The 115343-nt window shown below is 40.5% G+C and carries 97 protein-coding genes, 5 tRNA genes and 3 pseudogenes (2 of these 105 only partly in view); 64 read left to right on the forward strand and 41 right to left on the reverse strand.

Annotation, left to right across the window (positions count from 1 at the left end):
- Positions 1-120: the final stretch of a preprotein translocase subunit SecA gene (secA, locus tag HXT28_RS02365; protein ID WP_016637289.1), read on the forward strand. It extends 2670 nt beyond the left edge of the window; 120 of the gene's 2790 nt are visible here — the last part of the coding sequence; its start codon lies off the left edge, out of view; its stop codon occupies positions 118-120.
- Between the two features lie 160 nt (positions 121-280).
- Here secA and HXT28_RS02370 read toward each other — a convergent pair whose 3' ends face one another.
- Positions 281-946 carry a hypothetical protein gene (locus HXT28_RS02370; RefSeq protein ID WP_016637291.1) on the reverse strand — a complete coding sequence of 222 codons (666 nt, stop codon included), beginning with the start codon at positions 944-946 and terminating at the stop codon, positions 281-283.
- Positions 947-1022: 76 nt separating this feature from the next.
- Here HXT28_RS02370 and HXT28_RS02375 point away from each other — a divergent pair, with 76 nt between their 5' ends.
- Complete coding sequence (locus HXT28_RS02375; protein WP_064347595.1) at positions 1023-1718, forward strand: lysophospholipid acyltransferase family protein; 696 nt, start codon at positions 1023-1025, stop codon at positions 1716-1718.
- A gap of 139 nt (positions 1719-1857) precedes the next feature.
- Here HXT28_RS02375 and HXT28_RS02380 read toward each other — a convergent pair whose 3' ends face one another.
- Both HXT28_RS02380 and HXT28_RS02385 read right to left on the reverse strand, forming a co-directional pair.
- Positions 1858-4251, reverse strand: coding sequence for a protein kinase domain-containing protein (locus tag HXT28_RS02380; protein WP_422113610.1), 2394 nt, complete (start codon positions 4249-4251; stop codon positions 1858-1860).
- A gap of 96 nt (positions 4252-4347) precedes the next feature.
- Entirely contained in the window at positions 4348-5460 is a 1113-nt protein-coding gene (locus HXT28_RS02385; RefSeq protein ID WP_422113611.1) for a polyprenyl synthetase family protein, read from the reverse strand.
- A 178-nt stretch (positions 5461-5638) separates the two neighbouring features.
- On the opposite strand from HXT28_RS02385, the gene HXT28_RS02390 reads away from it, so the two are divergent.
- From HXT28_RS02390 to HXT28_RS02400, 3 genes are all read left to right on the forward strand, one after another.
- A complete protein-coding gene (locus tag HXT28_RS02390) occupies positions 5639-6538 on the forward strand; it encodes a hypothetical protein (protein WP_032814446.1) in 900 nt (299 codons plus the stop codon).
- A gap of 97 nt (positions 6539-6635) precedes the next feature.
- Complete coding sequence (locus tag HXT28_RS02395; protein ID WP_064347533.1) at positions 6636-8105, forward strand: RNA polymerase sigma factor; 1470 nt, start codon at positions 6636-6638, stop codon at positions 8103-8105.
- Between the two features lie 98 nt (positions 8106-8203).
- Positions 8204-10585 carry a DNA gyrase/topoisomerase IV subunit B gene (locus HXT28_RS02400; protein WP_032818735.1) on the forward strand — a complete coding sequence of 794 codons (2382 nt, stop codon included), beginning with the start codon at positions 8204-8206 and terminating at the stop codon, positions 10583-10585.
- A gap of 131 nt (positions 10586-10716) precedes the next feature.
- Here HXT28_RS02400 and HXT28_RS02405 read toward each other — a convergent pair whose 3' ends face one another.
- On the reverse strand, positions 10717-11826 hold the full coding sequence (locus tag HXT28_RS02405) for a type II TA system antitoxin MqsA family protein (protein ID WP_016637297.1): 1110 nt from the start codon (positions 11824-11826) through the stop codon (positions 10717-10719).
- A 650-nt stretch (positions 11827-12476) separates the two neighbouring features.
- On the opposite strand from HXT28_RS02405, the gene HXT28_RS02410 reads away from it, so the two are divergent.
- From HXT28_RS02410 to HXT28_RS02420, 3 genes are all read left to right on the forward strand, one after another.
- Positions 12477-12671, forward strand: a complete 195-nt coding sequence (locus HXT28_RS02410) for a DUF3791 domain-containing protein (RefSeq protein ID WP_050567763.1) — start codon at positions 12477-12479, stop codon at positions 12669-12671.
- Between the two features lie 14 nt (positions 12672-12685).
- Positions 12686-12913, forward strand: coding sequence for a DUF3791 domain-containing protein (locus HXT28_RS02415; RefSeq protein ID WP_016637300.1), 228 nt, complete (start codon positions 12686-12688; stop codon positions 12911-12913).
- A gap of 83 nt (positions 12914-12996) precedes the next feature.
- A complete protein-coding gene (locus tag HXT28_RS02420; RefSeq protein WP_064347530.1) occupies positions 12997-14172 on the forward strand; it encodes an MFS transporter in 1176 nt (391 codons plus the stop codon).
- 55 nt (positions 14173-14227) lie between these two features.
- Here the strand turns inward: HXT28_RS02420 and HXT28_RS02425 are convergent, their stop codons facing one another.
- Positions 14228-16888, reverse strand: coding sequence for a DNA gyrase/topoisomerase IV subunit A (locus HXT28_RS02425; protein ID WP_422113612.1), 2661 nt, complete (start codon positions 16886-16888; stop codon positions 14228-14230).
- A 159-nt stretch (positions 16889-17047) separates the two neighbouring features.
- On the opposite strand from HXT28_RS02425, the gene HXT28_RS02430 reads away from it, so the two are divergent.
- On the forward strand, positions 17048-18307 hold the full coding sequence (locus HXT28_RS02430; protein ID WP_422113693.1) for an alkaline phosphatase family protein: 1260 nt from the start codon (positions 17048-17050) through the stop codon (positions 18305-18307).
- A 135-nt stretch (positions 18308-18442) separates the two neighbouring features.
- Here the strand turns inward: HXT28_RS02430 and sepH are convergent, their stop codons facing one another.
- Positions 18443-19633, reverse strand: a complete 1191-nt coding sequence (gene sepH, locus HXT28_RS02435; RefSeq protein WP_064347526.1) for a septation protein SepH — start codon at positions 19631-19633, stop codon at positions 18443-18445.
- A 164-nt stretch (positions 19634-19797) separates the two neighbouring features.
- On the opposite strand from sepH, the gene HXT28_RS02440 reads away from it, so the two are divergent.
- The 3 genes from HXT28_RS02440 (at position 19798) to HXT28_RS02450 (ending at position 23043) form a co-directional block, all read left to right on the forward strand.
- Positions 19798-20091 carry a DUF4193 domain-containing protein gene (locus HXT28_RS02440; protein ID WP_016637305.1) on the forward strand — a complete coding sequence of 98 codons (294 nt, stop codon included), beginning with the start codon at positions 19798-19800 and terminating at the stop codon, positions 20089-20091.
- A complete protein-coding gene (gene dut / locus HXT28_RS02445; RefSeq protein WP_016637306.1) occupies positions 20092-20571 on the forward strand; it encodes a dUTP diphosphatase in 480 nt (159 codons plus the stop codon).
- Positions 20572-20691: 120 nt separating this feature from the next.
- Positions 20692-23043 (forward strand): RelA/SpoT family protein, encoded by a 2352-nt coding sequence (locus HXT28_RS02450; RefSeq protein WP_016637307.1) that lies wholly within the window; start codon positions 20692-20694, stop codon positions 23041-23043.
- A 357-nt stretch (positions 23044-23400) separates the two neighbouring features.
- Here the strand turns inward: HXT28_RS02450 and HXT28_RS02455 are convergent, their stop codons facing one another.
- From HXT28_RS02455 to HXT28_RS02510, 12 genes are all read right to left on the reverse strand, one after another.
- Positions 23401-23682, reverse strand: coding sequence for an HU family DNA-binding protein (locus HXT28_RS02455; protein WP_004127774.1), 282 nt, complete (start codon positions 23680-23682; stop codon positions 23401-23403).
- Positions 23683-23886: 204 nt separating this feature from the next.
- Positions 23887-26322 carry a lysylphosphatidylglycerol synthase transmembrane domain-containing protein gene (locus HXT28_RS02460; RefSeq protein WP_016637308.1) on the reverse strand — a complete coding sequence of 812 codons (2436 nt, stop codon included), beginning with the start codon at positions 26320-26322 and terminating at the stop codon, positions 23887-23889.
- A 15-nt stretch (positions 26323-26337) separates the two neighbouring features.
- Complete coding sequence (purB, locus tag HXT28_RS02465) at positions 26338-27780, reverse strand: adenylosuccinate lyase (RefSeq protein ID WP_016637309.1); 1443 nt, start codon at positions 27778-27780, stop codon at positions 26338-26340.
- Positions 27781-27837: 57 nt separating this feature from the next.
- Positions 27838-29487, reverse strand: coding sequence for an alpha/beta hydrolase (locus HXT28_RS02470; RefSeq protein WP_064347523.1), 1650 nt, complete (start codon positions 29485-29487; stop codon positions 27838-27840).
- Position 29488: 1 nt separating this feature from the next.
- Positions 29489-29677: a hypothetical protein gene (locus HXT28_RS02475; RefSeq protein ID WP_016637311.1), complete on the reverse strand. Its 189-nt coding sequence runs from the start codon at positions 29675-29677 to the stop codon at positions 29489-29491.
- Positions 29678-29742: 65 nt separating this feature from the next.
- Positions 29743-30309 (reverse strand): DUF6466 family protein, encoded by a 567-nt coding sequence (locus tag HXT28_RS02480; RefSeq protein ID WP_016637312.1) that lies wholly within the window; start codon positions 30307-30309, stop codon positions 29743-29745.
- On the reverse strand, positions 30306-31418 hold the full coding sequence (locus HXT28_RS02485; RefSeq protein WP_016637313.1) for a vWA domain-containing protein: 1113 nt from the start codon (positions 31416-31418) through the stop codon (positions 30306-30308). The genes HXT28_RS02480 and HXT28_RS02485 overlap by 4 nt, the downstream gene beginning before the upstream one ends.
- Positions 31415-32551 carry a vWA domain-containing protein gene (locus HXT28_RS02490; protein ID WP_422113613.1) on the reverse strand — a complete coding sequence of 379 codons (1137 nt, stop codon included), beginning with the start codon at positions 32549-32551 and terminating at the stop codon, positions 31415-31417. The genes HXT28_RS02485 and HXT28_RS02490 overlap by 4 nt, the downstream gene beginning before the upstream one ends.
- Positions 32548-33081, reverse strand: a complete 534-nt coding sequence (locus HXT28_RS02495; RefSeq protein ID WP_016637315.1) for a hypothetical protein — start codon at positions 33079-33081, stop codon at positions 32548-32550. Before HXT28_RS02495 ends, HXT28_RS02490 begins: the two co-directional genes overlap by 4 nt.
- Positions 33081-34169: a DUF58 domain-containing protein gene (locus HXT28_RS02500; RefSeq protein ID WP_016637316.1), complete on the reverse strand. Its 1089-nt coding sequence runs from the start codon at positions 34167-34169 to the stop codon at positions 33081-33083. Before HXT28_RS02500 ends, HXT28_RS02495 begins: the two co-directional genes overlap by 1 nt.
- A complete protein-coding gene (locus tag HXT28_RS02505; RefSeq protein WP_016637317.1) occupies positions 34166-35290 on the reverse strand; it encodes an AAA family ATPase in 1125 nt (374 codons plus the stop codon). Before HXT28_RS02505 ends, HXT28_RS02500 begins: the two co-directional genes overlap by 4 nt.
- Positions 35291-35378: 88 nt before the next feature.
- Positions 35379-36095: a uracil-DNA glycosylase gene (locus HXT28_RS02510; RefSeq protein WP_064347512.1), complete on the reverse strand. Its 717-nt coding sequence runs from the start codon at positions 36093-36095 to the stop codon at positions 35379-35381.
- Between the two features lie 122 nt (positions 36096-36217).
- On the opposite strand from HXT28_RS02510, the gene HXT28_RS02515 reads away from it, so the two are divergent.
- Together HXT28_RS02515 and groL are read left to right on the forward strand one after the other, a co-directional pair.
- The gene (locus HXT28_RS02515) at positions 36218-36901 is read left to right on the forward strand and encodes a LytR C-terminal domain-containing protein (RefSeq protein ID WP_016637319.1); all 684 of its coding nucleotides are present in this window, start codon (positions 36218-36220) and stop codon (positions 36899-36901) included.
- Between the two features lie 203 nt (positions 36902-37104).
- Positions 37105-38730: a chaperonin GroEL gene (gene groL, locus HXT28_RS02520; protein ID WP_032814436.1), complete on the forward strand. Its 1626-nt coding sequence runs from the start codon at positions 37105-37107 to the stop codon at positions 38728-38730.
- A gap of 120 nt (positions 38731-38850) precedes the next feature.
- Here groL and HXT28_RS02525 read toward each other — a convergent pair whose 3' ends face one another.
- Entirely contained in the window at positions 38851-39144 is a 294-nt protein-coding gene (locus HXT28_RS02525; RefSeq protein WP_032814435.1) for a WXG100 family type VII secretion target, read from the reverse strand.
- 323 nt (positions 39145-39467) lie between these two features.
- Here HXT28_RS02525 and HXT28_RS02530 point away from each other — a divergent pair, with 323 nt between their 5' ends.
- From HXT28_RS02530 to HXT28_RS02555, 6 genes are all read left to right on the forward strand, one after another.
- Complete coding sequence (locus HXT28_RS02530; protein WP_016637322.1) at positions 39468-40133, forward strand: hypothetical protein; 666 nt, start codon at positions 39468-39470, stop codon at positions 40131-40133.
- Between the two features lie 80 nt (positions 40134-40213).
- The gene (locus HXT28_RS02535; RefSeq protein WP_064347507.1) at positions 40214-40954 is read left to right on the forward strand and encodes a response regulator transcription factor; all 741 of its coding nucleotides are present in this window, start codon (positions 40214-40216) and stop codon (positions 40952-40954) included.
- 2 nt (positions 40955-40956) lie between these two features.
- Positions 40957-42891 carry a sensor histidine kinase gene (locus HXT28_RS02540; RefSeq protein WP_016637324.1) on the forward strand — a complete coding sequence of 645 codons (1935 nt, stop codon included), beginning with the start codon at positions 40957-40959 and terminating at the stop codon, positions 42889-42891.
- A 224-nt stretch (positions 42892-43115) separates the two neighbouring features.
- Positions 43116-43505 carry a cold-shock protein gene (locus HXT28_RS02545; RefSeq protein ID WP_016637326.1) on the forward strand — a complete coding sequence of 130 codons (390 nt, stop codon included), beginning with the start codon at positions 43116-43118 and terminating at the stop codon, positions 43503-43505.
- A gap of 16 nt (positions 43506-43521) precedes the next feature.
- A complete protein-coding gene (locus tag HXT28_RS02550; RefSeq protein ID WP_016637327.1) occupies positions 43522-44928 on the forward strand; it encodes a DUF3027 domain-containing protein in 1407 nt (468 codons plus the stop codon).
- Positions 44929-45074: 146 nt separating this feature from the next.
- A complete protein-coding gene (locus tag HXT28_RS02555) occupies positions 45075-47654 on the forward strand; it encodes an ATP-dependent Clp protease ATP-binding subunit (RefSeq protein ID WP_422113614.1) in 2580 nt (859 codons plus the stop codon).
- A 93-nt stretch (positions 47655-47747) separates the two neighbouring features.
- On the opposite strand, the gene HXT28_RS02560 is transcribed toward HXT28_RS02555, so the two are convergent.
- Positions 47748-48206, reverse strand: coding sequence for a hypothetical protein (locus HXT28_RS02560; RefSeq protein ID WP_422113615.1), 459 nt, complete (start codon positions 48204-48206; stop codon positions 47748-47750).
- A gap of 277 nt (positions 48207-48483) precedes the next feature.
- On the opposite strand from HXT28_RS02560, the gene HXT28_RS02565 reads away from it, so the two are divergent.
- From HXT28_RS02565 to HXT28_RS02670, 22 genes and pseudogenes are all read left to right on the forward strand, one after another.
- The gene (locus tag HXT28_RS02565) at positions 48484-48894 is read left to right on the forward strand and encodes a hypothetical protein (protein ID WP_422113616.1); all 411 of its coding nucleotides are present in this window, start codon (positions 48484-48486) and stop codon (positions 48892-48894) included.
- Positions 48895-48917: 23 nt separating this feature from the next.
- Complete coding sequence (locus tag HXT28_RS02570) at positions 48918-49913, forward strand: type II toxin-antitoxin system antitoxin SocA domain-containing protein (RefSeq protein WP_422113617.1); 996 nt, start codon at positions 48918-48920, stop codon at positions 49911-49913.
- A gap of 44 nt (positions 49914-49957) precedes the next feature.
- The gene (locus tag HXT28_RS02575) at positions 49958-50299 is read left to right on the forward strand and encodes a hypothetical protein (RefSeq protein WP_422113618.1); all 342 of its coding nucleotides are present in this window, start codon (positions 49958-49960) and stop codon (positions 50297-50299) included.
- Positions 50300-52254: 1955 nt separating this feature from the next.
- Positions 52255-52647 (forward strand): hypothetical protein, encoded by a 393-nt coding sequence (locus HXT28_RS02580; protein WP_422113619.1) that lies wholly within the window; start codon positions 52255-52257, stop codon positions 52645-52647.
- A gap of 4 nt (positions 52648-52651) precedes the next feature.
- Entirely contained in the window at positions 52652-53524 is an 873-nt protein-coding gene (locus HXT28_RS02585) for an ABC transporter ATP-binding protein (protein ID WP_020760725.1), read from the forward strand.
- On the forward strand, positions 53493-54143 hold the full coding sequence (locus HXT28_RS02590; protein ID WP_422113620.1) for a hypothetical protein: 651 nt from the start codon (positions 53493-53495) through the stop codon (positions 54141-54143). Before HXT28_RS02585 ends, HXT28_RS02590 begins: the two co-directional genes overlap by 32 nt.
- A gap of 55 nt (positions 54144-54198) precedes the next feature.
- Positions 54199-54393 (forward strand): hypothetical protein, encoded by a 195-nt coding sequence (locus HXT28_RS02595; protein ID WP_422113621.1) that lies wholly within the window; start codon positions 54199-54201, stop codon positions 54391-54393.
- A gap of 13 nt (positions 54394-54406) precedes the next feature.
- On the forward strand, positions 54407-54652 hold the full coding sequence (locus HXT28_RS02600; protein ID WP_422113622.1) for a hypothetical protein: 246 nt from the start codon (positions 54407-54409) through the stop codon (positions 54650-54652).
- A gap of 326 nt (positions 54653-54978) precedes the next feature.
- Positions 54979-55545, forward strand: a pseudogene (locus HXT28_RS02605) (RNA degradosome polyphosphate kinase); the annotation flags it as partial.
- A gap of 352 nt (positions 55546-55897) precedes the next feature.
- Positions 55898-57298, forward strand: a complete 1401-nt coding sequence (locus HXT28_RS02610) for a hypothetical protein (protein WP_422113623.1) — start codon at positions 55898-55900, stop codon at positions 57296-57298.
- Positions 57299-57496: 198 nt separating this feature from the next.
- Positions 57497-57607: pseudogene (locus HXT28_RS02615) on the forward strand (aquaporin family protein); the annotation flags it as partial.
- Between the two features lie 540 nt (positions 57608-58147).
- Positions 58148-59008 carry an Abi family protein gene (locus HXT28_RS02620; RefSeq protein WP_422113624.1) on the forward strand — a complete coding sequence of 287 codons (861 nt, stop codon included), beginning with the start codon at positions 58148-58150 and terminating at the stop codon, positions 59006-59008.
- Between the two features lie 113 nt (positions 59009-59121).
- Positions 59122-59871 carry an ATP-binding cassette domain-containing protein gene (locus HXT28_RS02625; protein ID WP_422113625.1) on the forward strand — a complete coding sequence of 250 codons (750 nt, stop codon included), beginning with the start codon at positions 59122-59124 and terminating at the stop codon, positions 59869-59871.
- The gene (locus HXT28_RS02630) at positions 59861-61279 is read left to right on the forward strand and encodes a hypothetical protein (protein ID WP_422113626.1); all 1419 of its coding nucleotides are present in this window, start codon (positions 59861-59863) and stop codon (positions 61277-61279) included. Before HXT28_RS02625 ends, HXT28_RS02630 begins: the two co-directional genes overlap by 11 nt.
- The gene (locus tag HXT28_RS02635; RefSeq protein ID WP_422113627.1) at positions 61266-61583 is read left to right on the forward strand and encodes a hypothetical protein; all 318 of its coding nucleotides are present in this window, start codon (positions 61266-61268) and stop codon (positions 61581-61583) included. Before HXT28_RS02630 ends, HXT28_RS02635 begins: the two co-directional genes overlap by 14 nt.
- Before the next feature lie 509 nt (positions 61584-62092).
- Positions 62093-62527, forward strand: coding sequence for a hypothetical protein (locus HXT28_RS02640; protein ID WP_422113628.1), 435 nt, complete (start codon positions 62093-62095; stop codon positions 62525-62527).
- 130 nt (positions 62528-62657) lie between these two features.
- Positions 62658-62960, forward strand: coding sequence for a type II toxin-antitoxin system RelB/DinJ family antitoxin (locus HXT28_RS02645; RefSeq protein ID WP_415706268.1), 303 nt, complete (start codon positions 62658-62660; stop codon positions 62958-62960).
- Positions 62960-63283 carry a type II toxin-antitoxin system RelE/ParE family toxin gene (locus HXT28_RS02650; RefSeq protein ID WP_415693022.1) on the forward strand — a complete coding sequence of 108 codons (324 nt, stop codon included), beginning with the start codon at positions 62960-62962 and terminating at the stop codon, positions 63281-63283. The genes HXT28_RS02645 and HXT28_RS02650 overlap by 1 nt, the downstream gene beginning before the upstream one ends.
- A 595-nt stretch (positions 63284-63878) precedes the next feature.
- A complete protein-coding gene (locus HXT28_RS02655; RefSeq protein WP_422113629.1) occupies positions 63879-64511 on the forward strand; it encodes a helix-turn-helix domain-containing protein in 633 nt (210 codons plus the stop codon).
- A gap of 266 nt (positions 64512-64777) precedes the next feature.
- Positions 64778-65074: a type II toxin-antitoxin system RelB/DinJ family antitoxin gene (locus tag HXT28_RS02660; protein WP_064347427.1), complete on the forward strand. Its 297-nt coding sequence runs from the start codon at positions 64778-64780 to the stop codon at positions 65072-65074.
- A gap of 420 nt (positions 65075-65494) precedes the next feature.
- Positions 65495-66082 (forward strand): hypothetical protein, encoded by a 588-nt coding sequence (locus tag HXT28_RS02665; RefSeq protein WP_064347426.1) that lies wholly within the window; start codon positions 65495-65497, stop codon positions 66080-66082.
- A gap of 88 nt (positions 66083-66170) precedes the next feature.
- Positions 66171-66656: pseudogene (locus tag HXT28_RS02670) on the forward strand (hypothetical protein); the annotation flags it as partial.
- 429 nt (positions 66657-67085) lie between these two features.
- On the opposite strand, the gene HXT28_RS02675 reads toward HXT28_RS02670, so the two are convergent.
- Positions 67086-69272, reverse strand: coding sequence for a DUF2075 domain-containing protein (locus HXT28_RS02675; protein ID WP_016636600.1), 2187 nt, complete (start codon positions 69270-69272; stop codon positions 67086-67088).
- A 168-nt stretch (positions 69273-69440) separates the two neighbouring features.
- Positions 69441-70028 carry a hypothetical protein gene (locus HXT28_RS02680; RefSeq protein WP_230469599.1) on the reverse strand — a complete coding sequence of 196 codons (588 nt, stop codon included), beginning with the start codon at positions 70026-70028 and terminating at the stop codon, positions 69441-69443.
- Between the two features lie 468 nt (positions 70029-70496).
- Here HXT28_RS02680 and HXT28_RS02685 point away from each other — a divergent pair, with 468 nt between their 5' ends.
- The 6 genes from HXT28_RS02685 to HXT28_RS02710 all read left to right on the forward strand — a co-directional run bounded on the left by HXT28_RS02685 (position 70497) and on the right by HXT28_RS02710 (position 73578).
- Positions 70497-70793 carry a P-loop NTPase fold protein gene (locus tag HXT28_RS02685; protein WP_422113630.1) on the forward strand — a complete coding sequence of 99 codons (297 nt, stop codon included), beginning with the start codon at positions 70497-70499 and terminating at the stop codon, positions 70791-70793.
- Entirely contained in the window at positions 70709-72760 is a 2052-nt protein-coding gene (locus HXT28_RS02690; RefSeq protein WP_422113631.1) for a KAP family P-loop NTPase fold protein, read from the forward strand. Before HXT28_RS02685 ends, HXT28_RS02690 begins: the two co-directional genes overlap by 85 nt.
- Positions 72761-73193: 433 nt before the next feature.
- A tRNA-Gly gene (locus HXT28_RS02695) sits at positions 73194-73266 on the forward strand.
- 28 nt (positions 73267-73294) lie between these two features.
- Positions 73295-73365, forward strand: a tRNA-Cys gene (locus HXT28_RS02700).
- 28 nt (positions 73366-73393) lie between these two features.
- Positions 73394-73465, forward strand: a tRNA-Val gene (locus HXT28_RS02705).
- Between the two features lie 40 nt (positions 73466-73505).
- Positions 73506-73578: transfer RNA gene (locus HXT28_RS02710), tRNA-Val, on the forward strand.
- A gap of 785 nt (positions 73579-74363) precedes the next feature.
- Here HXT28_RS02710 and adhP read toward each other — a convergent pair.
- Positions 74364-75374: an alcohol dehydrogenase AdhP gene (gene adhP / locus HXT28_RS02715; RefSeq protein ID WP_016636606.1), complete on the reverse strand. Its 1011-nt coding sequence runs from the start codon at positions 75372-75374 to the stop codon at positions 74364-74366.
- A gap of 366 nt (positions 75375-75740) precedes the next feature.
- Here adhP and HXT28_RS02720 point away from each other — a divergent pair.
- The 4 genes from HXT28_RS02720 to HXT28_RS02735 all read left to right on the forward strand — a co-directional run bounded on the left by HXT28_RS02720 (position 75741) and on the right by HXT28_RS02735 (position 83718).
- A tRNA-Gly gene (locus HXT28_RS02720) sits at positions 75741-75816 on the forward strand.
- Between the two features lie 331 nt (positions 75817-76147).
- Positions 76148-79525 (forward strand): tetratricopeptide repeat protein, encoded by a 3378-nt coding sequence (locus tag HXT28_RS02725; RefSeq protein ID WP_422113632.1) that lies wholly within the window; start codon positions 76148-76150, stop codon positions 79523-79525.
- 136 nt (positions 79526-79661) lie between these two features.
- Positions 79662-82580: an NAD-dependent DNA ligase LigA gene (gene ligA, locus HXT28_RS02730; RefSeq protein WP_422113633.1), complete on the forward strand. Its 2919-nt coding sequence runs from the start codon at positions 79662-79664 to the stop codon at positions 82578-82580.
- 4 nt (positions 82581-82584) lie between these two features.
- A complete protein-coding gene (locus HXT28_RS02735) occupies positions 82585-83718 on the forward strand; it encodes a P-loop NTPase (RefSeq protein ID WP_422113634.1) in 1134 nt (377 codons plus the stop codon).
- A 113-nt stretch (positions 83719-83831) separates the two neighbouring features.
- Here the strand turns inward: HXT28_RS02735 and HXT28_RS02740 are convergent, their stop codons facing one another.
- The gene (locus tag HXT28_RS02740) at positions 83832-85202 is read right to left on the reverse strand and encodes a DUF349 domain-containing protein (protein ID WP_422113635.1); all 1371 of its coding nucleotides are present in this window, start codon (positions 85200-85202) and stop codon (positions 83832-83834) included.
- 95 nt (positions 85203-85297) lie between these two features.
- Here HXT28_RS02740 and hisS point away from each other — a divergent pair, with 95 nt between their 5' ends.
- The 12 genes from hisS to HXT28_RS02800 all read left to right on the forward strand — a co-directional run bounded on the left by hisS (position 85298) and on the right by HXT28_RS02800 (position 100397).
- Positions 85298-86698 (forward strand): histidine--tRNA ligase, encoded by a 1401-nt coding sequence (gene hisS / locus HXT28_RS02745; protein ID WP_064347417.1) that lies wholly within the window; start codon positions 85298-85300, stop codon positions 86696-86698.
- 92 nt (positions 86699-86790) lie between these two features.
- The gene (aspS, locus tag HXT28_RS02750) at positions 86791-88587 is read left to right on the forward strand and encodes an aspartate--tRNA ligase (protein WP_422113636.1); all 1797 of its coding nucleotides are present in this window, start codon (positions 86791-86793) and stop codon (positions 88585-88587) included.
- 188 nt (positions 88588-88775) lie between these two features.
- Complete coding sequence (locus HXT28_RS02755) at positions 88776-89546, forward strand: amino acid ABC transporter ATP-binding protein (RefSeq protein ID WP_032814368.1); 771 nt, start codon at positions 88776-88778, stop codon at positions 89544-89546.
- Between the two features lie 73 nt (positions 89547-89619).
- Positions 89620-90453 (forward strand): glutamate ABC transporter substrate-binding protein, encoded by an 834-nt coding sequence (locus HXT28_RS02760; protein WP_050567760.1) that lies wholly within the window; start codon positions 89620-89622, stop codon positions 90451-90453.
- Position 90454: 1 nt separating this feature from the next.
- Positions 90455-91132: an ABC transporter permease subunit gene (locus HXT28_RS02765; protein ID WP_016636616.1), complete on the forward strand. Its 678-nt coding sequence runs from the start codon at positions 90455-90457 to the stop codon at positions 91130-91132.
- Positions 91133-91137: 5 nt separating this feature from the next.
- Entirely contained in the window at positions 91138-92280 is a 1143-nt protein-coding gene (locus tag HXT28_RS02770; RefSeq protein WP_032818717.1) for an amino acid ABC transporter permease, read from the forward strand.
- Between the two features lie 224 nt (positions 92281-92504).
- Positions 92505-93932 carry a UTP--glucose-1-phosphate uridylyltransferase gene (locus tag HXT28_RS02775; RefSeq protein WP_016636618.1) on the forward strand — a complete coding sequence of 476 codons (1428 nt, stop codon included), beginning with the start codon at positions 92505-92507 and terminating at the stop codon, positions 93930-93932.
- Positions 93933-94227: 295 nt separating this feature from the next.
- Positions 94228-96153 carry a helix-turn-helix transcriptional regulator gene (locus tag HXT28_RS02780; protein ID WP_016636619.1) on the forward strand — a complete coding sequence of 642 codons (1926 nt, stop codon included), beginning with the start codon at positions 94228-94230 and terminating at the stop codon, positions 96151-96153.
- 1 nt (position 96154) lies between these two features.
- Positions 96155-96493, forward strand: coding sequence for a hypothetical protein (locus HXT28_RS02785; RefSeq protein WP_016636620.1), 339 nt, complete (start codon positions 96155-96157; stop codon positions 96491-96493).
- Between the two features lie 226 nt (positions 96494-96719).
- A complete protein-coding gene (locus HXT28_RS02790) occupies positions 96720-99221 on the forward strand; it encodes a DEAD/DEAH box helicase (RefSeq protein WP_422113694.1) in 2502 nt (833 codons plus the stop codon).
- Between the two features lie 95 nt (positions 99222-99316).
- Positions 99317-99664 carry an RNA polymerase-binding protein RbpA gene (locus HXT28_RS02795; RefSeq protein ID WP_016636622.1) on the forward strand — a complete coding sequence of 116 codons (348 nt, stop codon included), beginning with the start codon at positions 99317-99319 and terminating at the stop codon, positions 99662-99664.
- On the forward strand, positions 99657-100397 hold the full coding sequence (locus HXT28_RS02800; RefSeq protein ID WP_016636623.1) for an HAD hydrolase-like protein: 741 nt from the start codon (positions 99657-99659) through the stop codon (positions 100395-100397). The genes HXT28_RS02795 and HXT28_RS02800 overlap by 8 nt, the downstream gene beginning before the upstream one ends.
- Positions 100398-100541: 144 nt before the next feature.
- On the opposite strand, the gene HXT28_RS02805 is transcribed toward HXT28_RS02800, so the two are convergent.
- The 17 genes from HXT28_RS02805 to HXT28_RS02885 all read right to left on the reverse strand — a co-directional run.
- A complete protein-coding gene (locus tag HXT28_RS02805) occupies positions 100542-100928 on the reverse strand; it encodes a hypothetical protein (protein ID WP_422113637.1) in 387 nt (128 codons plus the stop codon).
- Between the two features lie 89 nt (positions 100929-101017).
- Entirely contained in the window at positions 101018-101668 is a 651-nt protein-coding gene (locus tag HXT28_RS02810; protein ID WP_016636625.1) for a MerR family transcriptional regulator, read from the reverse strand.
- Positions 101646-102086, reverse strand: a complete 441-nt coding sequence (locus tag HXT28_RS02815) for an FHA domain-containing protein (protein WP_016636626.1) — start codon at positions 102084-102086, stop codon at positions 101646-101648. Before HXT28_RS02815 ends, HXT28_RS02810 begins: the two co-directional genes overlap by 23 nt.
- Positions 102087-102104: 18 nt before the next feature.
- Positions 102105-102941, reverse strand: coding sequence for a DUF881 domain-containing protein (locus HXT28_RS02820; protein ID WP_016636627.1), 837 nt, complete (start codon positions 102939-102941; stop codon positions 102105-102107).
- A 3-nt stretch (positions 102942-102944) separates the two neighbouring features.
- Complete coding sequence (locus tag HXT28_RS02825) at positions 102945-103277, reverse strand: small basic family protein (protein ID WP_016636628.1); 333 nt, start codon at positions 103275-103277, stop codon at positions 102945-102947.
- Positions 103278-103279: 2 nt separating this feature from the next.
- Positions 103280-104323, reverse strand: coding sequence for a DUF881 domain-containing protein (locus HXT28_RS02830; RefSeq protein ID WP_064347410.1), 1044 nt, complete (start codon positions 104321-104323; stop codon positions 103280-103282).
- A 6-nt stretch (positions 104324-104329) separates the two neighbouring features.
- On the reverse strand, positions 104330-104944 hold the full coding sequence (locus tag HXT28_RS02835; RefSeq protein WP_016636630.1) for a CDP-alcohol phosphatidyltransferase family protein: 615 nt from the start codon (positions 104942-104944) through the stop codon (positions 104330-104332).
- Positions 104945-105068: 124 nt separating this feature from the next.
- A complete protein-coding gene (gene rpe, locus HXT28_RS02840; RefSeq protein ID WP_032814362.1) occupies positions 105069-105734 on the reverse strand; it encodes a ribulose-phosphate 3-epimerase in 666 nt (221 codons plus the stop codon).
- Positions 105735-105814: 80 nt separating this feature from the next.
- Positions 105815-106732, reverse strand: a complete 918-nt coding sequence (lgt, locus tag HXT28_RS02845; protein ID WP_422113638.1) for a prolipoprotein diacylglyceryl transferase — start codon at positions 106730-106732, stop codon at positions 105815-105817.
- 45 nt (positions 106733-106777) lie between these two features.
- On the reverse strand, positions 106778-107800 hold the full coding sequence (locus HXT28_RS02850; RefSeq protein WP_422113639.1) for a phosphatidate cytidylyltransferase: 1023 nt from the start codon (positions 107798-107800) through the stop codon (positions 106778-106780).
- 51 nt (positions 107801-107851) lie between these two features.
- Positions 107852-108406, reverse strand: coding sequence for a ribosome recycling factor (gene frr / locus HXT28_RS02855; RefSeq protein WP_016636634.1), 555 nt, complete (start codon positions 108404-108406; stop codon positions 107852-107854).
- Positions 108407-108537: 131 nt separating this feature from the next.
- Positions 108538-109287, reverse strand: a complete 750-nt coding sequence (gene pyrH / locus HXT28_RS02860; protein WP_032814353.1) for a UMP kinase — start codon at positions 109285-109287, stop codon at positions 108538-108540.
- 285 nt (positions 109288-109572) lie between these two features.
- On the reverse strand, positions 109573-110424 hold the full coding sequence (gene tsf / locus HXT28_RS02865) for a translation elongation factor Ts (RefSeq protein WP_016636636.1): 852 nt from the start codon (positions 110422-110424) through the stop codon (positions 109573-109575).
- 100 nt (positions 110425-110524) lie between these two features.
- Positions 110525-111343: a 30S ribosomal protein S2 gene (gene rpsB / locus HXT28_RS02870; protein WP_032814360.1), complete on the reverse strand. Its 819-nt coding sequence runs from the start codon at positions 111341-111343 to the stop codon at positions 110525-110527.
- 307 nt (positions 111344-111650) lie between these two features.
- Positions 111651-112139 (reverse strand): peptide deformylase, encoded by a 489-nt coding sequence (locus HXT28_RS02875; protein WP_016636638.1) that lies wholly within the window; start codon positions 112137-112139, stop codon positions 111651-111653.
- Between the two features lie 47 nt (positions 112140-112186).
- The gene (locus HXT28_RS02880; RefSeq protein WP_422113695.1) at positions 112187-114247 is read right to left on the reverse strand and encodes an AMP-dependent synthetase/ligase; all 2061 of its coding nucleotides are present in this window, start codon (positions 114245-114247) and stop codon (positions 112187-112189) included.
- A gap of 319 nt (positions 114248-114566) precedes the next feature.
- Positions 114567-115343 carry the 3' portion of a GuaB3 family IMP dehydrogenase-related protein gene (locus tag HXT28_RS02885; protein WP_016636640.1) on the reverse strand. The gene runs 354 nt beyond the window's last position, so 777 of the gene's 1131 nt are visible here — the last part of the coding sequence; its start codon lies off the right edge, out of view; it ends in the stop codon at positions 114567-114569.

Consider the following 115343-nt stretch of genomic DNA (forward strand, 5'->3'; position numbering starts at 1 on the left):
CCATGGTCTGATGGTCGTACCTTCCCTGGTACGAATAAAAATGATGAGTGCCCATGTGGTTCTGGTCGAAAGTACAAGCTTTGCCATGGTCAGAATGAGCCTAATAGTGAAGTTGAATAAATAAGAATAGGTGTTAGCTGAGCTTTATATGAGGAGTTCTGTTGACACCTACTTCGTGCTAAGAGTACCGAATAGAAGGCTGATGCATTGAAATGTATCAGCCTTCTATTGTTTAAAATTATGGAAAAATAGAACAGAAATAAATCATATAGCAGAGCGATTATACTCGCGCTCCATCACCATAATCAGTGTAATCTTCATGGTAAAGATCATGTTTTTTACGTCGCATAAGTAACCCTGCACCGCCAAGAAGAATAAGTAACCCGCTTGCGATGCCTATGATACTCGCTAATAATGGTAAGAAAGCGCAAAGAATAACGCCAACAATACCAGCAACAAACATCAGCCAAAGTAGTACTGTAATGAGTGAAACATTGTCAAAGTGAGGATTTGGTGGTACAAAATCCTCACCATAATCTTCCATAGTATTATCTAAATCCAACCAACTGCTGCGAATATTATCACGCGGCCCATGAGGGGTAACGAACTGAATATGTGAATCTTGCATACGTTGAGGAATAATATACGATTTTTGACTGCTTAAATTTTTAAGCGAAAAATTATTTTTTGGCGCATTGTTAGTATGTTCATAAGCTGATCTAACAGCAGTCTCGCGCTTTTCTTGCTCTTTTAACTCTTTTTGCACATGTTTTTCAAAACTTTTCGCAATACGCGAGCGTAAAACATCATTTAAATCATCAGCATATTCTGACATAAAAGCTGACCAATCATGATCTAAATCAGCGTCAATGTTATGATGCTCGTGTTGATGCGACGCAGGCTCGTCCTCACGGCGAGGGGCGTTGGTATTCTTAGAAGAAGTCATGAAATATACTGTAGCAAGTCTGCCTGATAGTTTGCACGCGGAAGTTGTGAAAATAGGCGTTACAGAAAGGAATCGTATGTTGTATTGGTTCTTCGTGAAGGGACTTGGGGGTATTGCCCGCATGAGGATTCATCCATCAGCACAAGGTGTTCAAAATATTCCTAAAGAAGGTGGCGCTATTATTGCAGCAAATCATCTTGCTGTTATAGATGATGCGCTTTTGCCTTTGACATGCCCTCGAATGATTCACTTTATGGGTAAAGCAGAATATTTTGAAGGCAAAGGTTTAAAAGGGCGTTTTAAAAAATGGTGGTTTACTTCTGTTGGAGTATTCCCAGTAGATCGTTCTGGCGGTTCTAAGTCACTCGGCGCTTTGAACCATGCTCGAGAAATATTGGAAAAAGGGCAACTTTTTGGTATTCATATCGAAGGAACGAGAAGCCCTGATGGTCGTTTATATCGTGGTCATACTGGCGCTGCGCGACTTGCTCTTGAAACTGGTTGCCCAATTATTCCCGTGGCTATTATTGGCACAAGAGAGCTACAAGTTCAAGGACAAATTATTCCAGCAAAAGGAAAAACGCAAGCTATTTATGGAGAACCCATTTACGTTGAGCGTGTTCATGATTCTAGTGAAATTACGCATGAGCGTTTACGAGAAATTACTGATCAGGTAACCCAAGCAATTAAGCATATGAGCGGTCAAGAATACGTTGATGAGTATGCGCAAATTGTCAAAGAACGCATGCGTCAAGAGCGTCAAAAAAATTAAACATAACACAATAATGCTATTGGTTACTACTTGAGTTGTTCATGTAGTTACATTGATATGCATGTTGCTCCATAGTCTACAGTGGCGGAAGCTATAATGATTCCGCCACTGTATTTCACGAGCTTGTTGAAAAGAATTATTAAATTACAGTAAGCGTGATAGTTGAAGGATTACCATGTGAATCCTTCAAAGGTATCTCACTGCCAGCACCAGGAGATTGGAAGCGCACTACGTGCATATAGTCGCCGAGTGGTGCAGATACTCGTACTTGCAGTCCAAGAGCTTCAAGAATCTTACGAGCTTCAGTAGTATTTTTCCCACACACATTTGGTAAAGTGACTGTTTTTGGTCCTTTAGAAACAGTTACTTTCACGCTATCTCCCCAATGTAATTGGGTTCCGGCATCAACAGACGAACGAATAATCTTACCTTTTTCCACAGTATCGCTATTTTCTTCATCGTAGGTAACATCGAGTTTAATATCTCGAAGAGCGGTATCAGCTTCAGCCTTAGTACGATGAACAATATCCGGCATTTGCACAGGCATAGGACCTTTAGAAAGTAGTATGCTCACTTCCTCATTATGGTTCATTCGAGTGCCAGGCTTTGGATTAATATCAATAACACTACCAGCTGGCACTTCAAGAGAATACACGTCTGATGATGCATGATGCACAATATGAGTGAATCCAGCTTTATGGAGTGCTTGCAATGGTTTTTTGCCGTTACTAGTCTTTGCGTCTGCAATATCGTCCGGAATAGTAGCTTTACGAATACCTAGCGATAGTACAACATGAAGACGATTATTGGCATGCTTAGCAATATGACTACCGACAACATCTGGATCAGTAGCCAGTATTTTACCAGCAGGAATGGTGTCACTATAGTCTTGTGATACATCGTAAGGAATTCCAGCTACTTTTAGTGTGCGTTCATATTGTTTCCAATTAACATCAGTAATCTTGCAAATATGTTGTTTTGCGCATTGGAGATCATCAGGTTTTGGTAACGACCAATAGCTACCAGGACCGAGTAAATACCAGAAACTTCCAATAGCAGCGAGTGCTAATACGCCAAAGCTGCAGCATCCTGCGATAATGAATGCTCGTTTATGCGAAGAATGTGAAGATTTTTTGCTTGGCTTATTATCAGAAACAGGCGATTTTAGTGATGATGTACCATGCTGATTATTGTTAAAACTGTGCGCATTAATAGCTATTGTCGGCATATTGCTATCATCAAACTCTGACAGTGGATTATCTTGGGTGTCATTAACGGCGCTCTTTGGATCTACAGGAGACCATGGCATAGCTTGTGTTTTTTGTTGAAGCGTATCAACAGCAAAATCGTCATTTAACAAAACAGTATTGTTCATGCTGTCGTTACGAGTTTCATTATCAGAAATCCTATTGTTAACTGTTTCTTTTAATGCACTCACATTTTCAACATGGGGTATCGCAAGAGTTTCATCGTGAAAAGATTCATCTACAAAATCAGTATTATGTTGTGTAGCATAGTCAGGTGCAGTATGTATTGCTTGTGTCATATCTGCATCATGTGTAGCGTTTTCCTGCTTGTCATAATTTAGTGCGGATGGTGCGCGCAAATTATTGAGTGGAGTTTCACTAAATATATTCTGATCGTTATGTTGTTCGTCTAACTTGTACTGCCAGTCTTCAGTGCTTAATTGCATTGAAAGAGCACGCAATTGTGTCAATGCTTCGCTTGCATTCTGCGGACGCTCATTCATATTGCGTGCAGTAAGTTTTGCTATAAATTGCGCTACTTTTTCGTTGATACCTGGGCAAGCTGTACTTATCGAAGGAGTATTTTCATGCACATGCTTAAAAACAAGCGTTACTGGATTATCGGCTACAAAAGGTACTTTTCCTGCTAACATTTCCCAAGACATCATGCCGGCAGAGTACAAGTCACCTTGCGGCGTTGCTAGATTATGCTCAATGAGTTCAGGAGCAAGATATGCTGCAGTTCCAAGCAGTAATCCTGTAGACGAAAGTGTTGCTTGAGAAATTGCGCGAGCTAAACCAAAATCAGTAATTTGCACATGACCGCGGTCATTAATTAAAATATTTTCCGGCTTAATATCGCGGTGTACAACGCCAGCTTGATGCGCCGAAGCAAGCCCATCTAATGTTTCCGCTAATAAACGCAACGTATCGCGTACACTAAATGTACCTTGCATATTCATTTCGTAACGCAAATTAACGCCATGAACATACTCCATCACAAGGTAATCAAGACCTTCATATTCGCCCGTATCATAAACCTGCACAATATGGGGGTTAGCTATTGCTGCGGCAGAAGTTGCTTCTCGGCGGAATCTTGCAACGAACTGTTCGCGGTGCACTCCTTGAGCGAGCTGAGTATGCATGATTTTAATAGCTACAGTACGATTAAGACGCTCATCTTGCGCTTGATAGACAGTTGCCATACCGCCTTGAGCTATTTTGCGCACAATGCGATAGCGATTTTCAATGCACATGCCTAGCTGCACCTGTGTAGCTTCATCCATTGTCACAATCCTTACACGCGTAAAACCCTACTTGCCGCTTATGAGTGTACAAGCAACATAACAAAGAAAGATAGTTTTTGAGCGCTCTTTCATATTCTATTGTACATTACGCCATGCTTCAGGTATAAAGCGTTGGCTTATAGTATGTAAAATAGTTTTCCCATTGCTGTTTAGTGAACTAGCATCAATAGCATTTTGTGATTGTTTCCAAAGATTCATAATGCGTTGTTGAGAACGTTCAATTGCTCCAGAAGTATGGTAAATCTGTATAATACGTTGTACGTCATCTTCGCTGCGACTGTCGCTGGTATAAGCCTCTAGTAGTATATCTTGTTCATGCTTGTTACTGTGCTGTAGTGCGTCGGCAAGTAGTACTGCACGTTTGCCTTCACGAATATCGCCGCCAATAGGTTTACCAGTGTGCTTACTGTCGGAAACAATATCGAGCAAATCGTCTGCAAGCTGAAAAGCAATACCAAGAGGATCGCCAATATTGTGAGCAAGTTGATATGCTTCATGTGGTTCCATAGATGCTGCAAGAAGACCAAGCGTAAGCGGAGCAATAGTAGTATAACTTGCTGTTTTCCAACGGAACACATTTAAGGAAGATTCAGCAAGTTTTACGGGATCATCCAATTGCATCATTTCAATCGATAAATCTAACACTTGACCAATGCCAACGTTACGTTGCATAGATGCGAAAGCTGCTAATAACTCCTCATCATAAGCAAAATGCTTCGCAGCTCCGCGAGTAATATCAAAACTTTCCGTAGCGAGCAAGTCTCCGAGCATAAGACCAAGACCAGTTCCAATGTGTCGATTACTGCATGCACTGCTTAAAGCATAGTGTGCGCTCGGCTTACCGCGTCGCAAAGCAGATTCATCAATAATGTCATCATGAATTAATGCTGCGGTTTGGAATATTTCCAAAGCACACGCAATATCAAATATTGCTTGTTCCTGATTTTTTTGAATGGTATTTCCATCAGCTAGCGATTGGAATGCTGCGAGCGTGAGTAATGCTCGGAGCCGTTTGCCGCCTTCGCTTGAGACAATAGCCTGCCGTATGACTTGTTGTAGCGTATGTGCACATGTTGAAGAAAGATGGTTATTTATGTTTACGTGCGTTTGAAATTGTTGAGAAATTAAAGACGCAATGCGTAATTCAATATCTTTGAGAGTGCAACTGCTATCTACGAATGTGCTCATAATATGAAAGTTATCCACAGGGCTGAACATTACAAAACGCAGTGATTCATACATTTTGCGACCTTTTCACCGCAGGAATCTTTTTCTATTGCATGCTTATGTGCATCTTGAGAAACTAGCATCATCAAGTTACCTGCTTGATGCAACTTATAAGCATGTCTATAGGGAGGAAATTGATATGGCAATAGCAAATGTTGATGTAAAAGATCAAGTACCACATAAATGTGTCGATGATTTTGATATTCAGGGTCTTATGAAAATTTATGGAGAAAGTGCTCATTCTTTTAATGGTTGTTTAGATTTTGTTGGTTTAGAAGATTTTAATGGGTTTGCGGGGAAAGAAATCTCGGATATTAAGGGCAAGATATATCCCTCAAAAGAATGTTGTTATTTTATGACATTTCCCAAAGAGTATATAGGTCTTCATTGTAGTCGTCATGAACAATGGATTGAAGGCTTACAATATTGGGTTCCTGTGGCAGCTGATGGTTTTCTTGAACATGTTACTGAATATGGTAAGCAATGCACTATTAATAATCTTGCTATTACAGCTCTTGGACGTTGGTACAACATGTTCTCAAACGATGGGAATCTTCTTGGTTCTGATTTCATAGCATTGCCTATGGCTATGTTGCATAACATCAATGTGCGAGACGCGATGCTTATTACTATTTTGGATGAAAACCAAGAATGGTATGATGAAAAAACCTTGGTAGATTTTGCATTTTGTCCACATACTCCAGAAATATCTCGTAATTTAAGGCATTGTTTGGAAGCTAAGTTTGCTCAGACAACTAAAAAACCAGATGTATCACGGGCAGTACATGCTTGCAAAGTATTGCAAGCTATGGCACTTGTGACACACAGTATCCCAGAGTTGACTGTGCAAATTTACGCGTTATTAGCTTATATTAGTTGGTGGTTCCATTTGGGAGATGTACAGCATTATACTCATCGTGCATTAAGTATTGATCCTGATTGTTCTATGGCAAAAATTGTTCTTGGCGCCGATGAACATCACCTTGAACCTGCATGGTGTGAGTGTTACGCCACGCCGCAAAATAGGAAGAGGGAATAATCGTCTTGCTTAAATGGTTTACTACTTAAGGTAAGACTTGCCCTTGCGTGAACTATGCCTATTTGCGCCACAAGGGGATACTACAGGAGGAAACAGTTTGACGAGCGAAGTTGAATCATTTGTCGATCAGCATGAAGCACAAGAAAATAAGAAACCTGTAAAAACTCGTAAAACAGCTACAACTAAGAAGGGTGCAACTCGAGCTTCGTCACCTGCTAGCAAGACGCGTAGTTCTCGTTTGAAAAAAGAAGAAAATCAGATTGATACTGAAACTAAGTCATCAGAGGTTGAACAAGATGAGCAGAAAGATAACATGGTTGCGCAATCTCGCACGTCATTATCTTTCGACGATGATTCATTAGATGATGCTCATCTTGACGATGAAGACGAGCAAATGAATTTGGATGATTTGGAAGATATTCAGCCAGAAGATATTACTGACGTTGATGATCTTAGTGATGTTGTTGATGATGATGTTGCCGATCTTGATGATGAACCAGATGATCTTGACGATATTGATGAGCATGATGAGCATAAGCATGATGTTCCTCAAGTTCCACAAGCTAAAGGCGCTTTTATTGTTCGCGATGATGACGACGACGATAATCTGACTCCATCTGGCAACCCAAAGCGACGCGTTATTGCTACTGGTGCTACTGCTGATCCTGTGAAGGATTATTTGAAGCAGATAGGCCGCGTAAGCTTGTTAAACGCAGAGCAGGAAGTTGATTTGTCTGAGCGCATTGAGGCTGGCTTGTATGCTCAGCATTTGCTTGATACACAAATTGACCAAATGGAGTTTAAGCGTAAGCGTGAGCTTAAGTGGGCTGCAGCAGATGGAAAGAAAGCTAAAGATCATCTTCTTGAAGCAAACTTGCGTCTTGTTGTTTCTCTTGCTAAGCGTTACACGGGTAGAGGCATGCTTTTCCTTGATTTGATTCAGGAAGGTAACCTTGGTTTAATTCGTGCAGTTGAAAAGTTCGATTGGAAGAAGGGCTTTAAGTTCTCGACCTACGCAACTTGGTGGATTCGTCAGGCTATTACTCGTGCTATGGCAGATCAGGCTCGTACAATTCGAGTTCCAGTGCATATGGTTGAAGTAATTAATAAGCTTTCTAGGGTTCAGCGCCAGATGCTTCAAGATTTAGGTCGTGAACCTACGCCAGATGAGCTTGCTCGCGAACTTGATATGCCTGTAGAAAAAGTGCAGGAAGTGCAAAAGTATGGCCGTGAACCTATTTCTTTGCATACGCCACTTGGTGAAGATGGTGACTCTGAATTTGGTGATTTAATTGAAGATACCGATGCAATTGCACCATCTGATGCTGTTGCGTTCTCGCTCCTTCAAGAACAGTTTAGGCAAGTTTTGGAAACTTTGGCCCCTAGAGAGGCTGGAGTTATTAAGATGCGCTATGGCTTGGAAGATGGTCAGCCAAAGACTTTAGACGATATTGGCCGCGTTTACGGTGTTACTCGTGAACGTATTCGTCAAATTGAGTCAAAAACCATGTCTAAATTACGTCATCCTTCACGTTCGCAAACGTTACGTGACTTCTTAGATCAGTGATTGCACAATATTAGCGTACTTAAAAAAGTGTCGTATTATTGCTGGTAGTAGTGCGGCACTTGTTGCATGTTCTCAGAAGTTTGCTACAAGGGGTAGAAGTGGTCTCTCATAAAGAGCAAGAACAGTATGATGCTGATAGTTTGACTGTGTTAGAGGGCTTGGATGCTGTGCGTAAGCGTCCTGGAATGTATATTGGCACTACTGACAGTCAAGGTTTGATGCATTGCCTTTGGGAGATTATTGATAATGCGGTTGACGAGGCTTTAGCTGGTGCTTGTGACCATATTATTGTTACTCTTCACGATGATGGTTCTATTGAAGTTGCAGATAACGGTCGTGGTATACCAGTAGACGTTGAGCCTAAGACGAAACTTACTGGCGTCGAAGTTGTTTTAACTAAGCTTCACGCTGGAGCTAAGTTTGGTAACGCTTCTTATAATGCTGCTGGCGGTTTGCATGGTGTTGGTTCCTCTGTTGTAAACGCTTTAAGTTTACGCTTGGATGTTGAAGTTGACAGAGATGGTAAAACGCATCATATGGCATTCCATCAAGGACACCCTGGTGTATATACTGACGTGGATCCATTGCATCCGTCTCCAGCATCACCTTTTAAGCGCACGCGTAAGAATAAGCCTACTGAGCTGGAAATTATTGGCACGGTTTCTCCAAAAACTACAGGTACGCGCGTACGGTATTGGGCTGATCCAGAAATTTTCAATACAACTGCGCATTTTAGTTACGAGCAGCTTATTGCTCGCGTTCGTCAAACAAGTTTCCTGGTTCCAGGCTTAAAAATTACTGTTATTGACGAGCATGTGCCTGAAGGTGAATTATCTAATATTGAAGAAATTGATACGCCGGAAGACAATGTTATATCAGGTAATCTTATTGATAACAGCTATGAAAATAGTGAAAAATCTGAGGCTGACTTAAAGACTGAATTAGAATCTGATGATGAGACTTATAGTGATTCTGACAGTGAAGTAGAAGATGAGATTGAGGATATCGCGACTGAAAATGCTGAATCTGAAGCATCAGCTGCACAATCTGTTATAAATGTTGCATCTGCTAACTCAATGCAAAATAAACATCATCCTCGTGTTGTTGAATTTTTGCATAATGGTGGCGTCAAAGATTTCGTTGATTTTCTTTCAAAGGGTGAAGCTGTTTCTGACATCTGGCGTATTTCTGGCGAAGATACATACGTTGAAGAAACTCAAGCGGTTGATGCTTCGGGTGAATTACATGCTCAGCAAGTGACTCGTACATGTGGAGTGGATATTGCTTTGCGCTGGGTAAACGGTTACGATTCTAACATTATTAGTTTCGTAAACGTGGTTGAAACTCCAGGCGGAGGTATGCATGTAGATGGCTTCTTGCAGGGTATTACTAAGCAAATACGAAAAGCAGTTGAGGATAACGCGCGCAAGCTAAAAGTAAATCTTAAAGATGCTAATACGAAAATTGAACGCGATGACATTATGGCAGGTCTTGTTGCTGTTATAACTGTTCGCATTGCTGAACCTCAATTCCAAGGTCAAACTAAGGATGTTCTTGGGACTGCTCAAGTTAAGCCGATTGTTACAAAAATGACGGACTCTCAATTTGGAGAGATGATTAGCGGATCTAAGCGAGGATTCAAAGAGCAGTCTGCTAGAGTTTTGGAAAAAATAGTTTCCGAAATGCATGCGCGTATTCAGGCGCGTAAAACTAAGGAAGTTACTCGCAGAAAGAACGCTCTTGAGTCTGCTTCTATGCCGCCAAAACTTTCTGACTGCCAGCCTGGAAACGACGATGTTGCAGAACTCTTCATCGTCGAGGGTGATTCTGCACTTGGTACTGCAAAAGCTGCTCGAAATTCCGCTTTCCAAGCGCTTCTTCCTATTCGCGGTAAGATTTTGAACGTGCAAAAAGCAAGTCTTGCGCAAATGCTTTCCAATAAAGAGTGCGCTGCAATTATTCAGGTTGTTGGAGCAGGATCTGGCGCAAGTTTCGATATTTCGCAAGCGCGTTATAACAAGATTGTTATGATGACCGATGCAGATGTTGACGGCGCGCACATTCGTATTTTGCTGCTAACGTTGTTCTATCGTTATATGCGTCCGCTTATTGAGCATGGTCATGTGTATGCTGCAGTGCCTCCGCTTCACAGAATTGCACTCACTGGAAAGCGCAAGGGCGAGTATATTTACACGTATTCCGACGATGAATTGGCTGGAAAGCTCAACGATTTGCAAGCTAAGGGCATTGATTTTAACAGTGATATTCAGCGATATAAGGGCTTGGGTGAGATGGATGCGGATCAGCTTGCAGATACAACCATGGATCCTAGAACTCGTATGCTTCGAAGGATTCGTATGGAAGATGCTCAGCAAGCGAGTGAAGTATTCGATTTGCTGATGGGCGATGATGTTCCTCCGCGCAAGCAGTTTATTGTTGATAATGCGGACGACTTTGATCGTTCCAAAATCGATACCTGATTTTGTTATATAAACACTTTGTTGATAAGTGAAACTGAATTATCAATTACGCGTAAATTACTTACACAAAATCCTCCTGTCTAGTGAATTGCTGCAGGAGGATTTTTATGTAACACAGTTATTTAGTTAGTTTATTTACTAGAAAACATGTCTTTTGCATACTGGTGAATGTCATCTGGATTTATCATATTGTATTTTTCTTTTATTTTCGTAAAGTATTCGCCGATCATATTTTTGCTGATTATTTTATCTGATGAATCATCAGCTTTTAGATTGCCGCGAGTAAGTATCCAAGGCTCCTCATGATGCGTAAATCGTTCAAGCTCTTTACCGCTGTAGCAGCAAAGATTATCAATCACACTATCGCATACTGCTTTTTCGGTAGCGGATAGTGTAGTTGTTAGTTCTGCTGTAAGTCTCGTGATTTCGCTTTTTTGATCGTATTTGTAATCAGCTAATTTTCCTGATGATTTAATTCCTGATATTTCTGTTGTTGAGGAATCGATTGGTGTAAAAGTGTAGTCTTTATAGCGTAAATAGACGTCTTTGTACACAGGTCCATGAACCCATGCTTGACAATCATCGGTAAATAAGAACGATTTATAGAACGCAAAGTAAAAACCTTGTATATAGTACAATGATTTTTGCAAAGCAAGGGGAGTAATGTCCTCGCATTTTACGAGCAAGTATTGTATTACATCGTTTATTTTGTTGCTTGAATCTGTGTTAATAAAGTCGTTATTGCTTGAAGAATTGTTGGACTTAAGCAATAGTTTTTGAGTTGCCTTGTAGCTTTTTTCGTAGCTAAGCGCGGATTTCAGATTATTCTTATTGCTGATTAATAATTGCAAGTAATATTCCGGGTTATTATAAATGCGTTGCAAAATGTCAGAATATTGTTTTGAGGGAATGTCTCCGTCTGTAAATCTAGAAAACGTTTGTTCACCCCAACCGAGCAGTAGTGATAGTGGTCGCTTACCTATTGCGTATTTAGCAGGTATTTCGTTGATTTCATCAAGCGGAATAATATTGTTTTCTTTACGATACTCGTCATACAATGCTCTAAGATTCGCGTCGATAATTTCTGGTACATATACGTCAGAACCGCATTCTTTACAGTGTGCTTCTGTGCCAGGGTAGGAATATTGTTTTCCTTTAATAGATGCAGTCATTGGAACGGATTTTGTTGAGTACTCAACATCATTCCTGCATTCTTCGCAAAATGTTTTATTATCTTTCATTATGAGCCTTTTGTTGAGAATTAGCAGATTTATTATTTTTGAGTTGTTTATTAGATTATCTAAATAAATAATCTATCTGTTTATTTGCTTTATGAAATGAAATAACAACTGTCCTATTTTGCTGAGAAATAGTAATGATATTAAACTTCGTGTAAATGTTTACCATCTCACATTTACCTACGTGTGATAGTTTTACTCGTGGCGCGAATACGTAAAGTGTTTCATACTCATAGCCTCTTTTTTGTTTTTTAACGAATGACAAAAATCTTCTACTTCAATGTTGAGAAGTATATTTTTCTGAATATCTGATCGTATGTTGTATTCTCGAATGAAGTTTATGTTTTCTTGACGATTTTCGTTTAATGAGATGGTAAAGCGGTCATTTTTTATGCAGTCTTTTATCTTTGCGAGTATTGCTGAAATTTCTTCTTTTGTGTAATTCTGATTATAGTTCTTGTTCATATACCACCTCCAGAAGTATGATACAAAAAATAAGTGCATTTATCAAGAAAAACGCATCAATTGATGCATAAATGATTGCGCATGTGTTCTAGAATAAAATTTATTAGCCTTATTAATGTGTTTGGCTTGTTTTTATGCTTTAAAATGATAAGCAAGAAGGCTTTGATAAATATAAGCTTGATTTTGCAATATTTTGTATTGAAAATGTTGCTAAGAAACTTAATAAAAACCCTCGTGATACGTATGATGCTTTGACTAAGAAAAGTAATATTCTTATGTCTTATATTGTTCCATCTTATGATGTTTTGCATACTCAAGGCAAAGAATATATTACGAACGATATTATTTCTTTCATGCACGAAAAAGGTGTGGCAAATATTTAGGGGAGTGAGGGATTTTGAAGGCGAATCCTGTTTTGTTGCAAAAGAAGTATGTGAGAGTTGTAAGTCTTCTGGCTGAGCGTGCTGGGTTGAGCTATGAGCAGGCTCTTGACGTGTTTTATCATTCTGTTACTTACGATTTAATGCGTAATGGTATTTCGGATATGCATTGTATGAGTGATGAGTATTTGGTTCAGGATTTGCTTGATGAGATACGTAAATCTAGTGAGAAAAACAATTTGTAAATGTTATATTGCTGGCGTTTTTTAATCCTACCTAAATCCTAATGTTAAAACATATAACTCGTTTGATGAATTGATGTGTGAATATGATTAACCTTCTTCTTGCTGTTATTTATCTTGCTTTTATTAGCTTAGGTTTGCCGGATGCTCTTCTTGGAGCTGCGTGGCCTACGATGAGTCACGATGTTGGTGCGCAAATTTCTTGGGCTGGCGGAATATCAATGGTTATTTCTGCAGGAACAATTGTTTCTGCGCTACTATCTAATAGGCTTACGCATAAGTTTGGCCCTGGAAAAGTTACGCTTATTTCAGTTTCCTTAACAGCTTTAGCGTTGCTGGGTTTTTCTTTTGCTCCGAATTATCTTGTGCTTATTTTTCTAGCTATACCATATGGTTTAGGCGCTGGAGGAGTGGACGCTGCTCTTAATAATTACGTTGCAATTCACTATGAAAGCTGGCATATGAGCTGGCTTCACTGCATGTGGGGAATTGGAGCTTCGGCAGGCCCTTACGTTATGGGTTTTGCGCTTTCTCACGGACAACGTTGGCCTGCAGGATACCAGTATATTGCCGTTATACAAATTGCTCTCACTCTTGTGTTATTCATAAGTTTGCCGCTGTGGAAAAATAATACAAGAAAAGAACCGCATAATCTTACTAAGGTAAAGAAACAATCTTCTGGGATGCTATCTTACGCAGAAGTTTTGCGCATTCCAGGAGCTAAAAATATTCTTATTATGTTCTTTTGCTATTGTGCTTTAGAACAAACTGCAGGATTATGGGCCAGCAGTTACATGGTTTTGCATGGAGGAGTTAGCCGAATTGTGGCGGCAGGTTGGGCAAGCTTGTTTTATGTTGGCATTACGGTTGGCCGTTTTGTAAGCGGATTTCTTACTATGCGTTTTAACGATGCAACCATGATTCGTATTGGACAATGCGTAATGATTGTTGGCATTTTAGTATTGCTGCTTCCTTTGCCGAATCATATTGAGCTTATTGCAGGATTTGTAATTATTGGACTAGGATGCGCTCCAGTTTACCCATGCATTATTCATTCAACGCCTCATTATTTTGGTGCAGATAAGTCGCAAGCTATTGTTGGCATGCAAATGGCAAGTGCATATATTGGATCTATGGTAATGCCTGCGATTTTTGGAATAATCGTGCAGAATGTTTCTATGGTGCTGCTTCCGGCTTATTTGCTTATTCTTCTCGCTGTAATGACTTTTATGCACGTGCGTCTGATGCGCGTTTGTGCATAATAATTTTTCGTCTATTGCAATAAAGTAAGTAATTTTCTAGAAATTGTTCGTAATGCTATCCAATATGTGCAATTGGGGAAACAAGCTCAGTTCCAGAAGCGTCCCTTCGCATATCTGGCTTAGGTAGTTCCACAAAGCTTCCGCCTTCAGTGACTGCTTGCAATGGGTAGTAGCCAACATAAGCATGAATAAGAGTATCTTGTCCTTTAAGAAAACGTTGTGAACGTACGCCGCCAGTTCCACGACCTTTTGTTGGATACATATCAAATGGAGTAATCTTTGCAGAGCCATTTTCTGTGCCAGGAAGTGCCTCGCTGTCGCCTGCTACAGTGAACACTACTGTGCCAGTAGCGGAGAACAAACCATTTTCACCCTCTTCATAATGCCAAGTAATAGCTTCTTTCGGCACTACTGCAAAAGTAGTGACAGTTGAGCCTTCTGATAAACGAATGCCAGCCATGCCTCCTGCTGTTCTTCCTTGAGGACGAACTTGTTTGGCTTCAAAAGTTAGCAATGAAGAATCTGTGCTAATAAACACGAGTCTATCATTGTCTCGTGCTGGTGAAGCAGCGACAACTGTGTCACCATTCTTTAGATCAATAACGCTCCACGAATCCATAGTTGTCGGAGCCTCAAAATTCCATCTTTTAACTACACCATTCCGTGTACCAATTGCAAGTGGTATAGCATTTTGTGATGCGTCAAATGCTATTGCTGCAGCTACGATTTCTCCTTTAACAGGCTCAGTGCTTTCCGTTGACATAAGCAGTTCTTTAGCTAGTACGCCATGAGTAAGTTTTACAGGTTTTTCTTCTTCATCATGTAGCTGAGGTAAATCAGCAGCATGTGCAAGCACTAAACGACCTGCAGTAGTAATTAGTGCATACGTTGCTCGAGTTGTAGTAGCAAACATAGTTGCGCAAGGAGTGTCAAATACCTTAGTATTGTGAGCTTTCCAACGTTCAAACATTGCCATGCTTGTTCGTGCTATACGACCAGAAGTACTCAACACTATTGCGCAAGGATCATCACTTAATTGTAATGCAGCAGAAGCTGCTTCTGTTTCGCCGGCTTTTATTGCTGCATTCGCTGCAGCAATATCCGCTTGTGCGGAAGTAAGCTGATTCGCTGATTGTACTGCTTGCATAGCGAGCTTTTCAGCATTGTCGTCTGCGTTGGTTGTTACTGGAGTAAAGCTTCCATCTTCCTGTTCATCAAGAAGAATTGTCCTACGAGGGGTATTCCACTGTTTTACAGCATCATCCATTTCTGTGATCACTACATGATCGAGTTTAGCTTCAGAACTCAAAATTTGAGTAAGATTCTCAATTTTTTTAAGCAAATCGTCACGTTCAGCCTCAAGCTCAATACGACTCATCTTAGTAAGTCTGCGTAAACGCAAGTCCAAAATGTATTGCGCTTGAATCTCGTCAAGATCAAAAACTTTTATTAATTTAGCTTTTGCTGTATCTGCATCTTCAGAAGATCGAATTACTTGTATTACTTCGTCAATATCAAGTAAAGCAAGAAGTAAACCATCTACTAAATGCAAACGTTCCTGTGCTTTCGTACGCCTAAATTCACTTCGTCTGCGTACAACTGTCCTACGATGTGCTATCCAGACATCTAACAGTTCTCGTAAGCCCATAGTGTGCGGTCTGCCGTCCACTAATGCCACGTTGTTAATGGTAAAGCTTTCTTGCAATGGTGTATGCCTGAAAAGCTGAGCTAATACGGCGTGAGGATCAAAACCAGTTTTAATTTCAATAACAAGGCGAGTGCCATTGTGTCTATCTGTTAAATCAATAGCTCCAGAAATACCATCGAGTTTGCGAGCCTTTACACCTTGTGAAATGCGTTCAAGAACACGCTCAGGACCAACCATAAACGGAAGCTCGGTAACAATAATTGCTTTTTTGCGAGCAGTAATATTTTCAATATGCGTTGTAGAGCGTGTTGTAAATGCGCCTCTGCCAGTCGCATAAGCTTCGCGAATACCGCTTCTTCCAATAATAATCCCGCCACCAGGCCAATCTGGTCCAGGTACAAGTTTCATAAGATCATCCAACGTTGCGTCAGGATGTTTCATCACGTATTTTGCGGCAGCAACTACTTCACCTAAATTATGCGTTGCCATATTAGTTGCCATACCGACCGCAATGCCAGATGCACCATTCACTAGCAGGTTCGGAATTGCAGCTGGTAATACTGTAGGCTCTTTGAGTTTATTATCATAATTTGGTGCAAAATCAACAGTATCTTCGTTAATATCAGCATTCATGCCAAGAGCTGCAGGAGCTAAGCGTGCTTCCGTGTAGCGGGATGCTGCAGGACCGTCGTCAAGAGAACCAAAATTACCATGACCATCAACAAGTGGAAGTCGCAGTGAAAATGGCTGAGCTAGGCGAACCATTGCTTCATAAATTGCAGAATCACCGTGAGGATGCAGCTTACCCATCACTTCACCAACTACACGAGCAGACTTCATATAAGCGTGATCCGGCGTTAAATTCATATTGCCCATCTGGTAAATAATGCGTCTTTGCACTGGTTTCATGCCATCTCTAGCATCTGGAAGAGCTCGAGCGTAAATAACAGAATAAGCATATTCAAGAAACGATTTACTCATTTCTTCGTTCAATGGAGTTTCGACAATACGCTCTTTTACTTTCCGTGGATCAAAAGTTTGCTGTGTTGCATGACGGCGTGAAGGCATATTGTAAACTCCTTGGATGATATTACGGCTCTCAATTCTATCAATTTCTATGCACAAATTGCGTTTATTCGTTGATTTTATGACCGTATAGCGAGTTTTGATATGTGTAAAATATGGATTTATTTTGCACTACGCTTTATCGGTGGTTCAATAGTGAGTATGAGTATTGATGTTCCGTCTAAAAAAGAGTTGTTGCAGTTTGTAAGTAATGTTGTTTATAACGATTCTGACGTAAGTTCTGTTGATGCTAATCTGCCCGGCGCTGCGAGTGTTGGGAAGAGAGGCGGAGCGTTACATCTTTCTTCAATTTTGCCAGCTTTGAGCGATGCGATAGATGCGCCTGTAAGCACTGCTGTACATCATAATCCCAAAGCTTTACGTGAAAGCCTTGGGATTCCTCAAGCGCATGCTGCAATTGTAGTGCTAGTTGATGGTTTGGGTTATTGGAATATTCTTATGCGACAAGGTCATGCACCATATTTGCGTTCGTTGTTTAACGAATCAACTAATCAACGCCCAATTAGTACTTGCCTGCCAAGCACTACGGTTGCTGCAATGGCGACATTTGGCACAGGCACATGTCCTGGTCTTACTTGTATGACTGCTTATACGCAGAAAAATGCGCAAACAGGAAAGCTTGCGCAGCTTATTCAATTTAAAGATGCTCCGAATCCTTTAGAACTACAGCGGCAGCCAACGGTATTTGAGAGCCTGGTTGCTCAAGGTGTGCGTGCAGATAGCGTGAGTTTGCCAAAATTTGAGCATTCTCCGCTCACTCAAGCTGCTTTTCGTGGGGCGAATTATATTACTGCAGGAACGCCTCGAGCGCGTATTATGAAAGCTGCAGCTACAACGCGCACTCCTGGAATAACATATTTGTATCTTAGAGATACAGATAAAGTAGGTCATAATTATGGTTGGGATTCTGAACAGTGGGTTGCAGCTTTTGAGCAGGTTGATGCACAACTGCGTTTATTGCAACAGAATTGTGTACCAGGAACAGTGATTATTGTCACTGCTGATCATGGAATGATTCAGACTGATCCACGCTTGTGCATTAATATTGCAGAACATGAAGAACTTATGCGGGGAGTATCTATGGTAGGTGGTGAGCCTCGCTCGCTTATGCTGTATGCTCAACAAAACAGTAGTACTGAAGATATTATTACTCGTTGGCAAAAAATACTTGGTGATCATGCTCTTATCCGTAGTAAACGACAAGCTATTGATGATGGCGTTTTTGGTCAAGTTGATACTAGGGCAGAAGCTGTTCTTGGAGATGTTTTAGTACAAGCACGTGATGCTTATACGATTGTTGATTCTCGTATACAAACAGAAAAAGCTATGAGCTTACCAAGTGTACATGGTTCGATGACTCGCATGGAAGTAGATATCCCGTGTCTTATTGATGTAGCGTAGCATTGTAGATTTGCCTACTAAGAATAAGGCAATATTAGAATATAAAAATGTGTGACACTCCATACCAGAGTGCCACACAGTATTGTTGGAATATGCTTGAAATATGCTACAGCGAAAGTAGAGACTACTTAAAAATTAACCTTCACCAAATAAAATTTCATCCCAGCTTGGTACAGCTGCTCTGCCACTGCGTCGCTTGTTATGATCTGCAGAAATTTTCTCTCCAGATTCATGTTCTTGGCTCTGCTCATCAACAGCCGTCTCATGAGCAAGCGTATTATTTTGTGACTGTGTGATCTCAGTATGAGCTGCTTCTACTTGGCGAACTTTCGCAGCTAATGATTGTTGTGCTGCTTGTGATTCTGCTACTTGAACTGATTGATTTTCAGTAACCTTAGTTGATTGCGTTTTAGGTGCCTGATTTGTGCCATTTTCTGCTGAATTTGCAGATACATCACCAGAAACGTTTACTGTACTACTGTTCATTGCTTGTTGAGCTGCATTTGATGCATTATCTTGTCTGCTTGCTGCTGTTTGAGAAGAAATCTCAGCCAGCTTATCGCTATTGCGAAGTTCCCATTGAGAAACTGCTCTCTCAATACGAGCCGAACGAATAGAATTACCAGGCAATTCCTCACTAGTAAATGGGAAATTAATACTTACTGTATCTCGATAATTACCGCCATATGGTGCTTGTTTAGCGGCATCAGCAACATTTATTTCTTCACCAAGTAGTAAGCGTGCCGAAGGATTAGCGCATGTTACTGAATTATCGTGCATGTTCCATGTCCACTCAGCTTTGATTGTGCGAGTAGCTGTTTTGAACGTAGCAGTAATAAGCCATGGTTCTAAACCTCGGCGTGTTGCACGCCATTGTATTGTTTCCATGCCAATATGTGCTTTAGCTAGTGTGCGTTCAATTAAATCAGCGAGCGTACGCATATTGCTTTGCTTTGGAGCAGGGACCAAAAGAAACTGCTCAATTGCATATTGTTTTTCTGTTTCAACGCCAGCGGAAAAACGACGAACTTGTGCTTCGCTCACATGATAGCGTTGTGCCACGTGCGAAGGATCAAGACCAGCACGAATCAAAGCCTGAATTTGTGAAATAGGCAAAGTCGCAGTATTTGACGAGGATACTAACCCAGCGTCTGCTGCGTTACTTTTATCGCTGTTTTTATTCATAATCTGGCGTGATTCAGCGATAGCGCGCTCCAGCGTGTCGTCCACTTGTACACATAACGGCGTGTTTTCGCAAATAAAAATTAAATTGCCGTCTGCGTCAACATGGTCGAAACTCGCCTCTTTTGGCGGATTTTCAAGCATTATGCACCACTTTCTTCGCTTTTAACAATACTATGTATATACTTTAGTCCATGCACTGCATTCTTTACTATGTTATGTAAAATAAAAAATGTGTAATATGCAGGGTAGCATTCCATGTATGCTATGCGCGTAGATATTCTTGATGATAAAACGAAAGGACCATAATGGCACAGGATTATGATTCTCCTCGTAGTAAAGATGAGGACGAAGAGTCGTTGGAAGCTTTGAGTAAAAGTTCTCAAAATACAAGCAACGATATTGATGATGATGAAAACGCTATTGCTGAAGACTATGAGTTACCGGGTGCTGATTTAAGCAATGAGGATGCTTCGGTAACTGTTATTCCTATGCAAGGTGATGAATTTATTTGTTCTGAATGTTTCCTAGTAAAGCATCGTAGTCAGTTGGCTGAAACTACTGCTGATGGTCAACCGATTTGTAAGGAGTGCGCAGCTTAAATGGCATACGACGAGACCTATACTGGCCCCGAACAGGTTGAGGTGTTAATACAATACCTCGATAATGAAGCGTCTCCATTGCCTCCGCTTTGTTACGCGCATGCCGGTGATGCTGGTGCTGATCTGCGTACTACGCAGGATGTTACACTGCGTCCTTTTGAGCGTGCACTTGTGCCAACTGGCGTAGCTATTGCGTTGCCTGCAGGATATGTTGCTTTAGTGCATCCTCGTTCTGGTTTAGCTGCAAAGCAGGGTGTTACTGTGTTGAACGCTCCTGGAACTGTTGATGCTGGTTATCGTGGTGAAATTAAAGTACCGCTTATTAATTTAGATGCTGAGCATACAGTGCAATTCCATCGTGGTGATCGTATTGCACAAATAGTTATTCAACGCTACGTAGAAGCTCAATTTATTCCAGCGGCACAATTGCCTAGCTCCGATCGTGCTAATAAAGGTTTTGGCTCAACAGGCGTGCAATAATCTCATCTCACAATCCGACCAGTTAGAAACTGTGTCGGATTTATTGTATGTATTTGTCAATTTTGTAGAGCAGAAGGCATATTGCAGGTAGGATAGTAAACAATACCAGGAGGTGTTGCAATGGGTGAACTTCAAGAAGATGTAAAAGGTGCTCATAGACTTGGATGTGAAATCAGTGTGGATTCTCGCAACCCGTTATTGCCAATATTAAGCATGTGCCAGTGGCATCATCCTGGTGAAGATATGAGTATTCTTCACAGGGCATATGTACGTGCAGTAAAGCAACATACTGGGCAGCGTCGTAAATCTGGCGAACCTTATATTATTCATCCTCTTGCAGTTGCGCAGATTCTTGCAGATCTTGGTATGGGTCCAATTGTTGTTGCTGCAGGCTTGCTACATGATACTGTCGAGGATACTGATTATACACTTGAAGAATGTCGTGCAGAGTTTGGTGACACGGTTGCTGGTCTCGTAGATGGTGTTACCAAAATATCAAAAATGGAATACGGTGAAAGCGCACAAGCTGAAACTATTCGCAAAATGGTAGTTGCAATGAGTAGAGATGTGCGTGTACTCGTAGTAAAACTTGCAGATCGTTTGCATAATGCAAGAACTTGGCGATACGTTAAACCAACGAGTTCACATAAAAAAGCGCGCGAAACGCTTGATGTGTATGCACCTCTTGCAAACCGTCTTGGTATGAATGCTATTAAAACTGAGCTCGAAGAGTTGAGCTTTAAAGTTTTGTATCCAAAAATTTATAACGAAATTGTGGTTTTAGTTGCTCGTAGAGCCGGTCAGCGCGAAGTTTATTTACGGCAAATTCTTGAAGAAATTAATGCAGATCTTGCAGAACAACACGTTAAGGCATCGGTAAAAGGTAGACCAAAAGATTATTTCTCTATTTATCAAAAAATGATTGTTCGCGGTCATGATTTTGCCAATATTTATGATCTTGTGGGCGTTAGAATTATTGTTGATTCTATTCGCGACTGCTATGCAGCGTTAGGTGCTGTTCATGCGCGATGGAGTCCGGTACCAGGTCGTTTTAAGGACTATATTGCGACTCCTAAACTCAACATGTATCAGAGCTTGCATACTACTGTTGTTGGACCTGGTGGAAAGCCTGTAGAAATTCAAATTCGCACTTGGGATATGCATAGGCGAGCAGAATTTGGTATTGCTGCTCACTGGAAGTATAAGGCAAACGGACAAGCAGGTCGAGCTTTAAGCAAACCAGATAATGATGATCGTAAACGCGAAGGTGAGCTTGAAGAGCGCAAAGAACTGAGTGAGGCAGATAACTTAAAATGGATTCAACAGCTTGCTGATTGGACAAGTGAAACACCAGATTCTGATGAGTTTTTAGGCTCACTGAAGCAAGATCTTGGAGCTTCGGAAGTATATGTCTTTACGCCAAAGGGGAGTATTGTTGCTCTTCCGCAAGATGCTACTCCTGTTGACTTCGCATATTCTGTGCACACTGAGGTTGGGCACAGAATGATGGGTGCGCGCGTGAATGGTCGTTTGGTGCCGCTTGATACTAAGCTTGTTAACGGAGATACAGTCGAAGTACTTACGTCAAAATCTGATACGGCAGGTCCATCTCGCGATTGGTTGAGTTTCGTAAAATCTCCTCGTGCTCGAAATAAAATACGTCAATGGTTTAGCAAAGAACGCCGTTCTGAGGCAATTGAAGAGGGCAAAGACGAGCTAACTCGTGCTATGCGTAAACGTAACTTGCCTTTGACTACTTTGATGACTCAGCAGGCATTAATTGGCGTTGCTGATGAATTGAATTTGCCGACTAATGTTGACTCTCTATATGCAGCAATTGGTGAAGGTCAAGTTTCAACACAAAATGTTATTTCACGATTAGTGAAAGATGCTGGTGCTGATGAAGTTGCTGAGGAAGTAGAACAAGAAGCGCTTCCACTTCGTCATGTAGAACGTAATCGTAAGTCAAATGGTGCTTTAGGAGTATCAGTTAAGGGTGTTGGCGACGTTTGGGTAAAGCTTGCTAGATGCTGTATGCCAGTTCCTGGTGATACTATTATTGGCTTTATTACAAGAAATCAGGGCGTATCGGTGCACCGAACTGACTGTCAGAATATGATTGATTTACAAAAGACTCAATCTGAGCGCGTTATTCCTGTGCAGTGGACTAGCGATAAAGGTTTGTTCCTAGTTAAGGTTCAGGTTGAGGCTTTGGATAGGCAACATTTGTTATCAGATGTTACTCGAGTACTTTCAGATCATGGCGTAAATATTCTTTCTGGAACTATTGCAACTGGAGATGACCGCGTTGCAACTAGCCAATTTACGTTTGAAATGGCTGATCCTCAGCATTTGGCTACGTTACTTGCTGCTATTCGTAAGATTGAAGGCGTTTTTGACGTGTATCGTATTACGGGTGCAAAAGATAGTGCAGAACCTCGTTTACGTAAAATGGAACGTGGAGATATTTAGTTTTCTATTTTTTCTCTATATCACAGGCGTATGCGTAATAAACTGTAAGTATCTAGTTTATTAAAAGGTTTTTAAGTTTTTGCATACTTAATAGGATATTTGCATATACTGGCAGCATATGTTTTTAGAAGACGTCAGATTTGGCATATATATGTTTTGTAACATACGCGCATTTAATGTGAACTGATATCTCAACGAAAAGTAGATTTTATCAATATGTGATAAGTAGATGATGTATGAGCGGATGATGCAATTGATGAATAATATATAAAATCTCAAATATAAGAAGAAGGACAACTCAACTTTGGAATGTCCTTCTTCTTATATACACGTAATTTTTACGTATAACACCTAATTTCAGGCGGCAACAGCCTTCTTCAACAAAGAACCAGCAGAGATACGTACACCGTAAGAGGCTGGAATCTTAATGGTTTCACCGGTACGCGGGTTGCGGCCAGTGCGCTCAGCGCGCTTTACACGCTCTGCGGAGAACAGACCGGTAAGCTTCAAACCTTCACCGGACTGCAAAGCCTCAACGAACACATCCTGGAATGCGTTGACGGCGGCTTCGGCCTGTGCCTTGGTCAGGTTGGACTTCTGTGCGATCTTTGAAACGAGATCAGACTTGTTGTATGCCATGCAGCATCCTTTGTGTTAGGGGCCTTCCTCTTGTAAAGGCCACGTTCATACTTGATAATAGTACATTTTCCCTACAAATGTAGCCATTTTGCTTATTTTCTTCGCATTCTCTTAATATTTTTTCCCTATGCGTTACAAAAAACACTATAACTGACATTATAATGTGATATTTCGGCATGAATCATCAAGCGCAAGCAAACTGAACTATACTAATTCGTGGCTATTAAGCCAATTCATAGCTGCGGCACCCACTGGAATTCTTAGCCAATAGAACATAAGTCGATATAGTAATGTCGCAGATAATGCGATGGTAGGTGGAATACCCACAGAAGTAAAAGCAAAGGTAAGTGACGCTTCTACAGCACCTAAACCGCCTGGCGTAGGTACAGCAGAACCGGCAGTATTAGCAAGTAAGAATAACAGTATAGTTTCCCACGGATTCGTAAAATATCCGAACGCGAGTAAAGCAATCCAATAGCCCAAGCCAGTACAAGCAACTAGTATTAGTGCACCGAAAGAGCCAGCAATAAGCTGCGATGGGTGCGAAATAAGTTCTTTAATTTGACGACCATAGTCAGACAAGATCGGCAAATAATGTTTACGAAGAGCTCTACGAGTCGCAGGAATAGCCATAAGTGTACATACGATCAGCGTAATAATTCCAATAACAGTAATAAGCATATGAGTTGGAATCATACCTGAAAGCACATTCTTGCCAGTAAAAATGCCAATAATAATAAGAACGATAGAAGTTACTAGCGCCTGAATAAGCCATACTGCACTCGTAATAGCAGTAGCTTGTGTGGACGTATAGCCACTTTTCTTTAAGAGTTGCATATTAACAAATGCGGGACCAATGCCAGCAGGCATAGAAACCGCTGTAAACCCAGATGCTGCTTGCGAAGCAAAAAGAACGCGTGCTGAAGGTTTTTGATCATCCATAAACGACCCGAGAGTAATAGCAGAACCTGACCAAGCAAGCATGCTACAAACCATGCATAAAAGTACCATTATGCTATCAGCATGACGAAGTGCAGCAAATACTTCTTGTGGATGCCATTGTGTAACAATAACAGCAACAGCAACAATAGCTAATACAAGGCTCACAAAGAAACGAATATTAAAACGTGCTAAACGCACTGTATCATAATCTTCTTCATCAGTATGTAAAGCAACTGTTTGACCAAGTTTATCGCAAAGATGTTCAAAAACTTTCTTATTCCAAGAAGGCAATCCTCGTGTAGAAGCAGGAATGGCAGCTTTTTGCATAAATGGTAACATTTCGGCTAATTTATCTGCACCCCAAGTGTTCAATGCTGCTTCAATCGCAGTATCAATATCTGTGCATGCTGCAATAAGCGTAAGCAATTGCACTTTATCGAGAGCAATATTAGTTGAATCGCTTGCAACATCGCCATTCTGCCATCCTGCAATCACAGGAGTTCCATCTTCTAATCTAGCTAAGGTTTCTGGAGTAATACGGCGGTGCGTAACACCACGCATATTAGCGGCATCAACATAGCGCATGAGTTTTTCAGCATCGTGAATAGTCAAGGTATTTAAATTGCAGGGTAGCAGAGCATTCGCAGCATGAAACACCATTATTGAAGATTTATCACTATCGCTTACTCCATAAACATTTGCAGTTGGCAAATGAAGATTACGAAGAACAAGCAGCATTGAAAGATGATGATGCACAGAATGTCGAGCTGAACGATCTCTACGCGTAGGAATATCAATTAAACGTACCCACTGCCAAAGCTGATTCAAATATCCAGGTAAGTGAACTTGATTATCTAATACAGAAATTACGTAACGCATTCCGTGAATATCAGTAGCATCATACAGCCTCGAATTTTCGATTAAATCATCGTCAAGACTTGAGCGAAGCACTCCAGTATGATCAGCTTGCTGAGTTCTGCGAGTAAGTTGCGTAAGATTGTCTATACCAATATTTTGTAGTGCGAGAACAATATCATCACCCCATGCGCCTTTGCTTCGAGTACCCTTTGCAAAACGTATAAGAGTTCCTATTGCCCTACCTACGCAACAAGAAATAAGCGCACCGGCGCAAGTATCCCAAGAAGAAAAGAGGAGTATTGCAGAAACAATGAACAGCGCATTCCAGCCCCACTTGACATACTTATATTCTCTTTTAGGCCCACTTACAGTGAGGAATGCAACCATCACTGCATACATATCGGGAAGTAATTCTGTTAACGATGCATTCGTCTGATAGTGCAATGAAGTCAAGAGCGGAATATTGTGTGTTGCTGACAGTAGTCCAGACAACAACCATATTGCTCCATAGCTTATAAACAAGGTAATAACAGAAATTGCTGTATCAACCCAATGTTTTGCAGCAGCTTTATATGCAATTACGGTAGCTACTACAATAAGTGTAAGAGCTTGTTGAATGAGTGCATAAGGAATACCAGTAACTGTTAATCCAATAATCTTACTAGCACTGCGAGCATCAATTTCTACACCAGCTGTTGTTGCTGACAGCCACATAGTTGATAAAACAGTAAGCACACCGACAATAATTGCCGACAATGCATACAGCAAATCAGCCCAATTGCGCACTAAACTTGGTTGCGTATCTTCAATAATGAGATTTGGGTTTATGTGAGATTGCATAACGCTACCGTCTACTTATTGAACAAAATCCACCAATCGTGAAGCAAAGCCAGTGTAAGAAGCCGGAGTCATTGCTTGCAATCTAGCTGAAGTGGTTGCATCAAAAGCGCGAGAAGCAATGAAGGATTCTACATCTTGCTGCGAAATATGATGTCCCCGCATCAACTCTTTCACTTGTTCGTATGGTCGTTCCATGCCGGGTACACCAGCAATTTCTTCAGCGCGCATAGCAGTCTGAATTGGTTCGCCAAGAACTTCCCAATTAGCATCCAACTCCTGAGCCATAAAATCAGTATTAGGGTGAATAGATTGCAATCCACCTAAGAGATTATTTAAAGCAAGAAGCGCATAACCGAATGCAGAACCAACATTACGTTGCGTAGTCGAGTCTGTTAGATCACGCTGCCAGCGGCTTTCTGTAAGTGTTGCACACAAAGTGTCGAATAGTGAACACGAAATTTCAAGATTAGCTTCGGCGTTCTCGAAACGAATAGGATTAACTTTATGCGGCATGGTAGAAGAACCAGTAGCACCTTTTACAGGAACTTGCACAAAAATGCCACGAGAAATATACATCCACACGTCAACTGCAAGATTATGCAAGATATGGTTTATGTGACTTACTGTGCTATACAATTCTGCTTGCCAATCGTGGCTTTCAATTTGTGTAGTTAAAGGATTCCATTGAAGACCCATACGTTTCTCAACAAATTCTTGAGAAACACTAATCCAATCAACTTCTGGGAAAGCTGCTAGGTGTGCACCAAAAGTACCAGTAGCACCATTAAGTTTGCCTAAATACTCTTGATTGTCGAGATGATGAAGTTGACGCTTCAAACGGTATGCGAATACTGCGAGTTCTTTACCTAAAGTCGTTGGTGTAGCCGGCTGACCATGAGTTAAAGAAAGCATAGGTAAGTCACGATACTGTTGTGCATGTTCCACTAGATAATGAACAATCGCTTCTAGATTTGGACGATACACATGAGCTACAGCATCTTTCACGCAGCGAGCAATAGAAAGATTATTAATATCTTCACTTGTACAAGAGAAATGTACTAGTGTCTTCAAAGATGATAGCTGGGTGCTATGTCCTAACTTATGTTCCGCATCATCTAATGCATCATCGATATAGTATTCTACTGCTTTTACGTCATGATGTGTTACTGCTTCATGCGCAGCGTGACGAGCAATACCATCAGCATCAAAATTCTCAGGGATAGCACGGAGATACTTGCACTCTTCATCCGTGAGCGGCTGAACACCTTTAACAATCGGCTGCCATTGATTCGCCTCATAACCATTAGTGAGAAGAATCATCCACTCAACTTCAACGCGCATGCGTTCACGATTAAGCGCAGGTTCGCTTAAATACTCGACGAGTGCTGAAGTTTGATGATGATAACGACCATCAAGAGGAGTCAGAGCTATTGCAGGAGAAATATCAGTAAGCTTCATACTTGCAAGGTTACATCATGCTGCGAATGAGTAGGATTTTGGTGCAATTGCGTAGCTTTACTGCATTACTCCTTGCCATAGTGTCGTACTTTGTAATTCGCCATCAATAATCTTCTGAAAATGTTGATCTTGTCTACGGACACTTTGAGAACCTAATTGTAATGCGTCCTCGTAAGCTGCAGTATGGTAATGAAGATCATGAGTTAATGTGCCTTCTTCGGGAACATCATTGACCAGAATACCGGTATTATCAAATTTTCGTCGCGAATACATGCTCCCAGAAAATCGTGTCACTCCAGGAGGTAAAGGTCGTTGAGTTTTTCGAACATGTGACGCGCGTCCATGAATAGTAACCCAATTGTTCCTACGAGGATTTTCTTTCCCATCAAGAGAAGGTACTAGCTCATCTTCCATTTCTATACTCGTAACCCAAGTATGTTGGGGAATAGGATGATTAGCAATAGGAGAGCCTGCAGTAACAACATGTTGAATGTTATACTGTTTTGCGTAATCGCTTGCAATACTCGCTGCCACAATGCCTCCTTGTGAATGTCCAACTAGAGCTACTGGGTCTTTGCGCTGGATGCCAGAACGTTTCATCGCTTCAAGAACCATACGGGTACTATCGGCTTGTTTCCTAGTAAGAGGTGAGTGACTCATAACTTCGGCGTTCTGTTCCCAACCAAATGGTGAATGTGCTTTACCATCAGTTCCAGGTATAATAACTAACCATGAAGTACGTCCATCAGCTCGTTTAAAGCGCTGAATGGCAATAGTTGCAGCATCTGGATTAGCAAGAGGAGGGCGAACTCCTAAATGACCACTGCCCAATTCCGTTAAATTGTCAAGAGTCTCACGAAGATTGCGACCTTTTCTAGGCAACACGAAAGCAGGTTTTCTCCAAGGCTGGCTTATGCGATGAACACGTAAAGTATTGCCTTGCATGTGATTATTTATTGGTGCAGAGATTAAACTAAATGCACTTGAAACAAACGGTACTGGTGATTGGAAATGATGTGTCATAGAGCGCAAAAAATTAGTATGAACCTTATTAAATCTACCTTTTGTTGAAGAATGATGGTTGCGGCTACTTTGTATGACACCTAAAGCAAATATTGGTAAACCAGTAACAGGATTAAGCATCATATGTTGAGCTAACCCACGAATAGTTCCTTGTTGTACTGATTGAGTTGCACGTGACCATTGAGCAACATGTTCAAATCCAGTATGCTGTTTTGCATCATCCAGAGCAGCGAGTGCAGCTCCAGCAAAAAATGGTATAGATGTAAAAGGCATAACTGAAGTCAGTAATGCAATTTGATTGTCAAAATTTTCTTTTGCGCGTAATTCGGCATCTCCATATAAACTGTTTGCTCTTACGATAAGTGAAGCAAGTTCCTGTAAACGCTGCGACAAATGCTGACATTTTCGAGCATAGTGCGTACACATGTTTGAGGTTAATGCACATCGACTAGCTTGTTTTGCAAAAGGTGAAGATTCATATTGCCAAACTGTTTTATTAGCAGATCGCTGAAAAACAGATGTTTGTTGAGCAATAATCATTGCTGCATGCTGCCAAGATGCACCAAGCGAAGAAAATTCATTAGCAAGAGAACAAAGTTTTCTCGCTTCACTACTGTACGCTTGACTTTTTGCTACACTCAGCGATCTACCGCCGACAATTGATGATTGAACTTTCCAAGGCATACTATATTCCTCCACGAACGTCGTAAAGTGCGTATGCTTGTTGAGCAAGATCAACCATATTTTGTCGAAAATACTCAGCAGCCAGCCCCTGCCAATCTTCTAATCTTGATGCTGCAGACTCAGCGAGAATGCAGCGAGCGCACTGTTGCGTGCGCTGTATGAGCCATTGCCATTCATAATATGTTTGCATAATACGTATTACACACGTTTATTGCAGCAAAGTCACTACAGAACAAGCAATGTGGTTAAAAGCTATTACCAGGGCTTATTGCTGTTATCGCCGGTAGTCGTACGTTTGGTTGTTTTTTCTTGTTCTTGCTGATCTTGAGAAGATTGTGAGTTAACGTGATTATTTTGTTGCAGTAGGTTTTCTACTTTATTGCGTTGAGTAGTATTTAGCTGTGGTTTTGTTGGCTCGGATTGATTATTGTTCTTCGAGTTAGCGTGATTTTGTGATTTGCTTTTCTTCGCTGGAGAAGAAGTGGGCTTATTACGTACTTTTTTCTTTAATGTTTCAGTGAATTGATGCGATATTTCTGCATTATGGTTAATGCTATTTCGGAGTTGAGGAAGTAAAATAGCGTATTGCGAGCGCGCGTCGTTGAATTGAGCGTCTGTTTGCTGCTGTTGAGTGAGTAATATATTTTTATCACTATCAATACTATTTGCTGCTTTCATATTTGCAATAAGACTATTTGTTGCAGCGTTGTATGAGTATTCTGAACGCCAGTTAGTAATAGTGCAGTATGCAATTGCAAGGGCAGTAAGCAAGCAAATTATGGTAACAATACGTGTTGTTTTTTTGGTAATTATGTGCTTCATACTAATTTCCTTGATGTAATGAACCAAGCCATTAATTCCCAGATAAGTAGTATTGCAGCGATAAGTGCGAATGGCCAGATGATTGGTTCTGGGCGTAAACGTGGTTTAGCTGTTTCGTTCATACGCCATTGATGGGAAAGAATTGGTTTTGCTTCTGCTCCAAAAGTCTTATGTAATGTTGCGTGCATATATTTGCCGCTCAGTTCATCGGCTATATTGCGCAAATTTTTTTCATCGAGTTTGGAAATACCAGGCTTGCCGGTAGCGGGATCAATAACCCATTTTGTCGAGGAACTATTTTTTAAATTTTCGTCGATTTCTAATTGAGAGAGTTCCAATGGTATGCGCGCGCCTTGTGCTGAGCCGATACCTATAACAAAAGCGTGGGTAATATAAGCTCTTAGAGATGAGAATGTGCGTCGTTTGCGTTGCGTAGTTTCTTCGCCGTCACTAAGAATATATAAAACTGTTGTGTCATCTGGGTGAGCGTCATGGATAGCTTTTGCTGTCAGTAAAGTTTGATCTATTGGAGCGTCAAGACTAGTTCCTGTGGCAATACTTGTTGGTTCTGTTCGTAAAGTGTCAATCCAATTGGTCACTGCTCTTGCATCTGGTGTTAATGGAACATCAACTGAAGTTGACGTTCCAAACGAGAGAGCAGCAAAACTTGCGTGAGCATACGATTGTGTGATGTTATGAATAATATTTTGTGCTGCTTCTATTCTTTTTATTTTTTCTTTCTGTGCATAGTTGGCATCTTCAGCACGCATAGAGCCTGTGATATCAAGTGCAATAATCACGTTTGTTGCATTCACTGCACGCTGTAAAGTAGCGCGCATAATACTCGGGGAGAGTATGCAAATTATGAGTATAAAACATATGCCAATACGACGTAATCTCATACCAATAGTTTCATCGGTGTATGTAGAATTTTTATGCAAAGGAACAATTTCCAAAACCATTGCTATCAGCACAATTACTACAGCAATAGCTGCAACAATCCATCCGTAAGAAGGAGCAAACACAAGCTGACCTGCTTGAGAAGTATCAGCAGCAATAATCTTGCCAAATGCTGACAGTAGGGTAGAAGAACATAGTTGAGAAATCATCGCTTCATCCTCTTCGCAAGAGCTAACCATATGACAACGCTCACTGTTGTAAGAAGAACCCACAGACCTGGGTCATCGCTAAATGCAGATTGCGCAGTATTTTGTGGTGTAATAGTGTGACGTTGCTCAATTTCTTTAACGAGATTAAGTACAGAATCAGTATCATGCTGTGCAAGAAACACTCCACCATGTGATTCAATCAGCTGTTTCATCTCAAGCGTAGTATCATCATGTTCATTCTGAGGAGCTCCTGAATATAATCCATCAACACTGATTCGTGCTTGCTTTGTTAAATCCAATGCTTGTTTGAGTGAATATGTTTGTTTCCCAGAAACCACATTATCGGTTGCTAATACAATCGAAGCGCTTCTATTAAAACGATTCGGTGCCTTATGAGTGTTGTGTGCAGCTCCATAAATAAAGCCCGGGAGCATTGCAGCACAACTTACTAAACCATCTCCAATAAGAGAAGTTGCATTTTTGCGATTTTGTGTACCCTCAAGCCAGTCTGAAATCTCTTGATATTGGCGTTGCTGTAAATGATCAATACGATTTTGCGATTGCACTCCGCCCAGCAAATTAGCAGCATACTGTAACTGTTTTTTAGCTAAGCGGTAATCGTCTGTAAGTGGAAAAACAGTTCTGGAAGTCGAATTAAAAATACTTAAACCAATTCGCTCGCCTTGAAAATGCTCAATAAAATTAAGATACGCTTGAATCACTTCGCGATCATACGGCAAAGCGGAACCAGAAACATCTAAACACAACACAATATCTCTGGAGCTTACTTGTTCGTTAGCATTAAACACTCGAGATGGTCTAGCAGCAACAGCCAGTGAGCCCAATATTGAAAACACAAGTGCTGCTGTGGCAAACCGGCTTAGCATACGCCACATATACCATGAATGACTAGCGACTGCACCTTGTAAATCATCATCTAACGTAAAAGTATAAAATTTTTGCGCTACAGTATGATGAAGATTCTGATATTGTTTTTTCAACATATGTTGACGAATACTATCAACAATAAGCACAACAACTAAGATTGTGACGCAAGTAAGTACACCCAAGGCAAAAAGTAAAGGCCACTGCCATCTCCAAGGCCATACTGTTTCCCACACGTTCCTACTCATACGCGTTGTCCCTTCGTTTGCCACCCCTCAAGCAATACTAAAACCCATTCTGCAGCTTGTTCAACACTCGTATTACGCGCTTGTTCATTGTCTTTGTAATCAGCGAACTCAGGAGGATATAACGCGGCAATTGTTTGACGCAACATGTCAGCGCCCTTTTTGTTGCGCCATGTTAAACGTAAAGAAGTTATGTCACCCAAAGTATGTGTTTGAATATTTTCACCGCTCATACGTGAAACATAGGTTCTTGCTACGGCTGCTAATTTTGCACACGCTTGATCTTGAGTGAGTTTATGTTGATGATATTGTTCAACAATTTTGTCAATATCGTTACGCCATGCTTGCTTATTCGCACGTTGCACGTGCGCAGGATCAATCGCATTTCGTGTATTTGCTGATGAAGTTTTCGCGCGCTTATAAGAAAAGTACAGCACGATGCCGGCAGTAAGCAGCACGATGCAAACAATGCCAAGTATGCTCGCATACAAAGTATCGTTATGTAATTGCTGTTGAACATCTTCCATTCTCATTACTGCGCATCCTCCTGAGGTAATGAAGAGGTAAGATGATTGGCACCGCTTACTGTTTTTGCTGCAGTATGGAAAAGTTCTTGACTTGAAGATCCTCGAATAAGTGAAGCTTGCACACCATGCAGCATATCGTATAACGCATGAATGCGTAAATCTCTGCGAGCTTCGACCTCCTGCATAACAAATTGATTGCGTAAAAATGCTGGAATTTTTCGTAAGGTAACGCCATCACTTATTGCCATATTTCGCTTGCTGTCAAAAGAATTTATTGGCGAAATAGTAATAACTATTAGTTTGTGATGTTGAGTAATTTTACGCAAAGATTCAGTATGATGTGCCTGTAAAGCGTAATCATCAGTAATAAGCACTATAAGACTGTTACTATCCGTAATCTTTTTTATTGCAGTGATGAGTGGATCAATATTGCGCATGTGATGCCGAGTGTGAAGCAAAGTGCTATCAAGTTTACGTTCAAAATCAGAAAGATTACGCGCAGTAGGCACAGTAGTGATATTATTACCATCTCCGAATAGTAACGAAACCGCATCATGCCGCTTCAAACTTAATGATGCGAAAAAACAGGCAACATTTGCAGCAACTTCATATAAACTTTCTTCACTATTGCAGGAACCATTCATATGGATACTTGCGTCGCAAACAATCCAAGTATGAGAAGATGAAGTACGTTCGCGTGAAGAAACCATAGGCTGCCCCGTTCGAGCACTAGCAGACCAATTCATCATGCGCGCTTCATCGCCTGGCTGCCAAGCATGAACATCAATAACATCACCAGTGCCAAAACGACGATGCGAAGGATGTTCGCCTTCTAGAAGTCCTAATGCTCTACGGGCAATAGGTAAATCAATTCGCTGGTCAAGGAACTCTATTTTACGACGGACTTCTTGCGCAGGTTTGGACAGGAGTAAGCGTACTGGCTTCGATGCTGAAACTGATTGCTTGTAAGTATTAGCATGAGTATCTACTGCCTTAGATAGCAGTTTTACATGATTCTCAAACATGACTGCAGTATGTTCCTGAGGCAAACGCTTTTGCTTTGGTGCAGTTTGTTTTCGACTCATACGTATCATGGCACAGGAACCGTCTTTACTAATGCGTCAATTACTTGATCTGCAGTAATAGCGTCAGCCAAGGCTTCAAACGTCAAAAGAATACGATGTCTTAATACGTCATGCACAAAGAGCTTTACATCTTCTGGAATTACATAATCGCGTCCCGAAAGTAAAGCGTGAGCTTGCGCAATACGAATAAGTGCAATAGAAGCGCGAGGACTAGCACCCATGCGTACGAGTGAATTAATAGTTGGTAATGGGTGAGTGCCTGCTCCTCGAGAAGTGGCAACGAGATCAACGGCATATTTCATCACAGCTTCAGAAACGTGAATATGGCGAGCTGCAGCACGCAAAAATACAACATCTTGCAAACTAATACGCTGCATATTTAATGTTGCAGGATCCACAACATCTGAGCCGCGTTGAGTAAGTAATTGCAGCATGCGAACTTCCTCGTCTGGATGAGGGTATGTCATAACTGCTTTCACCATAAAACGATCCATTTGCGCTTCAGGAAGATTAAACGTTCCTTCTTCTTCAATTGGATTTTGCGTTGCAATAACCATAAAAGGTTGAGGCAAAGCAATACGTTCGCCGCCTATAGTGGTTGCTCCTTCAGCCATTGCTTCAAGCATGGCAGACTGGGTTTTTGCGTTTGAACGATTAATTTCATCAAGTAAAATAATATTTGCGTGAATCGGTCCAATTTGTGTAGTAAAACGTTGCGACGCAAAATCAAAAACCTGTGTACCAACTAAATCTGCAGGCATCAAATCAGGCGTACATTGCACACGACGAAAACTTCCAGACATAGCAGTCGCAAGTGTCTGCGCAGCAGTAGTTTTTGCGAGTCCTGGCACTGATTCAATAAGAATATGCCCTCCAGCAATAAGTGTAAGAATAAGTGACTCACGCAAAGAATCTTGCCCGACTAACGTTTGAGCAAAACGTGCACGCAAAATATTTGCAATTTTTTGGCAACGCCGTATGTCTTCTCCTGAAATGCTTGTTACTGCTTGTGAAGTAGTTGATACCGGAGGAACTGGTTGAGAGGATACTGAACCAGCATGAGACGAGGATGCCATGGCTGATTGAGCGTTGAGTGGTTGTTTCTTTGGTTGCGGTGGGAATAATGCCATAGTTACTATGGTAACCGATATACAGTACCGATGAGCGTAAAATCAGCATTTTACTTTGCGTAATGCATATAGTATGACAGTCTGAACATCATACAGCTTGTGTGCGCAGCGACCAGTCAATAGGAGAAGCACCTTGTTCTATAAGTGCTTGATTTGCTCGAGAAAAAGGGTGTGATCCGAAGAAACCGCGCATTGCTGAAAGAGGGCTTGGATGTGCAGAAGTGATGAGTGTAGCGTTTGTAAGTAACGGAGCTAAACTTTGAGCGTTTCGTCCCCACAAGATACCTACCAAAGGTAAGGGATGCCCGTTACTATCGGTTCGACTATTTAAAGCACGAATAGCAGCATCAGTTACTATTTCCCAACCTTTACCTTGGTGACTATTTGCTTTGCCTGCTTCAACTGTTAAACAACGATTAAGTAACATTACGCCCTGACGTGTCCACGGCGTTAAATCACCGCTTTGTGGGACATCAACTCCAAGATCGTCAACTAATTCTTTATAGATATTGATAAGACTTTTTGGTAACGGACGTACTTCAGGAGCAGTGCAAAAACTAAGCCCAACAGGATGACCTGGAGTAGGGTAAGGATCCTGCCCAACAATCAAAACCTTTATACTCATAAGGGGTATACTAAAAGCGCGTAAAATATTATGACTTGCGGGCAAAATATGGTGTCCTTGCTTCATTTGCTCGCGTAAAAACTCTCCCATTGCTCTAATTTGTGGTTCAACAGGCGTAAGCGCTTTTGCCCAATCCGGATCCATAAGTTCATCTAAAGGTTTAACATGTTGAGAATTCATATGGCTACTGTATGACAAGGTGTAGCATAAAAGTTTCTGCCATACTGAATTTGTGGTTTGTGCTCAGCATTAGATAGTATGGATGCATATTATTTGGATGAACGTGTTGGAGGAATGCAATTATGGCGCGAAATAATCGGAGCGTGTCGTATACGCCTGATGCTTTTGATGAACCACCAGAAGGTCCTGTAGGTGTGCATCGTGGAAATCCTGCTTGGTATGCCATAATACTTCCTTATGTTGTGACGTTGGTTATCGCTGTATTAGCCGGTCTTTTGGTATGGGCATTTGCTTCTGGTGAAATTTCGCATCTTTCATTCCCATGGAACCATTCTCAGCAGAGTTCTCAATCTAAGGTAGTGGCGAAGAAGTCTGATACTACAAAACCTAAATCCGATGATGAAGACGATTCCTCTGATGATTCCGAAAAAACTGAAGCAGATAGCACCAATGCTGAAGATACTAAAGATACTAAAACAGATGAATCCAGCAATAATAATGCAAAAAACACTGATGCTACTACACAATCTCAAGCTGCGGTTGACAAAACAGTTGCCGTAAAAGTGATTAACGCTACCGATATTAATGGTCATGCAGCACAAACAGCAAACACCTTAAAACAAGCGGGTTATGCAAATGTAACAGCAGGTAATCCGACTGGTAAAGTGCCAAATACTTCTGTTGTTTGGTATAAGGATGATACTCAGAAAGCTGCCGCAGAAGATATTGCAAAAACTTTAGGTATTGCCGCAGTTGAAAATGAAAAAGGAATTGTTTCTCAAATTGTAGTGGTGCTGTGTAAATAACATACGCATATGCGTTTGTAATGCTGGTTAGATTTGCTTTTCTAACCAGCATTTTTCTTATAAACGCCAAAAAGTTGGCACTCGGGGGCATAGAGTGCTAATCTTCAATTAGCACTCAAGTCTTGAGAGTGATAATAAGCAGCTGACGGCTTATTGCTTAAGACTTTGGTGAATAGTCCATGAATAACGTATGTGGAGGAATAATGGCAAAGATTATTGCCTATGAAGAGGACGCCCGTCAGGGTATGCTCGCAGGTCTCGATAAGCTTGCAGACACTGTCAAGGTAACCCTTGGACCAAAAGGTCGCAATGTTGTGCTTGATAAAGCTTATGGTGCTCCAACTATCACTAACGATGGTGTTTCTATCGCTAAGGAAATCGATCTTGAGGATCCATATGAGCGTATTGGCGCTGAACTCGTTAAGGAAGTAGCTAAGAAGACTGATGACGTTGCAGGCGACGGTACTACAACCGCTACTGTTTTGGCACAGTCTTTAGTGCATGAAGGTTTGAAGAATGTTGTTGCAGGAAGCAACCCAATTGCTCTTCGCCGTGGCATCGAGAAAGCTGCTGAAGCAATCGTTAAGGAATTGCTTGCTTCCGCTAAGGATGTAGAAACTAAAGAGCAAATTGCTGCAACTGCTACTATTTCTGCAGCAGATCCTGAAGTTGGCGAAAAGATCGCGGAAGCCTTGGATAAGGTTGGTCAGGATGGTGTAGTCACCGTTGAAGATAACAACAAGTTCGGTTTGGACTTGGACTTCACTGAAGGTATGCGCTTCGATAAGGGTTATATTTCCCCTTACTTCGTCACTAATGCTGACGATCAGACAGCTGTGCTCGAAGATCCATACATTTTGCTCACTTCTGGTAAGGTTTCCAGCCAGCAGGATATCGTCCACATCGCTGAACTTGTTATGAAGTCTGGCAAGCCATTGCTGATTATTGCTGAAGATGTTGATGGTGAAGCACTGCCAACATTGGTGCTTAACAAGATTCGTGGTACTTTCAATACGGTTGCTGTAAAGGCTCCAGGCTTTGGCGATCGTCGTAAGGCAATGCTTCAGGACATGGCTATTTTGACCGGCGCACAGGTTGTTTCTGATGACCTCGGCTTGAAGCTTGATTCCATCGATGCTTCTGTATTTGGTCATGCAGCTAAGGTAATTGTTTCTAAGGATGAAACAACTATTGTTTCCGGAGCTGGTTCTAAGGAAGATGTCGATGCTCGTGTTGCTCAGATTCGTGCAGAAATTGAAAACACTGATTCTGATTACGATCGCGAAAAGCTTCAGGAGCGTCTTGCTAAGCTCGCTGGCGGTGTAGCTGTTATTAAGGTTGGCGCCGCTACTGAAGTTGAAGCTAAGGAACGCAAGCATCGTATTGAAGATGCTGTTCGTAATGCTAAGGCTGCTATTGAGGAAGGCTTACTTCCAGGTGGTGGTGTCGCTTTGGTTCAGGCTGCTGCAAAGATTGAGAAGACTCCAGCTATCACAGAACTTAAGGGTGAAGAAGCCACAGGTGCTGCCATTGTGTTCCGTGCCGTAGAAGCCCCTATTAAGCAGATTGCTCAAAATAGCGGTGTTTCTGGTGATGTTGTACTCAATAAGGTGCGTGAGCTTCCAGAAGGTGAAGGCTTCAATGCTGCAACCAATACTTATGAAGATTTGATGGCTGCAGGCGTTACTGATCCTGTGAAGGTAACTCGTTCTGCTCTACAGAATGCTGCTTCTATTGCAGGCTTGTTCTTAACTACTGAAGCTGTTGTTGCTAACAAACCTGAAAAGCCAGCTGCTGCACCTCAGGCAGGCGCAGAAATGGGCTACTAAAGAGTAGTTTAGTTACGCAAAATCTTAACTTGTTAGATCATAATAATAGGAAGCAAGTTCGCTAACAGTGTTGGCGGTATGTTGTAGAGCATACCGCCAACACTTCGTTGAGTTGCTAAATTATCTCATGCCAAATAGGGAAGTAGCTTGAGTTTCTGCATCAAGATACAAGCCTGAAGCATGTTGCATCGCTTGCTGAATTGCTTCCAACGATTGCTCCATTTGTTGTTGCGCTGCACGCCATTGTTGTGCAGTCGACGCAAATTGGGTAGCAGCAGGTCCAGTCCATACGCTTTGCAGTTGCTGCAGGTTAGCATACATGCCGTTAACAGCGCTTCTAATTGCATTAACTGATGAACCTACAGCTGCTGCAGATTGTTGAATATGTTCTGAATCAACTCGAAATTGTGGCATAATCCCCTCCGTACTGTTGCCACGTTTTTTTCAACGTGATGATTGATAAATTCATAAATTTTGCGAAACACCATACCTAGTTTCATTGAGCAATAACCCCAAATGCATAATTTATGTAGCGTGTTGTGTTGAGTTGTGTGATGTAACGCTATGATAAATATATGCCTTCAAAAAATTATGTGAAAGCTTTGTGCTTGCGTGTGGTTAAAAGCCTGCCACTTATCCACATTTCAGCTTATTTCTCCCAAAACTTGTGCACAGTACGGGTATTTATACGACGTATAGTATCTTCTTTGCTGGCATTACTTTTGAGTATTTCATGTATGATGGCAATAATAACTGCTGCTCTGTTTGCACCTTCGCCGTTCAGTATCCTCCAACCAACTTCAGCGTATGCTGCCGACAATGTAAAAGATTTAGGTATTGTAGCCACTGATTCAATAACAGACACTGAGAATTTACTGGGCGACTCCGTTACTAAAGTTTCAGACGCTATCGTAACTACTAAAAAGCGCACAGGCGTAAACGTAAAACTTCTATATTTAGCTACATTTGGTAATACAAAAAATCCGGCAAAATGGGCGAGCGATTTGCTTATTAGCACAATGCCAGCGCGCAATACAGTACTACTTGCTGTAGCTACCCATGATGGAAGACTTATTGTTGCAGTTTCACCTAATTCCGACGAGTGGCTTAAGAGTAAGAACACAGTGGACGCGCTATCTGATGCTGCATATCGACCGTTAGTTACTACTTCAGGAAGTCATTGGGGGCAATCCGCAATGATGATGATGCAACAGATTGCACGTTCAAAACGAACTTCCACAAGTACATCTGCAAGTTTAGTATCCACACTTGTTATGTTGGTTGTTTTACTAGCGGTATGTGCGATAGTAACCGCTATTTTACTGCGTCGACGTTATGTTCAGCGTCAAATACGTGCAGGATTGCGTAAAGCTCATAGACGTCATGCTCGCACTCGACGATAATCCAAAAATAATCAAGCAACTTGTTTGATTTTCAGTATTTATTCAGGAAATATTCAGCTTTATAGGTGATGCTAATCAGTATGAGCAAGAATGTTGAAGCGTCTGTAGTTGTGGTCGACGATGAACCATCAATTCGTGAACTTTTGGTTGCATCGTTGCATTTTGCTGGTTTTGATGTTGAAACCGCTGCATCTGGGTCAGAGGCCATTGAAGTCATAGAACAAGTAAAACCTGATCTTATTGTTATGGATGTTATGCTTCCGGATATTGATGGTTTTACTGTTACGAGGCGTATTCGTCAAAATGGAGTTAAGGTTCCGGTTCTATTCCTTACAGCAAGAGACGATACGCAAGATAAAATCATGGGCTTGACAGTTGGCGGTGATGATTATGTCACTAAGCCATTCAGTTTGGAAGAAGTAGTAGCAAGGATTCGTGCTATTCTGCGCCGAACGCGAGAACAAGAAGAAGAAACTCCTATTATTCGAGTAGCCGATCTAGAAATCAATGAAGATTCACATGATGTTACTCGCAGCGGCGTAGCGATTGAGCTTAGTCCAACTGAGTATAAGTTGCTGCATTATTTGATGGATAATGAAGGTCGCGTATTGTCAAAAAGCCAAATTCTGAATCATGTGTGGCAATATGATTGGGGTGGCGATGCGGCTATTGTTGAGTCCTATATCTCTTATTTGCGAAAAAAAATAGACGGTATTGAAGTTACTGATGCTGATGGAAATCAGCAAAAAGTTGTTCCTCTTATTGAGACTAAACGTGGTATTGGCTATATGATTCGTGAACCAAAGGCAGGTCAAGCCTGATTATGCAGCCGAGTAATCATAGCGACGAAAAGCAGGAAACGCAGCGTAGTAGCAGCACGGCCGCCGACGGTAAAAATGCTACAACTTCTACTGACATAGGTAAAAGCGTGGCAATAGTGCCAAGCGTAGGCGCTAATGCAGATTTGAAACCGCGTAGAACTTGTTGGTTGCGTCGTCGTGTAAGCGCAATACCGTTAAGTACACGCTTATTAGCTTGCACGTTAGCTGTGCTTACTATAGCTGCATTTTGTATTTCGTTATCAATTCGTCAGCTAGTTGGAGGTTATCTACTAGAAAAAACAGATATTCAGTTAGCAGATCAGGCTCAACTTATTTATGACAATATTGATTTATTGCGTAGGAAAGATGCTAATCAATCAACTGCTGGTCCAAATGATTATTTTATGCAGATTAGAGATACGCATAATAAAATCATAACTACACCATTGGTGCCAAAACTGAGAGGCAACTTTGTTTCTATGCCTAAGTTGCCGGCAGATGGTTCTGCTAGTAAGCACATTGCAATTCATAAGCCGTATACATCTCCTGCAATTATTCAAGGTAATGTTAGCGATAGTGATGACACTACCGTAAAAGCAGCAAAAGCGCCTTGGCGTGTACTAGTGTTGACTTGGGGTCAAAGAAACCGCTACGACTCAAGTATGAGCATGCGAGGGTATGTGTATATTGCCTTATCTTTAAGCGATCAGCTTGATACTGTTAATACGCTTACCCGTTACTGCATTATGGTAAGTATTGCTGTTATTTTGTTTGGAGCAGTATTTGCCGCTATTATTATTCGCACCACATTACGGCCTTTAAAGCGTATTGAAAAAACGGCTTCAAAAATTGCTTCTGGTGATTTAAGTAGGCGAGTTCCTTCAGCGCCAGAAAACACAGAGGTTGGTTCTTTAGCTGCTTCTTTAAATTCGATGCTCGCTCGTATCGAACGTGGATTTAATGAACAAGAAGCTATGACAGAAAAAATGAAGCGTTTCGTTTCAGATGCAAGTCATGAATTACGCACTCCTCTTGCAGCAATTCATGGCTATGCTGAATTGTATACCATGTGGCGCAACTCGCCGGGTGGACAAAAACAGGCGGATGATTCAATTGCGCATATTAAAGCTTCTAGTGAACGTATGACTGAACTTGTAGAGGATTTGCTTTCACTCGCACGATTTGATGAAGGTCGTGGTATTGATACTTCGCAAATTGTAAAACTGGCACCAATACTTTCTGATGCTGCTAATGATTTGCATGCGCTTGATCCTGCTCGCTTAGTGCAGCAAGGCTCACTTTCACTTTCTGACGAATGGAAATTAATGAATTGTACTCGCTGTAATTTTGAGCATAAGTTGCAGTTCAATAGTGGTAAACTACCTGACGTTACTTTGCTCGGTGATGGTGCGCGTTTACGTCAAGTTATGACTAATATCGTAGGTAATATTCACCGTTATACTCCCACTGATTCGCCTGTTGAAATTGCTGTAGGTGTTATGAAAGCTTCTATTACGCCAGATAAGCTTTCACAATTGCCTTCTGTAAGTGAGTCATTGAAAGAATTCTTAGAAGCTGCTGAAGTAAGCCAATCGACTAATACTGGTAACACTTATGCAGTTATTCGTGTTGTTGATCATGGGCCTGGCGTGCCAGAAGAGTCACTTTCTCGTATTTTTGAACGTTTCTACATTGCTGATCCTTCTCGTGCTCGCGAGAAAGGCGGTACTGGTTTAGGTATGGCTATTGCCCAATCTGTTGTGAAAGCACACCACGGTTTTATTTGTGCAACTACTTCCACACCATTAACTGTTGTTGATTCTACAGCAGAACATCTCGATGACACTATGAATACATCTCGACCGCTTGATGTTCAAGCTCATGGGTTAACACTTACTGTTGTACTTCCAATAAAAGAAATAGAAGATGTTTCATAGCAAACGGTTACTTATTAAGTATGTAAAAGTACATGTGTAGGATTACTTACTTGCTTATAAGTTAGTTCGTGCATTTGCCCGCGTGTATGCGCTACAATATAAAAATAATACAAGTAGTAAGAATATTTGGTACACTGTCTATAGACCTTTCGCATACAATAGTGTGCTGTGCTTTGTGGCAGTTTGTTATGCGATATTGAATGATTATTTGAGTGAGGTGTGTTATGCCCAATGGGCGCGTGCGTTGGTATGATTCGCAGAAAGGGTATGGTTTTATTGCTAGCGATGATGGTAAGGATGTTTTCTTGCCAGCTGCAGCATTGCCTGCTACCGTGAAAACTTTGCATAAGGGTACACGTGTTGAATTTTCTGTCATTGATGGTCGTAAAGGTCCGCAAGCGATGGGACTTAATGTGATTGTTGCAGCGCCATCATTAGTGAAAGCAACTCGCCCGAAGGCAGAAGACATGGCAGCAATTGTAGAAGATCTTATTAAATTGCTTGACTCTGCCGGTAATGGTTTAAGACATCGTCATTATCCTTCAACAGCTGAAAGCAAGAAACTAGCTACATTATTGCGTGCAGTAGCTGATAATTTTGACGTTCAGGAGTAGTGCAGGATTAGTGTATATGACTGATGAAGTGGTGAATCCACAAGAGCTTGCTCGTAGCGTAGCTGTGGAAGCTTCAGAGCGCTTGGATGCTGTAGGTGACTTTGTGTCTTCTACGGAAATTGGTGACAATGTTACTGATTTCCGTTTTGTAAGCACATTAGTCGGCTATGAAGGCTGGCAGTGGTCTGTAACGTTGTATCACGATGAAGAAACTCAGCGTTGGACTGTAAATGAGTCAACGCTTGTTCCTACAGATGAATCGTTACTGCCACCTGCTTGGATTCCATGGAAAGATCGCTTAAAACCAAGTGATCTTTCTGTAACGGATTCTATTGGCACTGATGAGCACGATGCGCGTCTTGAAGATGGGTTCCGACCAGTTCATCATCATGCTGGTGATGAATCAAAAGTTGCGTGTGATGCTACTCAGTCGGCTGAGAATAGTGAAGGTGCAGCTGACACCATGAGTGCTACTAGTACAGTCGATACGACTGAACAGCAGCAAGAGCAGCAACAAGATCAAAGTCAGCAACTTTCTGATTCATCTCAAGATGAGTATCCTGTAAACGATGATCTTGAGGAAGCTGTATCTACATTGCGATTGTCGCGTAGACGTGTCATGACCGCTGAAGCGCTTTCACAAACAGCAAAACGTTGGTACGCGGGACAGCATGGACCAAAATCACTGTCTACAAAGATTGCTGATGGCAAAGCATGCTCCACTTGCGGATTCTTGATTCCATTAGCAGGAAGCTTAGGCTCCATGTTTGGCGTATGTGCCAACATGTGGAGTCCTGATGATGGGCGAGTGGTTTCGCTTGATCACGCGTGTGGAGAGCATTCAGATATTGAACCTCCTCAGCCATCGCAACTGTGGGTACAATCTGCTCCGGCCTACGATGACTATCATATTGATATTTTGCAACAGGCTCCTCGTGAAGAACGAGCTGATGTTGAGCTTATTGAAGAAGTAATTGAAGATAGTAAGAAGCATCGCCGTAAGCGTCGCAAACTCAGCAATACTCAAGAAGTTAGCGATGCTGATTCATCGTTGCAAAGTAAAGAAACAAACGATTCGCAATCTCAAACTCAAGAGCAGCTAGATCAAGTAGTAGCGGCAGCTCATGTTGAAGACGAACAGCTCACGCAACCTGTAGCTGAGGCAGAGCATGTTGAACAGGTTGATGCTAGTGAACATGTAGACCATGTACAAGCTTTTGCTGAAGTGAAGAACGAAGATAACACAGTAGAGTTGAGTGTACAAGATAATACCATACAAAAAGATGAAGGCACTGTTGAGAATGTAGAAAATGTTGAGAAAGTTACAGAAACAGTAGCATCTCAAACAAAAAAATATGCTCAACGTGCAACTTCTACGGCAATGCGTTTATATAAGAGAAAGTCACGTAGACAACATAAATAAATAATCAACAAAGAATACTTATAGTTCTCGCAATATTAATTATGTTATGCAGAACAATACATGTATGAAGTATTCGTAAGCAACGTAAGATTCCGCGTCATGGCAACTCGCTACCATGGAATGAAAGAAAAGAACGGAAGGCAGTTATGTTTGAACGGTTCACTGATCGCGCGCGACGCGTGATTGTGCTAGCTCAGGAAGAGGCTCGCTCACTTCAGCATAATTATATTGGTACTGAGCATATTCTGCTTGGTCTGATTCGTGAAGGTGAGGGTATTGCCGCCAAAGCGCTGAGCGCAAAAGGCGTAGACTTAGATGGTACTCGCAAACAAGTTGAAGAAATGATTGGTAAGGGCACAGTTTCCCCGAGTGGTCATATTCCTTTTACGCCTCATGCTAAGCAAGTGCTGGAGTTAAGTTTGCGTGAAGCTCTTCAGCTTGGTCACAGTTATATTGGTACTGAGCATATTCTGCTTGGTCTGATTCGTGAAGGTGAGGGCATTGGTACGCAAGTGCTTATCAAGATGGAAGTTGATCTTGGTGATTTGCGTAGCACAACTGTTGATCTCATTCGTGGAGATAATGCTCCAAGCAGCGATAGTGAAAAAGGTGAGTTAGCTAACGCGGGTAGTGTACAAGATAAGCGTACTCAGTCTGGCTCTGCTTTACTTGATCAATTTGGTCGCAATCTTACCCTTGAAGCTCAAGAAGGAAAGCTTGACCCTGTTATAGGTCGCTCCGAAGAAATTGAACGCGTTATGGTTGTGCTTAGCCGACGTACGAAGAATAATCCTGTGCTTATTGGCGAGCCTGGAGTTGGTAAGACTGCAGTTGTAGAAGGTCTTGCACAGAAAATTGTTGAAGGTGATGTGCCAGAAACGTTGAAGGATAAGCAAGTGTATTCGCTTGATTTGGGTTCAATGATTGCTGGTTCACGTTATCGTGGTGATTTTGAGGAACGTTTGAAAAAAGTTCTGAAAGAAATCAAAACACGTGGCGATATTGTGCTGTTTATTGATGAGATTCATACGATTGTTGGTGCAGGTTCTGCTGATGGTGCGCTTGGTGCGTCCGACATGCTGAAGCCGATGCTTGCGCGAGGCGAGCTACAGACTATTGGTGCTACTACAACCGATGAGTATCGTAAGTATATTGAAAAAGACGCAGCTTTGGAGCGCAGATTCCAGCCGATTCAGGTTCCAGAACCTACTATTGCTGAAACGATTGAGATTCTTAAGGGCTTGCGTTCTCGCTACGAGAATCACCATCATGTAACTATTACGGATGGCGCTTTACAATCTTCTGCTGAGCTTTCTGACCGCTATATTCAAGACCGTCACCTTCCAGATAAGGCGATTGATCTTATTGATGAAGCTGGTGCGCGCTTGCGCATTAAGCGTTTGACTCAGCCTCCTGAGCTGAAGGAACTGAACCACAAGATCGCAAATCTTTCTAAAAAGAAGGATGAAGCAATCAAGCAGCAAGACTTCGAAGAAGCTGCTAACCTTCGTGACAATCAGGAAAAGCTGGAAACTGAGGTTGCTGAGAAAGAAAAAGCTTGGCGCGAAGGTGAGTCTAACGTCAAAATGGTTGTTGACGAAGACATGATTGCTTCAGTTGTTTCAAGCACTACGGGTATTCCTGTGGTAAAGCTTACGCAAGCTGAATCTCAGAAGCTGCTTCAAATGGAAGCTGAACTTCATAAGCGCATTGTTGGTCAGGATGAAGCCGTATCCGCTTTGGCACGCTCAATTCGCCGTGCACGCGTTGGCTTGAAGGATCCTAAACGTCCATCTGGTTCGTTTATTTTTGCAGGCCCAACTGGTGTTGGTAAAACAGAGCTTGCTAAAGCATTGGCAAACTTCTTGTTTGATGACGACAACGCTTTGATTCGCGTTGATATGTCTGAGTTTGCTGAAAAGTACGCTGCTTCCAGACTTTTCGGCGCTCCTCCTGGATATGTTGGTTATGAAGAAGGCGGAGAACTGACTGAAAAGGTTCGTAGAAAGCCGTTCTCTGTAGTACTTTTCGATGAGATTGAGAAAGCTCATCCAGACATTTTTAACACCCTGCTGCAAGTGTTGGATGATGGTCATTTAACCGATGGCCAAGGTCGAAAAGTGGACTTCAAGAATACGATTATTATTCTTACCACTAACCTTGGTACGCGAGATATTGCAAAGGCTGCCAATACTGGCTTTACGCTTGGTAATAATTCAGATTCTACGTATCAGCGTATGAAAGATCAGGTTAATTCTGAGCTGAAACGTCAATTCCGCCCAGAGTTCTTGAATCGTTTGGACGATACGATTGTGTTCCGTCAACTTACTGAACCGGAAGTTCGTCAGATTGTTGACATGGATGTAAGACTGTTGAACGACAGGCTCTTTGATCGTCACATGTCGCTGGAACTTACGGATGCTGCTAAGAATCTGCTTGCTCAGAAGGGCTTCGATCCATTGCTGGGTGCGCGACCATTGCGTCGAGTAATTCAGCGTGATATTGAAGATACTATTTCCGAGAAGATTCTGCTTGGTGAGCTTGTTGATGGCGAACGCATTAAGGTGGATGCCGAAGGTGAAGGCTTGCTGGGAGAGTTCACTTTTAAGAGTGAAAAGTTTGAGACAATAGACACAACTGCTGTTGTTGCTACTGAAAATAGTAAATCTGAGGAAAACAAATCTGAAGATAGCGCAGCTAAAGAAGATAGCGACAAAAGTAAGTAAAGTTACTTAAATAACTAAACCTAAATACACTAAAGCCCGGCGAGTAAATCTCGTCGGGCTTTTGTTTGAATAAATTTTATAAAGACGTATAAATTACTTAGCAGCTGTGTCAGAAGCCATGCACATTACATTGGCAGCTGATCCAGTTGCGCTCTTATGTGAAACCTGCTTACCGTCGACAGTAATTGAGCATTCAACTTTATAATTGTCTGGCGTTGGATTATTAACATCAAGCTTTGGAGTAGCCATAATCATCCAATCCTTTTGAGCATCCTTACCAGTCAAAACTTTTTCCCAAACACCATTGTCAGAACTTTCATTGCTGCTTGAGCCAGCAACCGTTAAGTTGATATCTGTAGGAGCAGTTCCTTTAACTTCAAGCTTCATTTCTTTGGCGTTATCATTAGCAATACCTTTTGCCATGTTATCCATCTTTTTACTTGCTTTATTCATAGACTCTGTGGCTTTATCCAAAGAGGCGCTGAAACTAGCTTGCATTGCCAAAGTAATCACTATAGAAAGAATGCCAAGAATAAGTCCTGCAATCACCATTCCGCGACCGCGTTTCTTTCCCTTTTTACCTGTTGCACGGAACGAGCAGCCGTGGGATGAGTTTGGTTTTAGAAGAATACGCGTAAAAAATTATTACGTCTACTTTTGTGTTGACGAGAATAGAAAAGAAGTTCAAATGCTTGCAGTTATTTACGTAAGAAGGGATCAATCTAAGCAACTGGAACAATTCTAATATCACAATGTGCCAATTAGTACAAAACTCTTGATTTCTGAACAACTTTTAGTACAATAGTACACGAAGGGAGTTAGGGGGAGTATGAATCCACATTATAATCAAAATTACACTAGAAAGCAGATTGAAGATGTTCTTTCGATGATAAAAGAATGTATTAATGCTGGTCGTTTTAATATCGCAATGAATGAAAATCGTCAGGAGAATATAGATTTCATCAACGAATACAACATTTATCCAAGTAAGCGAAAAGAAATCTTAATGCAAATTTCAGTTGATGATTTTTGTCATAGTCTACAAAATATGAAGATAGGATATGAGCGCGAAGTTCTTTATGTTTTTGTTCCCAGAATAACATTGGCTAATGCGTTGGGAAAACAAGAGTTGGTAGACATATATACGAAGTTTAACGTGATTAAAGGTAAGAATGGAAGAAGAACAATTGTGATCTCTTTTCATAAGCTTAATAAGCCTATTAGCTATTTATTTAGATAGAGAGTTTTAAAGGAGAAATTATTATGAGTGTAAGAGTTGTATTTTGTGAAGAATGTAGAGATGAAGTTCCATATACTGTTGAAGAAAAGGAGGTGACTGGAACTATTCGTGGTGTTCAGTATCACTATATTGGACGTGAAGCAAAGTGCGTTAATTGTGGAGCATATGTAGATGTTGAAGAAATTAGTGGATCTAATTTGAAAGCGCTTTATGATGTTTATCGAAAAGAGAATGGAATTGTTTCTCTTGAAAAGATTCGAGCAATTCCTGAACGTTATGATATTGGTAAGCGTCCACTGTCAATACTTTTGGGATGGGGAGAACACACGTTTACTCGTTATGCAGATGGTGATATACCGACTCGGCAATATTCTGAAACTTTGAATCGACTATTTGATGATCCTGCTTATTATCTGAGTATTTTGGAGGAAAATAAGGGTCGATTGATTTCTCAGCAGACTTACGAGAAAAGTTATAAAGCTGTTACAGCTTTGATTGGCAATAATGGCATGCTTGATGGCAAAATAAGTGAAGTTGTTGCATATCTTTTAAATCAGTGTGAGGATATCACGCCATTAGCGTTGCAGAAGAGTCTTTATTATATACAGGGATTCTTCTATGCATTTTTCAAAAAGTACATTTTTGTTGAGGATTGTGAAGCTTGGGCGCATGGGCCTGTTTACAGGGATATTTATGCGAAGTATTCGGATTATCATTTTGATCCGATTTCAAAGGTTGAATCATTTGATTCTTCTATATTTACTGCTCAGGAGAAGGCTGTTTTAGATAGTGTGATTCGAAATATTTGTTGTTACAGTGGAAAGATTTTGGAAAACTTCACTCACAATGAGTCTCCATGGATTAATACTAGGGGGGATCTTCCAGATGGTGCTTCTTCAAATAAGATTATTGATAAACAGATGATTGGGGATTATTTTATGAAAATCAAAGAGCAGTATGGTATGAATTCTCCTAGAGATATCCAGTTGTATACAAAAGATGTGTTTGCCAGTCTGTAAGGATTTGTTGAAATATTAAATAATGATTCGCGTGAGGAATAGTTGTGAATAAGTTTGAATTGTTTTCTATGATTTATTACGCGTTAAATCATTATTGGAAAGAAAATAAAAGTGAAGAATTGACTTCATTTTTAAGTGATATGAATCCTTTTTTATTTGATGATATTGGCTCTGCTGTTCCTTCTGTGTATGCAAAGTATAGTTTGCTAGTGAAGGAAGAGATTAGCATTGATAATAGTTTTAGCATTGCTTGTAAGTATGTTAAAAGTTTAGGTTTGCAGTCTGTAACGGATGCATTTGCTTGCGTTGGTGAGGATGATTGGAAAGCGCGGTGCGTAAAATACATGTCATCAAGTCATAAAGGCAAAATATTTAGTGCGTGGTGATAGGTTGCGTTTTCGTTCTGACATTTGTTTGTGTTCATAAAGGTGAGTGTAAGACTAAATAATCTTGTTAAAAAATTTGTGCTAGTTTGAATGATTTAATAAAATACTCTCATTGGTGTAGCATATGTAAATAACAGTACCCGACGCGCCTCTTAACAATGCGGACCAAGTCGGGTCTTTTGATTTTTGGCCTATAACCCGAAAATGAACATTACAAGGAATTTTCTAGTAAGTTATCAAAGATAATTGATAAATATCCATTAGTGGATTTGAAGCATTTGGGATTTGTTAATAATTGGCAAACTTTTTAACGATAGCTTTTCCTATCGTTAAAAAGTGCACCCACTATCAATGGTGTTCACTCAAAAAAGTGTAGCTATACTTGGAGTTCTCTCAATCCACGTCGAGAGTGTGGCGTTGGTGTCAAAGGCTGATTAGCTGGGTGCAAGTTTGCCCTTGTGCAGCAAGGCTTAGCGAGGGCTATCGTTAAAAGGTTTAATGCTAAGCGGCTTTAAGCTGGGTTCTCGCGGTTTTTGAGCGTGATTTTGCTGTATGTGGGAACATGTCGACGCTCTGGAGTCGAGTGCACAGGATGTTAACGTACTTCGCTTGCGTTGAAAGCACACTGTGCTTTCAACTTTGAGCAAGCTCAGCGAATCGAAGTGCATTCGCGCGCATTATGCAGCTCGAAATCGTCGACTCGCACGCAGGTTAGCTGCGCTCACGTCTTCGCCAGGCAGAAGCAGTGCTTCTGCCTTGAGTGGCTCAGCGCTCCGAATTACCTTTTCGCGCTACGCTCTAAGCGAAAAGGCAGGTCGTCGCGCACGGCTATTAGTAGCCGTTCGGCTGATTTGGCATGTAAAGTCCACTGGACTTTACATTTGAGCCAAATCACGCTTTGAAGGAGCTTGAAATGCGTTATGCAATTTCAAGCTCTGTCAAAGCGCCCATTCAAGTCGATTAGCCACTTTGCACCCACCTTGTGAAGTGGGAAATTGAAGTCATAAAACAAAAATAAGGTAAGATTTCACATATAAGGTGTGGTCGTACCTTATTTTTTGGTCTATAACCCGATAATTGAGAAAAATGAGCAATCGTAATAGAGGATAGTATGCATATTTTCATGTGAATTTCATCTTCAAAATCATACATAATTCGCGATAATTACATGAATGCCAGGATGAAAGTTGGTGGAAATATCTGGTATATATGTGTTATAACATTCTCGTTACAGTGTATTAACAAGACATCATAAATGCTTTACAATTATGGTGAGAGTTGAGAATGCAACATTCGTCTATGATGTTGCGGATTTAGCTCTATAGGAGGTTTTTACCTGAAATAGAAGAGATGATTATTATGAAGAAGCTAACGCTAGAAGAATCTCGTTCGATTAGAGCTAGATGGATGTGTGTTGTCTGGGGTTTCATATGCTGGGGATGATTCTCTAGTTCTGCATGTGATTATATTACCAGATTTCATTACAACAGTAGATTAGGTTAGTTTCATTAAAGTATTCTAATTGTAGTCTATTTGCGTAATTTAGTATTTGAGAAAATTGATTTGATTGTATGATGCTTTTTAACATTTGTGATTAAATCTGTAGCGTGGAGGCTATGATAGCCTCCACGCCTTGAAACTTTGAGGAGCTCAATAGATGGTGGCTTATCCTTACAATATGCAAAATTTGACTTCAGATTGCGGTATTGCAGTTATCAAATCATTGCTAGAAAATTATCATAGATTTAATGAAAGAAGTTTTAAATCGGTTTTTTCTAGTTTAGATATTTAGCAAGGTTTATCTTTGTTTAATATTGAAGAGGTTTTGAAACAATGAAGATTTTTATAGACAAAGTCTTGGAGTTAAAAAAGACTGCGATGATTTTTATTGTTACTCATGATGCAATGTTCGATAAAATTGCTGATGAAATAATAGATTTGGATGTGATTAAGAAATGAAAAGCAAAAAATGGATATTTGCAGCTACCATAGTAATCCTAGGTTTTGTCAGTCTGCTGTATGTAGGGTATAAGACAAATAATGTTCGTTTTGGTATGGTTCGTGATGATTTGCCAACACTAGTTTCAGGAGATTATAAGAATAACGATAACTTATCGTTAAAGCCAGGAGTGTATGCTATTTATGCAAAGAGAGGCAAAGGAGAGATACGCTTTGCTGGAAAGCTGTACAAGCTTGATGATGCTCTTTTTGTGCGTGCTCAGAAACAGCCAGGAAATGTTAAAAATGCTGTTATCTACGAAGAGAGTCCTAAAATTTTTATTGGTGAAGATAGTAAGATTTCTGTAAAAGGAGATCGGAAATTTTTAGTTTCATTTGTTAAGAGGTAATCTTATGAAGATATCTCATTTGAAAAAATCATATGGGGGAAAAGTCGTTTTAGATGACATTTCTTTGGAAAGCAGTGCTGGGCAAATTATTGCGTTGGTAGGCAATAATGGTTCAGGAAAAACCACGTTAATGAAGTGCATTGCAAATTTGATAGTTGATTATCAAGGCAATATTGAATTGGACGGTTCACTTTCATTTGCTATTGAGAATCCATCTTTTTATGACGAATTTTCTGTACAGGATAATCTTAGAGTGTTTGCTGCTTTGATGGGGAGAAAAGACTTTAATTGTGATAAATTATTGCATCAGGTGAGTCTCGACGAAGCAAAAAATAAAAAGTTTAAACAATTGTCGCTAGGTATGAAGCAAAAATTAAATATTGCTAGAATATTGCTCTCAAATAGTGAAATTATTCTTCTTGATGAACCTTTCAATGGATTAGATGTTCTTACTATAAAGCAGTTAAAAGACACTATCTTGTCATTGCGCTCACAAGGTAAAAGCCTTGTAATTTCAAGTCATATATTAGATGAGTTAGGTGAAATTGCTGATATTGTATGGTATTTAAAAAAAGGGAAAATTCAAAAAATTGTTAATTTTAATGATAATCTAAGAATTTATAATGTGATTGTTGTAAATGGTGTGGATATTAGTGAATTGCTTTCTAACAGATATGAGGTTTTTTGTCGTAGCAAAGATAACAAAGAATCAACTTTTAGAATTAAATTGCCTAGAGAGGATATTGCCAAGGTTCTTAAATTGCTGATTGAGCATGGGGTACAAATCGTGGAATACAGTGATATTACGCATGATATTAAAGATTTTATGTTGGAGGAAGATGATAATGAAGTACTATATAAAATCAGAAATTATTAAGTTTAGTCATCAGAAGCTTTTCTTATTGTCTTTTGTTTTGTATTTGGCATGTGGCGTGTTTATAGTATTTCAAGCTAAAAGAGGTGCATTTTTATCACAATATAAATTCTTTTCAACGATAACTATACTATTTTTAAGCCTATATCAGATATTATCAATTGGTGAATGGCAAGAGAAGAAAATTATTCATCATTATCTAGAGTATATTCCTAATAGGATTAAATTATTGTGTTTTATATATGGTGAATACGTAAGCATTTATCTAGTCGTAAATTTGGTATTTTTGTCACTGAAATACTCGTCTCTAGGGATAGTTATGCATCAACTGCTCGTATATCCGATAATTTTCCTTTTGTATATTGCTATAAATATGAATCTGTTGATATATTTTGAAAAAGTTGGTGTTACAATGATTCTTTCCTTTATATTATTATGGATATTGCCGAATTTAATAAACATAATATTGTCTCAAACATCCGTGTATTCTTTTCAGATATTTTATTATTTATCACCAGACTCGTTCACCGCTCTTACGTCTGCAACTTGTATTATTGCTCTAATGTATATTGTTGTGTTTTTCCTATTGTCGTTATTACAATTTATGAAAAAGGAGTACTGAGTTATAAAAAGTGTAGTATCTCGTATACTTTCAGCTATTGTCATAATGTTATTCGTTGGTTTTATTGCATATCATTACTGGAGTATTTACTGCTACTTTCAAAAAGTTACTTGAAAAGCAGCTTTGGAAGCAAGCTGCTATGTATATTTTAAAGGCAGTTGATCCATCCGCATTTAGAGGTGGAGCTGTGGGCCTAGCTGCAAGTTTAGCAGCTTCTGCTATTTGGTGTGCGACTCCGTGGAGTAAGTGAGGAGGATATTATCATGTACAAGGTTCTTATGTTCGTGCTGAAGTTGGTTATGTTTACAGCTGTGAATTTTATGGTCCTTTACTTGTCGATGGTGGTATTCGGCCATGATTTTGGTGTGATGTTCAAAACGTATGGGAATGCGCTCGGTCCGTTTACGTTCATGCTTGCTTTGATGACAACGATGTCGTTGCCTAATGAAAGGACTATTTTTGAGGGTAAAAGCGGAAAAAGTGTGCCTAAAAACCCGAGTTATCGTTGAAATATCAATGAAAACTCTCTGTTGTTATGCTAAAAAAGCTTAACATTTAGTATTATTTGACATTTTTATAAACATGTACTTGCGCATACCATGCATATGCAGCTGTCTTAAACATACTGTATTCGCATAGCTAACATCATATACTTTAAACACTTAGACTCTAATGATTACTAGAGTTTAGAGCATATTCAACGACTGGTTGCAGTACTATGCTTTACAGTTACTCCAAACATCAAAAACTATATAACACATTCACTTACTGCAATAAAGCGATATTTCACTCAAGACACGCCGACTAATAGACACACTTTTTTGCCGCTTATCCGGGTATTATTGAGCGCATTCGTCGCGAAGAAGCCGCTGCTCTTGCCGGTAAGGAAGCGTGAATTAAGATCAAAGTTAATTCCATTGTGGACGAACGCACGATCGACGCACTGTATCGCGCTTCGCAAGCAGGCGTCAAGATCGACATTGTCGAATGCGGTATCCGTTCGTTAAAACCTGGTATTCCAAGCCTTCGCGAGAATATTCGCGTGCGTTCTATTCTTGGGCGTTTCCTTGAACACAGCCGCATCTATTCGTTTGCTAATTCCGCAGGTTCGCAGATTGGTGATGGTTCTGCCAGTGGTCCAGAAGTGTGGATCGGCTCGGCAGATCTCATGCACCGCAATCTCGACCGCCGTGTGGAGACCTTGATCCGCATCACCGCTCCAGACCAGATCGAAGCGTTGATTCAATACATTGACTTGCGTATGGCAGATTCGACGATCTCCTGGCATATGGATGGCGATGGCACGTATACGCTCCATTCGCGCGATGAGGAAGGTTGTCCGCTGGTCGACAGTCAGGAATATTTGATCCGCGCTCATCGACGCCATCCGCGCCGTGCATAAATAAAACAGTATTTTAAGGGTGGTTAAAACGTAGAATCGGCGATATTATTTATTGTCTAGAGATATCGCCGATTTTATGCAAATATCGTTGCTGAGAGAACGGTGTTTAGGTAAATTATTGGCGTTTCGTTTGTTGATAAATAAGTCGTGATCAACGATTTATTTTGTATTTCCTGTATGCAATATTTTGTCAGTGTTATTAACTTTCATTTCGGATTTCCTATCGTTTATGTTAGAATAATTTACTATTTGTATTGAATGTTTTACGTTTATGAGGGAAAGAGTATTGCATGTTTTTTCATAGAAGCGTACCATAAGAGCAAGGTGTTTTACTATTGTAAAGATGCATAGTATGCCTTCCTATAAAGAGAGAGATATTTTGAAAAATATAATAAGCACAACTGGGAATAAAACTCATAGAGTAGTAGTCTGGATTTTCGGGGTTATAGGTATAATTGCTGTAATTGCAGCCGTTACTGTAGGTGTCTTTCATTGGGTTTTATTGACAGAATATACAGTATCTGCTCATTCGGAGAAATTTGAAAATCTTCGGTTGCAGCATGCGGTTGTTGCAATCCCGCTGCATAACCCTCAGACATCTCTTATTCCCAATGGCAGCGCATTTATGTCAATTGTTTATGAAGATGGCAGTTTTAAGCTGCATAAGGTGAGCAATATAGAAGGCCAAACGCCAATTTGGAATACTGAGGCGCTTCACTATACAGATTCCCGTGATAGTTATTTCATACCAGTGAACGCTGGAAAATCTACGGTAAACTCTATAGAAAAGGTGCAACGTCAGAATTTTGCATTTTCTCTTGCTAATGGCGGTTTTGTTGATCTGTATGACGAAAGCATGATGAAGCATAGAGGTAAAACAACATATAAGATTCTTTCTACGACTTCTAAAGGTGAGGGTAAGCAGCAAACAATACAATTTTCAGAGAGTCTATTTATTAAAACTTGTTCTACCTGTGGCAATCAAGCGTATGCAATTGCTCAAACAGACAAGCATGAAGTTGTATTGTATCGCATGGTCAATGAAGCAAATGTTGGCCTAAATGAGGTATCGCGGCACCATGAAAAAGACATGGTGGGTGAGCAATTATATCAAGGAGAAAATGAATCTACAGGAGTAATTGATGCTGCTTATAGCCCACGATGCAACAATGGTGTGATTACTTTCTTATATTCGTATGGTCCATCGTCTGCTCGCACAAAGGATATGGCAGTAGAACACAGCGATTCTGCTGATGATGTTAAAACTATTCAGGAACATTTTCTTGTGCGATGGGATGTGAAAACTGGTAAAATAACAACAATTCCATTGAAGAACAGCAAAGGTCAAGTGTTGTATGGTCCGACCACGGTCTCTTATGAGATTGCTGGCTACATAAACGCACAGGCATACGATGAAAAGCTTATTCATATTGTTGATACCGAGAATGGACGAGTGTTTACTCTTGATACGCAAACAGGTGTTCTTCGCCGATTGTTAGATAAAGCTACGCGTCAAGAGTCGTCAGCGGGCGTCAACTATCGTTTGCTGGTAGGAAACCATGAAATAGTTCGTATACCATCGATTATCGATACCTCTGATTTGAAAGATTTTGTTATCGAACGATTTGATAGGAAGACTGGAAAATTATTGAAAAAAATAAAAGTTAATAAAGATTTTCTCTATTTGACAGCTCAGAAAAATACGAATTTATATCCGGGAATTCCAGCTGTGAATCCAAAATGGTTGCAATGATCGGCAATTGACGTATTGGGCTTGATGCTTGTGAATGATTTTGCAGTGTCAAGCCCGATTTATTCTGTCGTGCGTGTAGGGGAAACTAACGTAGGAATGATTTGAAATTCTTGTGTTCTTAGCTTCTTTGAACAGGGAATCTGCTTGCCGATTTTGTGTACGACAAGCGAAGTAAATAGTAAGAAGAATCGAAGGACCATGAAACATTCGTTTATGGCAATGTTGGCTGCAGAATTTATTGGCACTGCTATTCTTATGATTTTTGGAAACGGTGCTGTTACAAATGTTGAATTAAAAAATACTAAAGGGGTAATCGGCCAAAAAGTGTGTCTATTAGTCGGTGTGTCTTGAGTGGAATATCGCTTTATTGCAGTAAGTGAATATGCTATATAGTTTATAAATGTTTGAAGTGATAATAAAACGTATGCCTGCAATCCACTCGTTAAATATGCTCTAAACTCTCGTAATTATGAGTGTTAAAGAGTTTTATACATATGATGTTAATGAGAGAAATATAGTACGTCTAAAACGGTTGTATACGACTGAATACGCGAGTACATGTTTATAAAAATGTCAAGTAATACTAAATGTTAAGCTTTTTTGGATTAACGACAGCGAGTTTTCCTTGGTATTTCAACAAAAACTCGGGTTTTTAGGCACACTTTTTTGCCGCTTACCCGCGATTAACAAAGGTGCGTGTTACCATAGTAACTAACAAGACCAGTTCCGCTACCTGCTTCGGTGGGAGTCCAGGGCTGGTCCTTTTCGTCGGGAGAAGTTGTGACCAGCAAGCCGATTAAGCCCCATAAAAGTTATGAAGATCAAGTAAATCTATTACTCTCACGTGGCATGGAAATCCAAAATACCACACAAGCGAGTCACATACTTAAGACGCGTAACTACTATCGACTTTCTGGATACTGGTATTCGGCACGCATTATTGATGTTAATTCTGGCAAACCCACAGATAATTTCCAGCCTGGTACATCTTTGGATTTGTGTACTGAATTGTATGAGTTTGATGCTCGGCTTCGAAGTGCTGTGTTTACAACCCTTGCTCCTATAGAACTGGCTTTGCGTGCTCTTTTAGGTTACCACTTGGGGAAAGTGGATTCACTTGTGCATATGGACGTTAAGAAGCTTAATGCTGTGGCGCGTACGGTTGACAGAAAGAATCCGCATAAAACCCAACATGAAGTGTGGCTTGCTAAATATGCAGAAGCTGCGAGGAGCTCGCAAGAAGACTTTGTAGCACATCATCGCAATCAATATGGCGGGCAATTACCAGTGTGGGTTGCAGTTGAAATCATGGACTGGGGTATGCTATCTCACCTGTATAGGTTTAGCCCACACAAGGTTCGTAATGAAATTGCGAATTTGTGTGCTATGACGGCTCCGCAGTTAGAATCAACGCTGAAATCCTTGAATATACTGCGTAACCTTTCTGCTCACCATGCTCGACTCTTTAATCGTGGTTTTGATATCAAGCCAAAACCCATAGACCATGAGCTTATGAAGCCAGTAAACACTCTTACACACAGGTTATTTGGGCAGATAAGTATTATTCAATTCCTTCACATCCAATTAGGACTAGAAGGCGGTAATCTTTTAGCCAATACCCTTGAAACATTTCCTCACAATAAGATTATCCCTTTCGAACGAACGGGGGCACCTGATCATTGGCGGGATTTACCTCTTTGGGCTAACTAGCTTATACTGTTATATTTCAGTGTGCATGTCTGCTTTCTTTTAATCTAATTACACACTTGGTACACCTCAGTATATACTGAATTCAGATAGACTGTTGAAGCAAGGTTTTGTTTATGTCCGGAGAGAACGAGCTAAAAGCGCTAGAAATAAAGGGATTATCCTTTGGATATAATAGTGCTCACGAAGTGGTAAAAAATCTTTCGTTTTCTGTGGATTTTGGTGGAGTCACTGGTCTTATTGGGCCTAATGGATCTGGAAAATCCACTCTTATTCGATTGTCTGGTGATCTTATAAAACCAAGATTGGGAGAGATTACTGTCTGTGGGAATCTTAGTACAACTAAGGAAGCAAAGAAGGATTCAATTCTTCTTGCATCTAATGACTATTTACCTGAGTTTTTGACGGGTTTAGAATATTTGCGTTTCATCCATAATATGTATGGAATGCAATGTGACATGTTAGAGGTTCAAAGACTTTTTAGTAGATATCAGATGGATCATCGTTGGGATGACTTGATAGAGGATTATTCACATGGCATGCGGAAAAAGGTTCAGCTAATCGCTGCAATAATGGTTGCTCGCCCTCTAACTATGATTGATGAGACTCCTAATGGTATTGACATTGAAGCTCTTTATAACTTTGAAGTTGATATTCGCAATATGGTTTGTGAAAAGAATGGCGTTCTTCTTTGTACCCATAACTTCTCAATGCTGGAAAGAATTGCTGATCATATTGCACTAATGAGTCATGGTGAAATTTTGGTATATGAAGAGTGCAGAGCTTTAGTGTCAAAATATGGATCTATAGATGCATTTGTCAAAGCAAATATTTCACAATTGGGCGGTGAGGGTAGTGAATACTAATACTCTCAGGCTAGTTCGTTTTCTGTTTCTGTTCTTTGCTAGAAGGTTGTTTTTACACAAAGTTATGCAATCTAGTTGTGCAAAAATTCTTCTGTTTTTTACAGCTTTGGCAAGTTATGCTGGTTATTGTTTCCTAACATTTATTGTTGTACGTGGAATGGTTTTCAGCAGTAAAGCGGTATCTCTTGTGTGTCAAAGCATTTCGATGACTGTAGGACTGTGGGTTTTACTGTTTTTCATAATTATACGTGTTTTATTCATGAAGGCAGACAAGCTCATTGAATTAACGCATACTCTTCCTGTAACAAATAAGCAGAGAATTTTAGCTTACACAATATTTGAAGCTATAACAGTATTATCTTGTGTTTCGCTTGTATCTGGCCCTCTGACATTCTCGATGGCAATACGTGGAGGGTGTGAAACATTCCCAGAAATTTTTTTTGGAATTATTAGTCAAATAGTAATTCTTTATCTATTGTTGGACGTTATATATCTTGGATTTGATAGATTTCTACAGGTTTTTCACATAGAGAGATGGAGAAGCTTTCTGATACCTTGCTTCTTTGGATCCATACTATTCAGTGCTTATATGTATGTACAACGTGAATCCAATAGATTTCTTGATGCGTTCTATGAAGGCAGAACCTACTATGGGTTCTCTCGATTTTTTGTTCTGATATATGATAGGTTTGGTGTTTTAACAGCAGGGGTTGTTTTTCTTGTTTCTGCTGTGATTGTGCTTTTAGTCATTCTTATTGTGGCGCCTAATCAACATTCGCGCTGGAAATACTTCTTCAAAATTCCACTTGGAAATTCTCCTAGTCTTTTCATTATCCATCTGAAAGCTATAGTGCGTAGTGGTGAGTTTCTGTTAGCTACATTTTTTGTTATAACTTTATCTATTGTTGTACTTGGTATACATGGATATTATCCCCCATATTGGTTAGCTATTATATCTACTCAGGCTGTTTATGCTCTTCCAACGACAGAAGCTATACATAAGACTTATCGCCATAAGTTGAGTCCATGTCGGCTGTACTTATATCTATTTGCTCCATATGCTTTAGCTGAATCTGTAATAGGTGTTCCTGTATTAGCAATAAGTGCTATAAAAGGACTTAATCTTGCAGAAGTAGGAAAAACAATATTCATTTGTATGATTACACTTATAGCATCTATTGCTATTAGTATTTTCTTTCCTGCGGAAAAACATAATCCGTTTTCTGTCTTGGTTGGCATGATTACTGCACTATGCCTTGTAATTTTAATATCTTTTACGATATTTGTTTGGCAAATACCTGGGAACATCACAGTTTTATTATGGTTATCTATTGGTGCGGTGTGCATATTTCACTCAATAATGGGTATAAAATCAACACAAAGGAAGGAATATTATGAATATGTTTAAGAAAATTATTAGTGCAATAACCCTATCTTTCATTTTAACTGCAGTTCTAACAGCTGCAACAGTAATCATACTTATGTTTACAAAAGGTAGGGAAATGGGTCATCATCTGGGCCTTTTTGGTAGCGTGTTTTTTGATGCGCATGAAACAAGTTCAGGGTCTATTATGGTGGGATTTGGATTACAAAACCCATGGATATTAACCTTAATATTTCTAGTTCTATTTGTTTTTTTCTCTTGTATTTTTTACTATTTTATCTGCATTGCAAAAAAGAAAGAAAATGTTGGAGGCGCTATCAAAGAATAAAATCTAATGAAAATGTTTAGAATTTGGAGCCTATGTGTTCAGGTATTCTATGGCTTTTTGAAGTCGTATATGTTTATTCTGGCGGTAGGTGTGGTAGTTTAAGCAGGGGCGCTCCTTTACAAATCGCACTGAATCAAGATATCGTTTTGATGACACCTACTTACGTATAGTCTAGTTCCTGAGTTTAAGAAGTTGCTTGTTGAATATTACGAGGGTGAAGATTTGCAGGGATTGCTTCGTTTATGAGGGAATGTTGTTGTAGGCATTAAACACGCACGATGATATTGATTCTTCTGTTTCTTCGAATCTTGCTGTTTATGAAAGAGTATAGTTTGCTAGTAAACCAAGAAATTAGTGTCGATAGTCTAGACAAATTAATAAAAAAAAATAGGATATTTATTAAGATTATTAAAGTAATCAGAGTGAATGGTAGATTTTGTTTACTTAATAATCTGTTTTATAATCATTTGATACAAAGTGGTGTTAACGAGAAGGAGGCTAGTAGCGTTATGAGGAGTAAAACTATTTTTTGTAAAAACATTTTTCAAAGTTGTCTTGTTATGCTTCTGCTGTTAGGTTCTCTCTTTTCTCTTGCTGGGTGTGCTGATGATGAGGAGAAGGCGGAGCTTGCGTCGTATCATTGGGAAACAGTAGAGGTATCTCAGAAAGAATATCGCCTACCAGACAATTACATGAATAAAGGTGAACTGTATCTCTTTGTTTCACGAGACATTCTTGATTCTCATTATGATTTGTCTAAAGTCACTCTTGGAGATAAGCCCATCAAATTAGTTGACTCACAGTTTAATTTGCCTAGTTCAGGGTATAAAGCTCTATTTTTAGTTGGTAAATTTGATTTAAAAAACAAGCCAAGCTCTAATGTTCTTAAAGTACCAGGACTTAATAAAACAGGTAATGTTGCTGTAGGCTATAAGAAGAAATAGTAGTATTTTGCGCTAAATGCTTAGTGTAAATGTTGAAAGTGTATATATCAGTCGAGGAATCCTATTCATGTAAATTGTGTTGCAATATGCGATACAGTATTTTATGATGTGCGTATGGAGGTTGATTGATATGGCAGTTACTAAAACAGCGAATGTGAATGTGAGAATACAGGAAAATATTAAGCAGCAGGCGGAGAAGATCTTGGAAACTATTGGAATTCCTAGGGCTACTGCTATTGACATGTTTTATCGTCAAATCATTCTTAATAAGGGTATTCCGTTTTCGCTTACTATTCCGAAGTCGCTTCCGGCGCAAGATGATATGGATGAGAAAACGTTTAACGCGTTGATGGCTAAAGGTTATGATCAGGCGGTTCGTGGTGATAGTTATCCGATAGATGATGTTTTTGAAGAGCTTGAACGAGGTCTTTAATGGATGAGTATAAGGTAAAAGTTACTCGTCAGGCGAAAGAGCATCTTGCACTTATTCGAGAATATATTGCCACTGAGTTAAAAGAGCCGATAATAGCTAAAAGAATACTCGAGCTGTTGAAGTCGGAAATGATGTCTTTACAGACGATGCCTTATCGTGTGAAGTTAATTGGTGAGCAACCGTGGTGTGATCTTGGTTTTAGAAGAATACGCGTAAAAAATTATTACGTTTATTTTTGTGTTGATGAGAGTAGAAAAGAAGTTCAAATACTCGCGGTTATTTACGTGAGAAGAGATCAGGCTAAGCAACTGGAACAATTGTAATGTAAACGTGTTATCAAGATAATCTTAAATCTTTTAACGATAGCTTTTTCTATCGTTAAAAGGTGCACCCACTATCAATAGTGTGCACTCAAAAAAGTGTAGCTATACTTGGAGTTCTCTCAATCCACGTCGAGAGTGCTATCTTGTGACGTCAAAGGCTGATTAGCAGCTGTTGTTGCGCGCTTGGATCCTTGCGTTTGTCTATTCTGACATGCGCTTGATAACAAACGTATGTTTCTGTTGCTTTATTCCGTACGTTCGTTGTTGGGGATTGGCATGAATGAGAGCAGAACAATGAGGTGGATATCGGTCTTCGGCGCGTTGTGTTGTATGACTCGTTCGCCTTGGATTTTGTACGTTCTCTGTTAGTTTTGTATAAATTTCTTTTGAAACAGGTATTTTCACATAATTATGTGCGCGTTTGCCAAGAAAATGCCATGTTACGATTCGTAACGCTTGTGTTCTCGTTCGTTCCTTTTCTATTCATATGTTGCTCGTTAGCATGTAATTACGCAGTACGATTATTAATTGCATTACGAGCAAAACAAATAATCGTTAAGAACGAAAACTCATAGCCAATGAAAGGAGTTATACGATGTTGTTAGGAGAAAAAATCAGAAATGCGCGCGTGGAAGCGGGTTTAACTCAGGAAGAACTTGCTAAAATGATTATGGTTTCGCGTGCTGCGGTAGCGAAGTGGGAAGGTGGTCGCGGTCTGCCGGATGTTGCAAATTTGAAGGTGATTGCGGATGCGCTAGGTGTTACTGTCGACTATTTGTTGGATAAAAACAATGCTATTGATTTGTCAATCATTAAGAAGCCTATTGATTTAGCGAAGTATGGTCTTAATGCGAAATTGGGTGTTCGTAAGAAAATCAAAATGAAGGAACAAATTATTCGCGATGAATATGCAGACGCTGAAATTATTATGCTCACGGTGACGAAGTTTATTCCAAATTCGTCTGAAAAGTTTATGGATAATTTTATCGGGTGTATTACTACTTTGTTTGGTGATATTCCTTTGTTTGATACGTTTGCATTCGGTAAAGCGGTAGAGAGTATTGGCAGTGAACAGTATTACTTGGTGAATAAAAAAGAAAAGCAATTTTTTGTGCTGATAACGGATGAGTATATTATTAGCAGAATGATGCGAGTAAAGTTCACTGATAAGAAGATGTGTGTTGGGGATAAGGAATTTACGCAAGTTGGTAAGTTGCGTGATAAGTAAGAGCCGGGAACCGGTAGTTGGTTGTGAATTGGTCAGAAGAATGTGGTTTTCAGTTTTGATTTCCGCATTCTTCTGATTTTTAGTTTCCGGGTTTTGTACATGCTTTTAGTGTTTTTGCATGACAGTTGATTATAAGAAATGAAATTCGATTTTTGCGTTTTTAATATTACGTATAAGTGTAATTTTCTAATGCTAATGTTAATGCAGTGACATTGCAATGCCAATGTAATGTTGTATAATCATCGTAAGAAATAAGGGGTGATTGTATGGCGAAAACAGCTAACTTGTATACTCGTATTGATCCGGAGTTAAAAGAGCAGGCAGAGTATATATTGAATTCTTTAGGTCTTCCTCCTTCGAGTGCTATTACCATGTTTTATAAGCAGGTTGTTTTACAGCAAGGGCTTCCTTTTGATGTGAAATTGGGTTATAGAGAGCCGCGTGATGTGAGTTCTATGACTCAAGGTGAGTTGAATGATGAGTTGGAAAAGGGTTATAAGTCGGTTTTATCTGGTGATGCGAAGCCTGCGAGTAATGTTTTTGAATCTTTGCATCAAGCATAAGGTTCATGGCGTGTGATAATTTTCTTATTTTTTATTTTGTTTTTGAAGAAAAGTATGAAGTTGTGGTTTCTCGTGTGCTTTATGGGAAAAGAGATATTGAGAAAGTTATAAATGGCAATTAAACTTTTGGCAATATTTTCCTATCGTTAAAAAGTGCACCCACTTTGCACACACATCTGTTTATGTATGGAAATAAAATCTTGTTGATTATCGGATGATTTTTAGCTACAATCATTTCATAGTCTGCATATCTGCATTCTTGTCCATAATTTACATCCCGTCAGTTTTATTAAACTCAAAGATGATTTGTACTCCGAGATGAATAAATATTGGGCAGATGATTGTGAAAAACAGAGTGAAGATTGAGCATGAGAATCGTAACCGCAATTAGGTAAAGATTAAGTTGTAGAGGAGGCATAAATGAAGCATATTAAGCATTATACGTTTTTAACTATGGTAGTTTGTCTTATATCACTTATTTCAGGTTGTAAGAGTCAGAATAATTTTAGCGATAATAATAGAGAAGTAAAAACAGAAAATCAAAAGTCTGCAAGGAATGAAAAGCACTCAGAAAATAATGAAGATGTTGATTGGAAAGAGGTAAGTAAAAATGGTGTTGATGAAACTTTGCTCATAAAAAACATAGATGAAAAGGTTCTCACATATGTGGCTAAACAGTTACAAAATCTATGCGACGAGATTGGTGAAAAGGGGGTCAAAGATAAATACTATCGGCTGACAGGATGGTATAACGATGTAATATATTCTAAACAATACAAGAGTGTTGTGTCGTTGGGTAAAAAAGCAATGAAACCATTGTTCCTAATAATATATAAAAGCAAAGAGGCTGGAATGTATGAATGGGTTTGTAGTAAAGCGTTAGATGAAATATCTGGTTTTGATTTCTCGGGATTAAACAATGGTGCAGGATGGAGTAATTCTAGAGAATTTTTAAAGGCATTTACCGATAAAATTATTGAACAAAAAATTAGCAAACAAAAAAATTAGCAACTCTCTATTTGAGCTTAGGACAATTTTAGAAATTTTGTATAATCAAAGCACGATATTCCGTAATTGCATTTTCTAGGAGAAGATGATGAGTGAGACAAATGTAAGGCCAGTGCTTTTCAAGCATGCTTTTTGGGGTCATGTGATTACAGAAACTGCTGCTAGCATTTGCACACTTATTATTGCGCTGCTCGTACAGCAGTTCGTAGGACACCGCGTACTAGGTTGGGAAACTGTGGTCATACTCGTGCTGAGTGTTGTGGTGTTTTCGCTGCTAAGTACAGCGTATCTGCAGTGGGATAGGCATCGCAGACCAGATGACGGGTCTGGCGATTTGCTTATTGGAATCATCGATTTTGTGCTCAGGCTGCTGGTGACTTCTGGTATTGCTCTATTGCTTGTTTCCGATATCACGTTGCTAAGCATTATTATTGGCGCAGCGATTACTAGTGTGTTGCTGTTTGTTTTTGAAAAGCCTTGGCAGCCAGGTATGACGGATGCGCAATTACAGGAAGCTTCACAGAAAGCGGTTGATCTTGGCGTTCAAATGCTTGAAGAAGAGCACGTAAAGCGCGGTGCGTGAAATACATGTCATCAAGTGATAAAGGGCAAAATATTTAGTGCGTAAAGTAATTCTTTTGCTGCGTGTTTTTTACGTGTTTTTATGCTTAGCATTGCTCAATGCGTATAATTATGTGATAAAAAACACTAAAATACGTATAATAATGTGATTAAATGCACCAAAACATATATAATAATGTGATATACGATAAAAGATAACGCAAAATATAACAGAACAACAGCACAACTACACGTAGAAATAGTCAAGCACTGTTACTTTCTCAGCTGCTTGACTGAGAATTTCACGGTGTTTGGGCTGTGGATTGCAATACAGAATATTCAGGCGTAACTTTATACACCTTTTGGCTTAACTACACACAAACATTTTTCCATGTAATTGTGGATAAAAGTTGCCAGAAGATTTGTTACATAAGCAGGTAACTCAAATCAATGAATTACGCTTACGTTGAGCCTCTAATAATGCCTTTTCTAACTCCGTGTCGACAGCAAAAACGTATAGTCCATTAACTCCACGTTTCAATAATACATTGATCTCATTTTTAAGATTATCAATTGAATAGTCTAACGTAATTTTTTTATTTGATGATAAATCTTTAGAATGCCTTTTATTAGTTGCTTTATCGTTTCGACTATTTTCCGGGCAAAAAACAACTTTACCATTACGATATTGCACTGATGGACCAATTATTACACCAGCATAATTTAAATCAAATCCTTGAATAGTAAATGTAGATCCAATCTCATTTATAGTATGAGACTGTTCTGCCCATGATTTTTTTGATTCTTTTATTGAATGTGAATGCTTCGCGTGGTTTTGCGATGACAATTGATAATTCCAAGGATGGCTAAAAACCTTACCTTCCTTTTCCAAAATTTCCAACTCGTAACTACTAGCATTAGCATATGGACCAAGTCCAATATGCCATTTTCCATTGTTATCGCAATACAAATCTACATTCCAAGTACCATTTACCGCGTTAGGGTTATTCTTATTGCTCTTATACTCCCAGTCGTATGTTGCAACAAGACGTGATAATCCGTGTCCATCGCACCCAGAAGCTTTTTCTTCAGATTTAGACTTAATAGCATTAAATAGCTTAATGGGCGAATCAAATACTTTGAAATCAAAAGGTTTATTGCCAGTATTTGAATCTTCTTTTTTTGTTTCATAATTACGACATACTGGAAGAGTATCAATACAACCATTGTATACAAAATTTTTAATCCATTCGAGAACATTTTCATTAGCTCTCATACGCATCTGATTTTCAAGAATGAAACGACGAACACTCACACTTATTGAATCATTTAATAATAATTCTCCACAATCATCATCATTTTTGAAAGAATTCTTATCCTTGTAATCTGTTCCCAATAATTTTTCTAAATCTTCGGAATTCCAACGCTGGTTGCTTTGTAAAATTTGATTAGGATCAAAAGCTGCGATAACAACTCGAGACCTACATAAAATATCAGACAACATATTTGAGCCAGAGTAAGCCTGATTAGCTTGTGTATTCAACAAATGAGCCTCATCAATAAGAGCTACATCACAGCAACGTTTTGGTCTGTCAATAATGCCACGTCCTTGTTCTGTTTGTTCGCTAAAACGATTAATAAACTGGGAAGGTAGCATAACAAGTTCATCATTATTTTTTTGTAAACGTAATTTTGTTGCTATTTGATTGTATACATTCACTTGTTCTTTATGATTTACAATTATGCAAGCAGTTTTCCTACTATTAATAGTTGAAAATTGCTTATATTCATGATCATAATCTTCTTCGTCGTTTCCTTCTTCAATATCCTCATAATTGTATTGGAGTGATTGGTTTTTTATTTTGCTTAGCTTGTTACAAATTTTATAGAACAAATCACTAAGTAAAACTGTTTTTCCGGTACCAGCATCACCCTCTAATAAAATAAGCGTGGATGAATCAGAGTTACACTTATTTTTTGATTGTAGAGCTTCATTAACTATATCTATAACTTTGCTTTCAATACTCTTCTGTTCAGTAGTCAATTTATGAAATGGTGACGCTTTAAATAAAGCTGAGTCGCGAATAATTCCTTCTTCTGGAAATAAATCTGGATCCATGTCATGAAGCTGAACCCATATTCCAGAAAAAATACGTTCAAACTCTTCTTCAGGATAATATTCACCCTGAGGATTGGTTCTACGATTAGTAACTTCATTAATTGAATCGACGCTTAACAAGTACTGCATAAAGCGATTTTCAACATCTAGAGTAAGTGATTTATTAAAATGCTCATTAGCAATAATATACTGTTTTACTTTACCTTCAGACAGTTTCTCCCAATCATCTCTGATTTTAGTATCAGCATTCAGATGCTGTTTTGTTCTTTCCTCAATATTGTTAGTTTCACCAACATAAACTGTATATTTTTCGTATTCTTTTTTATGAACAATATAAACAGTTGGAAATTTCAGCAAGTAATGCTTCAAAACCTGAATAGTTTGGTTATCAAGATCACTTCTTTTATACTTTAGATTTTCATTAATACTATGTTCTAGTTCATTGTCTTTGAAAACCTTATAAGGTAAATCAACAATTATGGACTTAGGTGGAACAATAGCTTTCATCATGATTCAATGATAGCTATTTGATAAGAAATATTCCATTAATAAAAAAACTAGTAAGAGTGGCAAATTCACAAATGTTTTTTCGAATTGAATACTTTTGGTTTAGCATTATAAATTTTCGACTATAAAATTTAATTGTCGTATCAAAACTGTTTCCTTAACGCAACAATTTTAGCCATTGTATTTTTTCTTGTCTTTTAACACTGCAATCTTTATCCATCTTGGACATCCGCATTTATTACTAGCAATATTGAGTTTATGTTTATCTTTTATAAAATGAGGATTGATTTGAATAAAGTTGTCACCTCTTGGGCTAGTTGGAATTATTAAAGTCCAAAAATACATTCCTGAAATATTTGAGTATTGAAGAAGAAAACAATATTCATGAACCATTAAACAATCATCTGGGATATATTGAATATTTTCTTTTTGATTTTGAATCAAATTTGGCAAAGCACATATATACGCTACATGCATGTAATTAAAACTATTATCTAAAGGAAAATTAATTTTGAATAATTCAATATCAGTTGCAGGTTCCATTCCTATGTTACGCACAATCTGTTTATTTAAGTCAAGTTCAACATATGGAATTTTATTATTCTCAGGCAATATATATTGACCAATTTTATCTAATCTAAAAGCGCGGAAAATAAAATATAAGCCTGTAATTAAAAGAGAAGATACAACTGAAATAATTATGCTATTTACCAAATTATTTAAGTTAATGTTAATACATAATGACTGAATGCTATTCAAAATATTCTCTCAATTCTCTAAAGCCTTATTTTACTTATACTACAATCTAAAATATCAGTATTGCAATGAAGGCTGTGAAAGTACTTAATTAAGTTACGTAGACTATAAACCTATTGAAAATATTGGCGGAAATTTATAGGAAAAATAAAAGTATGATAGCATTGTAGTTGAATTGCGGTGGACGTCTTCGGACTAAACCTGGAAGAATCTGATGCGTCGGGTTCTTCTTTTTTCTTTTACTGGGTTATTAGTGTAAGACTTATAACCCCTTTTATTTCGGTATTTCAACCCGCAATACTCTATCTTAAAGTTTGCGTTTTATGCGATAGCATTTTCAAAATCTTTGGCTTGTAGCTCAATTTTTGAAATACGTAATATGTAATGATTAGATAAAGAATAATTTGCATAAATGATTAGAATATAGATTATTATACGAAATACTGCAATTGCAAAAGTGGGAGAAAAAATATGGGCTACGTTGCAGATAAACCTATTGAAAAAGCTGATGAAGATTTATTGGGAAGATCTGATTTTGCTAAACAATTTGAAAAATCGATTTGTGAATATGATAGCAAAGATGGTCTTGTAATAGGCTTGTATGGAAAGTGGGGTAGCGGTAAGACATCTATTATTAACATGGCAATATCTGAGATTCCAGTAGACGAATCAGAGAAGAAAAAATGGTATTCAAGAGTATACAAAAGAATCAAAAAATTTTTACTTCACAAAAAACTGAAGAAGAAAATCAAAATCACAATCCAATAGTTATTAAATTCTCACCATGGAATTATTCCGACAAGAACAATTTAATCAGTTTGTTCTTTCATGAATTGAAGAATAAATTAGGCGTAGCTAAAGGAGAGGGGAATAAAGGAAAAATCGGAAAGGCTATAAGTCAATATTCCGATACTATTGACGTTTTATCATTTATTCCAGTAATTGGGCCTGCAATCGCTCCTATATTGAAAACTACATTCAAAGCAGTAGGTGCTAAATTGATGAAAAATCCTAGTTTGGATGAAGCTAAAGAAAAATTGTGTGAGGCGCTAGAAGATTTTAACCACAAAATAATTGTTTTTATTGATGATATAGATAGATTGACTACTCCTCAAATTAAAGATATTTTCCAATTGGTTAAACAAGTAGGCGATTTTCCTAACATCATTTATGTTCTTACAATGGATAGGGAAATTGTTTGCAATGCTTTGTCTGAATACCACAATATTGACGGAGATGAATATTTAAAGAAAATTGTTCAAGTTTCTTTTGAAGTTCCTGAAATTGATAAAACAACAGTGCATGAAATATTAAGAGATCGCCTTAATGATATTGTTCATAAAAGCAAGAATGAAGAAGAATTTGAAAATAACAAATATTTTGAAACAGTACTTGAAAACTGTGTAAATCCATATGTAAATAATATAAGGGATGTAAATAGATTACTTAATGCTTTCCGATTCAAATATGGCGCTTTATGGAAAGAAACATCATTTGTTGATTTATTAGCTATTACTGCAATAGAAATTTTCGAACCTAAGCTATATGAATGGATTATTGATAATTCAATCTATGTATGTGGACCACAATCATATAACGATTTAAATAAATATGAAAAAAGAACTTATGAATACTATAAAAATGAATTCAAACAGTTAGGACTAAATTCAGAGTCATCTATACGAATGCTCATATCGATGTTCCCCCAATTCGCTAGGTCTATTAATTACATTGGCGAATATTCTCATTCAGATGATTTGCAACTTTTAAGAGATAATCGCATCGCATCTGTTGAAAAATTCGATTTATATTTTATGTTTGACATGAATAGAATTAAGGTTTCAAGAGAGAAAATTTATGATTGTTTTTACAAGTATAATAAAGATTCCATAATTGAAACCATTATAAAGTCTGAGAAGGAAGGTGTTCTTGACTATTTGTTAAGAAATATGGAGGCATTGGTTGATGAAGAATATTCAAATCGTTTGAAGTTTGTTTTGTATGCTACCATTGATTCGTATGGAGAACTCGTAAATAACCAAACAAATGTAATACATGCAGATTCTGTTTTTAATGAAATAGTTAAATTCGTGTTTTATATTATTAAAAAAATTGATTCTGAAAATGAAAGGCATGAGGTAATTTATTCTATTCTTAAGAATTCTAATAAATCTAATATTGGACTTATTGCAGATATTCTTGATCAAGAAGAAATGGCATTTGGGAGATTTAATAATAGACCAGAGCGTAAGGATTTGCAATTAATTAACTTAAAGCATTTAGAATCTCTCGAAAAAATTTATATAGACAAAATTGAACTCATTTCAAAATCTGAAAATATGCTAAAAATAGGAAGCCTTAATAGAGCATTTTATGTGTGGGAAGATCTTGATAAAGAAGGATTTGAAAATTATGTTAAAAAACTATTTAATGATAAAGTCAGTAAGCTTAAGTTTATATGCACTAAAGCATATCCCTTCCGTGACTCGAATGATTATGGATGGGATTTTAATTTAAAAAGTTATTCAAATTATATTTCTAGAGAAGATCTCTACAATGAAATTAAAGATTCCGTTAAAAATCATTTAGATGAATTTACTAAAGAAGAGCAAATAATATTAGCGTCGTTTGTATTGAATTATGAAAATAATAATGACGACTTTAATCATGCGTCTGAGCTAGAAGCATTGCAACTCATAAAAAAGTGGAAATCTGAAAGCAACTTAACAAAATAATAGATAATATTGGGCACTAGCACACTGCAGTTAGTGCCCAACATTTTTTGTTGCTATCATCTAACCGCAAAATATTTAAAAACCGACCGCACCCACGTATCAAAACTGTTTCCTTAGCGCAACAATTTTGATACACACGCGCACCAGCTCCATAAATTAGATTTAACACACGCTCCAAAAGTGAGACAGTCCTCTCGCAAATGGAGCGATGCACGACAGAATCAGCTCCAAAAGCGAGACAAGTTGCGCACGATTGTAGCAAACGGAAACAAATAATACACTACAAAAAACAAGCCACGAAAGGCTGGCTTTCTATGAATCGCACGCAAACGACACCGGCGACACGCCAAAATAGGGGAGGGCTTGCATTTGAGATTATTCCGAGTATAGTAGTTACTCGTGCTTCGGCGCTGGGAAATCAGCAAAAAGCATTGCGGACATAGCTTAGTTGGTAAAGCGCAACCTTGCCAAGGTTGAGACCGCGGGTTCGAGTCCCGTTGTCCGCTCTAGGTCCGATGAGTTATTCGACCTTACGGTGGGTTAGCCAAGCGGTTAGGCAGCGGCCTGCAAAGCCGTATAGATGAGTTCGACTCTCGTACCCACCTCGATTAAGCGGTAGCTTAATACACAACCGGGCGGTTGGCGCAGTGGTAGCGCACTTCCCTGACACGGAAGGGGTCACAAGTTCGAACCTTGTATCGCCCACTCGAAAGGATTGCCTTTCACGCATAATTAAAAAGATTTTGGGTGATTGGCGCAGCGGCTAGCGCACTTCCTTCACACGGAAGGGGTCATAGGTTCGATTCCTATATCACCCACAATTGGTATGCAGCGAAGTTCGCTGCTTTTTTGTTTTTTGCTTGTTTTTTCGCTTGTAAGTTCATTTCGGAACTATTTTCCTAATGTATTAATTCCCATGATAGGGGGTTATTGGATTATTTCCCAAAAATAGAGCTTGAAATCAAAATGTGGGGGTTATAGGCCAAAAAGTGTGTAAAGCTAAGCTGTGAATATTCTGTGGCATAAGCCATAGTCTCAGCACTGTTAAAAACTCAGTTATCTAGCTGAGAAAATAACGGTCATATGTTACTAGTGCAGTACGTATTCTGCGTTAATAACGAATAATTGCGATTTAGTGTTATTCGCGCAGTACGTATACTGCGCCAGTAACAGCGTTTGACGATGTATCGTTAAATATTCAGCTAATACCTACTTTGAACGCCGCTTAGTATAAGGAATAACCCACATTCGATATGCTGTGAGCCCCACTGTCATAAGGGTTATGAGCTGATTTTTTACACAGTTTTGTCCGGGTGGTGTCGAATGTGCAGAAAACAGATTCGATTACCACAAAACCCTTGTATTGCAAGGCCTAAGACATGATTTCTTACCACTTTTGACCTATATATTCCCACCCCAAAAAATGCATGGTGATTGTTGAATAAGGGGATTAGTTTAATTTAAGCAGACGTGAACAGCAAAAAGCGTGTGAAGAAAAAACTCAAAGGCTTTCCTTCACACGCTTAACTACCTTTCTATAATCGCTTTTTTACTTTTTTACTTTTTACAAATTCCTATCAGAAATCTTTTCTAAAAATCCTTGTCAGTGCGAAAGATCAATAACCATGCGGCCACGAATCTTGCCAGCAAGCATTTCATCAAAGATATCGTTAATATCTTCCATCTTGCGCATACGGCATTGTGGCACAACCAATCCTTCAGCACCAAACTGGAAAGCCTCAGCCAAATCCTTACGTGTGCCAACGAGGGAGCCTACAAGACGAATGCCGTCAAGTACCAAGCGTGGAATGCTGAGTTCCATATCCTCTGGAGGCAAACCGACAGCAGCAACCGTACCGCCTGCACGCACTGAATCAACAGCAGTATTAAATGCAGCTTTGCTTACAGCAGTTACAACAGCGCCATGAGCTCCGCCAACCTTCTTCATAGCAAACTCAGCAACATCTTCCTTCAACGGGTTCACGCACAAATCAGCGCCATACTGCTGAGCAAACTCAAGTTGTGCATCATTCACATCAACAGCAATAACATGAACGCCAAAAACTTTCTTAGCATATTGCAAAGCAAGATTACCTAAACCGCCAAGACCAAAAAGAATCAGCCATTCGCCAGGGTGTACGCCAGATTCCTTAATTGCCTTGTATGTTGTTACGCCTGCGCACGTAATGGAGCTTGCAGGAGCAGGATCCAAACCTTCTGGAACTTTTACAGCGTAATCAGCAGCAACAATGCACTGTTCAGCCATACCGCCATCAGCAGTATAACCAGCGTTTAACACACTGCGGCACAAAGTCTCACGACCTGTAGTGCAATATTCGCAGTGACCGCAGCCCTTGAAGAACCAAGCAACTGATGCGCGATCGCCAGGCTTCAAAGTGGTTACGCCAGGTCCAACCTCACGAACAATACCAATACCTTCGTGACCAAGTACCACGCCAGTTTTATCGCCAAAATCTTGATTCTTTACGTGAAGATCAGTATGGCATACGCCACAGCACTCCATATCAAGCAGCGCTTCACCGAACTCGAGTGGGCGCAATTCCTTCTCAACAACCTGAGCTTTCTTATCCTTGGTTGCAACAATAGCCTTCATAGAGACCTCCTTGTTCTATTTGTCCTCGTTTCTTCATTGGTTAAGGACAACGGCTACGTCTATTTTACATAACTTTTTACAGATTTTGCAAAAAATATTATTTTTTATATGCGAATTGCAATAAAAAATAATTCTGTTCAAGAAGAATCACAAATAAAACAAGAATTGTTTAAAAAATTACAAAAAACACCAATTAATAATCATCAACACACATCCATGCACATTACAGCGTTACTTATAGCAATACAATTATTTTCAACACACCGTTAAACCGTTGGAAATTAAGGAAAAATAACATTCTTACAAACATGAAACATGGAGGATTTGCAATTCTCACAAATATAGACTAGAATAACCATTTGTTTTGCGGACATAGCTTAGTTGGTAAAGCGCAACCTTGCCAAGGTTGAGACCGCGGGTTCGAGTCCCGTTGTCCGCTCCATGTAAGTCTTAAGTGAGCATCTCATCATATTCCGCTGAGATTTTTTATTTTCTATCACATGTCTCAGCGCATATGTCGGCTTTTGGTCTAGAAACTTTCATTTCAAGTGGTAAACTAAGTTCGTTTTGGGAAATAACACGAAACACGTAACAAAAACTAGAAACATAGATTTCCACAATTCAGCAACATTCATGCATCAAACATGCTTTTCCTATATACTACTTGTATACGAACTATAATGTAACGAGTACAGGCAATGCTTAGTAATTAAACGTTGTACAAAAACGTTGTACAAACCGCAAAGTGGTGCCGAATTGAAAGAACGGGGATTATGACTGACGACGTGCAATCTAATGAACAGACATCTTCTGAGAAAGATCGTACGTCAATCATGATAGATGCTATTAACTCATTGTGGGAACAAGGGAAAATTACGGCTATTCCTGCTTTCACTCAGCATCACATTTTCCATGATTTTCCAGGATTACCTGCAAACACACAATTAGCTTGGTTTAGCATTCCAGGAAAACAATTTGGTGTCGCCATAGGCTTATGCAAAGATGACGGAAAATACTTCCGCCAACTCGCGATTGCTGATGAAGATGGCAGAGTATATACAGGAGACACAGTAACTCCTGCAGAAGCTATTGAACGTCTACCACAATTGTCACTAATTGAGCAAGGATCTTTCGATTTACGCAACAAGACTCGATTCTACGGTTCAAATACGAAATCATCGTCACATAGCGTTGCGCACCTATATCGCAGCATATTGCAAAATCTACGTATTACAAAATATAAACAACATTTGCAAGTAGTAAATAATCAAAATACTAACAATGCATCTATTGTGTATGGCGATATTGTAATGCAAGTTTCACTAAATGATGGTTTGCGACAAGTTGCTTCATGGCTATGCTGTGGACAAGGAAAGCACAAAAAATATACACTCGAAAGTACGCGAGTATTATTACCAGATTCCTTGCGTTGTAATCTTTCGTACGCCGATGCTATTGCTACAGCATTTTTCGCAACATTTTTCATACCAGATTTACACCAAAGTTTAACTGGCTTCGGATACTACCACGTATTACACCGATTACACACTGAAGCTCCTCTTGGTGCAATCAGAAGAAGCGTAAGCGATATTCAAAACGTACGCAAAGAAGGTTTACGAGTTTCAGGCTTGGAATCTTACTATGAGCGTGTTATGCATGATGTTGGCGCATTAGAACCAACTCATGGTTTAGAAGCTGTTCACGGAGCTGAAAGACTGCATCTACAGGAAGCTCAACGAACCTCAGCACACTACTTAATTTGGGATGACTCACTTGAACCTGCTGCGGCACTCAAAGTTTTACGCATTGAAGGAGCTCTTAACAGACTGCAAGCAATTTACCAATGCTTGCAAACTAACGCTTCGCAGGGCGGAAAAAGTTTAGAGGACAACGTTACTTGTGAGCGCATTGCTGCTATTGATAATGCAATAATTGATGACCCTGCTTTTATTGCAAGTGAATCTTTAGGCATGCAAAACTTTGGTAGTCCGCTACAAGATGACAATATTCGTCCACTCATGTACTTGTGGCGCAAGGCACGTAAATGCCAACAGTCTGCTTCATATTTGAAGCAAGATGAAGCAGGGGAATGGTTGTATCGTCAGTCTCTTTCTGAACTTATACGTAGCTTGTATTTGCCATTCCGTTTTGACACTGATTTTCGATCTAATCTTAGCGATGGGAAAGTTGCACTTGCATTCACCGCTACTGGCGCATCGCTTATGCCTGTATACAAGTATGATGCTGAAAACCTTGCGTGGCACAAATACAGTAGTATTGAAAAGTCGATTATGGCAACAAATTACAATTTGCGCATCGGTATTATGTTAGCAACGCTCGCCTTTGGTATAGACGAAAAAATACAGGAAGTTTCCATCCGGCTTGATTCTGTTGGATTAGAAGAAATGGTTGCTGCTCAAGATAATGCTATTAGTAATTTGCTTACTAAAACGCTGAGAGCGCTTAATACTATGAGCAGTAATGCAACACCTGCAAAAGGCGATCCAAAAGACGGTGACGTTCATGGAGACCCCGCGCAATTGCAAGATTTGCAACATTTGCCTTTCGCGGATGTAGTAGAAGCTGCACAATCGTTAGTGGATTCGCATACTCATGATTTAACGAATGCTATTACAAGTGAGCATAATGACGAATCTTCAGAAACTGATAGTCTGAATAATGGAAACGATGAGTCAAACTCTCATGTAGCATTGCCTGATACTCATCAAACAAATACCATGAGTATTTCGCATGTTTCACAAGCGTTGCACGACAACGAAAATAATGACAATGGTGAAAATAATGCGAATCCTTTAGCGGCTTTTAGTGAACCTCCTGAAATACGAACGCTTATGACGGTGACTTTTAAGCGCGAAAGTTTTATACAATACATTCGTTCACATGGTTTACAAAATCCAATAGTATTGTACGAAAAATCTCACGCAAGTATGCATATACTCAACAGTGGTGCTCTTGGTACTGTTGACGCGTCCTTCGATCTGCATGATACTTCTTTTGCGCCACATGGAGCTCAAGAAGAACCTGAATTTTCCGATACTATATTCGATCAAGATCAAGAAGATGTTTTAGGAACAGATCACGCACAAGGGCTTTCTATTCAGCGAGAAGATTTGTTACAACAGGCTGTTGCTGATTTCCACCATATTGCAGCACAGCCAATGCTTACAACTGCTGAAAAAGCTCGAGAAGCTATGAACATTATTGAGCATATCGGCGACCCGGAACTGAGTGCACAAGCTGATAATGTAACACGAGCACTTATTGACGAAACAGTAATACCGGAACTTTCTTTTAAAACTTCGCAAGATATACGAGCAATGCGCGTACATGCTCAAGAACAGCTTATAGAAGGCGATATTAAGCATGCGATTGACGAATATGAGAAAAATATTGCTAAATTTGATGCAATGTTTGCAGTAGAAAACACTGTGCCACGGTACTTTAATTCTTATGCTGAGCGCGTTGTTTACAACCGCTTATTTGCTACTCCAGATGAACATACACTGCTTATTCCAGACGGATTATTCTACGCACACATGGAACTTGCAGATTTACTATCTCAGCTACATCAGCATGATGCAGCTCTTAATCATTTGAATAGCATGGTTGCTTATGCGCCAACATATGCGTTATCTCATTTGCGATTAGCTGCAGCATTATCTCAACAAGAAGATTGGTCGTCAGTTATAGCAGCATGTTTAAATGCATTGCGCGTATCGTTTGACAAAGATGATGCTGCATTTGCGTACTACAGGCTAGCGTATGCCGCATGGATGCAAGATAGGTTCACACTTGCAGCAAGCGCATACCGTATGGCTAGTTATCTTGCTCCTGGTAGAATCGATCCGCTACAGATGGAACTTGATGAGTTGCTTTCACGCATGCGTTCGCAGTGTTATAAAGCTCCAGCTAATATGGATGAAGTGCAGCAATATTTCAGGAATGATGATATTCCTGTTTGGCCTAATATTGAAGCAAATCATATTATTAGTAAAGCTGCAAAACTTACTGTTGACGATGGTATGTTTGTGATTGCAAGAACATTGTGTGTTGCCCATATTCGTATGACACTGCACGAGGATTTGGAAGGCGCTGTACAATCGCAATTTTTGCGTTCACTACATGCTTAGCACGCGCAAAATGACAGCGCAAAGCAGGCTTATAATGAGCCTTACAATCTGCATACTGCGTATAAAAACGTTGCAGTAGCAGTCGTCATAGAGAGCGAATGAATATTAATTAATATTGAGCCGAAAGGGGATTTTCATGAGTGTGGCTCACGATGATACAACATCGCAAAGTGTACAGTGGACGCTTTTTGATGATTTTGATGAGCAAACTGCTACTCATGAAACTGCAGAAAAATCTACGCAAACACAGTCTGCTCGCATACAATCTACTCAAGTTCAAAACGCGAAACATAACGAACAACAACACAGTCAGCAAACTGATGCAAGTCGAACCAAAGAAACACATGTTTGGAATCTTAACGAGGATACTGATACTTGGATTGCTAGTCTTGAACCTACAGACGCAGATGCTCTAGCTCTTTCAAAGCTACAGCCTGCCACACTTACAACGGAGCAAGCTGCTCGATTATGGGCGAAATTAGCTGCTTGGACACAATCCGATCAAATCGCATACTATGTTGAGGATGCGCCAACGAGTTCAGATGCAGCATACGATGCTCGCATACGTACGTTAAGTGCATTAGAAGCTGCATTTCCAACGCTAGACACGCCTCAATCTCCAACGCACCGCGTAGGAGGAACTTTTTCTAATGATTTTGCTTCTGTAAAGCACCCTTCGCGCATGATGAGTCTGGATGATGTTTTTTCTCTTGACGAATTGCATGATTGGTACGATAGTGTGTTGCGCGACTTGCACTGGCCTGAGTCAAAACCTTTACCAATGACGTGCGAAGTAAAAATTGATGGGCTTGCACTGAATCTTATTTATAGAAACGGCACTCTTGAGCAGGGTCTTACTCGTGGAGACGGCGTAACAGGTGAAGATATTTCACTCAATGTGAGAACAATTGAAGCAATACCTACGCAACTTCATGCTGAAAATCCTGACGATATTCCTGAATTTGTAGAAATCCGCGGGGAAGTGTTCATGAAGTGGGCTGATTTTCGTAAGCTTAACGAAGATCAAGAAAATGCTGGGAAAGCTCCTTTTGCTAATCCTAGAAACGCTGCAGCAGGTTCGCTTCGTCAAAAAAATCCGCGCATAACTGCGACTCGAAGATTAAGTTTTTTCGCACACGGATTAGGTGAGCTTCAATGGAAAGAAAACACGAGTCACATTCATAGCGAAACAACGTTTAATCAATCCGACGCGTATAAGTTTTATCAACAATGGGGAATACCAGTTTCTCCATATACGCGCAACGTTTCCAATTTCGCTGAAATTCAAGACATGATTGACTATTATGGCGAAAATCGTGCCAAAGTTTTGCACGCTTTGGATGGGATTGTGGTTAAAGTTGATGATCGTGCTTTGCAACGTCAACTAGGGGCAACTTCTCGCGCACCACGCTGGGCCATAGCATATAAATATCCTCCAGAAGAAGTGAACACTGTTCTCAAAGATATTGTTGTTCAAGTTGGAAGAACAGGAAGAGTTACACCAGTAGCCGTACTAGAGCCTGTAACAGTAGCCGGGTCAACCATTTCGCGAACAACGCTTCATAATGCTTACGAAGTTGAGCACAAAGGCGTACTCATTGGTGACACAGTCGTAGTTCGTAAAGCAGGCGACGTAATTCCGGAACTAGTCGGACCAGTGCTTAAAGCGCGCGAAGGGCGAGAAAACCAGTTACGTAAATTCGTTATGCCAGAATATTGTCCATCTTGCGGCACAAAATTAGCTCCTGCAAAAGAAGGAGATAAAGATATTCGCTGCCCAAATGTAGAAAATTGCCCAGCTCAGCTTACTGAGCGCATTATCAATTTAGCTTCTAGGCAAGCTTTCGACATTGAAAATCTCGGGGAAGCAGCTGCTTTAGCGTTAACTAATCCGGAAGACTCTAGACCTACTACCGCTGAAGTTTATTGCAAAGATATTGACAAAATAGTTACCCGTCGCGGTGAAACCCCAAAACCATATATTCCACAAACCGTATTACCACTTCCAGAACCACAAAAACCTGTATTAAAAAGCGAAGCTGGGATTTTCAACATTACTGCAAACGACTTGCGAAACGTAAAAGTATGGAAAGAAATACCTCATATCGAAGAATGGGAAGAAATTGATAAGGACGGAAAATTACGGAAACACACCAAAAAGGTTGGTGGCTCAGGCTTATGGAGGCAAGTAAATGCTTTCTGGACTCGTACTCTTACAGCATCATATGTTGAGAGAAGTAGTACAGAAAACGCAACCAATGAAAGTATGGCTGACAAAAAGGCAACACAAGAGCAACCTCAAGAATCGTGGAATCCTCAATACCCGCAGTTCCATGTTCCAGCAGATGCTTATGTTAACGGCACTACAGACAAACGCATCAAAAAAGATGGCGAAACTATAATAGTTAAAGCACCAACTTACTCAAGACCTTCAGAAACCACACGTTGCATGCTCGAAGAAATCACCCAAAAAGGCAAAAATGCGCCACTATGGCGCGTGCTAGTGGCTCTTTCTATACGCAGACTAGGACCTCCAACAGCAAGGCTTATTGCTGCGCGATTCCACTCGCTTGACAATATTGCTCACGCAACAGTAGATGAACTTACCAACATTGATGGAGTAGGATCGGAAATAGCACAAACTGTTTATGACTGGTTCCAAAAAGCCCAATTGGAAAACAATTGGCGTGGCGAAGTACTTAACGCGTGGAAAGCAGCTGGCGTAGTTGGTAGAATCGAAACTTCAACACTACCACAAACATTATCTGGCAAAACTGTTGTTATTACTGGAACTTTGCAAGGATTTACTCGAGACACTGCAAAAGAAGCGATTGTATCTCGAGGAGGCAAAGCTTCAGGCTCAGTAAGCAAAAACACGTATTGTGTAATTCTTGGCGAAAACGCTGGTTCTAAAGCAACTAAAGCGCAAGAACTTGGTATTCCAACGCTTACCGTACAGCAGTTTAATATTCTGCTAGAAACCGGCAGTGTAGAGACTGCGTTACAATCAACAGATCAACCTGAGCTTACTGTTGATACTAGCAAGGAACATTAACGTAATGAATAACACAAGCGAACTCGAAACACGCGTTTACGATTTGCTGGGTAGCGTTATTGATCCAGAATTAGGACGTTCAGTTACAGAACTCAATATGGTAACAGGCGTGCACGTTAAAGAAAAAATTGAAGCATCAACCAAAATTAAACCAACTTATGATGTAGAAATTAACCTTGAGCTCACTGTACCAAATTGCCCATTAGCAGAAATTATTACAGGACGAGTTCAAGACGTTGTAGCTCAATATCCTCAAGCAACACTGATACCTCATGTTGTTGCTACTGCTATGAGCAAAAGTAAGTTAGAAAAGCTAGTAGCAGATTTAAAAGCTGAGCGTAAAGAAAACCCGTTTAACAAAGCTGGCACACGCACACGAATTTTCGCTATTGCTTCTGGTAAAGGTGGCGTTGGTAAATCTTCGATAACTGCTAATTTAGCCGCAACTTTTGCCGCACTAGGTTATGATACTGCAGCTATTGACGCTGACGTATATGGGTTTTCTTTACCGCGCATGTTCGGCATCAACTCACAGCCTACAAATCTTAATGGCATACTGATGCCAGTGGTTGGTTGGGGAGTAAAGCTTATTTCAATTGGCATGTTTGCTGGCACTGATCGCGCAATTTTGTGGAGAGGACCGCGTTTACAGCGTTCACTGGAACAATTTCTTTCGGACGTATGGTGGGGAAACCCAGACGTTTTACTACTTGATTTAGCTCCAGGCACAGGAGACATGGCATTAGCAGTGGCACAATCTTTACCAAGTGTTGAACTTGTTGTTGTTACCACTCCACAACCAAGTGCATCAGACGTGGCAGTAAGAGCAGGGCTGATGGCTTTACAAATTCCGGTAAGTGTGCGTGGAGTTGTTGAAAATATGAGCTGGTTTGAAAATAATGGCGAACGCTTAGAAATATTCGGTTCCGGCGGAGGAAAAAGAGTCAGCGAACAACTTTGTAATGCTCTCCACAGCAACGTACCTCTTTTAGCTCAACTTCCATTTGACCCGATGCTCAGGGAAATCGGCGAGTGCGGACGTCCAGCAGTACTCAATGAAAAAGGCAAACTAGATGATTCCCAATTAGCTCGTACTTTCGTAAAACTTGCTCAATCGTTAATAGAAAAATCTGAATAAAGAAAATATTCGGAAAATAATAATAAAAATAAGTATGGGGCCACTTGATTCTTCAAGCAACCCCATACTTTCTTTCAATTTCTTAGAACCTGTTGATTCTGTTATGAAGCAAATTACTTAATAGCATTCAACCACTGCTCTTTAGTAGCTTTTTCGGCTTCCAACTTAGCTTTACGCTTTGCATCACTTTCTTTAGCAATTGCGGCATCAAGTTCATCAAGCTGTGCCTGCAACTGCGAAGCAAAACTAGACTTACGAGCGTTAGCTTCAGGATCAGCATCCCTCCAAGCAGCTTCCTCAACAGCCTTAATCTTCTTATCAACATCATTCAGGCGTGTTTCGATGCGACGCATATCCTCACGAGGAACGTACCCAATAGCATCCCACTCTTCTTGAATTGCAGACAATGCTTTACGAGCTTTCTTAGCAGCTTCCTCATTTTCGACAGGTAGCAGAGCTTCAGCTTTTGCAAGCAACGCTTCCTTCTTAGCAAGATTCTCGTGCTCTCCAGCGTTCATCTTTTCACGATCAGCTTGACGTGCGTGATAGAAAGCATCCGCAGCTTCACGGAACTTAGTCCACAAAGCATCATCATGCTGACGACCCGCATTTCCTGCTTTCTTCCAACGATCCATCAATGCATTAAACTTCATAGAAGTTTCACGCCAATCTGTAGAACTCTTGAGTGCTTCTGCTTCAGCAATAATAGCTTCCTTAAGCTGCTTAGCATTATTGCGCACATGCTCACGCTCTTTAACCCAAGAATTACGAGCTTGAGAAAATGCAGAACGCGCTTTAGAGAAACGCTGCCACAAAGCGTCAGCGTCAGCCTTATTTAAATGAATAGTTGTACGCTGATGTTCCTGCCACTCATCAAAAAGAGCACGCAACTTATCATTGAGTTCACGCCAATTTGTTGACTCACTCATGTGGGCGACTAATGCTTCAGCACGTTCTACTATGTTTGCTCGCTCCTTGAGAGCTTTCTCAAGAGCTTCTTTACGTGCTTTCGCAAGTGCTTCTTTCTTTTCATCACCCTTTGCCTTTAGCTCGGCGTGTCGTGCGCGCAAAGCAGCGAGATCACCAACGGCTGTAGGATTTTCTAATTCAGTTTGCAAAGCATGTAACGTTTCATCAATTTCTTTTGCTTTGACGTTAGAAGATTCCAGTCTCTTAGCAAACAAATCAAGCTTAATTTTCAAATCAAGGTAACGATGAATATAGAAAGTTAAAGCCTCTTCAGGAGTACCAGTAGAATACTGACCGACTTCACGTTCAGCACCATTTTCACGAACATATACGGTACCATTTTCATCAACACGGCCAAAGCTTTTCGCGACTTTAATGTCTTCCTCACTATAGGAAATAGTTGGAGCTTGTGCAACAACACGAGCCTTATGAGCAAAGCTAGCTGGTGATGGCACATGCGGCTTTGGTGTGGCATTGGATTGAATAGTTTCTTCAGGTTTAGTCTGTTCGGTCACGGGACGACTCCTTACAGCAAATGCATAATAACAGTGTTACGAATAAGTATGACGGTAAGCCATGATTTTCCGCAACACCACCTATTATAGTGGACATGGTACAAGGCTCATCAATATCAGGTTTCCCTGAATGGCTTCCTAGTGAACGCGCTGTTGAACAGCAAGTAATCGATACACTACGAGAAGTCTTTGAACTCAACGGTTTTATTGGCATTGAAACACGTGCCGTTGAACAGGGTTCAAGTTTACTAAAAAAAGGTGAAACCAGTAAAGAAATTTATTTATTATCAAGATTGCAAGAAGTTGGTCACGAATCTGACACTCCTGTAGAAGAACGAATTGGCTTGCATTTTGATTTAACAGTTCCGCTTAGCCGTTACGTTGTTGAGCATACGGGTGATTTAGCATTCCCGTTCAAACGTTGGCAGATGCAAAAAGTTTGGCGAGGGGAGCGACCTCAAGAAGGTCGTTTCCGCGAATTTGTGCAAGCAGATATTGATGTAGTTGGTAATGGTGATTTGCCAGCTCATTATGAAGTTGAATTACCATTAGTTATGGTTGAAGCTCTTGAACGCTTACGCAAATTTGGTCTCCCTAAAGCAACTGTACACGCTAATAATCGCAAACTTTCTGAAGGTTTTTACCGTGGCATTGGCTTAACAGATATAGAGGGCGTACTTCGCGAAATCGATAAGCTTGACAAAATTGGTGCCGAAGAGGTGTCAAAGCTTCTCATAAAAGAGTGTGGAGCTACAGATTCTCAAGCTGCAGCATGCTTAGAATTAGCAGAACTTACTGCGGAAACAGGCGAAGAATTAAAATCTCGTTTCGACGCATTATGTGATAAGCATGATATTTCTCGAAGCGAAGATAATGAATCGTATGTTTTAGCCTCAGAAGGTGTTGAAACGCTTGCGATGATTGTTGACGAAGCAGCACGTATTCGTCCAGGTGCCGTTGTTGCTGATTTAAAGATTGCTCGTGGACTTGATTATTACACTGGTTCAGTTTACGAAACTTTCCTTGATAACGCAGCATCGCTTGGTTCTATTTGTTCTGGAGGACGTTACGATAATCTTGTTTCACAAGGCAAGAAAAAGTATCCGGGTGTAGGTCTTTCAATCGGCATGTCACGTTTACTTTCCTACATGCTCCATACAGCAGGTGCTACAGTTTCTCGCGTTTCTCCTGCTGCAGTAATGGTTGCAGTATGGAATGAAGAAGATCGTCCCGCATGCAATGAAATTGCTAGAAAGCTTCGCGAACGCGGTATTGCAGCTGACGTCGCACCAACTGCAGCGAAACTTGGTAAACAAATCAAATATGCTGACAAACTGGGCATTCCTTACGTGTGGTTCCCAGCGGATAGTACTGAATCTGACTCCGCTCATGATGAAGTAAAGAATATTATTACGGGTGACCAAGAATCTGCAGATGCCACGTCGTGGCAACCGGATACTGTTTATGCCCGGCAGACAGTTTCATGCGCTCAATAATATTCTCGCGAATTTGCCTGAATACTGCGCGTAAAATTATGTCAATAAAACAAATGAATATATCAATATTAGAACGTAGAGGAAGTGGACTTATGAGCCAGACGGCGTATCGTACACATCATGCCGTTGAAGTGACTGAGAACTTGGTCGGGCAGAAAGTGACCATTGCTGGTTGGGTTGACCGTCGCCGTGATCACGGTGGAGTTGCCTTCGTTGATGTCCGTGATAACACAGGCTTAGTGCAGGTTGTTATTTATGATGAAGAAACTGCTCGTCCGTTACGTAGCGAATTCGTTTTACAAGTAACTGGCGAAGTTCGTTTGCGCCCAGATGGTAACGAGAATGATCATCTAGCAACCGGTAAAATTGAGATTGTTGCAGAAACAGTTACCATTCTTGCAAAGTCTGATGCCTTACCATTCCAAGTTTCTACAGCTTTGGAAAACGAGTCCGAAAACAAGCTTCCTAGTGAAGATGTTCGTTTGAAGTATCGTTATCTTGATTTGCGTCGCCCATCCATGCAGCGCAATTTGAAATTGCGTTCCGATATGGCTAAGGCTGCTCGTCACGCTTTGGAAGATATGGACTTTACTGAAGTTGAAACACCAACATTTATTAAGTCCACTCCAGAAGGCGCACGCGACTTCGTTGTTCCAGCACGTTTGGTTCCAGGCTCTTGGTACGCACTTCCACAGTCTCCTCAACTTTTAAAGCAGTTGCTCATGGTTTCTGGCGTCGAACGCTACTATCAGCTTGCGCGCTGCTATCGCGATGAGGACTTCCGTGCCGATCGTCAGCCTGAGTTCACTCAGCTCGATATGGAAATGAGCTTTGCAAGCCAGGAAGATGTTATGGCTATGGCGGAGTGCGTCATTGCGGCTATTTGGAAGGAAGCAGGTCATGAGATTACTCTTCCTTTGCCTCGTATTACATGGCAGGAAGCTATGGATAAGTACGGCTCCGATAAGCCTGATTTGCGTTTTGGTAACCCTCTTATTGAGTTGACTGACTTCTTTAAGAACACTCCATTCCGCGTATTCCAAGCTTCTTACGTTGGCGCAGTGCTCTTTAAGGGAGGCGCTGCAACTCCTCGCCGCCAGTTTGATGCTTGGCAGGATTGGGCTAAGCAGCGTGGCGCTAAGGGCTTAGCTTATGTAGTCTTCGGCGAAGATGGCGAGCTGAAAGGTCCTGTTGCTAAGAACCTTAGTGAAGAAGAACGCGCAGGTTTGAAAGAAGCTGTTGGCGCTGAAGATGGCGACGCAGTGTTCTTTGCAGCTGGCTCTCGCGAATCTTCCCAGCTTTTGCTTGGCGCAGTACGCGTTGAACTTGCTAGCCGCGCAGGATTACTTCACCCAGATGAGTTTGCTTTTACTTGGGTTGTTGACTTCCCACTGTTTAAGCGCACGGATGATCCAGATGATGACGATGTTGCTGTTGGTCACTCAAAGTGGACTTCTATGCACCATCCGTTTACCATGCCATCTGCTGATTGGATTGATAAGTTCGATAAAGATCCAGAGCACGCCATGAGCGATTCTTACGATATTGTTTGCAACGGTAACGAGATGGGCGGTGGCTCAGTTCGTATTCACCGCGATGATATTCAAGATCGTGTTTTGAACGTTCTTGGAATCGATAAAGCAGAAGCAGACGAAAAGTTTGGCTTCTTGCTTGAAGCATTTAAGTACGGTGCTCCACCTCACGCTGGTATTGCTTTGGGTTGGGATCGTACTGCTGCAATTTTGGCAGGTGCAAGCTCAATCCGCGACGTCATCGCTTTCCCTAAGGCTGGTGGCGGTCGTGACCCTCTAACTGGTGCTCCAGCTCCAATTTCAGACGAACAGCGCGCAGAAACTGGTGTTGACTACGATCCAGAAGAAGACGAGTAAATAGTTACTTGTAAAATTTAATTGTTACGAAGCCGTTGATTGTTGATTTAATAATCGCAATTAACGGCTTTATTTGTAACGTAAGAGTTACAAAACGTAACGATAGTGATAAATAACCGTAACACAGTTTAGCTAGACTTCTTGTTATGGATAAGCAAGTATCAAAGTCAAATCCAAACGCCGAGGATATGACTATTAGCACTGCTAAAGTGCAACAAGCGGCAAATCCCCTCGTTGAATTAAGCCATGTTGAAAAACATTTTGGGAAATTGCATGTGCTTAAAGATATTAACCTTACCGTTAATAAAGGGGAAGTTTTAGTTATTATCGGTCCATCTGGTTCTGGTAAATCAACCATGTGCCGTACTGTCAATCGTCTAGAAACCATTGATTCTGGCGATATTCGTATCGATGGCATGCCACTTCCGCAAGAAGGTAAAGAACTTGCCGCTTTGCGTGCAGAAGTTGGCATGGTATTTCAATCGTTTAATCTCTTCGCAAACAAAACGATTCTAGAAAATGTAACACTTGCTCCAATGAAAGTTCGTCACATGGATCAGCAGAGCGCTGAATCCTTAGCTATGGAACTACTTACTAGAGTAGGCGTTGATAGTCAAGCGCAGAAAATGCCTTCACAGCTTTCAGGTGGTCAGCAGCAACGTGTAGCCATTGCTCGAGCTCTCGCTATGCAACCAAAAGTCATGCTTTTTGATGAGCCAACTTCTGCTCTTGATCCAGAGATGGTGAACGAAGTATTGGATGTTATGGTTGAGCTCGCTAAAGAAGGTATGACCATGATTTGCGTTACACACGAAATGGGATTTGCTCGTAAAGCTGCAGATCGCATCGTGTTCATGGCTGACGGTCAAATCCTTGAGCAGGGTACTCCTGAAGAATTCTTCGAGCATCCAAAAACCGATCGAGCTAAAGATTTCCTTTCCAAGATTCTCACGCACTAATAGTGCTTTTTCAATTTCGTTTTAGCTTAAACGCCAAAACATGCGAAAAACAGTTCTTATGAAGGGAAAAGATATGAAAATATTACATAATCGCATTTTTCGTGCGATATTAGCAGTACTTTGTACAGTTTGCTGCGTCATGCCTCTTACAGCATGCGACCGCAGCGACGGTAAAAAAGTAATACGAATTGGCATTAAGTTTGATCAGCCGGGCTTGGGCTTCAAAAAAGCCGGAACTTACGTAGGTTTCGACGTTGACGTTGCTAAATATGTTGCCAAAAAGCTCGGGTATTCGGAAGATCAAATCGTATGGAAAGAATCACCATCTAAGCAGCGCGAAACAATGCTTCAAAACGGTGACGTCGATATGATTGTAGCAACATATTCGATTACGGACGCTCGCAAGAATATCGTATCTTTTGCAGGACCATATTTCGTTGCTGGTCAAGACTTATTAGTTCGCAAAGATGAGCATAAGGTGAGCGGTCCAAACGATTTAGACGGAAAGCGTTTATGTTCAGTATCTGGCTCAACATCTGCAATCGTTATTAAAGAGAAGTTCTCTTCAAAAGTGCAACTTATGCAGCAACCAGGTTATGCTGAGTGCGCAACTGCACTATTCTCGGGCATTGTGGATGCTGTAACTACCGACGATATTATTCTCGCAGGTTTGGCAACCGCTTCACGAGGTCGCTTAAAGCTTGTTAACAAACCATTTACCGCAGAATATTACGGCATTGGAATCAAAAAAGGTAACACTCGCTTAGCAAAGCGAATTAATGCAGCCTTAAAAGACATGATGCGTAACGGCTCGTGGAAGCGAGCGCTAAACGACAATTTGCGCGGAACTGGTTTTAAACCAAATGCTAAGTATAATCCGCCAATTCCTCAAGAAGGGGAGAACTAACATGCAAGATTTCGTGCAACTTTTTAGTTCCTACAATATTCCAGGAGCCTTCTTGGTTAATATTGAAATCACATTGTGGAGTGTACTTTTTTCCACCATTATTGGCGTAATACTTGTTACTATGCGCATTTGCCCAGTTTCGTCTCTGCGCATGGTCGCAACTGCTTACGTTGAATTGTTTAAGAACATGCCTCTTACAATTATCATGGTTTTCATGGTTTTAGGTGTGTACGCTCAGCTTAAACTGGGATTCTCATCAATTTTTGAAGTGAATTTCTTCTGGCTTGCAATTACTGGCTTGTCTCTGTACACGGCAGCATTTGTGTGTGAATCTTTAAGATCCGGACTTAATACTGTACCTGTTGGTCAGGCTGAAGCTTGCCGTGCTCTCGGTTTGAATTTCTTCCAGTCTGCAACGCAAGTTATTTTGCCACAAACTTTCTGCGGTTCCGTAGCACCATTAGGCAATACGTTTATTGCGTTGCTGAAAAATTCCACAGTTGCTGCAGCAGCTTCTGTTGCTACAGAGACTTCCACTATGATGAGCGAGATGATTGAAAAACATGCGGATTTAATTGTTCCAATCTTCTTAATCTTCGCCTGCGGATACATCATTCTCATTATTCCTATCGGCATTTTGACAACGTATCTGTCTAACAAGCTTGCAGTGAGAAGGTGATAGCGATGGCTAAACAACGTGAACAATCATTATTATTTGATGCTCCTGGTCCAAGAGCACTTAAAAAAATTAGAATTGCAAATATTATTGCAGCTTGCGTATTTGCTATTTGCGTTATTGCTTTACTCATGCGACTAAGCAATCCTCCTGAAGGAGAAAATCAGCTTTCTTGGGTTTTATGGAATCCAGCATTAGAGTCCGAAGCTTGGATTGATTTCTATTTACCAGGCTTATGGATGACACTAAAAGCATCCTTGCTAGCAGTAATTGGCTCTATTGTTTTCGGTTTATTCTTTGGATTATGCCGTTTGCTACCGAATTTTATTATTCGTAGCGCTTCTGCAGTAGTCGTTGAATTTTGCCGAGCTGTGCCAGTGTTAATGCTGATGATTTTCTTGTGGCGAGCTTTTGCGCTTTCCGGAATGAAAGAGGCTTCATATTGGGCTGTAGTGTTGGCATTGATTATGTATAACGGCTCCGTGGTTGCAGAATTAGTGCGGTCTGGCGTTGGTAATTTACCAAACGGTCAGCGTGAAGCTTCACTAGCGTTAGGTTTAAGCGAGTATCAGTCTCTTACGCAAATTGAAATGCCACAGGCTATTATTGCTATGATGCCAGCAGCTGTAACTCAGCTTGTAGTTGTCCTCAAGGATACTGCACTTGGTTCAATTATTATGTACACTGATTTGCTCCAAGAATCTCGCCGACTTGGATCAATGTACTTTAATATTTTGCAAACCTTAAGCGTCGCAGCAGTTATTTACTTCTTAATTTGCCTTGCTTTGTCTTGGTTCGCAGAATGGTTGCCTTCGCATTTGAAGAATCGCACTGCAGCGCCAACAGAAGCGGATCCAGTTGCACCAATCGCAATTATGGATCCTTCTAACGTAAACCAGATGGCAGTGGCTGACGAAGTTAAAGAGCTACCTTATGGTGGCACACCTCGTAAGTATCACGTTCATCATCGTGGCACAAACGCTTCTATTCATCATTGGCGTCATACACGCTACTTGCAGGGTTATGATGAGCATCATCTAAAAACTGGTGATGAAACAGAAGAAAATAGTAAAAATACTACAAAAAGTAATCGCAAGGATAATGCAAAAAATACATCAAAACATCATCTTAAAGATGATCCAAAAGCATAATCCGTAGCGAATTCATAAGCGTAGTCAATAACATTGTTTATTGACTACGCTTTTTATTTTTTAATACTCAGTAGAAGAATACGTAGTCGTAATAAAACTCAACCTCATGAACAAAATAATGGAACAGTAATAATCACGTAATACGTTTACAGTGAAGCACGTTTGCGAACAGCCGTACAAATCGCTAAACTGTTAAGGTCACATGCATACGAGGAGGCTATTACATGGATGACGCATTTGAGTTGTCCGCCGCAAAGATGCGCGAACACAATATGAGCGATACTGCTATTGAACAATTTGCTCACTTGTACGATGTATGGCGAAACGATCAATCAAGTGAATTTATTCGAGAGAATACAGTAGAACCAATAAAAACTGTGCCAACCTTCCATGAAATTTACGAAACTATTGACCACGATAAAGCTGTAAATGCATTCGCTAAAACAGCGTTTATTAAGCTTAATGGTGGTTTGGGAACTTCTATGGGATTGTCCTGCGCAAAATCCTTACTGCCTGTCCGTAGGCATAAAGCACGGCAAATGCGTTTTATAGATATTATTATTGGTCAAGTTCTTACAGCGCGTCAGCGTTTAGGAGTTGAGCTTCCTCTTATTTTTATGAATTCTTTCCGAACTTCACACGATACTTTGCAAGTGCTTAAACGCAACCGCAAATTTACGCAAAACGATATTCCTGTAGAAATTATTCAGCATCAAGAACCTAAATTAGTAGAAGAAACTCGAGAACCAGTTTCACATAGCAATGATCCTTCTCTTGAATGGTGTCCTCCAGGGCATGGAGACATTTTCTCAACACTTTGGGAATCTGATCTGCTGCACATTTTGCAAAAGCACGGAATTAAGTATTTATTTATTTCAAATTCTGACAATTTAGGCGCCAGACCTTCTCGCACTCTTGCGCAGCATTTTGAAAATACAGGCGCTCCAATCATGATTGAAGTAGCGAAACGTACCCAAGCTGACCGTAAGGGTGGTCATATTGTTCGGGATGCACAATCTGGGCGTTTAATACTTCGTGAAATGACACAGGTTCATCCTGAAGATCGTAGAAGCGCACAAAGTATTAAAAAGCATCCATATTTTAATACTAATAATATTTGGGTTCGCGTCGATGCGTTGCAAAAAAAGCTGGAAGAATACAACGGCATTTTGCCACTACCCGTTATTTGCAATCGAAAAACTGTTGATCCTACAGATAGCAACAGCACGCCGGTAATCCAATTAGAAACTGCTATGGGCGCTGTAGCTTCATTATTTGATGATGCAATTTGTGTAGAAGTTGACCGCATGCGATTCTTGCCAGTAAAAACCACTAACGACTTGTTTATTATGCGTTCAGATCGCTTCCATCTTACTGATTCTTACGAAATGGAAGATGGTAACTATATCTTTCCTGACATAGATTTAGATCCGCGATATTACAAAAATATCAACGATTTTAATGAGCGTTTCCCATACTCTGTGCCTGCATTAGCAGCAGCAAAATCAGTAACTATTCGAGGTGACTGGACTTTCGGCAATCAAGTCTCTATGTTTGCTGATGCAGTGTTAGAAGATACAGGAGAACCAAGTTATGTGCCAAATGGAGAGTTTGTAGGACCGCAAGGAATTGAGCCAGATTCTTGGGTGTAATACCATAATATGCGCATGCTGTGGCTTTCTAGGCTCGTAAGAAATACAATTCCCACGAAAGTTAATATGGCGTGTCGCATGAAAATGGCGTATTTTCAACGTTGTTGCTGTGCGCGTGAATAAAAAATCGAGAAATATCACAACTTTTTTGAAAAATGTCCACACGTACCGCAAAACACCATTAAAATAGAATAGCGTGTGCAATATAACGCAAGAAGTAAATCTGCAACACAGCGATACTTTATGCGCAGCACATATATATATAAACAGAACTAATAACGATACGTGAGGACTAATGGTAGAAGGAAGCAACGGAAGGCGACGTTTTTCCGACAAATGGGGCAAACACGAGCTTGATGTGCTCGCTGTATTGTCTTCCGCATTCCCGCAATGGCTGACTTCGCGGCAAATTGCGCAACGCGTAAAAGCATATGCAGATTCATATGGTGAGCTTGCAGATCAAGCAGCTAAAGCAGCGTTCGCAAAACAATTCCAGCGTGACCGTGCAAAGCTCGCTGCTATGGGTATCGCAATTGAATCTAGGCAACCTGAGTATTCTTCAAAGTCAGAAGGTCAAGATTTTGCGTCGTATCGTTTGCAGTTGGGCGATGAGCCTCGTGTGCGTCTGCGCTTCGATCAAGCGGAGTTGCCAGTATTAGCAGCTGCGAATTATCTTGCTCGTTCTATGTCTATTTCTTCGCTCGAATCCGATCAGCATGAACAGCAACGCACTTCTCGTACGGCTCCTCGCGTTCCACAAACACCGATTCCAGGGTTAGGTTTGGATTCTATTGCTCCAGGTCTTGGCACTCAGACACTACCTGACTCTTTGGTGAAAGTTATCGATTCGCGTCGTTTTGCAGCAACAGTAGATGTTGATGGAGAGCATTTAAACGTTGCTTATACAGATGCTGATGATTTAGCAATGTTTGTATTGGAGCATCCTGGTTCAAGTGTGGTAAGTCCACAGGAAGCTGTTGATGCATTCCATCGTCGCTTGCATGCAGCAGTTGAATTTGCTTCCTACGATGAACAAGAACAGTCAATTGATGCAGAAAATAGTGTAGAAGTAGCACGAGGTACTTCAGATACTCAAGAGAGTGACACTAGTAAAGCACATTCAAAGAAAGGTTCATCGTTCCAAACTGGCAGTGAAGTAGATCGTCGTTTGCGATTAATGCTGTTCTTATCTGCGCATCTTGGCGAAGAATTCCCGTTAAATGAGCTTGCAGAACGTTTTATTGGTAAACCGAAGAATGATGATGAACTTCATCGTTTTGTTACTATTCTTCACAAAGATATTAATACACTAACCACCGTTTCTGATGATGGTGAAATGGCTGGAAGTCAATTCTTCGATATTGATTGGACTCTTCTTGAGAACGAGAATATTGTTTCTGCTACAAATTCTTTGGGCTTAGAACGTCTTGCTGGTATTTCGCAACAGTATTTGAGTATGCTCACAGCATCAGCAAATTATTTGGCTCATTCATTGCTTTTGCCTGTTGAACAGCGCGAACAGGCAGAATCGTTATATAAGCGTCTTCGTCGCCATGTGCTGCCAGGGCAAACACCATGGCTAAGTCTAACTGGATACGAGATTGAACCTCGTAATTGCTCTATTGTGCGCAGCGCTATTAATACTCAATCGCTGTTAGATATGGAGTACACTGATGGAGCCGGACGTATTCGTCGTAAGATTGTAGCGCCTTCAAAGATTTATGTTGATGAAGGCGTGTACTACGTTGCTGTGTGGACTGATGTTGAGCAGCAGACGCCAGAAGATAAGCGCGAATTTGTTACTAAAGACACGACGATTAATAAAGCTAACGGTTTGCCTCGTATTTGGCAAGTTTTGCGTGTAGCACGTATTGAGCGTGCAGAAGTTGTGTCACCTGTTTCTCCAGTGACGATTCCTGACGTGCCAGTTAGCGAACTACGTAAGTGGAGTTTTGATAATGGTACAGAAACATGCTTTATGACTGATGAAACAGAGTTGAATTTCTTAAAGAATCTTTCTGGCGCTACTGTAGAACCTTGCGGCAACGGTGTAAAAGTTCGTCTTACTGTTTCGTCAGATTCTTGGTTTGTAGCTTTTTGTATTGCGCATGCACGACATATTACCGCTGTTGCTCCAGAAACATTGCGCAGCATGATTATTGCTCGTGCGCAGCGTGAATTAAGTGTTAATCACGCTGATAACGCAAATACGGAGGAGTAGTATGCCGTGGTGGATTTGGCTAGTCATTACAATGTTTATGCTATGCATGATTGCTGCCGGAATAGTGGTAGTTGTTTTAAGTGCAATGCGACTAGCCAAGACTTGCTTTAGTTTTACAGATAGTGCAGCCTCTAAGTTTGAAGCCTTAAACGAGACTCATGAGAACGACGACGAGCCTACAGATCCTCTTTTTACGTTGCCTATTCAAAAATCTGCAGAACGCTATGAGCGTACTAGAGAAAAGGTTGTTGAGCGTCATCAACATATTCGCGAAATTCATCGCGCAATATGGCTACATTGGGATAAAAAATCGTTACGTGAAGAAGATATTCAACTATAGCTGTTGATAGTAAGATGCGCATTTTGCAATACCTACTTAGTATTGCAACTTTCTTCGTTCCGTAATTTTATGAGAAAGCGATATGTTGTTTATGTCTCATTCATCGCGGTTGCAAACTAGCAAATCTTGTGCGAATAACACGAATGATTGTGAACATAATAATGTTGCACTATCTCCAGCACAACGTTTTGCTGCTTTTCGCAACGTAATACAACGTGAACACTCAATGGCGGCACGCTTTGAGCATTCACTCTCTTTTGATCTTGACGACTTTCAGCATGAAGCGATTGATGCTTTAGAAGCTGGTGATAATGTTTTAGTTGCAGCTCCTACAGGTGCTGGAAAAACCGTTGTTGCAGATTTTGCTGTTTTCCTTGCTCAACAACGTAATATAAAAGCATTTTATACTACACCAATTAAAGCTCTCAGTAATCAAAAATATCATGATTTTTGCGAACTGTACGGCACTGACAAAGTGGGCTTATTAACGGGGGATACTTCTGTAAATCCTGAAGCCGACATTGTTGTGATGACTACCGAAGTTTTGAGAAATATGCTATATGAGCATTCGATTACGTTGCAATCTCTTGGCTTTGTTATTTTAGACGAAATTCATTATTTGGCAGATAAATTCCGCGGCGCAGTGTGGGAAGAAGTTATTATTCACCTTCCAACATCGGTAAAAATTATTGGGTTGTCAGCAACGGTTTCAAATGTTGAAGATTTTTCTGCATGGCTTGAATCTGTGCGTGGAAAAACTCATTTGGTTGTTAACGAGCATAGGCCTGTGCCTCTTGAAAGACATGTTGTTATTCAAGAAGATTCTGAAACGGAGCCTGAATTACTAGATTTGTATGATCATGACTCAAAAGGCAATATTACTCAACGCGTCAACCCAACGTTAACTAGAAAACTTAACGATTGGGAGCATAGAGCGCGTCGTCGTAAAGAGTCGTACAGCGATAGTAAATACCGCTATAGAAAAGGTAAGAAGCACGTTGTTAAAAGGGGAGTGGCTGAGACAGATACATCTGCTCGTCGTCATACTCCTAAACGCTGGGCTGTTATTGACGAATTAGATTACTTAAGGATGCTTCCTGGAATTTACTTTATCTTTTCTCGTTCAGGATGCGATCAAGCTGTTCAGCAATGCTTGAATGCTGGATTAATACTGACGTCTGATGAAGAAATGTATGAAATTCGCAAAATTGTTGACAACATGGTCGCCAATCAACTTTCAAAAGACGATTTACATGCACTTTCTTTTGAACGTTTCCGTTTTGCACTTGAGCAAGGATTTGCAGCACATCATGCTGGAATGATTGCACTATTTAGGCATATTGTTGAAACACTGTTCGAGCGTGGACTTATTAAAGTTGTTTTCGCTACTGAAACACTAGCTTTGGGCTTAAATATGCCTGCAAGAAGCGTTGTTGTAGAAAAGCTAGTAAAGTTTGATGGCACAGGACATGTGCCTCTTACTCCAGGCGAATTTACTCAGCTTACAGGACGTGCTGGAAGGCGCGGAATTGATGATATTGGCCACGCTGTACTTGTAGATCACGCTGATTTTGTACCTCAACAAGCTGCAGCACTTTCTAGTAAACGCGTGTATCCTTTACATTCTAGTTTCGTACCAACGTTTAATATGGCTGTGAATTTGCTTTATTCCAGCGATGCAGACACTGCTAGAACTACACTGGATCGTTCTTTTGCACAATGGGAAGCTAATGCCTCCGCACAACGTTTACATGAACGCATGAGCAAGCTTGAAGAAGCACTCAAAGGTTATGAAGAAGCATTCCATTGTGATCAGGGCAATTTTGCTGAGTTTTTGGAGCTTAGAATTAAACTTAAAGATGCTCAACATGAGCAACGTCGTAAACTTAAACATACCTTATTCCATACTGATGCTGAACGTACTGCAGCCTTTAAAGTATTAGACGCAACCATTGAACGTTTACGTGAACAGGAACGCACACATCCGTGCGCTGGCTGCTCAGATATTCAGCAGCATTTGCGTTGGGGATACCACTGGATGCGCGAGCATAAAGAACTTGAACAAGTGCGTGAACGCTATGAGTCTCGCACTGGTTCTGTAGCACGCACGTTCGACCATATTTGCGATGTGCTTACGTATTTGAACTATTTGCAACCGGCAAGTGCCGATAAACGCAACAACATAATATCTCTTACCAATCGCGGGCAACTGTTACGAAGATTGTACAATGAGTTAGACATCGTGTTTGCGGAAGCTCTTTGTGAAGGGATCTTTAATAATCTTACTCCGCTTGAGTTGTTATCTTGTTTATCAGCATTGGTTTATGAATCTCGAGGTCCTTCTGGCGGAGAGCCTCGAAGGTATCCTGGAGGAGAAGATGGAACTGTATTTACTACAGTTTTGCGCATGAAAGAACTCTTTATGCGTATCAGCGCTTTATGCGCCAATGCACATCTGCCTGTGTTACGACCGCTTGAATTTGGTGCTGTAGACATTATGTACGACTGGGCTAATGGTGCTGATTTGGCTGAAATTATACGTAATACCGACATTACTGGCGGTGATTTTGTGCGCCAAGCAAAACGCCTTATTGATTTGCTTACTCAGCTTGCTAATGCAGGAGAATATTTACAAAACATTGATGGTGTTGACGACCATCTTGCTTCATCTGCTCACGAGGCTGCGAAACTTATGAATCGTGGCGTTGTAGCGTATTCAGATGTATAACAATATATGGAAATTACTATGCTAAGAATTGATAGGCGTAATTATCTCGTCCGTGCAATTCGGTAATTTTATAAGGTACTACACAAGGAGATACTATGGCAGAACGCAGTTTGCGCGGTATGAGCATTGGCGCAAAATCATTGGAATCCGACGATAATGTGGATTTTGCTGCACGTAATGATGTAGCGTACGTATGTCCAAAAGGTCACCGTACGATTCTTCCTTTTGCTCAGGGCGCAGAAATTCCTGAAGAATGGGAATGCCGATGCGGTATGATTGCGCATCGTGAAGGCGATAATGATCGTCCCGATGATGATTTCAATAAACCATCACGCACCCATTGGGATATGCTACTTGAACGCCGCAGTGAAGAAGAGTTAAAAACTTTACTCAATAAGCGCTTAACAATGCATCATGAGGGATGGATTCCTGATTATGAGTGAATCCTCAACGTATTCAAGTACAAGCTCTCGTACGCATCGTATTGTATTGCTTGATCTTGATGGCACGTTAACTCAATCTGATGCAGGTATTATTACTTGTGCTAAACTTGCTTTACAAGAGTTGCAACAACCTATTCCTGACGATGCTGAAATGCAACGTTTTATTGGGCCGTCAATTTTAGAATCCTTCCAGCGAATTAATGTTCCTGAAAATCTACAGCAGCAAGGTCTTGCTATATATCGCAAATATTATTCTGAAATTGCTGCATTTGACGATCCAAATATTCCAGGAAACAAAATTCCAGGCTGCTTATTAAATAGAGTATACGATGGTATTCCTGAACAGCTTATAGCATTGCGTAACGCAGGCTTTTATTTAGCAACTGCATCTTGTAAGCCCGAATATCAAGTAAAACCTATTTGTGATTATTTTGGGTTGACTGAGCTTATTGATGGGATTTATGGCGCAAGCAAAGATATGACGCGTATTACGAAAGCTCAAGTTATACGTTATGTTTTTGATGAGATTGGTTATGATCCTACCCAAGGCGACAAAGCACTGATGGTTGGCGATCGCTGGACTGATGCTGACGGAGCAAAGGATTGCGGATTAGATTGCTTAGGATGCGCTTGGGGTTATGCAGAGCCAGGTGAACTCGCATCACACGGTGCTTATAGAATTATTGATAATGTAACTGAACTATCTACAGCAGTTCACCAATATTTCGCATAAATGCTTGAAGGTTAATCCGTTTGTGTATGCTAATATTTATCCGATAATGTACGTTATGTCAAATTAGCTGTATATGCATATCAGAATGAGTAAACTATGTTGGAGCATATAACCTACAATTGTGCTCTGCCAGCATATGCCGCATTAAGATTTACAGCTTTTATACGCGCAATATACCATAGCAGAAAGATTCAAAACAATAAGCACAATAATAATCACATACGATGGCATGAACACTGAATTCGACAATAACCAAGAATTACGCTGAATGAATCCAAAATCGCAAATAATATGCAATACCATATACGCAAGCATGCCGCACGACAAGCCAGCACAATGCGTAACAACAATACTCCAAGGCATTAATCGCGTAATATTACAAGATTGACGATTATTATTGCTTACTTCTGCAAAACATCTTTGCTGCAACTTCCACAAAACACGAATAGTTACTAGCAGACTGTACACAAATAGTGCAACAGCAGCCAACCAGCAAATAACCACAGCAGCAATAACACCTATATGCAACATATACCGAACCTCATAGATGAGAAAAAGTCATTATTAGCAACATTACATCCCAGCATGCTTCCCACTACATACTCAATACAGAAGCTTAATTATCCCCATGTTTCTTGAATAAGATTCCATGAGCTATTTTTTGCAAAACTATCTTTTACTTGGGATGATACTTGATCTACTGATAAATGAGGCTTTACAGAAGATTTGTGCGCATGTTTCTGCTTTTCATAAGACTCGCTATTATTCGCAGTATCATGAACAGGACTTTCGGCAGCTAAATCTTCTTCCACGCGAGAAACAATACGACCTACAGCAATAGCAAACACCGCTAAGCCAGAGGCAAGCATACGACGCATATTATCTTGATTCTCATCGCACTCTTGGACAGACTGACCATCACAAATAATAGTCATATGACGCAAACGCTCTTCAGAATAGCGATTCAGAAAAATAATAGCAGTCGTAACATTGATAAGATTCACGCCAGCGTCAAGTAATCTTTTAGCTACAGCCATGATTGCAATATCTTTAAAAGAATACAAGCGACGTGAACCAGAGCCACTAGATGGATGAATTGACGGCTCTATAATACTTTTACGCGCCCAATAATCAAGTTGCCGGTAAGTAATACCGGCAACTTTCATAGCAACACTACCACGATATCCGTCAAGCCGATGAACAGAGAGAGAAAGATTAAACAACTCCCCCTGAACCGCCTCGACTGAATCATCGGACTGTAACTGCGTCATGAGCGAAAAATACCAGCCGGAATTTGCCAATCATAATTTCATCACCATTATGCAACACAGCTTCATCAACACGTTCACGATTCACATACGTGCCATTAAGACTGCCAGCATCAGCAATGCTAAATACACCGTCATGACGCTTAAACACTGCATGAGCACGAGATACTGTGGAATCGTCAAGCAAAATATCAGCGCGCGAATCACGGCCAACTGACACCAAATCCTCGTCAAGAAGATAACGAGAACCAGACACTGCTCCCCTAGTAGAAATTAATAAAGCAGTTCCAGGCAGCAATTTTGCTATAGTCTCAAAATCGTCCTGCTGCAAAGGACGATCTGAAGTTGCATTCATTGGAATATGAATAGCTGGCATACCAATAATCGTGGTTTCGCCAGCGCTAGGAATCGGTTCAGTCATACTTGCTATTCTACCTTGTTACTCGACTGGTTTTGCATATTCATACTGTTTTGGCTCGCGTGTCGTAGTAATTTCTACTTCATCAGGCACAGAAACCATAACAGAAGCACCAAATTTAATTTTTAAACGCGATCCGACACCACCGGCAATATTCACTGCATTCTGCAAATTCTGTGGATCACCAATCGCTTTAACAATATAAGGAGGATCAATCATCACACTATCACACAAAAGACCGTGCTTTAATTGCGCAATATAGCTTGACGTAACAATGCGCACATCGTTAATAGACATAACTTCTACGCCAGCATTACGCAATTCTTCAATAAGCTGAAACATAGTAGCAGCATCAATATTTTCTTTTTCGCCAGCAGTAATATGAATAATAATTCCCTTGCCTACAGCAGGCAGACGCCCAGAAATAAGACCATTCGTTTGAGCATTTTGCTGTGCAATACGACGAGCCTCATCCTGCTTATCTACTGCAGCGCGCAAAGAACTAAGCTGACCTGTTAGTTCGCCTTTTCGACGTTCCAAACTCTGAATTTGAGAATGAGTCTCTGTAATAAGCCTAGTCAGCTCTTCTTCACTCATAGTTTCATACAGCAATGAAGTACTACGATTAACCTGAATCATATAAGCAAAACCAAGCAACGCACACAATAACATCATAAGCAAGCCGGTAAGCATACGAGCACGCGTAATGTGACCGCTTAACGATGGCTTTACTTTATGGCGAATTACCGGGAAAGAACCGGTCTGCGTAGCGTCACTTTCACAATCGTGTGCATGCTGCCGACGTAACTTATGAGGAAGATCATCATTTTGTGGAGTATGAGAAAATGGGGAAACCATACGCTAACTCCTAAAGATGAATCGACGAATTGCTGAAACATTCGAGAAAATACGAATACCGAGCACAACAATAACTGCAGTCTGCAACTGTGCACCCACTCCAAGCTGGTTACCAAGCAACACAAGCAATGTTGCTGCAATAACATTCGAGAAGAAAGAAATAACAAAAACTTTATCAGAAAAGTTTCGCTCAAAATATGCGCGTGCAGCACCAAGCAACGCATCTAACGCTGCAACCACCATAATCGGCAAATACGGTTGTATCACAACAGGAATATCTGGATGAACCACAATGCCAATTAACGCACCTAAAATTAAGCCAAGAATTGCAGCCATGCTTATCTCCTAGTTCTCTCATTAGCAAAGTTAATATCACCGATACTCGCCGCAGTAAGTCGTATAACCCTAGAAGGCGAAATTTGTGGATTAATACCAGCATTCAACAAAGACATATACCATTGAGCATGTTTTAAAGCATTGCAAGCGCGCATCAAATCAGCAGTGTCACCAATTGCTTCAATAACATAAGGATTTTGTGTTTGATTCACTCCCACAAGAATTGTTTGACCAGCAACACGAATAGAAGTTTGTGCACCAATACGATGTCCATTAACAGCAATTGCTTCAGCTCCAGCTTCCCATAATGACAACACAAACATTTGAATATCTCGATCAGTCACGAGACGCATGCGAGCACCATTACTTTCGCGAGGCAATGAACCAGTACCTGCATCACTTCCAGCAGAAAGAGGATTGGCAATCGTTACTGTAATACCAGCGCCTTCTGCAGCGCGAGTACCATTAAGCATATCATCCGACTTACTGACTTCGTCTTCTTCAGGAGTAGTAATGCGCTGAGATTCGTGATCAACATTGTTACGAAGATCAGTAACTTCCCTCACAAGCTTGTCAAAACGAGTTGAATAGCCAACTAACTCATTAGCCAGTGACGAACGTATAGCTTTGCGAGGATCAGTATGTAATTTACGAACAAATTGGCTTCCAACGGTACCAATAGCAATACACAATAAAAACACAACAATACGTGTCAACCAAAGTTGTAACGGTCGTATCGGTTGCTTACTCAAGCGAGCATCCATAAACATTGGATCAACAGGACGATTAGTTAAATCATCAATAAGGCGTAACGCATAATCATCAATATAGCGACTACGGTCGTGATGATGCGTAAAACTATGAGCATTCAACGTAACATGATGTGTTTCAAGATTCGCAAATGAACGAGAAAAGAGCGCGCGACGTCGAGATAACATTGCACCAGCAGAGGGCAAAAAAGTCTCAGGTATATTCTTATAATGCGAATTCAATGTTATATTGTTCGCACTACTTCGAGAGCTATCAAACACGTCATGCTGTGTCATACGTACCTACATGCCTTGACGCACTGATAACTTTGAGAGCAAAGCATAAGCTTGCCTATAATATAAAAGTCCTGCATACCAATAGAGAGCAATACCCCACACTCCACATGCTAGAGCAGCAGCATAAAGCACGAGCATTGACTCACTAGCTACAGCATACACAATCATTAAAGAAACTATAGCTAACATAAGTAACGCAGTACCAGCTTTACCAACAAAATTAACTGGTAATGGACCATAATCATATTGCGCAAGTACAATCACCAGTACAGCCATAACAACATCGCGCAATACTACCAGTATTAATGCCCACCATGGTATAACTTTTGCTATTGCTAAGGCTAATGTGCTACAGACAATAAGTAAGCGATCTGCTATAGGGTCAAGAATCTGACCTAATTTACTTACTTGATTCCAACGCCTAGCAATATACCCATCAACGCAATCAGAAAAAGCTGAAATGGCTAATACAATAAGAGCTACCATCATGTGCCGTTGAGTAATAAGCCAAGCAAGATACGGAATCGAACATATACGCAAGAAACTAATGGCATTAGGCACTGTCAACACGCGATTCATTGCCGCAGGACTGTATTCCTGGTTCATTATGAACTTAGCCATGGTATCTTCTTTCGTCCAATATTGTCATATAGAAATATGACAGCATACGCGCAATGCGTATGCTGTATTGCTGGCAACGTTTTTTAAGAAATCGGGGACATTTTTCATGCCCCCAATTTTTCCGCTACGCGCGCCAGGCAGCTTGCGCAGTGTTACGTATAGCTTCAATAGCCTCTGCTGGACTTGCAGCACCATAAACTGCAGAACCAGCAACAAGCACATCTGCTCCAGCTTCTGCAACTGTTGCAGCAGTGGAAGGACTCACACCACCATCAACTTGAATATGCGTCGACAAGCCACGGCGAGTAATCTCATCCCGCAAGCGACGAACCTTATTCATTTGATTACTCAGGAACTTCTGACCACCAAAACCTGGTTCAACAGTCATAATCAGAACCATGTCAAACTCGTCGAGAATATCAAAAATAGGTTCTACCGGCTCCGCAGGGCGCACAGCGAAGCAAGCTTTACAACCCATATCGCGAAGCTGACGTGCTAAACGCACAGGAGCATGAGTAGCTCCCATATGGAAACTGACAGAGGCAGCTCCAAGTTTAGCGTACTCTGGAGCCCAACGATCTGGATCCTCAATCATCAAATGTACGTCAACTGGAAGTTTAGTAACCTCACAAATTCGCTTAACAATTGGTTCACCCAAAGTTAAGTTAGGTACAAAGTGATGATCCATCACATCAACGTGAACAAGATCCGCATTAGAAATTGCATCAAGATCGCGTTCAAGATTACAAAAATCTGCGGAAAGAATACTAGGTGCTATTTGTATATTCATACGTTCCATTCTAGGAAATGCAAGCGACGATTACACCATATAACAGCAGACTCACACATGAACTTGCTATTACATACCAACTACTTATGAGAAGTACACTGCGCTTCACGTTCTTTTTCATCTGATGTTACATCGATAAGACGCTCAACAAGCTCATCGCGCGTACTAGCACTACGCTGCAATAAAATAACGCACAAAGCCGCTAGAAGGAAAACAAGTATTGAAACCCATACATTAATACGCACACCTAAGAAAACATGCGAAAAATCAATACGCAGTGCTTCAATCCAAACTCGGCCTGCGGTATACCACATAACATATAGCGCAAATAAAGAACCAGCACGTAACTTTTGAACAAGAACTTTACCAAAGCCAATAAGCAAGGCTGCACCAATGAAATTCCAAATCATCTCATACAAGAATGTTGGATGAAACAGTGTGCCAGCAGGACAGGTTAACCCATCATAACAGCGCTCACTGTGACCAATAGCTTGAGTAGCAGCATAATTCAACTTCAAACCCCAAGGCAATGTTGTTGGTGCGCCATAAAGTTCTTGATTAAACCAATTGCCAAGTCTACCAACACCTTGCGCAATAAGTATTGCAGGAGCTGCCGCATCAGCGAGTAAACCAATAGGATATTTGCGATATTTACATAAAGCACATGCTGCCAGCGATCCTAAGAATATTCCTCCCCAAATGCCAAGACCGCCGTTCCAGATTCTGAAAATTTCAAAGAAATCGCCATGCGAACCAAAAAACTTTTCAGGAGTGGTAATAACATGATACAAACGTGCACCAATTATTCCAGCAGGCAAGCTTACGAGAACAAGGTCAAGAATCTGATTAAAATCGCCACCTACACGTTTCCATCGACGCGTAGTAATACACATTGCTATTAAGATTCCAGCAAGAATAGATAGTGCATAAAATCTAATATGTATGAATCCAAGCGTCAACTGTGAAATGCTTGGTGAAGGAATATAACAAATCGTCATAATGCCAACTTTAATAAAAACTCGTGATTGAACTCAAAACACATCTTAAAGATGCGCAAGCTGTAACAACACTAACAACACAGGACCACATAGCAGAATGGAGTCTACACGATCAAGCACCCCACCATGACCCTTCAGTAAATGACCCATGTCTTTAATACCAATATCTCGCTTAAGCATCGAAGCACACAAATCACCAAAAGTGCCCACTATTCCTGAGGCAATACCCATTACTAAAGGCATCCACCAACAAGTAAACCAAGCAGAACCGTAGAAGCCAGCAACAATTGCGTATGCGCCTATGATTGCAAAAAGCATAGAACCGACTAAGCCTTCAATAGATTTCTTCGGCGAAATGCGAGGTGAAAGCTTATGCTTACCAAGCCAAGCACCAGCAAACAATCCGCCAGTATCGCTTAATGCTGGCAAAAACACCAATAGCATGGCATGAGCTACCGCATAACGAGTACTCGTAAGAGCTAACACAATACAAGAAGCAAGTAGCGGTATGTACAACACTACAAATAATGAAACAGATGTATTGGTAAATAAAGTATGCTCATAAGCAATATGCGCAGAACCTTGAAGCTTTTTTTCTACAGCTTGCATAGTTCTCGCCGAAACAGTATTGCTCAACGTTGCACAAATAAGGGTAAGCACTAACGACGCTGTAATACCGCTAGCCATAGCGACTGCATGCCATTTTGCGTAGTAAGTGGCAAAAATAGTAAGCAGTGAGCATAAAGAAAGCGTTACGAATGGGATACGCAATCCGAGCGTTGCAAAATCAACATGCAACTCCCATAGTGCCAACACCATAAAAATAGCCATTAACACGACAAAAACATCAATGCTAATAAGCAAACAAGCAATAATTGCTACCACGAGCACGACAGCAGTTGCAATTGCTTGAGGCATGTTACGACCTGTGCGACGATTAATATCTGACAAAGTCTCGTGGGTGCCGTGTGCTGCTTCACCAGAGGTGGCAATAGCTTCTTTTACAGCGTTATCAACACGCGCTTGACTGACTACATTGGCAAAATCATGCTGTTTTTGTTGACTCATACGACACCCATTCAGATTGAAATTACAAAAATCGAGGAATAATTACAAGACTCAGACTTCCATAATTTCTTTTTGCTTGCCTTCAAGCAAAACATCTAAAGAATCAGTAACTTGCTTAGTTACTTTATCAAGTTCTTTCAGTAAACGATCACCCTCATCTTCACCAAGATCACCGTCTTTAACTGACTTATCAATAGATTCCTTAGCTTTACGACGAATATTACGTACTGCTACTTTTCCTTCTTCGGCTTTACTCTTAGCAAGTTTGACATATTCTTTACGACGTTCTTCAGTAAGTTCAGGCATAGTCACGCGAATAACATTGCCATCACGATTAGGACTGACACCCAAATCAGAATCACGAATAGCTTTCTCAACAGCATTTGCTTGAGAAGCATCAAAAGGAGTAACAGCAAGGGTGCGAGGCTCAGGAACACCGATCGAAGCAACAGCTTTAATTGGCGTTGGCGCACCATAATAATCAACCATAATACCATTCAGTAAAGCAGGATTAGCACGACCAGTGCGAATACCCATGAAATTTTCTTTGGTTGCCTCTACAGATTTATTCATCTGTTCTTTTGCTTGATCAATGATTGCTGACATATATTCTCCTTTTGTGTTCTATACATATTTCACATATATACTCGAAAATAAACTTGCATAAACTTATGCGTAAATTTCATTTCGTATGTACTCAACAATTGCGTACATATCAAGCGCTATTCGGATTGTTGTTACGCAAATGTAGGTTCTGCATCTGACACTAACGTACCAATAGACTCACCAACAAGCGCGCGAGTTACGTTGCCTTCACCTTCTAAACCAAATACGCGAATTTTTTGATTATTATCGCGAGCCATAGAGAGCGCTGAGGCATCCATTACAGCTAAACCATCAACAAGAGCCTTATGGTAGCTAAGTGTGACAAATTTTCTAGCATTTGAATCTTTACGAGGATCCGCACTGTAAACTCCATCAACACCATTCTTACCCATAAGAACTTCATCACAGTGAATTTCCAAAGAACGTTGAATAGATACAGTATCTGTAGAGAAGTATGGCATACCAGCACCAGCACCAAAAATAACTACTCGCCCTTTTTCAAGATGACGAATAGCTTTCAAAGGAATATACGGCTCGGCAACTTGACCCATAGTAATGGCTGTTTGAACGCGCGTTGCTTGACCTGCTTGCTCAAGAAAATCTTGAAGAGCTAAGCAATTCATAACAGTACCTAACATACCCATGTAATCACCACGACTGCGATCAATACCAGCCTGCTGCAATTCCGCTCCCCTAAAGAAGTTACCGCCGCCGACAACAATAGCAACTTGAACGCCATCAAGTACTGCAGTCATGATTTCCCCAGCAATTCTACGAATAACATGAGTATCAATACCGACAGCACCGCCACCAAATGCTTCACCAGAAAGCTTTAATAAAACCCTACGGGACTTGCTTCCCTTCGTTTGCGCAATAGCCATACAGATTCCTCCAGTCATCATGGCGAATGCAAGCATATCTTTGCCAGTCTATCTATTATTCACGACACTCAAAACACATAATTTAATTGACTGTTTCATCATCATAAAAGTTACTTGATATTGTTCAGTTTCTATCTGTTCTACAAAATAATCCCTGCTGCTCAATACTAGCCAACAATATTACGCACATTAAGCTAGCAATGAAATATAAAAATGGGCTGTGTGCAACTTGTACACACAACCCTATAATTAAGCGCCAAAACTGACTCTTAGCATAAGCAATGCTTATTCAGCAGCACCCTTGCCAACTTCAACACGAGCGAAGGCGAAAGCAGTACCGCCAACTTCCTTGAACAAGTCACCAACAGTCTTGGAAGGATCCTTGACATAAGCCTGCTCAAGAAGAACAGTTTCCTTGAAGAAGGCGTTCATACGACCTTCAACAATCTTCGGAACAATCTTCTCTGGCTTGCCTTCAGCCAAAGACTTCTCAGTAGCAACGCGACGCTCAGACTCCAAAACTTCTTCTGGAACATCTTCGCGGCGAAGCCACTGAGCACCCATAGCGGAAATCTGCAAAGCTGCCTCGTGAGCAACCTTTGCGCCAGCTTCGTCAGTAGCAATCATAGAAACGATGCTTGGAGGCAATTCTACGGACTTCTTGTGAGCATAAATCTCAACGTGTGGACCGCTTACCTTAGCTACCTGACCAACCTTGACGTGCTCGCCAAACAAAGCCGCTGCTTCTTCAACAGATTCCTTAACGGTTGCGCCATCAGCTGGAGCTGCAAGTACTTCTTCAGCAGTAGAAGCATTAGCTTCAACAGCATGGTCAAGAACAGTGTTAGAGAATTCCACAAACTTAGGGGTCTTTGCCACGAAGTCAGTTTCAGAATTCAACTCAACTGCATAACCAGTTTCGCCTTCAGCAGACTTAACAACCTTAGAAGCGATGGTGCCTTCCTGAGCCTTACGACCCTCACGCTTACCAGCGGCCTGAATACCCTTTGCGCGGATGATTTCCTTAGCGCGGGCAACGTCGCCTTCAGCTTCAGTAAGAGCTTTTTTAACGTCCATCATGCCGGCGCCAGTTTCTTCACGCACCTGCTTAATCAACGCTGCAGTAATTGCTGCCATTTTGTTCTCCTCGTATCAATATGATTCTTAAAGCTGCAAAATACAACTCATTCATTGAATCTTGCAGCTTTATGTAAGAATCTGGTTGCAAATTAGCTTATCAGGCGTTTGCCTCAGTTTTTTCTTCCTCAGCAGGCTTAGCTTCAGCTTCGCCTTCCTTGGTAAGAAGTTCCTTTTCCCAAGCTGCCATTGGCTGAGCTTCAGCGCCTTCGGACTTAGCGCCCTTACCAGCATGCTCAAGCAAGCCTTCAGCAACAGCATCAGCCATCAAGCTGGTTAACAATTCAACGCCACGAATAGCGTCATCGTTAGCTGGGATTGGGTACTCAACAGCTTCAGGATCGGTGTTAGTATCAACGATTGCCACAACTGGAATACCAAGCTTATGAGCTTCCTCAACAGCCAAAGCTTCCTTGTTAATATCAACAACGAACATGGCAGATGGGGTACGGTTCATGTTGCGAATACCACCGAGCTGCTTGGAAAGCTTATCTTTCTCACGCTCGAGAAGCAAAAGTTCCTTCTTGGTCAAACCAGAGCCGCGAACATCGCTGAAGTCCATTTCCTCAAGTTCCTTCAAGCGCTTTACGCGAGTAGAAACAGTCTGGAAGTTAGTTAACATACCACCAAGCCAACGCTCGCAAACGTAAGGCATGTTTACGCGAGTTGCCTGATTCTGTACAGCTTCCTGAGCCTGCTTCTTAGTGCCTACGAAAAGAACAGTGCCGTTGTGAGCAACAGTCTGCTTAACGAAGTCATAAGCCTTGTCGATCATGTCGAGAGACTTGAACAAATTGATGATATGAATACCATTGCGCTGAGTAAGAATGAACTGCTTCATCTTTGGATTCCAGCGACGAGTCTGATGACCGAAGTGCAAACCAGCCTTCAGCATTTCGCTCATGGTAATCTGTGCCATATCTTTATACCTTTCTTGTCGGTTCTTGCCTGGCCATGCCTGTTCGCATGCAACTTGGCTTGACATACTGTCTTAACCCAAGCCGACCGACACGAACGGACGCGTACATGGCGCGTATTTGCGAATCCTTGTAGACAATAAAAGCGAGCACTTATATAACGCGACAATACTCATGCTCAAAACGGACACGCCAAACGCGATTGTAACAGATACTCAATACTAAAAAACCGATACTTCTGCTCTATGTCATAACAGAAATACCGGTTCTTATATCATTACTATTGCGCACAAACGATTACATACAAAACTATGATCGTATATTGTTGCGCAATTCCCTCATAGCTTGGCGACGAACATCTTTTTCGAGTCTATCTAAATAAACATGACCATCTAAATGATCACACTCATGCTGCAGCATGCGTGCCATAAGTCCTTCACCTTCAAGCACCACAGTCTTGCCATCTAAATCAATACCACGCGCACGAGCATGATTATACCTACGAGTTTTGTACCATAATCCTGGAACAGATAAACAACCTTCATCATCGTATTGCTCACCACTCAGTTCCTCAAGAACTGGATTCAAAATATAGCCAATACGACCATCAATATTATAGGAGAAAGCTCTAAGACTTACACCAATTTGATTAGCTGATAATCCCGCTCGCCCTGGATCATTCACTGTTTCTAGCAAATCTTCAACTAAATGCCTCACAGCTGGCGTAATCTCGCGAATCTCATCGCAAGGCGTGCGCAGCACAGGATCCGGAACAACACGGATTTTTCTAACAGTCACTCAAACTCCTTCATTGTACAAGTAACCTTCGTAAAAATTAGTTTCTACTACAGATTAACAGATTCTTCTTTGTTATCTTTAGTATCTTTACTATCACGAGAGGTCGAAGAAGAATCAGTAGCTGCTTCCTCACCAAAATGCTTAAGATGAGTTGCAGCTTGATCAATAGCCTGACGAACACGCGGAGTCATAACTTCCTGAGCTTGCTTCACAGTTTCTTGCGCCTGTTTCACTGTTTCAGTAGTTTTATCAAGAATCTTAACGGTTGCTGGCAATGGTCGAATATTCGGCTTTGGAGCGTACAACTGTGTCTCAATAATATCAGCATATTGTGCAAGAATTTTCGGACGAACAATTTTCATGCTTGGTGTCAAAGTTCCTGCATCCTGCGTAAATTCATCCTGCAAGATGACAAACTTACGAACCGATTCTGCGCGAGAAACCGTGCTATTAGCTTGATCAATAAATTGCTGTACAACTGAACGAACAGCATCATTTGCAGCAATCTCACTCATAGGAAGATTAATATCCATACCCTTCGTTTTCAGCCATGAATGAACCATATCTGGATCTAATTCGATAAGTGCAGAAACGAACGGCTTACCATCACCAACAACTACTGCATGAGAAACTAATGGGCATTGTGAAATGATACTTTCCATAGGAGCTGGGCTTATATTTTTGCCTCCAGCCGTAATAATAATATCCTTCTTGCGCCCCGTGATAGAAAGGAAACCTTCATCATCAATCTCACCAAGATCGCCAGAATGCAACCAGCCATCTTCATCAAGAACTTCTGCAGTCAGTTCAGGCTTATTATAGTAACCCATAAAAACGTTAGGGCCTTTGATAAGAACTTCATCATCATCTGCAAGACGAATAGTAATTCCAGGACCCGGACGTCCTACTGAACCAACTTGATTTGCGTGCTCAAAATTAACAACACATGGAGCTGCAGTTTCAGTCATACCATAGCCCTGAATAAACGTAATTCCATCAAGACCGTTGAAGAAATGCGCTAAATCAGCATTAATTGGAGCACCACCGCAAGCTAGCCAAGAAAGATTTGGTCCCAAAGCTGAACGAATAGAAGATCCAACAGTCTTCATATACAGAGCATGATTCATACGAGCTGCGAGCGAGTGAGCTTTACCATCGACGTTATCGCGAGACCATTGGATGAAGTGCTTAACTGCCTTGGCAAAAATACGACCACGAATACCAGCACCAGCCTTTTGAGATGCAGCATTATACACTTTCTCAAAAACTCGCGGTACACCAAGTAAGTAAGTCGGCTTAAAACTACGCAAATCAGCTAATAAATGTTTTGCGTTCGGAACATAACCAATAACACCATGCGCACCAATCGCAACATATTGAATATAGCGAGCAAAACAATGTGCTAAAGGAAGGAACAGCAGCAAACGGTTAGGTTTACAAAGCATGTCACTTAACACATCATACCCAGCATACACAATATGCGTAAAGTTACGGTGCGAAAGCATAGCACCCTTCGGTTTGCCAGTAGAACCAGAAGTGTACACAATCGTAGCTAAGTCATCGGCTTTAACTGCAGCAACACATTGATTAAGTTCATCGTCATCGATAGTTTTACCAAAATCAATCACAGCTTCTAAGCCGCCAGCTTTAAAGTTAAAGACTGTTTTCAACGTGATGCGTTTATGATCTTGGCGCACACGTTCTAAACACTGAGCATGAACGTCATCACCAGCAAAAGCAATAACTGGCTTCACCTCATCAATAATATCTGCAGCTTGCAGCGCAGAGTCAGTCTCGTAAATAGGAATACTTACAGCACCAATGCATGCACAAGCGAAATCAACAATACCCCACTCATAGCAGGTAGCAGCATAAATAACAACTTTTGAACCGTGATGCACACCAAGTGCAATTAAACCACGCGCCGCAGCACGAACTTTATTGAGCATCTCAGCAGCAGTAACATCATGCCATTGGCGAGTATCTTCATCTTGCCATTGCGCAATAACTCCCTGAGGGTCACGCATAGCACGGTTGGCGAGGAGGGAATAAATAGTATCACCGTCTTGAGTTGGGTGAATGGCTTCTACAGCAAATTCTCGGAGCATAGTATTCATTGTACTTGATAGCAAAGTCGACACCACTGCACTTATTACAAAAATTTGTACTTAATATTGTTATTTACAAACAAAATAATAAGAAATAAAAAAGTTTGGAACTTAATTCACACATGTATACTATTTGGCACTTGGGATACGCGATGGCATACACGATGGCATACACAAAAACTTTCGTCATATTATGCACCAGTACTGAAACTTTTTATAGTTACCTCTTTCTTAAAAAAGAACGGCTTAGCGAATTACCACTAAGCCGTAAATTGTATTATTGCAAATTATTACAAATACATATTTTATTTACACGTTATTAGCGCACATCCTGATGGAATGGATTGAATACAACGCTACAACGTTGGAAACTTTTTACATCCACATAGCCAGTAGATGCCATGGTACGACGCAGCGCGCCAACAAAGTTTGTAGTACCGTCAGCTTCATGACTTGGCCCAAAAAGAATGTTTTCTAAAGGAGCCACTGTGCCAACATGAGTACGCATACCGCGTGGCAGTGTTGCATGACGAGCTTCAGCACCCCAATGAGTGCCACGACCTGGGGCTTCAGTAGCACGAGCCAAAGGAGTGCTGAGCATAACAGCGTCAGCACCCATAGCAAGTGCCTTAATAAAGTTGCCAGAATTACCCATTCCACCGTCCGCAATAATCTGCACGTAACGACCACCGGACTCATCCATATAATCTCGGCGAGCTTCAGCAACATCAGCAATTGCAGTAGCCATAGGCGCCTGCACGCCCAAAGTATTCATAGTTGCAGACACGGCACCACCGCCGAATCCAACAAGAATACCTGCAGCACCGGTGCGCATTAAATGCAAAGCAGAAGTGTAATCAGCACAACCGCCAACAATAACAGGCACATCAAGATCATAAATAAATTTCTTTAAATCAAGAGGATCATGATCTTGAGAAACATGTTCTGCAGACACAGCAGTTCCACGAATAACAAATAAGTCAACGCCAGCTTCAAGAACAGTATTATAAAATTCCTGCGTTCGTTGTGGAGAAAGAGCTCCAGCAACAGTAACACCAGCGTCACGAATAGTGTGCAATCGTTTTACGATTAATTC

Origin of the sequence: Gardnerella washingtoni (assembly GCF_049262705.1) — a bacterium.
In the GTDB taxonomy this organism is placed as follows: domain Bacteria; phylum Actinomycetota; class Actinomycetes; order Actinomycetales; family Bifidobacteriaceae; genus Bifidobacterium; species Bifidobacterium vaginale_D.

What these genes read in the sequence shown, in the direction of transcription:
- HXT28_RS02370 (WP_016637291.1), bottom strand. Translation starts at nt 946, where the DNA reads ATGACTTCTTCTAAGAATACCAACGCCCCTCGCCGTGAGGACGAGCCT.
- HXT28_RS02375 (WP_064347595.1), top strand. Translation starts at nt 1,023, where the DNA reads ATGTTGTATTGGTTCTTCGTGAAGGGACTTGGGGGTATTGCCCGCATG.
- HXT28_RS02380 (WP_422113610.1), bottom strand. Translation starts at nt 4,251, where the DNA reads ATGGATGAAGCTACACAGGTGCAGCTAGGCATGTGCATTGAAAATCGC.
- HXT28_RS02385 (WP_422113611.1), bottom strand. Translation starts at nt 5,460, where the DNA reads ATGAGCACATTCGTAGATAGCAGTTGCACTCTCAAAGATATTGAATTA.
- HXT28_RS02390 (WP_032814446.1), top strand. Translation starts at nt 5,639, where the DNA reads ATGGCAATAGCAAATGTTGATGTAAAAGATCAAGTACCACATAAATGT.
- HXT28_RS02405 (WP_016637297.1), bottom strand. Translation starts at nt 11,826, where the DNA reads ATGAAAGATAATAAAACATTTTGCGAAGAATGCAGGAATGATGTTGAG.
- HXT28_RS02420 (WP_064347530.1), top strand. Translation starts at nt 12,997, where the DNA reads ATGATTAACCTTCTTCTTGCTGTTATTTATCTTGCTTTTATTAGCTTA.
- HXT28_RS02425 (WP_422113612.1), bottom strand. Translation starts at nt 16,888, where the DNA reads ATGCCTTCACGCCGTCATGCAACACAGCAAACTTTTGATCCACGGAAA.
- HXT28_RS02430 (WP_422113693.1), top strand. Translation starts at nt 17,048, where the DNA reads ATGAGTATTGATGTTCCGTCTAAAAAAGAGTTGTTGCAGTTTGTAAGT.
- sepH (WP_064347526.1), bottom strand. Translation starts at nt 19,633, where the DNA reads ATGCTTGAAAATCCGCCAAAAGAGGCGAGTTTCGACCATGTTGACGCA.
- HXT28_RS02440 (WP_016637305.1), top strand. Translation starts at nt 19,798, where the DNA reads ATGGCACAGGATTATGATTCTCCTCGTAGTAAAGATGAGGACGAAGAG.
- dut (WP_016637306.1), top strand. Translation starts at nt 20,092, where the DNA reads ATGGCATACGACGAGACCTATACTGGCCCCGAACAGGTTGAGGTGTTA.
- HXT28_RS02450 (WP_016637307.1), top strand. Translation starts at nt 20,692, where the DNA reads ATGGGTGAACTTCAAGAAGATGTAAAAGGTGCTCATAGACTTGGATGT.
- HXT28_RS02455 (WP_004127774.1), bottom strand. Translation starts at nt 23,682, where the DNA reads ATGGCATACAACAAGTCTGATCTCGTTTCAAAGATCGCACAGAAGTCC.
- HXT28_RS02460 (WP_016637308.1), bottom strand. Translation starts at nt 26,322, where the DNA reads ATGCAATCTCACATAAACCCAAATCTCATTATTGAAGATACGCAACCA.
- purB (WP_016637309.1), bottom strand. Translation starts at nt 27,780, where the DNA reads ATGAAGCTTACTGATATTTCTCCTGCAATAGCTCTGACTCCTCTTGAT.
- HXT28_RS02470 (WP_064347523.1), bottom strand. Translation starts at nt 29,487, where the DNA reads ATGCCTTGGAAAGTTCAATCATCAATTGTCGGCGGTAGATCGCTGAGT.
- HXT28_RS02475 (WP_016637311.1), bottom strand. Translation starts at nt 29,677, where the DNA reads ATGCAAACATATTATGAATGGCAATGGCTCATACAGCGCACGCAACAG.
- HXT28_RS02480 (WP_016637312.1), bottom strand. Translation starts at nt 30,309, where the DNA reads ATGAAGCACATAATTACCAAAAAAACAACACGTATTGTTACCATAATT.
- HXT28_RS02485 (WP_016637313.1), bottom strand. Translation starts at nt 31,418, where the DNA reads ATGATTTCTCAACTATGTTCTTCTACCCTACTGTCAGCATTTGGCAAG.
- HXT28_RS02490 (WP_422113613.1), bottom strand. Translation starts at nt 32,551, where the DNA reads ATGAGTAGGAACGTGTGGGAAACAGTATGGCCTTGGAGATGGCAGTGG.
- HXT28_RS02495 (WP_016637315.1), bottom strand. Translation starts at nt 33,081, where the DNA reads ATGAGAATGGAAGATGTTCAACAGCAATTACATAACGATACTTTGTAT.
- HXT28_RS02500 (WP_016637316.1), bottom strand. Translation starts at nt 34,169, where the DNA reads ATGATACGTATGAGTCGAAAACAAACTGCACCAAAGCAAAAGCGTTTG.
- HXT28_RS02505 (WP_016637317.1), bottom strand. Translation starts at nt 35,290, where the DNA reads ATGGCATTATTCCCACCGCAACCAAAGAAACAACCACTCAACGCTCAA.
- HXT28_RS02510 (WP_064347512.1), bottom strand. Translation starts at nt 36,095, where the DNA reads ATGAATTCTCAACATGTTAAACCTTTAGATGAACTTATGGATCCGGAT.
- HXT28_RS02515 (WP_016637319.1), top strand. Translation starts at nt 36,218, where the DNA reads ATGGCGCGAAATAATCGGAGCGTGTCGTATACGCCTGATGCTTTTGAT.
- groL (WP_032814436.1), top strand. Translation starts at nt 37,105, where the DNA reads ATGGCAAAGATTATTGCCTATGAAGAGGACGCCCGTCAGGGTATGCTC.
- HXT28_RS02525 (WP_032814435.1), bottom strand. Translation starts at nt 39,144, where the DNA reads ATGCCACAATTTCGAGTTGATTCAGAACATATTCAACAATCTGCAGCA.
- HXT28_RS02530 (WP_016637322.1), top strand. Translation starts at nt 39,468, where the DNA reads ATGATGGCAATAATAACTGCTGCTCTGTTTGCACCTTCGCCGTTCAGT.
- HXT28_RS02535 (WP_064347507.1), top strand. Translation starts at nt 40,214, where the DNA reads ATGAGCAAGAATGTTGAAGCGTCTGTAGTTGTGGTCGACGATGAACCA.
- HXT28_RS02540 (WP_016637324.1), top strand. Translation starts at nt 40,957, where the DNA reads ATGCAGCCGAGTAATCATAGCGACGAAAAGCAGGAAACGCAGCGTAGT.
- HXT28_RS02545 (WP_016637326.1), top strand. Translation starts at nt 43,116, where the DNA reads ATGCCCAATGGGCGCGTGCGTTGGTATGATTCGCAGAAAGGGTATGGT.
- HXT28_RS02550 (WP_016637327.1), top strand. Translation starts at nt 43,522, where the DNA reads ATGACTGATGAAGTGGTGAATCCACAAGAGCTTGCTCGTAGCGTAGCT.
- HXT28_RS02555 (WP_422113614.1), top strand. Translation starts at nt 45,075, where the DNA reads ATGTTTGAACGGTTCACTGATCGCGCGCGACGCGTGATTGTGCTAGCT.
- HXT28_RS02560 (WP_422113615.1), bottom strand. Translation starts at nt 48,206, where the DNA reads ATGGTGATTGCAGGACTTATTCTTGGCATTCTTTCTATAGTGATTACT.
- HXT28_RS02565 (WP_422113616.1), top strand. Translation starts at nt 48,484, where the DNA reads ATGAATCCACATTATAATCAAAATTACACTAGAAAGCAGATTGAAGAT.
- HXT28_RS02570 (WP_422113617.1), top strand. Translation starts at nt 48,918, where the DNA reads ATGAGTGTAAGAGTTGTATTTTGTGAAGAATGTAGAGATGAAGTTCCA.
- HXT28_RS02580 (WP_422113619.1), top strand. Translation starts at nt 52,255, where the DNA reads ATGAAAAGCAAAAAATGGATATTTGCAGCTACCATAGTAATCCTAGGT.
- HXT28_RS02585 (WP_020760725.1), top strand. Translation starts at nt 52,652, where the DNA reads ATGAAGATATCTCATTTGAAAAAATCATATGGGGGAAAAGTCGTTTTA.
- HXT28_RS02590 (WP_422113620.1), top strand. Translation starts at nt 53,493, where the DNA reads ATGAAGTACTATATAAAATCAGAAATTATTAAGTTTAGTCATCAGAAG.
- HXT28_RS02600 (WP_422113622.1), top strand. Translation starts at nt 54,407, where the DNA reads ATGTACAAGGTTCTTATGTTCGTGCTGAAGTTGGTTATGTTTACAGCT.
- HXT28_RS02610 (WP_422113623.1), top strand. Translation starts at nt 55,898, where the DNA reads ATGCCTTCCTATAAAGAGAGAGATATTTTGAAAAATATAATAAGCACA.
- HXT28_RS02620 (WP_422113624.1), top strand. Translation starts at nt 58,148, where the DNA reads ATGGAAATCCAAAATACCACACAAGCGAGTCACATACTTAAGACGCGT.
- HXT28_RS02625 (WP_422113625.1), top strand. Translation starts at nt 59,122, where the DNA reads ATGTCCGGAGAGAACGAGCTAAAAGCGCTAGAAATAAAGGGATTATCC.
- HXT28_RS02635 (WP_422113627.1), top strand. Translation starts at nt 61,266, where the DNA reads ATGAATATGTTTAAGAAAATTATTAGTGCAATAACCCTATCTTTCATT.
- HXT28_RS02640 (WP_422113628.1), top strand. Translation starts at nt 62,093, where the DNA reads ATGAGGAGTAAAACTATTTTTTGTAAAAACATTTTTCAAAGTTGTCTT.
- HXT28_RS02645 (WP_415706268.1), top strand. Translation starts at nt 62,658, where the DNA reads ATGGCAGTTACTAAAACAGCGAATGTGAATGTGAGAATACAGGAAAAT.
- HXT28_RS02650 (WP_415693022.1), top strand. Translation starts at nt 62,960, where the DNA reads ATGGATGAGTATAAGGTAAAAGTTACTCGTCAGGCGAAAGAGCATCTT.
- HXT28_RS02655 (WP_422113629.1), top strand. Translation starts at nt 63,879, where the DNA reads ATGTTGTTAGGAGAAAAAATCAGAAATGCGCGCGTGGAAGCGGGTTTA.
- HXT28_RS02660 (WP_064347427.1), top strand. Translation starts at nt 64,778, where the DNA reads ATGGCGAAAACAGCTAACTTGTATACTCGTATTGATCCGGAGTTAAAA.
- HXT28_RS02665 (WP_064347426.1), top strand. Translation starts at nt 65,495, where the DNA reads ATGAAGCATATTAAGCATTATACGTTTTTAACTATGGTAGTTTGTCTT.
- HXT28_RS02675 (WP_016636600.1), bottom strand. Translation starts at nt 69,272, where the DNA reads ATGATGAAAGCTATTGTTCCACCTAAGTCCATAATTGTTGATTTACCT.
- HXT28_RS02685 (WP_422113630.1), top strand. Translation starts at nt 70,497, where the DNA reads ATGGGCTACGTTGCAGATAAACCTATTGAAAAAGCTGATGAAGATTTA.
- HXT28_RS02690 (WP_422113631.1), top strand. Translation starts at nt 70,709, where the DNA reads ATGGTATTCAAGAGTATACAAAAGAATCAAAAAATTTTTACTTCACAA.
- adhP (WP_016636606.1), bottom strand. Translation starts at nt 75,374, where the DNA reads ATGAAGGCTATTGTTGCAACCAAGGATAAGAAAGCTCAGGTTGTTGAG.
- HXT28_RS02725 (WP_422113632.1), top strand. Translation starts at nt 76,148, where the DNA reads ATGACTGACGACGTGCAATCTAATGAACAGACATCTTCTGAGAAAGAT.
- ligA (WP_422113633.1), top strand. Translation starts at nt 79,662, where the DNA reads ATGAGTGTGGCTCACGATGATACAACATCGCAAAGTGTACAGTGGACG.
- HXT28_RS02735 (WP_422113634.1), top strand. Translation starts at nt 82,585, where the DNA reads ATGAATAACACAAGCGAACTCGAAACACGCGTTTACGATTTGCTGGGT.
- hisS (WP_064347417.1), top strand. Translation starts at nt 85,298, where the DNA reads ATGGTACAAGGCTCATCAATATCAGGTTTCCCTGAATGGCTTCCTAGT.
- aspS (WP_422113636.1), top strand. Translation starts at nt 86,791, where the DNA reads ATGAGCCAGACGGCGTATCGTACACATCATGCCGTTGAAGTGACTGAG.
- HXT28_RS02755 (WP_032814368.1), top strand. Translation starts at nt 88,776, where the DNA reads ATGACTATTAGCACTGCTAAAGTGCAACAAGCGGCAAATCCCCTCGTT.
- HXT28_RS02760 (WP_050567760.1), top strand. Translation starts at nt 89,620, where the DNA reads ATGAAAATATTACATAATCGCATTTTTCGTGCGATATTAGCAGTACTT.
- HXT28_RS02765 (WP_016636616.1), top strand. Translation starts at nt 90,455, where the DNA reads ATGCAAGATTTCGTGCAACTTTTTAGTTCCTACAATATTCCAGGAGCC.
- HXT28_RS02770 (WP_032818717.1), top strand. Translation starts at nt 91,138, where the DNA reads ATGGCTAAACAACGTGAACAATCATTATTATTTGATGCTCCTGGTCCA.
- HXT28_RS02775 (WP_016636618.1), top strand. Translation starts at nt 92,505, where the DNA reads ATGGATGACGCATTTGAGTTGTCCGCCGCAAAGATGCGCGAACACAAT.
- HXT28_RS02780 (WP_016636619.1), top strand. Translation starts at nt 94,228, where the DNA reads ATGGTAGAAGGAAGCAACGGAAGGCGACGTTTTTCCGACAAATGGGGC.
- HXT28_RS02785 (WP_016636620.1), top strand. Translation starts at nt 96,155, where the DNA reads ATGCCGTGGTGGATTTGGCTAGTCATTACAATGTTTATGCTATGCATG.
- HXT28_RS02790 (WP_422113694.1), top strand. Translation starts at nt 96,720, where the DNA reads ATGGCGGCACGCTTTGAGCATTCACTCTCTTTTGATCTTGACGACTTT.
- HXT28_RS02795 (WP_016636622.1), top strand. Translation starts at nt 99,317, where the DNA reads ATGGCAGAACGCAGTTTGCGCGGTATGAGCATTGGCGCAAAATCATTG.
- HXT28_RS02800 (WP_016636623.1), top strand. Translation starts at nt 99,657, where the DNA reads ATGAGTGAATCCTCAACGTATTCAAGTACAAGCTCTCGTACGCATCGT.
- HXT28_RS02805 (WP_422113637.1), bottom strand. Translation starts at nt 100,928, where the DNA reads ATGTTGCATATAGGTGTTATTGCTGCTGTGGTTATTTGCTGGTTGGCT.
- HXT28_RS02810 (WP_016636625.1), bottom strand. Translation starts at nt 101,668, where the DNA reads ATGACGCAGTTACAGTCCGATGATTCAGTCGAGGCGGTTCAGGGGGAG.
- HXT28_RS02815 (WP_016636626.1), bottom strand. Translation starts at nt 102,086, where the DNA reads ATGACTGAACCGATTCCTAGCGCTGGCGAAACCACGATTATTGGTATG.
- HXT28_RS02820 (WP_016636627.1), bottom strand. Translation starts at nt 102,941, where the DNA reads ATGGTTTCCCCATTTTCTCATACTCCACAAAATGATGATCTTCCTCAT.
- HXT28_RS02825 (WP_016636628.1), bottom strand. Translation starts at nt 103,277, where the DNA reads ATGGCTGCAATTCTTGGCTTAATTTTAGGTGCGTTAATTGGCATTGTG.
- HXT28_RS02830 (WP_064347410.1), bottom strand. Translation starts at nt 104,323, where the DNA reads ATGACACAGCATGACGTGTTTGATAGCTCTCGAAGTAGTGCGAACAAT.
- HXT28_RS02835 (WP_016636630.1), bottom strand. Translation starts at nt 104,944, where the DNA reads ATGGCTAAGTTCATAATGAACCAGGAATACAGTCCTGCGGCAATGAAT.
- rpe (WP_032814362.1), bottom strand. Translation starts at nt 105,734, where the DNA reads ATGAATATACAAATAGCACCTAGTATTCTTTCCGCAGATTTTTGTAAT.
- lgt (WP_422113638.1), bottom strand. Translation starts at nt 106,732, where the DNA reads ATGACGATTTGTTATATTCCTTCACCAAGCATTTCACAGTTGACGCTT.
- HXT28_RS02850 (WP_422113639.1), bottom strand. Translation starts at nt 107,800, where the DNA reads ATGAGTCAACAAAAACAGCATGATTTTGCCAATGTAGTCAGTCAAGCG.
- frr (WP_016636634.1), bottom strand. Translation starts at nt 108,406, where the DNA reads ATGTCAGCAATCATTGATCAAGCAAAAGAACAGATGAATAAATCTGTA.
- pyrH (WP_032814353.1), bottom strand. Translation starts at nt 109,287, where the DNA reads ATGGCTATTGCGCAAACGAAGGGAAGCAAGTCCCGTAGGGTTTTATTA.
- tsf (WP_016636636.1), bottom strand. Translation starts at nt 110,424, where the DNA reads ATGGCAGCAATTACTGCAGCGTTGATTAAGCAGGTGCGTGAAGAAACT.
- rpsB (WP_032814360.1), bottom strand. Translation starts at nt 111,343, where the DNA reads ATGGCACAGATTACCATGAGCGAAATGCTGAAGGCTGGTTTGCACTTC.
- HXT28_RS02880 (WP_422113695.1), bottom strand. Translation starts at nt 114,247, where the DNA reads ATGCTCCGAGAATTTGCTGTAGAAGCCATTCACCCAACTCAAGACGGT.